We start from the raw sequence: 95713 nt of genomic DNA on the forward strand, positions 1-95713 counted from the left end.
TCCTGCTCCATGGCAGCGGGGGTCTTCGAAGGACTGCTGGCAGGGCGCCGGGATTGATCTGACAGCGCGTTCTCGCCGCGCCTGAGCCATTTGTAGCCGGTCTGCCGGCTGATGTTAAAGCGCTGGCACAACTCGGTCATCGTCAGCGTGTCCTGACTGGCCAGATGAACAAATTCCTGTCTGAGGCTCATGGTGTCTCTTGCGTTCCAGGGCATGGTCGGGACCGGGCGTTTTAATACCCGGAAGTGTCAACCATGTCCCCGCACACCTGTCAGCTATGTCTCCGGTCTATACACGGCGGCAAAGAGAAGTAAGTGCCTGCCCCGCACAGGGGCGACACTAATAGACCAATAACAATTCAAGGAAAGGCCAACGCCCCAGGCAGGCAGACAAGCGCAAGCAGGCAAACGAATCAAGGCAAGCCCAACGCCCCAGGCAAACAGACAAACAAGCGCAAGCAGGCAAAAAACCCCTACACCGCCATAACAGCCCTCTTCCTCTCAGCCCGCTGCATAAAATAATTAGCAGCAACAACACCAACCGTCACAACAGCAATAAACAACGTAGCCAGCGCATTCATCTCCGGATTCAACCCAAGCCGAACACGGGAGAAGACAACCAGCGGCAACGTAGTCGACCCAGGCCCCGACAAAAACGCCGACAAAACCAGATCATCGATAGACAAAGTAAACGACAACAACCACCCAGAAACCAGAGCCTGCGAAATCAACGGCAACGTAATGAAGAAAAACACCTTAAGCGGCGTCGCCCCAAGATCAAGCGCAGCTTCCTCAAGAGAAGGATTCAACTCCTTCACACGCGACTGCACGATGATGGCCACATAAGAAATACACAACATCACGTGCCCGATCCAGATCGTGAAAATGCCACGCCCGGCGGGCCACCCCAGCCACTTCGCCATTTCGATGAACAACAGCAGCAGCGAGATCCCCTGAATCACCTCGGGAATCACCAGCGGCGCATTGATCATCCCGGTATAGAGCGTAAAACCACGAAACCGCCCCATCCGGGCCAGAACAAACCCGGCCCACGTGCCGATAATCACCGAAGCAAACGCCGTCAGCAACGCCACGCGCAACGACAACCACGCAGCCGCGATCAACTCGTCATCCTGCAACAACGCCGCATACCAGCGCGTAGAAAACCGCGTCCACACCGTGACCAGTTGCGATTCGTTGAACGAATACACAATCAGACTCACGATCGGAATGTAGAGAAACAGAAACCCAATCCCCAAGGCAATGAACTGCAAAATCCGGTTCGGCTTCATCAGCGCCTTTCCTCCATCGCCTTCGCCTGCGCGTACTGGAAAAACGCCATCGGCACCAATAACAACAACACCATCGCGCACGTCACGGCAGACGCCATCGGCCAATCGGCATTGTCGAAAAACTCATTCCACATCACGCGGCCAATCATCAGCGTGTTCGCGCCGCCCAGCAATTCCGGAATCACGTACTCGCCTACCGCCGGAATGAACACCAGCAAACAACCGGCAATGATGCCGTTCTTCGACAGCGGCAAGGTGATCTGCCAGAACGCCCGCCACGGCTTCGCACCGAGATCGTAGGCGGCTTCCAGCAACGTCATGTCCATCTTCACCAGATGTGCATACAGCGGCATGACGAGGAACGGCAGGTACGAATACACCATGCCGATATAAACCGCGGTGTTGGTGTGGTACAGCTCGATCGGCGTATGGATAAGCCCGACCGACATCAAAAAGTTGTTCAGCAAGCCATTGTTCTTCAGGATGCCGATCCATGCATACACGCGAATCAGAAACGACGTCCAGAATGGCAGCATCACCGCCATCATCAGCAGATTGCGGCTCGCCGGACTCGATCGCGCAATGTAGTACGCCATCGGATAACCGATCAGCAAACACAGCAACGTGGATATCGCCGCGACCACCACCGAATTCACATAAGTCGCGAAATACAGGCTGTCGGTCAGCAGAAACGCATAGTGCGACAGATCCAGCGCGACGTGAATCACACCATCCGTGTACGTGGTGAGTTCCGTATAGGGCGGAATGCCAAGCTGCAAATCGGCGAAGCTGATCTTCACGACCAGCAGGAACGGCACGAGGAAGAACAGCAGCAGCCAGATGAACGGCCCCGCCACCACCGCGGTGCGGCCGGTCAGGTTGAAACGGCGCACCGGCCACGACGCGAAAGAACTGATCGAGCGCTTCATGACGTCAGCACCACGCCGGCCGATGCGCTCCAGCGCACATACACTTCGTCGCCCCACGTGGGCGGATCGATCTCCGTCAATGCAAGGCTCGTCACGTTGGCGATCACCGTTTTGCCGGCATCGAGCTTCACGTGATACAGCGAATAGCCGCCCATGTAAGCGACATTCGTGACGACGCCCTTGCCCCAGTTGTACGCGCCTTCAGGCGGCTTGCGCGTGAGCGCGATGCGCTCGGGCCGCACCGAGATCGTCACCGGCATGCCGAGCGGCCCGGTGATGCCATGGCTCACGTAGAGTCGGACCGGCAGATCGGCGGTTTCGATGAACACGTGATCGGGTTCGTCTTCGACGACGTTGCCGTCGAACAGATTGGTCGAGCCAATGAACTCGGCCGAAAAACGACAATTCGGATATTCGTACACTTCGTGCGGTGTGCCGAGCTGGATGATCTCGCCTTCACTCATCACGGCAAGACGGTCCGCCATCGTCATCGCCTCTTCCTGGTCGTGCGTCACCATCATGCAGGTCACGCCGACCTTGTCGAGAATGTTGACCAGTTCGATCTGCGTACGCTGACGGATCTGTTTATCGAGCGCGGACATCGGTTCATCGAGCAGCAACAGCTTTGGCCGCTTGACGAGCGAGCGCGCGAGCGCCACACGCTGCTGCTGACCGCCGGATAGCTGATGCGGCTTGCGCTTCGCAAAGCGGCCCATCTGCACGAGATCGAGCGCGGTCTGCACGCGGTCTTTCAGTTCAGACTTCGGCACGCCTTCCTGCTTCAGCCCGAAGGCGACGTTGGCCTCGACCGTCATGTGCGGGAACAGTGCGTACGACTGGAACATCATGTTGACCGGCCGGCGATAAGGCGGCAATTGCGCGAGGTCCTCGCCGTCGATCAGGATCTTGCCCGACGTGATCGATTCCAGGCCGGCCAGCATGCGCAACAAGGTCGACTTGCCGCAGCCGGAACTGCCGAGCAGCGCGAACAGTTCGCCCTTTTTCACCGACAGGTTGACCCCCTTGACCGCCGCGGTCTCGCCGAACTTCTTCACGATGTCGACGATCTGGACGAAATTCTCTGCTGCGTCGCCCGCTTCGGCGTTCAGGCCCGGGGACGGCGCGGCGGCCGCTGCCAGCGCGCCCGACTGGTCACTACTCATCACAATGCTTTACTCCGGCGTTTGACGAACAAAGCCCCCGGTGGACACCGAGGGCTTCATGATGATACTTACCCGTTCACTCTGACCGCGGATCAGCGGCCGGACTTGAATTCAGTCCACAGCCGCGTTTGCAGCCGCTGGATTTCCGGCGGCAGCGGCTTCAACAGGAATAGCGTCTTGATGACTTCAGGCGACGGGTACACCGCCGGGTCATTCGCCACGTCCTTGTCCACGTACTTGCGCGCTTCGAGGTTGGCGCTCGGATAGTAGACGGCGTTGGTGATCGCGGCGTGGACCTGCGGCGTTTCGATGTAGTTGATCCACTCGAGCGCGGCTTCCTTGTTCTTCGCGTCCTTCGGAATCGCCATCACGTCGAACCACACCGGGGCACCGCCCTTCGGAATGTAATACTCGATCTTGTAGGCCTTCTTCGCCTCAACCGCGCGATGCTTGGCGATCACGACGTCGCCCGACCAGCCGTACGCGAAGCACACGTCGCCGCCGACCAGATCGTTGATGTAGCCCGACGAGTTGAACTGCGTGATGTACGGGCGGATCTTCTTCATCATCTCGAGCGCGGCGCGATAGTCGGCCGGGTTCGTGCTCATCGGATCCTTACCGATGTAGTGAAGCGCGGCGGCGAACACCTGGTCCGGCGCGTCGAGCACGGACACGCCGCAGGCTTTCAGCTTCGAAATATTTTCCGGCTTGAAAAGGATGTCCCAGTTGTCGAGCGGCACATTCTTGCCGAGGATCTGCTGCGCCTTGGTGACGTTATAACCGAGGCCGGTCGTGCCGTATGCCCAGGGTACCGTGAACTTGTTGCCCGGATCGGCGCCGGCCACGAGGGCCATCAGCGACGGGTCGAGGTATTTGAGGTTCGGCAGCTTCGATTTGTCGAGCGGCGCGAAGATGCCCGCGGCAATCTGCTTACCGGCGTAATTGCTGGTCGGCACGACGATGTCATAGCCCGAATTGCCGGTGAGAAGCTTGGCTTGCAGCGTGTCGTCGCTGTCGTAGTTGTCGTATTTGACCTGGACGCCAGTCTGCTTGGTGAAGTTCGGAATGGTGTCCTTGGCGATGTAATCGGACCAGTTATACACGTTCAGCTGCGTATCTTTCGCAGCGGCCGTCAACCACGGCGTCGCGCACAAGACCAGCGCCGCCACCTGCCCCACTACCCGTCGTTTCATTCCGTTCTCCGATCCTGACCGGCCCGAGCCGGCCGTCTTCGCCCACGCCGCAGCACACCGCACGCGGCTCCCCTGAAAAACTCGAAAACTACCATTAATTATTGCGCGCACCAAAAAAAATACGGAGCTGTCGCGCAAACGGTACAGCGTAAGCCGCGCCGCCACAAAATGGCCGCAATTTTAGCGGGTTATCGGCGCGTGTCTACCCGAAAAAAACACCAGTGGCGGCCTCCGTGTTATCTCGTTGTCAAGTTGCGGCGGCCTCGCCGCGCCCGGTTCGCATCGGGGTGGTAGTCAGAGGCCGCTTTCCGCGAATTTTATGCCTTACGGCTAACCTTGATGCAAGCGTAAGCCACCCGTCGCGCCACGGTGCACAATGGCTCAGGGAGACTTGAAGACGGCGTCGCGCAACTCACGCAGACGTGCCGTGGCCTCACTGCGAAGTGATTTTGTAATCTTTCTCCCAGGCATTGCGCCATGACCTGCGACGCTGCCCGCAGTGGCATCACGCAGGTCATTGCGCGCTGAGGGGCGGGATTCGAATCGGGGCGAACGCGGCAGTGGATACTGCCAGCCGTGCATGCATCTGTGCCACGGCGAGCGCGGCGCCGAGGCGCAATCGCCGTATCGGTTAACATAGCGGCACTCCGCTTCTCCGCCCCAAGGTTTCCGATGGCTTCGAATCTCCACGATCTTCCCGACAGCCCGTGCATCGGTGTCTGTTCCACGCTTTTCGACGAAATCTGCAAAGGCTGCGGCCGCACCGCCACCGAAGTATCCAACTGGGTGTTCCTGAGCGACGAGGAAAAGCGCGCCGTATGGGTACGCATCGAGCAGGACGGCACTGCCATGCGTTTCAAGAACGACAAGCTGTAACCTCCTCGCGCGGCAGCCGTCCATATCGGCCCGCCTGTCGGCGAATTCGTCCCGCGATTGGGATTGAGATTGCAATAAAAAACGCCGGAAATTCCGGCGTTTTTGCATAACGAGCGCAGCTTCTCAAGCGCGGCAATCAGAACCGCATACCGACACCCAAACCGACCACCACGGGATCGATATTCAGCCGGCCGAGCGACTGACCGCCGAGCGTTGCGTCGGTGTGCATCCAGATCTTTTTGATGTCCGCGTTGACGAACAGCGACTTGGTCACCTGCACGTCCACGCCGGCCTGCAATGCGGGGCCAGCGCGCCCGCGCCTAGCAGACACGACGCGACGGCGGCGGCCTTGATTCTGTTCCTGAGCGAGTGCTTCATGTGCTTCCCCGAGTGTTTGTTTGCGTGCGGGGATTGTCGAAGGTCTCGTCAGGCTTCGCGTTGACCCGCGTCAACCCAGCGAGAACGTCCATCGCCCTGCGACAGCGGGTCGCGCCGCGCCGGTCAGCAGCAGTTCGATCAAATCGCGATGATGATGGCGCAGGTCAATGCTGGCGATGGTGCCGAGCACCCCCTCGCGGGCAACGCTGCCTGCCAGCCGGTGGGCTGAGACGCCGACGCCCCTACCACCTTGCACGATCGGAAGGAGTGAGCGGCCGCGGATAACGAGCGGTGAGATTTATGGCTCTTCCGTCGTGACGCTCGCGGGGCTGCGGATCAGTGGGCCTGCCGCGCGTAGACACACTGGAACCCATGCACAAGTCGCGCACCATGAAAAAAGCCCGCTTCGAAGAAGCGGGCTTTGCTCTACGCTATACCGTGAAGCAGGGAGCGCTTACTGCACGCCCTGGCTCGTCAGGAACTCTTCATAGTTGCCGCCGAAGTCGTTCAGCGTGCCATCGGTCTTCACTTCGATGATCCGGTTCGCGAGGCCGCTCACGAACTCACGGTCGTGGGAAACGAAAATCAGCGTGCCTTCGAACTTGTCGAGCGCGATCTGCAGCGACTCGATCGACTCCATGTCCATGTGGTTGGTCGGCTCGTCCATCAGCATCACGTTGTGGCGGCCCAGCATCAGCTTGCCCCAGATCATGCGACCCTTCTCGCCACCCGAGAGCACCTTGACCGACTTGCGGATGTCGTCAGCATTGAACAGCAGGCGGCCAAGCGTGCCGCGCACCATCTGCTCGTCGTCGCCTTCCTGGCGGTAGCCGTCGATCCAGTCCATCAGCGTGATGTCGTCCGGAAACTCTTCATACGTGTCCTGCGGCATGTAACCGATGTTCGCGTTTTCAGCCCACTTCACCGTGCCGTGATCGAGCGCAAGCTTGCCGAGCAGCGAACGCAGCAGCGTGGTCTTACCCGCGCCGTTCTCGCCGATGATCGCGATGCGCTCGCCCGGCTGCACGCTAATGCTGAAATCGTTGAAGATCTGGCGCTCGTACTTCTTCGAGATCTTCTCCGCCACCACGGCGATGTTATGCAGCTTCTTCTCGTACTCGAAGCGGATGAACGGGTTCTGCCGCGACGACGGCTTGAATTCCTCGATCTTGATCTTGTCGATCATCTTCAGACGGCTGGTAGCCTGACGCGCCTTCGACTTGTTCGCCGAGAAGCGGCGCACGAAGTCCTGCAGGTCGGCAACACGTTCCTTCGCCTTGGCGTTGGCGTTCTGCTGACGCTCGCGCGCCTGCGTGCTGGCCAGCATGTAGTCGTCGTAGTTGCCCGGATAGACCTTCAGCGTACCGAAGTCCATGTCGGCCATGTGCGTGCAGACCTGGTTCAGAAAGTGACGATCGTGCGAGATGATGATCATCGTCGAGTTGTACTGGTTGAGCACGTCTTCCAGCCAACGGATCGAGTTGATGTCCAGGTTGTTGGTCGGCTCGTCCAGCAGCAGCACGTCCGGCTTCGAGAACAGCGCCTGCGCGAGCAGCACGCGCAGTTTCCAGCCCGGTGCGACGTTGCTCATCGGGCCGTTGTGGTCTTCGATCGCGATGCCGATGCCAAGCAGCAGCTCGCCCGCGCGCGCTTCGGCGGTGTAACCGTCGTACTCGGCGAACTTCGCTTCGAGTTCGGCGGCGTGCATGTAGTCGTCGTCGGTGGCGTCCGGGTTCGCGTAGATCGCGTCACGCTCGGTCATCGCGGCCCACATTTCGGCGTGCCCCATCATCACGACGTCGAGCACGCGCACGTCTTCGTACGCGAACTGATCCTGGCGCAGCTTGCCGAGGCGCACATTCGGTTCGAGCATCACGTTGCCGGAGCTCGGTTCCAGATCGCTACCCAGGATCTTCATGAAAGTGGACTTGCCGCAGCCGTTCGCACCAATCAGGCCATAGCGGTTCCCTCCCCCGAATTTGACCGAGATGTTCTCGAAGAGGGGCTTTGGCCCGAATTGCATGGTGATATTGGCGGTAGACAGCACGGCGCGTCCTTAAATGTGATATCGGCGAACAACCCAATATTTTAGCAGGTTATCGCGAATTCGACCCACGCGGGCGCCGTGCTCCCGCGTTTTGGCGCCGCTTTCACGCTGCGCTCATGGTCGGCTCACGCACGGCTCATGCACGGCTCACGCCTCCCACCTGCCTTCTAGCCGCCGCGCGGCGTCTGCAAAACGTCGATGAAAGCCGACAGATCGGCCTCAGCAAGCCCCATCGCCGCGCCGAGTCGCAGCAGTTGCTGGACCGTCGACGAAACCGGCATCGGCGTGCCGGTCTCGTACGCCGTCGCGGCGACCGTGTCGATGTCCTTCTGGAACGTGCGCAATGCGCCGATCGGCGCGAGGCCGCTTTGCGTCATGCGCGGCACGAAAATCTGCAGCAGCACCGAATCGGCCCAGCCGCCGGCGAGGCCCTGAGTGAGCCTGACGGCGTCGATGCCGCTGCGTTGCGCAAGGCTCACCGCCTCGGCGATCGCCGCCACGGTCGCGGTGACGATGGTCTGGTTGCAGAGCTTGGTGGTCTGCCCCGCACCGACATCGCCCATGTGCGTGACGCGGGCTGAATACGCACCGAGGAGCGGCGTGACGGCCTCGACGTCCGCTACGGCGCCGCCTGCCATGATCGCCAGCGTGCCCGCCATCGCGCCGGCCACGCCGCCGGATACGGGCGCGTCGATCCAGCCGACGCTTGTGGCGCGCTCGCCCTTACCCTCGCGCTCCTGTCCAGCGTAGTCCCTGGCCGCGGCCGCGCCTGGCGCCGTTACGCCGGCAAACGTCGCCGCACGTCGCGCGAACGCCCTAGTCGCGGCCGGCGGAATGCTCGAGTGATCGACGATCCAGCGCACGCGTCTCGGCCCAACGGCATCCACGCTCAGCAGCCCCTCTGCGCCGAACACCGTTTCCTCAACCGCCGCCGCATCCGCGACGCACAGCAGCACCGCCTCGCATCGCGAAGCCAGTTCGCGTGGCGTATCGACCACCTTGGCCCCGTCCGCCAGCAACGCTTCCGCCTTGGTCCGCGTGCGATTCCAGACATGCACCGTATGCCCCACGCGCAGCAGATGCCGGATCATCGGCGCGCCCATCAGACCGGGACCGCAAAAACCAATTTCCACTTTCAAGCCTCGTCAGGTTTCAGATTGAGTTGCGCGGACATCATAACGGCCTCGCCTCGCCGCGGCATATCGGGCACACGATGTGCGGGATGACTCACTCATACGAGGGACGTCTGCGGCGATTCATTGCCTATACTTTTTGCACACCAACGAAGATCAAAGGAGGAAGTTCATGTCAGAACACGTCTACAAACAAATCGAACTGACCGGCTCATCGACCAAATCGATCGACGACGCAATCAGCACAGCGATTACAAAAGCGTCCAAGACGTTGCGCAATTTGCACTGGTTCGAAGTGACGGAAACGCGGGGCCAGATCGAAAACGACAAAGTCGCCTACTGGCAGGTGACCATCAAGGTCGGTCTGCGCATCGACTAACGCTTCGCCTGAAGCATCTTCGGCACATAAATTGAAGCAAAAAAAAGCTGCGTCCGTACTGGACGCAGCGCCTTAAAGCAGCGGTTGCTGAAACCGCCGCCTGGTCGATGGTTAATCGGTCATTCGCGCCCGGTCGATCGCGACCCCGTCGATGGCGACCCCGTCGATCGTTACTGGCTCGGTCGCAATGCGGTTGATCGCAACCCCGTCGACAGTTACGCGATTCGCTCGCGATGACCGCTAAAGCCGAATTACTTCGGCAGCGAGCCGTCCACGCCTTCCACGTACCAGTTCAGGCGTTGCAACTCCGGATCGGTCAGCGTCTTGCCTGCCGGCACCTTCACCGCGCCGGACTGATCCTTGATCGGGCCCGTGAATACGTCCCATTTGCCGCCTGCCAGTTCATCGCGCTTGGCCGCGACCTGCTTCTGCGCATCAGCCGAAATCGCCGACGTATTCAGGTCTTCAAGATTGACGGCCTTCTGCGGGATGCCCCACCACACCGGATCGTTCTTCCACTTGCCGTCCAGCACCTGCTGAATCGCCGCGTTGTAATACACGCCCCAGTGCGCAACCACCGAACCGAGATGCGCGTCAGGACCGAACTTCTTCATGTCCGAATCCCAGCCGAACGCATGCACGTGCTTTTCCGATGCAGTCGCGAGCGTCGCGCTCGAATCGGTGTTTTGCAACAGCACGTCGGCGCCCTGGCCGATCAGCGTTTCAGCGGCCTGCTTTTCCTTGCCCGGATCGAACCAGCTGTTGATCCAGATGACCTTGGTGTGAATCTTCGGATTCACCGAACGCGCGCCGAGCGTGTAGGCGTTGATGTTGCGGATCACTTCAGGAATCGGCACCGATGCGACGAAGCCGAGCGTGTTGGTCTTCGTCACGTAACCCGCGGCGACGCCGGCCAGGTAGGCGCCCTGGTACATGCGCACGTCATAGGTGCCGAAGTTCGGCGCCTTCTTGTAGCCGGTCGCGTGCAGGAACACCGTATCAGGGAAGTCCTTCGCGACCTTCAGTTCGAAATCCTGATAGCCGAAGCTCGAACCGATGATGATCTTGTTGCCCTTGTTCGCCAGATCGCGGAACACACGTTCCGAGTCGGCCGATTCCGGCACGTTCTCGATGCGGGTGATCTTGATCTTGTTGCCGAACTTCGCTTCGGCTTCCTTCGAGCCCTGATCGTGCGCGAAGGTCCAGCCGGCATCGCCAGGATTGCCGAGGTAGACGAACGCAACGCCCGGTGCGTCGGCCGCTTGCGCGGTTTGCGCGAGCGGCGCGGCGAGCGCCAGCGAGGCCGCGCCCCAAGCGAATGCGGTCAGCAGATTTCTTCTCTTCATGTTTTCTCCTGTCGTGTTTATCGATAGATTTGAAACGTGTGGTCGGTCACGTGCGAATACTCAGGTGAATACAACCGTGTCAGCCCGCCGAGAAAAACGGCTTGCCAAGAGACGCCGGTGCATTCAGACGAATCGTGTTCGGGTTGCGCGAAATCAGCACGAGCACGACGACAGTCGCGACGTACGGCAGCATCGCGAGAAACTGCGTCGGCACCGGCACGCCGATGGCCTGCGCGTAGAACTGCAGGCCGGTCACGGCGCCGAACAGCAGCGCGCCGATCAACAGACGCCCCGGACGCCATGTCGCGAACACGACCAGCGCGAGCGCGATCCAGCCGCGGCCCGACGTGAGTTGCTCCTGCCACAAGTGCAGGTTGACGATCGAGTAATAACCGCCGGCGAGCCCCGCCATGCCGCCGCCGAAGGCCACCGCGCCGTAACGCACGCCGACCACCGGAAAGCCGACTGAGTGCGCCACTTGCGGCGATTCGCCGACCGAGCGCAGCACGAGACCCGCTCGCGTGCGGTACAGGAACCACCAGATCACCGCGAACATCAGGAACGCGAGGTAGTCGAGCGGCGTAAGACTGAAAAGTGCGGGGCCGAGCACCGGAATCTTCGAGAGACCGGGAATGGTCCACGTGTCGATCGTGGCGCGCACGGCCGCCGACGTATACGGCTTGCCGACATACGCAGAGAGGCCAATGCCGAAGATCGTCAGCGACAGGCCGGTGGCGACCTGGTTGGCAAGCATGGTCAGCGTGAGAAAAGCGAACAGCATCGACATCGCGAGACCCGCGCCGATCGCTGCGACCACGCCGAGCCACGGGTTGCCGGTAATGGCGGTGACCGCGTAGCCGGTCACGGCGCCCATCAGCATCATGCCTTCGACGCCGAGGTTGAGAACGCCCGACTTCTCGGCGACGAGTTCGCCCGCGCCCGCGAACATCAGCGGGATCGCGGCGGTGACGGCGCTCGAGGTGAGCGCGCTGGCTTGTTGAATATCCATGGGGATCCGCCGGGAAAATCAGTGGGCTTGCGCGGCGGCGGAGCGCCGGCGCACGCGATAGTTCACGAACAGGTCAGCACCCAGCAGGCAGAACAGCAGCAGCCCCTGGAACACGCCGGAGAGCGCTTGCGGCAATTGCATCGAGGTCTGCACCGCTTCGCCGCCGAGGTACAGCAGCGCCATCAGGAGGCTCGCGAGCACGATGCCGACCGGATGCAGCCGTCCGACGAACACGACGATGATCGCGGTGAAGCCGTAACCCGGCGACCACGTCGCCTGCAACTGGCCGATCGGACCGGCGATCTCGCCCATACCGGCGAGGCCCGCCAGACCGCCGCTGATCAGGAGCGACGTCCAGATGGTTTTCTTGTCGGAGAAACCGGCGTAGCGCGCGGCGAGCGGCGCGAGACCGCCGACGTTCATCCGGTAGCCCGCGAAGCTTTTGCGCATGAAGAGCCACACGCACGGAATCGCGATCAGCGTGATGAACACGGACGCGTTCAGCCGCGTGCCGCGCAGCCATTTCCAGTGCCAGTCGCCGGAGAACGTCGGGTACAGTGCATCGCCGCTGAACATCTCCGAGAGCGGGAAGTTCATGCCCTGCGGATCGCGCCACGGGCCGCTCACCAGATAGATCAGCAACTGCGTGGCCACATACGTGAGCATCAGGCTGACGAGAATCTCGTTGGTGTTGAAGCGGCTCTTCAGCAGTGCCGGGATCGCGGCCCACGCCATGCCGCCGAGCACGCCGGCGACCATCATGGTCGGCAGAATCCACCAGCCGGTGGCCTGATCGAAATAGATCGCGACGCCGCTGGCGGCGATGCCGCCGAGCAGCATCTGCCCTTCAGCGCCGATGTTCCAGACGTTGGCGCGATAACCGATCGCGAGGCCAAGGCCGATCAGGCACAAGGGTGAAGCCTTCAGCAACAGTTCGGACCAGCCGTTCACGCTGGAGAGCGGTTCGATAAAAAAGGCGTGCATAGCTTCGAGTGGATCCCGGCCGACCAGGCTGAAGATCAGGAAGCCGATCGCGAGCGTGAGCAACGCGGCGATCAGCGGCACGGCAAGCTGCATCGTGCGTGAGGGCGTCGTGCGTGCTTCGAGTCGATACGGAAGAATCATGGGAGCGTGTGCTTATGTGTGTGCTTATGTCTGGTTCTTGTGCCTAACGTCGATCAGCTATCCGATCGCGCCTCGATCTGATCAGGCATGCGCCGGCTGTTCCGCCGACGGCGCCGTGCCCTCGCGGTCGCCGAACAGGCCCGCCATCCAGCGGCCGATTTCCTCGGCGTTGGTCGCGCCTGTGGCGCGTACCGGCGACAGTCTGCCGCCCGCCAGCACCGCGATGCGATCGCAGATGTCGAACAACTCTTCCAGCTCTTCGGAGATCACCAGAATCGCCACGCCTCGGGCAGACAGGTCGAGCAACTGCTGACGAATAAACGCTGCCGCGCCGACGTCAACGCCCCAGGTCGGCTGCGCGACCACCAGCACCTTGGGCGCCTGCAGAATCTCGCGGCCCATGATGTATTTCTGCAGATTGCCGCCGGAGAGACTTTGCGCCAACGCTTCCGAGCCGCCGCAACGGACGTCGAAGGCTTCGATGCAACGCCTCGCGAAGGCACGCATCGCGCCCGCCTTGATCCAGCCGGAGTTCACCATCTGCTGACGATGCGCCGTGAGCAGCGCGTTTTCCGACAGCGTCATCGCCGGCACTGCGCCGCGGCCGAGCCGCTCTTCCGGCACGAAACCGAAACCGAGCGAACGCCGGCCGCCTGCGCCGAGGCGCCCTGCCGCCTTGCCGCAGATCGTGACCGCGTCGGCGCGCGTGCCGCGCTTTTCACCTGAAAGTGCCGACAGCAATTCGGCCTGCCCGTTGCCCGACACGCCCGCGATGCCAAAGATCTCGCCGGCATGCACGCCGAACGACACATTATTGAGCGAGGTGCCGAACGGATCGTCGCTCTCTACCGACAACTGCTTCACATCGAGCAGCACCTCGGCCGGCTTGTGTTCACGGCGCGTGTAGTCGGGCAGCGAATGGCCGACCATCAACTGCGCGAGCGACGCATGCGTTTCTTCCTTCGGCGTCACGTGACCGGTCACGCGGCCGCCGCGCATCACCGTGGCGGTGTCGCACAATTCCTGGATTTCGTCGAGCTTGTGGCTGATGTAGAGGATGCTGCAACCTTCTGCCGCGAGGCGCCGCAGCGTCTCGAAGAGCTTGCGGACCGCTTGCGGCGTGAGCACCGAAGTCGGTTCGTCCATGATCAGGAGACGCGGGTTCTGCAGCAGGCAACGCACGATTTCAACGCGTTGCCGCTCGCCCACCGTCAAGCTGTGCACATGACGTTGCGGGTCGATGTCGAGGCCGTAGTCGGCGGAAACTTCGCGGATACGCCGCGCAAGCGTCTTCAGATCGAATGGTTCGTCGAGCGCGAGCGCGATGTTTTCGCCGACCGTGAGCGTCTCGAACAACGAAAAATGCTGGAACACCATGCCGATGCCAAGCTTGCGCGCCGCCGCCGGGCTGGCGATCTCGACCGGCTGGCCTTCCCAGCGAATCTCGCCGGCGTCGGGCCGCACCGCGCCGTAGATGATTTTCATCAGCGTGCTTTTGCCGGCGCCGTTTTCGCCGAGCACGGCATGGATTTCACCCGGCGCGACGATCAACGTGACGTCGTCGTTGGCGCGTACGGCCGGATACTGTTTGGTGATGCCCTGAAGCATCAACCGGGGCGCCGCCTGTTCCGGCCTGCTTGCCGGCTGCGCGGCGGCGCCGTCGCTATAAGAAGAGTCGCTCATGTGATTCCGTAGTACGTCAGAGACTGCCGGTTAGAGCGCGTCCGCCCGCCCTGTCAGCAGGCGATCCGTCACCACAACCGGATGACAATACCTAAATCGACCCAGTCAGTCGAGCCGTCAAAATTCCCCGCAAACCCGCGCCGCAGCGTGCTCTGCGGGTATCCCACTCTTGACGTGGCTTTGTGTTCATATTAAAACGCATATATACCCACGCCCGTTCGATCAGCCAGAACATATATTTCGGAGAAGTCATGAGTCAGCAACGCGAGGCGATCGATACGTACCTGTTACGCGTCTTGCACACCCTGTTGATGGAGCGCAGCGTTACGCGCGCGGCCGTCAAACTGAATCAATCGCAACCCGCCATCAGCGCGGCGCTGCGCCGCTTGCGCGACATCACCGGCGACCCGCTGCTGGTGCGTGGCAAATCCGGCATGGTGCCGACCGAATATGGCCTGCGCCTGCTTGAACCGGTGCAGAACGCGCTGCGCGAGATCGAACGCATCAAGTTCCAGCAGCACAACTTCGACCCCGCCACGTCGATTCGTTGCTACCGGATCGGCTGCCCGGACTACCTGAACGTGCTGTTCGTGCCGACGGTGGTCGAACGCTTTCGTCAGGCCGCGCCGAACGCGACGCTCGAGTTTCACTCGCTCGGGCCGGCGTTCGACTACGAACTCGCGCTCGAGGACGGCAAGCTCGACATCGTGGTCGGCAACTGGCCGGAGCCGCCGGAGCAATTGCACCTGTCGAATCTGTTCGTCGATCAGATCGTCTGCCTGATGAGCAACGCGCATCCGTTCGCCAAACGCGGCGGGTTGACGCTCGACCAGTACCTGAATGCGCCGCATCTTGCGCCTACTCCTTACTCGGTGGGCCAACGCGGCGCGATCGACGTGCATCTCGCGCGCGAACGGCTAAAGCGTCACGTGGTCGTCACGTTGCCGTACTTCAATCTGGCGCCTTACGTGCTGATCAAGTCCGATCTGATCTTCACGACGACGCGCCTGTTTGCCGATTACTACGCCAAATTCCTGCCGCTGACTGTGGTGCCCGCACCGCTCGACTTCCCGCCGATGCAGTACTACCAGCTGTGGCACGAGCGCGTGCATTACTCCGACGAAGTGCGCTGGCTGCGCAGTCTGGTCGCCGAAGCGACCAAGACGTTGATCGACAAGCCTTAAGCCTTGCTTTACGGTCTATCGGCAACCGTACACGTTCATCGTGGCTGCCGATAGACCTGCTTCTTCTACTCCGCCCTCAGTTCTTCGTCAGGCTGCCGCTTCGTAAAGCGTTTTAGCCAACCGGTTATGCTGCTCGATGACCGGTCCGAGTTCCAGCGTCGTCAACTGACCATTCTTCACCACCACCTTGCCGCCGATCACGCTATGGCTCACCTGCGACGGCGCGCAGAACACCAGTGCCGCCACCGGATCGTGCAACGCGCCCGCAAACAGCGGCTGACGCAGATCGAAGGACACGAAATCCGCTGCCATGCCGGGCGCCAGCGCGCCGATGTCGTCACGATTCAGCACCTTCGCGCCGCCTAGCGTCGCAATCTCCAAGGCTTCGCGCGCGGTCATTGCGTCCGGCCCGAAACCGACCCGCTGCAGCAGCAGCGCCTGGCGCACTTCGGCAACCATTTGCGCACCGTCATTCGACGCCGAACCGTCGACGCCCAAGCCCACCGGCACCCCTGCCAGGCGCATCCGCTTGACCGGCGCAATGCCCGACGCCAGTCGCATGTTCGAACACGGGCAATGTGCGACGCCTGTACCCGTGCGGGCGAACAGTTCGATGCCCGCGTCGTCGAGTTGCACACAGTGCGCATGCCATACATCGTGACCGACCCAGCCGAGGTCTTCCGCGTACTCGGCCGGCGTCATGCCGAACTTCTCGCGGCTGTACGCGATGTCGTTGACGTTCTCCGCCAGGTGCGTGTGCAGCGACACCCCGTAATGCCGCGCCATCACCGCCGATTCGCGCATCAGATCGCGGCTCACCGAAAACGGCGAGCACGGCGCCACCACCACGCGCAACATCGCGTAACGCCCTTCGTCGTTGTACGTCTCGATCAGACGCTGCGTGTCCTTCAGGATGTCCGCTTCACGCTCGACCACCGAATCCGGCGGCAAACCGCCGTCCTTCTGCCCCACGCTCATGCTGCCGCGCGCTGCGTGAAAACGCATGCCGATCCGCTGCGCCGCGACGATGCTGTCGTCGAGGCGGCTGCCGTTCGGGTAGATATACAAATGGTCGCTCGAGGTCGTGCAACCGGACAGCAACAGCTCGGCCATCGCCGTCAAGGTCGAGACTTCGATCATCTCCGGCGTGAGGTTCGCCCACACCTTGTAGAGGTTGGTCAGCCAGCCGAACAACTCGGCGTTCTGCGCCGCCGGAATCGCGCGCGTCAGGCTCTGATACATATGGTGGTGCGTGTTCACCAGCCCTGGAATCACCAGGTGGCCGCGCATATCCAGCACTTCGTCGGCCGTTTGCGGCAACTCCGCCGTCGGTCCCACCGCGACGATGCGGTTGTCCTCGATATACATGCCGCCGTCGCGCAGTTCGCGCCGGGCGCCGTCCATCGTGACCAGCACGTCCGCGTGCTTGACCAGCATCGTTTTCTTCGGCTTGCTAGCCGCCTGCTCCATCGTCATTCGTTTCTCCGCTTTATTGCTTCCGTGCAAAGCCGTTCGAACGCGATGGGGCGGCACGCCAACCGTGCCGCCGCGTCCCGTCGAACGCCGTTGGCCCGGTTACCCAGCGTATTTCCGCCGTCTTCGGGGTGCGCCGCGCTTCACTCACGTTTGCTGCGGCGCACAGGCGTAACCTTCGACGGTCAAAATAATGCTGACAACTCGTGCCACTGCGATACCCAACCTCACGCTGACGATATAGTGGGCCATTTTTGGCGCCGGTACGATCGAATTGCAGTGCAATAGTCGAACGAATCGACTCCCTACGGCTTTCAACAAGCTGTCTGTCATGCGCCAGGTATTATCTTTCCTATCTCGCGTGCGCTGACACGAACAACCTTTTTACAATGGCTGCACGGCGCTCGCTTCAATTCGCCGACGGGTATGTAGCCACTGACGTGGAGCCTCGATCCGCCGCAACGTATTCTGGATCGGGCCGCCGCCGAAACCTCGCATTCACATAAGGAAAATTGCGAATGGGAAAGCTCACTACCCATGTGCTCGACACCGCGAACGGCCGTCCCGGCGCGGGCATCAAGGTCGAACTCTTTGCGCTCTCCGGCGACACCCGCCGCGCGCTCAAAACCACCACCACCAATGACGACGGCCGCTGCGACCAGCCGCTGCTCGAAGGCGACGCATTGGTCCCGGGCGAATACGAACTCGTATTCGGCGCCGGCGATTACTTTGCGTCGATCGGCACGAAGGTGCCGGAGCCGCGTTTCGTCGATCGCGTTGTGTTGCGTTTCGGCGTGGCTGATGCCGGCGCGCACTATCACGTGCCGCTGCTGGTGTCGCCGTGGTCGTACAGCACCTATCGGGGCAGCTAAGTGGGCAACTGAGCGCACGGCGCGTTTTTTGATAGGTGTTGGAGGAGGACGAGGTTGAAGTCGCGTTGCATTTCCGAGCGCGCCCGATTGCACTGCGCGGATCTTTGGAGACACCCGCGAAGCGCAATCGAACGCGAGCGACTCGACCTGACGTTCCAATAAAAAACGGCGCGTGCGAACTGAGCGCACCGCGTCTATCACCCCGCAGTCTGTGCAGCGACGCCATGCATGCCGACGACCCGTCAGCCGGGTCACCGAAGGCGCAGTCAGGGCACAAGCGTCGTTGCGCGCACAACGAATCAGAAGTGGAGGAGTTTCATGGAAGGCTTTATCACAGACTGGCTGAACCTGGCATTGCGCTGGTTTCACGTCATCGCCGCCATCGCCTGGATCGGCGAATCGTTCTATTTCGTCGCGCTGGACAACAGCCTGAAACCGCCAGAGGACCCGAACCAACGCAGGCGCGGCGTGTTCGGCGAACTATGGCACGTGCATGGCGGCGGCTTCTACAACATGCAGAAGTACACCGTCGCGCCGCCGGAAATGCCGGACGACCTGCACTGGTCCAAGTGGCCGTCGTACACCACGTGGCTGTCGGGCGCGAGCCTCTTCACGGTGCTGTATCTGTTGTCGCCGTCCACGTACCTGATCGATAAGAACGTGCTCGACATGGGCCCGGTGGTCGCGGTTGCTTCGGCACTCGGCTTCCTCGCCGCGGGCTGGATCGTCTATGACTCGCTGTGCCGCCTCCTCGGCAACAAGGACAAGGTGCTCGGTATCTGCGTCGGCGTTTATGTGGTGGTCGCGGCGTACCTGGCGTGCCATATCTTTGCGGGCCGCGCGGCTTACCTGATCATGGGCGCAATGCTGGCGACGATCATGTCGGCCAACGTGTTCTTTGTGATCATCCCGGGCCAGCGCAAGATGGTTGCCGCCATGCTCAAGGGCGAAACCCCGAACCCGATCTACGGCAAGCGCGGCAAGCAACGTTCGGTGCACAACACGTATTTCACGCTGCCGGTCGTGTTCGCGATGCTGTCGAACCACTACGCGATGACGTACACGAACCAGTACAACTGGGTCGTGCTCCTGATGATCATGCTGGCCGGCGCACTGATTCGCCAGTTCTTCGTGATGCGTCACCGTGGGCAGGTGCTGTGGTACCTGCCGCTGGTTGGTATCGTGCTGATGTTCGCCGCCCTCTTCTGGACGATGCCCAAGCCGATCGTGCCGCAAGCGCAGGCAGCGAATGCGCCGTCGGTCAAGGTGGCCGATATCGCGCCGGTGCTGCAACAGCGCTGCGTGGCATGCCACTCCGCCCATCCGACGATGATGGGCAGCGCCCCGGCCGGCGTGTTGCTGGATACGCCGGATGAGATCTCGCAGAACGCACAGCGGATCTATCAGCAGGCGGTGACGTTGAAGGCGATGCCGCTGGGCAACGTCACACACATGACCGACGACGAGCGCATGAAGATCGCCGCGTGGTTCGAAGGTGGTGCAGTGAAGTAATGCGCTGGCCGGGTGTTATGCCCGGCTTTGCAGAGTATAAAGCGGGCTTTTCGCGTAAGCGGAGAGCTCGCTTTTTTGTTGGCCATTCGATCCAGATGGCTTGTCAGAATGACAATTTGAATTGTCGCCCGAGAGACACAAATTACGAAAAATACGCTGAAATGTAGCCCATGAGGCACAAAGCCATAAGAACAAAATGTGTCTTATGGGCTACAGTATAGCTACTATCAGCAAATTTGACGCCCAGAGGCTACAAATGACCAATCTCGCTGACGTATCGAACATGCTGAAGGCCGTTCGGCGCGAAAGCCACCTGTCGCAAGAGGAATTGGCGCGCCGCGCGGGCGTCGCGCGTACCACCGTCGCGCGTATGGAAACGCTAGCCAAAAACGATATGAGCGTGTCGGTGCTCGTGCGCCTGCTCGAAGCGGCCGGCTACGACCTCAAGTTCGTCGCGCACGGTCACGGGCGGACGCTCGAAGATATCCTGGCTGAACAGCGCATGCCGGACGCTGACTCATGAGGCTCGACGTCCAGGTACTGGGCAAGCACGTCGCTACGCTGTTTCGCGAGCGCGACGACTACGTCCTCAAATACAACCGTGACGCGACCGCGGCCGACTTCGTCAGTCTAACCATGCCGGTACGCGAAGAAGCCTGGCGCTGGCCACGCGACCTGCATCCGTTTTTCCGGCAGAATCTGCCGGAAGGCTACCTGCTGAACCTGATCCGCGAGCAATTCGGCCCCCTACTCGACGGCACCGATCTGTCGCTGCTTGCCGTAGTCGGCGCCATGGGGATTGGCCGCGTTACCGTGACGCCCGAAGGCGTCGTGCCGGGCACCGAACTGCAAGCGCTAGATGTGCAGGACATCCTGCATGGTGACAACACGGCCGAACATTTCGCTTCGCTGGTGCGCGAATATGCGCGCGCGGCCATCTCGGGCGCGGTGCCGAAGTTCATCGCGCCGCAGGCGGCAGCTTCCGGCGAGTCCACGCCGATGCCACTCGGCAAACCAACCATCCGAACGAGCCGCCACATTGTCAAAGGCTCCGACGACAACACACCGTTTCTCGGTTTCAACGAGTTCTACTCGATGCGCGTGCTCGAACGGCTCGGCGTGGCGCCGGTCGCACGCACGCAGATGTCGGACGATGGACGTGCGTTGATCGTCGAGCGTTTCGACGTGGATGCGCGCGGACTGCCCGCGTACGGAGTGGAAGACATGTGCGGTTTATTGGGCTTGCCGCCGCACGAAAAATACAATTCGACCAGCGAAAAGATGCTCAATGCCGCGCGCGCCTACCTGCTCGATCGCGACAGCATGCGGCAGCAACTCGAGCATCTCGGCTGGCATTTGCTGACAAACTACGTCGTACGCAACGCGGACTGCCATACAAAGAATGTCGCGCTGTTCTACACGTCCGTGGACGACGTCGCGTTTACACCCGTCTACGACATTGTCACGACGCAGGCTTATCCCCGTTTCGCAGCCAATCCGCCGGGGCTGCCGATCGACGGACGCAAGACATGGGCGGCCGGCAAAACGCTCGAACGATTTTTCAACACGCGCATGGGGATCGCACCGCGGCAATACGCACAGATGGTCGAAGCGTTATGCGACTCGGCGGTCGCCGTCGGGCACGAGTTGATTGAAGCGGCACGCAACGAACCGCAGTGGCGCAACGTCGCCAAGCAGATGCTGCACGCGTGGGACGACGGTATGGCGTCGTTGCGATCGCCGAAGAAGAGCTTGCAGTTCAAAGGACTCAAACCGGCGATCGAAGCGGCGGGATTTTCCGCACCGGAGCCGGCTGAACATGCGCGTGAAGTCATCGGGCGTTCACCGCTGCTCGGCAAGCGCAACTGACCAACGAGATTGCAGCCCACAGGTGTACTGCTCCGCAAATAAAAAAAGCCCACAGCATTGCACTGTGGGCTTTTTTACAACCGACCTGCTCGACCTACAACGCTAAAGCAACGACCTCAAACAGTCACTGCGCTCAACGCATCTTCAGTGAGCCAGAGCGACTCGGCCAGATCCTGCTCGTTCAGGTTGAGTCCATCACCGCCACGATCGACAACGATAAAGTCGCTCACGTCGCCCAATGCGATCAGCGGATGGTGCCAGACACCCTTCGCATAGTTCACTCCTTGCCAGCCGCTCGTCACGAACGCGCGAATCTGCGTCGGATCAAGCTCACCCGCCGGCGCCACGACCACCAGATACGGCTTGTCGTTCAGCGGCACGAAGGCCTGACTGCCGAGCGGATGACGTTCGAGCATCTTCACTTCGAACGGCAACGTGCGCGGCTGACCGCGAAACAGGTTCACCAGCGTGCGGCCGTTCTCGTCGGTCACGTCCACTTTCGCGAGATCGTGATAGCGGATCGTGGTGCCGAGGTTGATCGGAATCTGCTTCGCGCCTTCGAGTTCGACCACGTCGCCGAATGCGGCGAACGCTTCCTTCGTCAACGGTTCGATAGCCAGCGTTTTCATGATGCGAGCGTGCCCCACAGACGCAGACGCGACACGCCGCCGTCCGGAATGATGTTGAAGCGCACGTGCGTGACCGGACCCAGCGCAGCGATTTCGCTTTCGAAATAGTGCTGGTTGTCCATCTTCAGCTTCTGTTCGCCCAGCAGCACCGGCCAGAACATGGCTTGCGTGATCAGCGAGCTGTCCGTGCCGCCCGTTACATAGGCGGCCTGGATCGAGCAACGGTCCGGATAGTTGCCCTTGAAGTGAGCGGTATCGACCTCGATCTTCCTGATCACGCCCGGTTGCGCCAGCGCGACGATCGCCCAGTCATTGCCCGGTTCACGACGACGGCGCGTTTCCCAGCCGTCGCCCATGTTCACGCCGCGGCCCGGCATCAGAATCGTCGATGCAGCGCCGAAGTGCTGGTTGTTGGCCGCGACCAGATACGCGCCGTTTTCCATTGCGGCCAGATCGAACTGCTCGGTCCGGCTTGCGCCTGCCCAATCGACTTGCGGCTGGCCGTACACACGAAGGCGCGCAATACCGCCGTCCGGGTAGATGTTCACGCGCAGGTGCGTGTAAGCGTTCGCGTCGCTGACTTCGTGATAGTGGTGGCTGTTGCCTTGCAGCGTGGTCGACGGAACGATTTCAGTCCATTGCGTCGACTGGTTCGGCACGCCGTCCACGACTCGCGCAGCCTCAACCGAAGCCGCTGGCGGGAAGTTGCCCGTGAAGTGGCTGGTGTCGAGGTCGAGACCCTTGATTACGCCCGGACGCGCGAGCTTCACAACGCACCAGTCGTAACCGTTGGCGCGCTTGCGGCGCGTTTCCCAGCCGTCCATCCACTTGCCGTTGTCGTCGTACTTGCCCGGAATGAAGACGGCCGGCTCCGGATTCAGCATACGTTCCTTCGGTGCGAAGAAATCGTCGCTGGCCTCGAGCGCCTGCGCGCCCAGACGCGGGTCCGCCAGATTCACATAGCGGCGCGTGAATTCCGGTGCGTTGGGGTCGAGAATCGGGAGTGCCATCTTTGTCTTCCTTAATGTTTGTTGGTGCTGAAAAAACGTTTCGGTTCGAGGTCCGCGACGCGTAGTTGAAACCTTACGCGTCGATCAGGTCGTCGAGCCGGAAACGTGCGATGCGGTAGATCTGATCGAGGCTGGCGCGCAATTCGTCCGCGCGACTGTTGTTCACGCGCGCCTCGAAGTTCGCGATGATGCCGTGACGGTCGTAACCGCGCACCGCGAGAATGAACGGAAAGCCGAACTTCTCGCGATAGGCGCTATTCAACGCCACCAGTCTGTCAAATTCTTCCTGCGTGCACTGAGCGAGGCCCGCGCCGCTCTGCTCACGCGTGGATTCGGCCGTCAACTCGCCACGCACCGCAGCCTTGCCGGCGAGCTCCGGGTGGGCGTTGATCAGCGCCAGTTGCTTCTCTTCGCCGGCCGTCTCGACGATGTTCGACATCTTGCTATGCAGTTCGTCGATGCTGGCAAACGGCCGTTGTTGCGCGGCAATTTCCGCGACCCACGGCGAGTGCTCGAAAATGCCCGACAGCGCTGCGACGAACGCGTCGGTCGAGATGCTGTTGAGTTGGTCCAGAGTGTATTGCATCGCCTTCATGCCGCTGCCCCGCGGTTGTTTTGTTGGTAAGGGTGATGTTCGCGCCAGTGACGCGCGATATCGACGCGCCGCGTCACCCACACGCGATCGTGCTGTTCGATATGATCGAGAAAACGTTGCAGCGCGCGGAAACGCCCCGGACGGCCGAGCAGACGGCAGTGCATGCCGATCGACAGCATCTTCGGTGCTTCGTCGCCTTCTTCGTAGAGCACGTCGAATGCGTCGCGCAGGTACGTGAAGAAATGGTCTGCGGTGTTGAAGCCTTGCGGGCTTGCAAAGCGCATATCGTTGGTGTCGAGCGTGTACGGCACGATCAGTTGCGGGCTCGTTGCGCCGCCCGTCACTTCGACATCCATCCAGAACGGCAGATCGTCGCCGTAATAGTCCGAGTCGTACAGGAAGCCGCCGTATTCGGCGACCAGACGATGCGTGTTCGGACTGTCGCGGCCGGTGTACCAGCCAAGCGGCCGCTCGCCGGTGATGCGCTCGATCGCTTCCATGCCGAGGCGCATGTGTTCCGCCTCTTTTTCCGGCGTCACGTCCTGGTAGTGAATCCAGCGATAGCCGTGGCAAGCGATCTCATGACCGAGTTCGACGAAGGCGCGCCCCAGCTCAGGATGCCGCTCGATCGCCATGCCGACGCCGAACACCGTGAGCGGCAGGCCGCGCTTTTCGAATTCGCGCAGGATGCGCCATACACCTGCCCGCGAGCCGTATTCGTAGATCGACTCCATGCTCATGTGACGCGCCGGATAAGACGCCGCGCCAACGATTTCCGACAGGAACTGCTCTGAGCCCGGATCACCGTGCAGCACGCAGTTTTCACCGCCTTCTTCGTAGTTCAGGACGAATTGCACCGCGACGCGCGCTCGACCCGGCCAGTTCGCCTGCACCGGGTGGCGGCCGTAGCCGATCAGATCGCGTGGATAGTTCGAGTCGAGTGGCATGGTTTGACGAATGCGTGGTGACGGTACGTAAAATTCGCGTGGAACTCACGTGACATGCACGTGGGGTTTGCGTGCGTTCTGCATGCGTTTGCATGTTACGCATGCCGGCGCGGGCAAAAACAGCCCGAAAGCAGCCCTGAATAGCGGCACCAGAAGCAGCAGCAAAATAGCGTTCGGGTACCAGCGCCGAGTGGGACCAGTGTAGCGAAAACGCCCGGGTGCGCCCATACACCCGGGCAGATAGTGCGTGTCAGACTGGATGTATGTGCGAAGCCGGTCCCACCGGGCGTTCCGTGGTGTTTACCCGCAGTAAACCCGTCGAATTTGCGCTTTCCGCGGCGCTTGCGGCCGCATCGCGAGACGACTGAGGATTTGGGTCCGCATCGGTCGGACTGAACGCTTGCAGCGCGCCGTCGTAGCGCTTGGCCAACGGACGCGCGTAGTCACCCCGTTTGGCCGTCGACAGTCGCAGCGCGACCAGCGCCTCGGTCCATTTGACCGCCGCCGTCACGCCCTCGATCACCGGCGCGCCCAGGGCATCTTCAATCTCCGCGCACAATTCGGCCATCCCGGCGCAACCGAGCACGATCGCGTCCGAACCGTCTTCCTCCAGCGCGCGCCGGCATTCGTCGAGGATGATGCGGCGCGCCGCCGAGCCAGGCTTATCCAGGTCGAGCACGGCGACATCGGTGGCGCGCACGTTGCGGCAAAAGCGCTTCATGCCGTAACGCTCGGCGAGATGCCACGCCATGCCGCACGTACGTGCCAACGTAGTCACCACCGAAAATCCCGGCGCCAGCACGCTTGCCGCGTGCATCGCAGCTTCAGCGATGCCGATCACCGGACCGCGCGCCAACTCGCGGGCCGCGTATAAACCGGGGTCGCCGAAGCAGGCAATCACGTACCCGTCGCAACCCTCACGCTCACCGGCGATGACCTCAGCCAGCAAGCCGGGCGTCGCAAGCGCTTCGTCGTAATAGCCTTCAATCGACGGCGGCCCCATCGTGGGATTCACCGCGATTACTTCAGTGCCGGGTGCTGCGACTTCGCGCGCGCAGCGGCCCATCGCGTCCGTCATACGCTGTGTCGTATTCGGATTGATCAGTTTGATACGCATATCGACTCCTGTTGCAGCACTGGCTCAGCGAGCGAGCACACGGTAGAACACTGCACCCAATCCAGCCCCGATGAACCATGAGAAATTGGCCATCCCGTCGAGCGCCGGCACCATCACGCAGATCACGGCGATGAGCGCAGCCGGCAACAATGCAGCCACGGCTCGGTAGTTGACACCATTGGTGTACCAGTATGAGCCGGCTGGAGAGACCGAGTAGAGATCATCGAGCACGACCCTTTGACGCTTCACGAGAAAGTAGTCAACGATCAGGACGCCATACAAAGGTCCAATGAAACTGCCGAGTACATCGAGCGTGTAGTGAATGACCGCCGGGTTGTTGAACAGATTCCACGGCGTGATGAAGATCGACGCCACCGCCGCGAGCATGCCGCCCGCGCGCCAGCTGATCAGACGCGGCGCGACGTTCGAGAAATCGAAGGCCGGCGACACGAAGTTAGCGACGATGTTGATGCCGATAGTCGCAATCGTGAAGGTTAATGCACCGAGAATCACCGCGGTCGGATAGTCGATACGGCCCACCGTTTCGACCGGGTCCGTGATCAGTTGGCCAAACACTGGCAGCGTGGCTGCGGTCGTGATCACTGTCACCAGCGAGAAGGCGAGGAAGTTGACCGGCAGACCCCAGAAGTTGCCGCGCTGCACGCTGCGAAAACTCTTGCCGTAGCGCGAAAAGTCGCCGAAATTCAGCATCGGTCCGGAGAAGTACGAGACCACCAGCGAGGTCGCCGTGATCATCACCGGCACCACTTCCATGCCGTGATATTTGACGCCGCCCAGATTGATGCCGATGTTTCGCCATCCTGCGCGATACACCATGTAGCCGGCGAGAATAAACATCACCACATAGACCGCCGGACCGGCGTAGTCGATGAACTTCTTGATGGTCTCCATGCCGTGCCAGAACACCAGCGCCTGCAACACCCACAGCAACATGAAACCGGCCCAGCCCAAGGTGGAGAGCCCCATGAAACCATGGTGATGCACGTCCGCGTACGGCAGCAATTGTGGGACGAACTTCAGCACCACGATCACCAGCGCGCTCGAAGCCAGATAGGTTTGGATTCCGTACCATGCGACTGCGATCAAGCCGCGAATCACGGCAGGGATATTCGCGCCGAGCACGCCGAACGTTGCGCGGCAGGCTACCGGATAAGGCACGCCGTTCGCCTGACTCGGCTTGGCAATCAGGTTGCAGAGCACGTTGACAATCGCAATGCCGACCAGCAGCGCGATCAGCACCTGCCAACTCGTCAGCCCAAGCGCGAACAGACTGCCCGCGAACACATAGCCGCCGACACTGTGCACGTCTGACATCCAGAACGCGAAGATGTTGTAAGCGCCCCAGGTTTGATGGCGCAGCGGCGCCAGATCTTCGTTGTACAGCCTCTCGCTGTAACCTGCCGGGATCGGCGAATCGCTGGGCGCGCCGCCGTCTGCGTATGTGGGAATTGCGGGACTGCCGGGTGCTGCACTGAACTGTGCCATGATTCCTCCTTGGACTAGGGACCATCGATAGCGAATCGAAGGACGTTGCATCGGCCATGCCAGTCGTGCCCTCTTCCCTCGATCGGGAAACAGAAGGTTCAAACCGACTGATTGACCGCGCCGCAGGTGTCTCCGTACTTGATGTACTTGTGGTTATCGCACCGCCAGCAGCGCGGACTCCGGGCGGTGCGTTACTACTTCAAGGCTGTCATCCTGTGACGGCCACGCGTGCACAAGCCGGCAGCGCTCACGCCGAGCCGCCTTGCAACGCCTGATTCAGTTCAGTTCAATTCAGTGCGGCGCGCACCAGCAACGAGCGCGCACCGGCCGCCTGCCTCAGCCTGGCGCGGACTTGGTCTTCGGTGCTTCCTTCGGTGCGCCGTTACGTGCGCCGAACACTTCGTGCAGGTCGGCCGCGCCACGTGCTGGGCGGTCCAGCATCTTCAACTCGACGCTTTGCAAATGGCGCGACATCAGGGCCGCCGCCTCTTTTGCATCGCCGGCGTCGAGCGCGGCGAGAATCGCTTCATGGTCTTCGAACGAGCAAGGGCTGCGTCCGAGTGACTCATACAGTGCCGAAATCAGCGTGGAGCGCGCCACCAATCCATTCAGGCAGTCGCACAGCACGGTATTGCCAGTGAGCCCGGCCAGTTCAGTATGGAACTCACCTGACAGGCGAATCCACGCCGGAAAATCACGCGTTTCAAATGCTTTGCGTTCACGGCCGATCATGCTGCCGATGCTCTTCAACCGGCGCATGCCATGACCGCCGCAAATCTTTTCAACCACGGCCAACTCGATGATCCGGCGCATTTCGAACACCTCATGCACTTCCTGCAGCGACGGACTGGCAACAAACGCACCACGATTCGGTTCGAGGTCAACGAGGTGGTCGGTCGCCAGTTGCGCGAGCGCCTGCCGGATCGGGCCGCGCTTCACGCCGAATACTTCGCATAACTGCGCTTCTGTCAGCTTGGCGCCAGGAGCTAACCGATGCTCGAGGATCGCGGCGCGGATGCGCTCGGCGATCGCTTCGGGTTTCGAACTATTCGCGGCGGCGGAGTCTGTGTCGGACATGATGTGTGTCTCGGTATGTTTGTCATCATAGGACGGACATAAAGATTGTCAACAATTTTTGCCTTTAATTTCGACAATCTGGATGGCCGGGCCATGCTGCGGGCTAGCGAACACCCGCACAGGCCTTACGCTGCTTCACTACCAGTTTAATTAATGCATAGGATGGTCGTCTATTGGAGACGGTTTTTGTCAACAAAGTGCGGGACACTCATGGGGCTGTTCTGTGGGGAGTGGTTGCAAAAACACCGACCGTTAGTTGCGTTACTTATCGGAAAAGAAAGCGGGTACACACCCGCTTCCCTGCCCCGTGCCGTTTCAGGCGAGGGTTGGATAGCCCGATAACGTCAGTTTGAACCCGTGCGCGTTGGCGACGAGGTGTGCGTCCGCGCCGACCGGCAGCGTCAGCATGTTGGGAATATGGCCGAATTGCAGGCCGGTGATGACCGGAATCCCGACCACCGACCTCACCTGCTCGATCATCGTGTGCAGGTCGTAGCCGTTGTCGTAATCGTACGGTTTGCCGCCCGAGAAATCGCCGAGCACAAGCGCCTGCTGCTGCGCGAGGATGCCCGACAGGTGCAACTGATAAAGCATCCGCTCGATCCGGAACGGCTGCTCGTTGACATCTTCGAGGAACAGAATGCCGCCCTGCACCGCCGGCAGGTACGGCGTTCCAATCAGCGACGTCACCACCGCCAGATTGCCGCCCCACAACGTGCCCGTCACGTCGGCAGTGTGCGGTTGCGGCGCGTTGCTCGTCACCGTCATGGTCGGCTGGGTCAACGCAGACCAGAAGTGCTGCATCGTGAATTCGCTCAAATCTTCCGCGCCGAAGTCGCTCATCAACATCGGGCCGCCGAAGGTTTTCACACCCGCGCGTGCCAGCAAAGCAAGCTGTACCGCGGTGAAATCGCTATGGCCTACCAGCGCGACCGGCTGATCGGCCAACCGCCGTTGCAACCCGTCGTAGTCGAGCCCATGCAGGATGCGCACCGCGCCATAGCCACCACGCACGGCTAGCACGATGTCGGGCAACTGGCGCGAGGGGTCGGCCAGCCGGTTCAGATCGGCGGCACGCTCGCCGTCGGTGCCGGCGAAGCGCTGGTAGCGGCGCCTTGTCACCTCCACGCCTTCGACGCGGTGCCCCTGCGAATGCAAGCGGCGCAACGCGCGATGCAGCACATCGGCATCATGCGGATACCCGGACGGCGCGATCAACTCAATGTTGCGATGGACGGTCATGGGCAAGACCTGTTGGACGTTATTGTTTTAGAGCGGCTCAGCCGACCCCGGTTCGCTGCGTGTTTGGGAATGTCCTTCGTGGTGTTCGTCGGGACGCCCTTCGACGTGTGCGCCGCGGTGCGCTTCGCCGTGTATTTCGCTGCGTGTTTCAACCTGCACGCCGGGGTGGGCTTCGCCGCCTGCTACGGCGAGCGCTTCGCCCCGTGCCGCCGCGCGTGCTTCACGGCTTGCGCGCCGCCGCTCGGCAAAGAACGATTTGAGCGCGGCGCCGCATTCGGTTTCGAGTACGCCGCCGGTCACCGTGGTGTGGTGATTCAACTGCGGGTTCGCGAATGCATCGACGACGCTACCGCACGCGCCGGTTTTCGGATCGCGCGCCCCGAACACGACGCGTGCGATGCGCGCGTGCATGATCGCACCGGCGCACATCAGGCAAGGTTCCAGCGTCACATAGAGTTCACAGCCCGGCAGACGGTAGTTTTCGACAGCTTGCGCGGCTGCGCGCAATGCGATCATTTCCGCATGTGCCGACGGGTCGTGAGCACCGATCGGATGGTTAAACCCTCTGGCGATAACTTCGTCGCCCCGCACGAGCACTGCGCCAACCGGCACTTCTCCGGCTGCGCGAGCCTCCTCGGCGGCGGCCTGGGCGAGCGCCATGAAGCGGCGATCGCGCTCCGAGACAGGCGGTGCGGGCGCTTCGTCTGGCGTGGGGGTATCGATCGGCGTAGGGGCGGCAGCTGTTTGAGTTGAATCACTCAACGCGGGTGCTGAAGCGTCGGGACCCACTGAGCCGGCCTGAGCAGCCGGCAATGCGGCCGCCTCAGTCGATTCGCGGTACTCGAAAGACTCCGGACCAGGCGCGGCGGAGCGGGCAGGCGGCTCGCTCACTGCGAACCCGCGTCGGCCAAATTGAGGTTGCCGACGCGCTCCGACAGCCGCTCGGCAATGCGGCGGCAGTATTCGCGCGGCAGGACCAGCGGGCCGCCGCGCAGCGATTCAAGCGCCATATCCAGCGCCAGCATGTGCGCCTGGAGACGGCAGCGGGTAGCCCGGTCGCTCACGGCATTCAGCTCCACTTGCAGGTCGCGCAAGGCGCGCAGCTGCTCGACAGCCGGCGGCACGAAACCCGCGTTTCTCAAAATCCGGTTGGCGACACGCACTTCCTCCGGGACCAGTGCATCGTCCTCCAGGGGCAGCGGCGCGCCTGCGCCCGGCAAATCATCGAACTCACCGCGCGCGGCTGCGGCGGCAATACGCTGTTCGACTAACGCATCAAGCAATTTCATCTGCAGTCCACTACGTTGCGGCCCAAGCATTCTATCAGGGAGCGCTAGACGATTCTGGCTGTCTGACCGACGAATCCCCATGGTTTTCAGATTTTGCGTATTTGAGGGGTACATGGCGTGGATTAGGGTGGAGGGTTGCCGGCGCCGCCGCTTCGTGTCAGCAAAAAACTTACGAATATCTTTCGTCATGCGCCGCGACAACGGCCGCCCTCATCTGCCTCACTCGTGGAGTCCACTTACGCTATGCAATCCAGAATCACCGACCACCGCTTCGACACAGCACTTCCAGCTTGCGCCGCACACGTCGATCCGCACCTGACTGCATTGCCAGCGCTGCTTCGAAAGCGTGCCTTCAGGCGATGCCTACGCACGACATTGTTGGCCACTACGATGGCGGCCGCATTATCAGGCTGCGGCGTGTTCTGCGGAGGTGCAGGCGGAAGCGGCGGCGGCTTTGCCGGCGGCTGTGCAACCGGCGTGCGGTTCTAGTCCGGCACACCTCAACGCATTTGCTTCACCACGGCCGACGCGAGGCAGTACGACGTTCACCCGGCCGCCAACGGCCAGCGCGCCAGAACGACATGCCGGGTACGCCCGAGCAGGCTGTGCACCAGAGCAAACTCACGCACATTCCAACTGACAGCTTCGACAGGACGTGTCGCGATCCAGGGCATGCCATACGCGAGGGTCACGTGTGGGGTGTATGGCGTACTTGACGAGACCGCGCGGTCCCCAAAACCGGCGTTTTGCAATGCCAATGTAAGTGCGTCGTGAAGCGTGTGGAGTCCAAGGACACCCTCGCCTCCGCTCAACACCAGCGGCCCCGGCCGCGGCTTCAGCGCAAAACTGAGCGCACTGTCGAACTCGACGCTAAAAGGCGCCATCGTGATCGACGCGGCCGCGCTCATGGCCGCATCCACCCGTGCGGGCGGCAAACCGCCCGCGAAATTCCCGAGGTGATGCAACGTAACATGCATACGGTTGGCCGCAAGAGGCTTGCTCTTCGAGCGCGTCTCCCCACAGAGCTGTTGCGCCAGCTTTGAGATGGCCGCCGCCGTACGTGTATCTGGAAAGACGGCGAAGAACAGGCCGTCTGTCGGCACAGGTGGCGCCTCAAGTCCGGGCAGCCAGAGTTGCTCAGGCATGGCGCGCCTGAATGGGTGACGCAGACATTTAGAAGAATCTCCTCTCATCGATGCGGGCTTGCCCGCGCATCTGAAAATTTTCACAACCCGACGGCGCGAGGTTCACCATGCCCCGCCTCTCCGTGCCCATTGACGCCCATTGACGCCCGATAAACTTGCACTCGCTGGCTCTCCACGCACAATACTGTACATTCATACAGTATCGATGGCAACGTGGAATTGCTCAAGAAGCGGGAAGTATTGGCCGACGCCGCGAAATGCTCCCGAGCTGCTAAGCATGCCCGGCACACATAAAAAACGGCGCCGTGGCGCTCTCTTCCATGCCATCAAATCGAGCGCCTGCGAAGGGCAGTCAAAGACGCAAGCCATCCCGCCACTGCCGATACGGTCAGCAATGCCATCTCAGCCGGAACGACGCTATCAGCCGACAAACCTCGGGCTGGGTATTCTTCCGGCTGCCCCCTCTTTGCATGGAGACCGCGGCCGCACGATTGCGTAAAGGCGTGCGTGTTCCGTGCAATCGCCCAACGGTCACGTCGCGACCGGGTCTAGAATCGGTATCCAATTCCGAGAAAGACGATCACCGGGTCCGCCGTGATGCGCGTCTTGTTGGACAACACCGTCTGACCGTTGGCGGCCACAGAACTGACCGTCGCGTTTGTCTTCAGAAACAGATATGTCACCGACGCAGTTGCGTACCAGTTCTTGCTGATGTTGTAAGAGGCGCCCACGTCGAACGCAGGGTTCCATGACGGACTGAGCGAAGCCTTGACCTGTCCGCCCGGCCCCGCAATCTCTTGCAACGCGCCACTGAATGTCGAATTGAGATTGGTATGCGAGTACCACGTATAGTTCGCGCCTATACCGACAAACGGGCGCAGCTTCGTCTGCGCGTCGAAGAAGTAATACTTCAGGAACAGAATGGGTGACCACGACCGGGTGGTGGCGAGCGGCGCCAGATTCCCCAGATTGAGCGATGGGCCGCCGGCACCGAATGGTGCGGCGTTGCCCTGCGCATAGAGCTTGAGCTTGGGCGGTATGCCCGCCGCCAGGTCAAATGCAATATTGTCCGTGACGAAATACGTGTTCGAGAGTTCCAGGGTGAGCGTGTTATGTATCTGACCACCCGTTCCCGAAGACGTGAACGTGCCCAAAGCCGAACTGCTCTGTAACGAAGTTGCGGAAGACGGGCCAAAGTCGAGCCACGCCCCACCCATGCTGGTGATGAGACTGCCTGCGCTCTGCCCCATCGCACTGGAACATATCGCGCCCGATATTAACGCCAGGCATGCAAGTTTTTTCATCATGTCTCCTCCAATTTATTTCGGATTACATATCGATACTTTCGTATCGACGTTCTGTTTCTTGAATCACCGCTCAGAACTGTTCGATTGGCAGGCTCGACCCGCTCGATGCGCCGCTGCGGATCGCCTCCAGAAGCGCATTCGCTTTGGGCAAGACCTTGTCGGCGTAGAAGCGCGCAGTGGCGAGCTTGGTGCGATGAAAGTCCGGGTCCTCATTCGCTGCGCTTTTTCCCGACGCAACGAGCGCTGCGCGCCCCATCTGCCACCCACCGCACACGTAGCCGGTGAGCATGAGATAGTCGACGGAACTGGCAAGCGCCGCTTCGGGCTGAGTCACCAGTGCATGGAGCATCCAGGCGGTGGCATCGTCGAGCGCCTGTACACCGGCCGCGAGCGCCGTACCGACGGACGCCACTTGCGCATCCGTGCTTCGCTCCAATTCCAGCGCGACCTGACGCATCTCCGCAACAAGTTCAGCCATCCCCGCGCCCTGATCTGACGCGAGCTTGCGGCCTGCGAGATCGGCAGCCTGAATGCCCGTCGTGCCCTCGTAGATCGGCGCGATGCGCGCATCGCGCAGGAACTGGCATGCGCCCGTCTCTTCGATGTAGCCCATCCCGCCGTGCACCTGCACACCCATCGACGCAATCTCGACGCCCAACTCCGTGCACCATGCCTTCAACACGGGGATCAGAAGATCGACACGCGCCTGGCGATGTGCGCGCCCAGCGGCGTCGGGGTCACGATGCGCGCGGTCCATGTCCGCGGCCATCACGTAGGCGAAAGCTCGCATCGCTTCGATCTGGGACTTCATCGTCATCAACATACGCCGCACATCAGGGTGATGGATGATCGCCACAGCGCCACCCGATTTGCCAACCGCGAGCCGCCCCTGGACGCGTTCCTTCGCGTACTCGCGGGCCTGCTGATAAGCGCGTTCCGCCATCGCGAGCCCTTGAATACCCACCTTCTGGCGCGCCTCGTTCATCATCGTGAACATATGCGCGAGACCTTTGTTCTCCTGCCCCACCAGATAACCGATCGCCCCGCCTTGATCACCGAAGCTCATCACGCAGGTCGGGCTCGCGTGAATGCCGAGCTTGTGCTCGAGGGACACACAGTGCACGTCGTTGCGTTGCCCTGGAGAGCCGTCGTCATTCAGCAGGAACTTGGGCACGACAAAGAGCGATATGCCGCGCACGCCCTCGGGCGCGTCCGGCGTGCGTGCGAGGACAAGATGAATGACGTTGCCCGTCATATCGTGATCGCCCCACGTGATAAAAATCTTCTGACCGTAGAGGCGATAGTGGTCGCCTTGGGGTACCGCCTTCGTGCGCACGGCGGCGAGATCCGAGCCCGCTTGCGGCTCGGTCAGGTTCATGGTTCCCGTCCACTCACCGCTGACGAGATTGGGCAAATAGCGTCCCTTGAGTTCTTCCGAGCCGTGCTGCCTTAGCGCCTCCGTCGCGCCCGCCGTCAACAGAGGACACAGTGCGAACGCCATGTTGGACGAATTCCACATCTCGACGGTCGCCGCATGCAGCAACTCGGGCAGCCCCTGGCCGCCGAACTCCGGGTCGCCGGAGAGGCCGCTCCAGCCGCCTGCGACGAACTGCCGGTAGGCTGTCGCGAAACCGTCCGCGGCAACGACGCCGTCCTTCGTCAGGCGCGCGCCCTGCTCGTCGCCTGACTTGTTGAGCGGTGCCAGCACTTCGGTCGCGAGCTTCGCCGCCTCCTCGAGCACAGCCTCGGCGAGTTCGGGGTTCACCTCCTCGAAGCCCGGCAGCGCAGACAACTCGTTAAGACCGGCCAGTTCCGTCATGACGAAACGCATGTCGCGCAGCGGTGCAATATAGATGCTCATCATGGTCTCCGGGATTAGCTCTGTTGCAGTTTGTCCAGTTCACCGGACAACTCCGGTAATACCTTGAAAAGATCGCCGACGATCCAATAGTCGGCGACCTGAAAGATCGGCGCCTCTTCGTCCTTGTTGATCGCGACGATCACCTTCGAGTCCTTCATGCCGGCCAGATGCTGGATCGCGCCGGAGATGCCAACCGCGATGTAGAGCTGCGGCGCGATGACCTTGCCGGTCTGGCCCACCTGATAGTCGTTCGGCGCGAAACCGGCATCCACGGCAGCGCGCGACGCGCCGACCGCTGCGCCCAGTTTGCTGGCGATGTCCTCCAGCAGTGCGAAGTTTTCGCCGGAGCCCATGCCCCGGCCGCCCGAGATCACCCGTTGCGCCGCTGTCAGCTCAGGGCGCTCGGAACGGGTCAGTTGGTGGCTCACGAATCGTGAGCCCGGGACTTCGATGGCCGGTGAAAGCGATTCGATCGCCGCCGCGCCGCCAACGGTCTGCGCCGCCGCAAAGGCTGTCGTGCGTACTGTGATGACCTTGATGCCGTCCGCGCTTCGCACCGTCGCTAGCACGTTGCCCGCGTAGATGGGGCGCACGAACGTATCGGCGGATTCAACGGCAACGATGTCGGAGATCTGCGCGACGTCGAGCAGCGCGGCCACGCGCGGCATCGCGTTCTTCGCGGTTGTGGTGGCGGGCGCCAGCACGTGGCTGTAGTCGGCGGCGATCGTCGTGATTAGCGCGGCCAGGTTCTCGGCCAGCGGATGCGCGTAGTGCGGCGCATCGGCGACCCGCACGCGCTTCACGCCGGCGATGCTTGCGGCCTGTTCGGCCACTGTCGCGCATTGCGAGCCGGCGACGAGAACATGAATGTCCTCGCCAAGACACGCAGCGGCGGTGACGGTGTTCAACGTTGCAGCCTTCAGCGTCTGATTGTCGTGTTCTGCAATAACGAGTATGGACATGTTTCCCTCTTCCGTTTCAGATGACGTGTGCCACGTGCTTCAGCTTGGCCACGAGCTCCGCGGCATCGGCCACGCGAATGCCCGCCTCGCGTTTGGCCGGCTCCGCGAGCTTCAGCGTCGACAGCCGCGGTGCGATGTCGACGCCGAGGGCATTGGGTGTCACCACGTCGAGCGGCTTCTTCTTCGCCTTCATGATGTTGGGCAGCGTCGCATAGCGCGGCGTGTTCAGCCGGAGATCGGCGGTAATGACCGCCGGCAGATCGACTTCGATCGTTTCGAGGCCGCCGTCGATCTCGCGTGTGACCGTGGCCTTGCCCGCTTCGACGGCGATCTTCGAGGCGAACGTCGCCTGCGGCCAGCCGAGCAGTGCCGCAAGCATCTGACCGACCTGGTTCGAGTCATCGTCGATGGCCTGCTTGCCGAGCAACACGAGTTGCGGCTGCTCCTTGTCGACCAGCGCTTTGAGCAGCTTCGCAACGGCGAGCGGCTGCAACTCGGCGTGAGTCTCAACGAGAATGCCGCGGTCAGCGCCGGTTGCCAGCGCCGTGCGCAGCGTTTCCTGGCAGGCCTGCACCCCGCAGGACACGACGACCACCTCTGACACCAAGCCGGCTTCCTTCAAACGCACGGCCTCTTCCACGCTGATTTCGTCGAAGGGGTTCATCGACAGCTTCACATTCGCGATGTCGACGGCACTGCCGTCGGCTTTCACGCGGACTCTCACATTCGCGTCGACGACGCGTTTGACAGGAACCAGAACTTTCATTGCCTACTCCATTTGAATATTGCGTGGGGTTCGCCGCGCACCGTCACAGCGTCTCGGTAAATACGCTGTCGCGCTGCGTGTCCAACATGTCTATCAGATAGCGTTCAAGCGGTTTTTCCGACGCTGTCTTCGGTATTTCGGGCACCACCTGCAGCCAGGAGATGACCGAACTCGCTTCCAGCTTCGCGCGGCACGCGCGGAATATCTGCTGCGGGTCGAAGCGGGCCGCGTCCTTGGGCACCACCGCCGCGACCACATCCTTTTCCCCCGGCGCGCCTGACGCGGCCTTCACGCCGTACACGTAGACGTCTTCGACAAGACTGGATTCGGCGATCACCTTCTCGATCGGCGCCGGATTGATGAACTCGCCGTTGTGGCGAATGCCGCCACCTTTGCGGTATTCGAAGAAGAGCCAGCCGTTCTCGTCTTCGCGCACGACGTCGCCCATGCACAGCCATCCGTCCCTGCACTTCTTCGCCGACGCTTCCGGATTGCCGAAGTATTCGACCTTGAACGGCGAGCCGTCCGCCGGACGGAACAGCAGTTCGCCGGGAACGCCAGGCGCGCAGTCGTTGCCGTCGTCGTCGACAATGCGGTGCCTGAGAATCGGCGCCGGCTTGCCAATACTGCCCACTGGGCCGATGCCGAGTGGCTTGACCGTAATCCCGCCTTCCGCCGCACCGTAGAACTCAACGATCTGGATACCGAAGCGCTGCTCAAACGCCTTCCAGATCGCCGCCGGCATCCCCGCGGATATCACGAAGCGCACGGGGTTGTCCGCGTCATCGGGCTTGTTCGGCTCGCTGTAGACCGCCGTGGTCATTCCACCGAGTAGCGTGAAGGTCGTACAGCGGTACTTGCGAGTGATGTCCCACAGACGCGACTTCGTAAAGCGGCGCGACAGCACGGCGCGCATGCCGGCGGTGAGCGAGGCGCCCAGCGTCACGATCTGTGCATTGGCATGCGTCAGCGACAGTCCCGAGTACGGCCGGTCGCCGGGCACGTAGCCAAACAGCGCCGACACCGCCGCCGATGTGCCGCAATAGCGGCGATGCGTCATCACAATGCCCTTCGGATCGCCGGTGGTGCCGGACGTGAAGATCAACTGCATCGCGCTGTCGGGATCGCGGACCACGATAGGCAACTCGGGCACCCGTTCCGGCAGCAACGCGCGGTACGACGACACGCCGGGGAAATCGCCGAGCGGCTTCGCGCCCTCGTCCGTTTCGAGCCCGATCACCCAGGACAGATGGGACAGCGAAGCTCGTACGGCAAGGAGGTTGTCGAGCGCATAGTCCGCGGCGATGACGCCGCGGCAGCGCGGGCTATCGAGCATGAAGGCGAGCTTCTCGCCTCGCGCGCGCGGATCGATCGGCACGAACACGGTGCCCGAAATCGACGCCGCGACCATCGCGTCAATAAACTCCGCGTGATTGGCCATCAGCAGCGCGAAGTGCTCGCCGGGTTGCAGGCCCTGATCGATCAGCACCTGCGCGAGCCGTTGGCCGTTCTCCCACAGCTGCCGGTAGGTGCGCACGTCATCGGGCCGCACGCCGGCGCCTTCGACGGTCAGTACGTCGAGATCCGGCATGGTCTCGACGCGGTTGGCGAGCAACGCTGCCAACGTAGTTTCGGGTGTGGTGCTCATGGCGCCCTCTCTCCTTGCAGATGCGGTTCGGTCTTGCGCGTTCGCAGAATCTGTCGCGGCGTCGCAGTTCGGCCTCAGCGTCCGAGAATCGTGATGCTGGCAACGGCCTCTTCCACGCCGCACAGTCCGCCGCCGTTCTCCGCGATCGCGATGCGGGCGCCCTCCACCTGGCGGGCGCCCGCCTCACCGCGTAACTGAGTCACGAGTTCGTAAAGCTGACCCAGTCCTGTCGCACCGATCGGATGCCCCTTCGATTCGAGGCCGCCCGACGGATTGATTGGAATCCGTCCGCCTATCGTCGTCTCGCCTCGTTCCGCGGCCACCCCGCCCATGCCCGGCTCGCACAAGCCGAGTACTTCGGACTGGATGATTTCTCCGATCGCCGTCGCGTCGTGCACCTCGGCGACCGAGACATCCTGCGGCGGGACGCCCGCCTGCTCATAAGCGCGCAACGAGCCCAGCCTGACCAGATGCCGGTCGAGCGCCGTGGCCGGCCGGTCGCTTCCCGTTTGCAGCACGGACGCCAGCACACGAATGGCGCGCGAGCGCCGCCCACCCAACAGCGCGAGGCCGGCCTCGCTGCACACGATCGCCGCGGCCGCGCCATCGCTGACGGGCGAACACATCGGCAGCGTGAGCGGAAAGGTGATCGGCGGTGCGCCGAGAATCTCTTCGATCGAGTAAGCCTGCCGGTACTGCGCGAGCGGGTTGTGAACAGAATGTCCGTGGTTCTTGGCGGACACGGCGGCAAACTGCCGCTGGGTGGTGCCGAATTCGCGCATGTGCATACGGCCCATCGACGCGTAGATATCCATGAATACGCTGTACGGTTTCGTCGAGACGCTGCCTGCGGGCGGCTCGATGCCCTCGCCCATATCGAGCAGCCGGCGCTTGCCGTTCTCGGTGTCGTGCACATCCCACGCGCCGTCGAAGGCGCTGAAGGTGCGCACCTTGTCCGTGGAGAACATCTTCTCGGCGCCCGCCGCGAGCACGATGTCGGCAGCACCGGCTTTCACGTAGTTCACCGCAAGGTGAAATGCGGTGCTGGCGCTCGCGCAGGCGTTCTCGACGTTGATCACCGCGACCTTGTCGATGCCCATTGCCCGTAGCGCAAGCTGGCCGCGAATCATGTGCTGGCCTTCCATGTGCCCCTGGGTGGAGTTGCCGAAAAACGCACCCTGCAACTGCGCCTTGTCACAGCCTGCGTCGGCGAGCGCGTCTTCCACTGCCGCGCGCGTGAGCTGCTTCACGCTGGTATCCAGATGCTTGCCGAAGGGCGTCATGCCGACGCCCGCGATATACACTTCGTTGCCCATATCGATTCTCCACCGCCAGGAAGGACGCGCCGCGAACCGCCGACGCAAACCATCCGATTCGTCGTCAAACGCTCTTTATCTCGTAGGCGAGATATCCTTCCTCGGCCTGCGCGGCGACCAGATTGCGTGCGCCAAACGCCTGCGCCGGTGAAACGAAACCTGCCGCGTGCAGTTGCCCGCGCAACACGCGGCGCGCCGCCTCCGCACCGAGCACACCGGTTTGCGCATAGGGCGAGTTGCCGCGCAGAATCACACTGACGGAATTCGTATTGCCGCGCCCCTGACACGACAGCGTGCAGCGATTCACATCCGGGTTTTCACGCGCGGGCTCGACCTGGGTCACGGCTTTGCCCCATTCGTTGGTGACGTCTTCCTGTTTGGCGGGGTCGAGGTGGCGGCAATCTTCCTCGAACTTCTTCAGCAGGCCGACCACCGCGAGAAAGCGCTCCTGATTCCTGAACGACACGAGCGTCTGGCAATTTCGCACGCGTGGGTCGTCCTGGTACCACACCGGCTCGCCGCCCCCACCCCATGGCAACGCATTCAGCAGCAGGTGTTCACCCGGCACGTGAACCTGATACGGCGTTGCCCATGGCCACTGCACCAGTTGCTTGTTGCGCAGGTAGAACTGCGGCTGCGTACACATCCGCAGGAACGACATCGTCGAGGCGACGCTCACTTCCGAGTCGCCGAGATAGAGCACGTCGAGCGTGTCGATGCCCGGGGTTTCCAGCGCAATCTCCGCAGCGAGATTGCCTTCAGCCCACATGTACGAATTGCCGGGACACAGCGCCAGATTCCGGGCAGCGAAGGCCTCGCCATACGTGCGTTTCAGCAGCGACATCCAGTCGGTCTCGCCGGTGGTGTCGAAGTAATGGCAACCGGCCGCGAGACTCGCCTCGACAACAGGGCGCCCGAGCTGCATGAACGGCCCGACGATATTGATCACCACCTTCTTGCCATTGAAGAATTCGGTGAGCGCGCCCGTCTCGTGCTGAACCGCAACGCACTGATAGTCATGTCCGGCGAGTTCGGGCACCTTCGCCAGCTCTTCTTCCAGCCGCTCCTTGCTGCGCCCGGCGGCAATGAACGGAATGCCGCGTTCGGCGAGCTTCCATGCCGTGAGCTTGCCGGTGTAGCCACTCGCTCCATAGAGGACCACTTCGTATGTCGTTGCCATGTCGTCGTCTCCTTCAGGTTGTCATCGGATTGCGTGAACGCGCCGTGCCGTTCAAAGCAGCTCGGGATCGATCAGGTAGTAGCCGCCCTTGATCGCCAGCACTTCGTTGCAGCCGTCCTCGATCATCGACGCGCGTGCGTCGCGCCAGATCTTTTCGATCGGATACTCGCGTGTGAGCCCGTTGCCGCAGAAGATCTGCAGCGCGTCGTTGGCGACTTCGAAGGCGGTCTGGGTCGCGGTGACCTTCGCCGTCATGGCCGCGTGCAGCGAAGGCTGCGCAGCGGTGAAGTTGTAATGCACGACACGCTGCGCGAGCGCGCGGGCGGCCTCCACCTTGCGGAACATATGAAAGAGCCGTGATGCGACCGACTGATGGCGAATGATCGGCAAACCACCCTGCTTGCGTTCATGCGCGTAAGCGAGCGCGAGCTCGAACGCGGCGCGTGCGGTACCCGCAAAAACGTTGGCCATGATCGCGTTGGCAAACGTGTGGATCGCATAGACCGCGTCGACGTACTGGTCGGGGCCCGCGAGAATGTGCTCCTTCGACAACGTGACGTTCTCGAAGAACAGTTCGCCCTGGTTGAGCGCGCGCTGGCCGATCTTGTCGAGCGGCTTGCCGCGCGAGACGCCTTTGGCGTCGAGCGGCACGATCACCACCGCGCCGCGTTTCGTGTCGGCTCCGTTGCCGCTGTCCGCCGCGCAATAGAGAATGCACACGTCGGCGGCGATACCGTTCGACACCCACGCCGACTTCTGCCCGTTGATGATCACCTCGTCGCCGCGCAGCGTCGCCACGCAGTTAGGCCTGCCGTACGTGCCCTGCGGATGAAAGATCATGCCGTTCACGTCGAGCATGTCGGAGCCGTGATCGGGTTCCGTGATGGCCCAGCAGCCGAGCTTCGCATCCGGTGCGAGCGCACGGCAAAACGGGTTGACGGACACCGCGCTCATCAGCGCGGGCAGCAAACCTGCGCCGTAGGTGATCGCGAGTCCCGCATCGCCCCAGCCAAGCTCTTCGAACAGGATGCTCATCGTCGTCGCCCGTTCGGCGGGTTCGAGTTCGAGCAGCCCGTCGACGCCGAAACCCAGCCCGACAAACTTGTCGCGCGCCTCCCAATAGGGCGAGCCCTGCGCGATCACCTCCTCGGGCGTCATGCGATCGAGCTTGACGCCGATCGGACGCATCACTTCTTCTGCGTAACGATGCACGCTCTGCTGCACCATCTGGTTCATCTCGGAGAGTTCCGGCTGCGCGCCGAGCGGACCGAGTTTGTGCGCTGCAATGTGATTCGTTGCGGTTGACATGTCTCCTCCTTCGAGGTGGTTGGGCGTATCATTTCGTGAGCAACACGCGGGTACTGGTCGCGCGCAGCGAGGTGTCCAGACATCACCCGCCGGCGCGTTGCACCGTTGTCCGGCTGACTGAACTTCGATCTCCGCGATGGAATCCATGGTGTCTTTGCGCGACGCCGCGCAATATCCCCCGTACAGGGGAGCGCGACTACATGGACGGGGGGTGGCAGCCAGGGTCAACCCGAACGCCTGGAGCCGCCGATGCATGTGACTGAAGCGATGCCCCCGAAGCGGTTCCCTCTGCTTCTCGCTACGAAGGTGTATCCGCCGCGGCTGCCCGCGGGCCTGATCGATCGTCCGCGGCTGATTCGCCTCGCCGAGCAGGCCGAAAGCAAACGGCTCACGGTGATCAAGGCCCCCGCCGGCTTCGGCAAGACTTCGCTCGCGCTCATGTGGCTCGACCGGCTGCGTGCGGGCGGTGCGCAGATAGCGTGGCTGTCGCTCGATACCGACGACGACGAACCTGCGCGCTTTCTCCATCATCTGGCGCAGGCGTTGCAGCATGCGAGCAACAAGGTCGGCGCGGCGGCGATCGGCCTGACGGCCGAGGCCTCGCTGATTCCAGCGCACGCCATTGTCTCGACGCTGATCAATGAACTGGTCGATGTCGACGACGAGGTCTATCTTTTCCTCGACGACTATCATCTGATCAGCCTTGCGACGATTCATGACGCCGTGTCGTTCTTCGTCGAGAACGCCCCATCGCACGTGCATGTGGTGATCTGCACCCGAACGGATCCCGCGCTGCCGCTCGCCCGACTGCGAGCCCGCAACAATCTGCTGGAAATCGACGCGTCGACGCTGCGCTTCAACTTCGACGAAACGCGCATTTTTGTCGAACACGAATGCCCAGGCAAACTGCACGCGTCCAGCGTCAAATCGCTCTTCGCAAACACCGAGGGCTGGGCCGCGGCGCTGCGCATTTCCACCTCGGCGTTATCGCGCGAGACGTACAAACCCGGTTTGGAACTGGCCGCGCCATCCGGTGCTTCCCGGCCGTTCGCGGCTTATCTGGAAGACATGCTTAAGCGCCTGCCCGTCGAGACCGTCGAGTTCATGCTGCGCACGTCGATACTCGATCGGCTGACGGCATCGCTGTGCGAGGCGGTCACAGGCGTCGAGGCGAGCCAGAGCATGCTGGAGGCGATCGCCGCGCGCCAGTTGCTGCTCGAACCGATGGATCTCGAAGGAGACTGGTTCCGCTATCACCATTTGATGGGCGAATACTTGCGGCTGCGGCTGGAGAAGCAGTACCGCGACAAAGTGCCGGAGCTGCATCGCCGTGCGTGCCAGTGGTACGCCGGGCAAGAACGGTGGACAGACGCGGTCAGACACGCCATCGCCGCAGGCGCCACGGAAGATGCCGTCTCCTTGATGGGCCATTGCGCGATGGCGCTCGTCACGAAAGGCGACCTGCTTACGCTGCTCGGCTGGCAACGCCAGTTCCCTGCGCACCTGATGCGGGCGCAAGTGAAGGTCACCCTCGCGATCGCCTGGGGAATGGCGCTTGCGATGCGTTTTCACGATGCGCTTGCGATGTTGGATGCGATCGGGAACGACACCCCCGGCACGAGCGCCGACGCCGAAAGTATCCATTGGGAATCCCAGGCGATCCGCTCGGTCGTGGCGGCGCTGCAAGACGATCCGCAGCGGGCGCTCGTGCTTGCACAGGCCTGCCTCGACAAGCCGTCGACCGATATCTGGACCACCAACGTGGTATCCAACGTCGTGCGCTTCGGGCACTGGAAAGCGGGCAACCTCGAAGCGCTGTACGCGACGCCATGGATCCCCTATTCGATCGAGGAAGACAAGCGCAACGTGTTCTCTTCTGTCTACCGGCTCTGTCTGCTTGGCCACGCGGAAATGCAGCAGATGCATTTCGCGTTGGCCGAACGGTATTTCACGGAGTCGATGCGGCTCGCCGAACATCATGCCGGCCCGCAGTCCATCTGCGTCGCGCTATGCGCGCCGATGATCGGACACATCCGCTACGAACAAGGCCGGCTGGACGAGGCTGAAGCGCTGGTCATCGACCTGATGCCGGTCGTCGACGCCGCAGTCATGCTGGATAGCGTGTTGATCGCCTATCGTCTGCTCGTCCGGATCGCGATCGCGCGCGCGAACACACCCCAAGCCCATACCTTGCTCGACCAGGCTCAGACCTTGGCTTATGCGCGCCGGTGGGACCGGCTGAGCGCCGCCGCGCTCGTTGAGCGCACCCGGCTCTATCTGACGGAAGGGAGGGTCGCGGAAGCCGCCGCGTGTGTTGCACAACTCGATCGGCTCGCAACCTCCGTTTGCGCCCCTGCGCAGTCCGTCTCACCGGAGGTCGAGACCTACCGCGCGCTTGCGGCCGCCTTTGTGGCGATGGCGCAGAGCCGAACCCAGAATGCGGTCGAGTCGTTAAATGCCGCGTTGAGCAGCGTCGAACGCCGGCATGGCGATTACCTCGCGTTGCGTTTGCGGACTGTGCTCGCGGTTGTCTGGCTGAGTGCTGGCGAACGCAGCCGCGCCGTCGGGATCTTTCGGGAAGTCCTGAGCGTCGCCGCGAGCGCGGGCGTCTACCGGTCCATTCTCGACCAGGGACCGGAAATCGGCGCGTTGCTGCAGGCCGTGCGCGACGATACGGGGTGCACGGCGCAGACGAAGGAGACCGTCTCTTACATCGATCACCTGCTCGATGGCTGGCGGGCGCTGTACCAGCCTGGCAGCAAGCCGGGGCGCGATGCCGAACGGGAAGCGCTGAGCGCGCGGGAGCGCGGCATCGTCGAGTTGATTGCGCACGGGCAATCGAACAAGGAAATCGCGCGCACCCTCGGGATCGGGCCTGAAACCGTCAAGTCCCATGTGAAGAGCATCTTCGTGAAGCTGGCGGTCGACAAGCGCGCCCAGGCGGTTGCGCGCGCGCAGCTGTTGGGACTGGTTGGGCAGCGCTAGTTCGCGCTTCACCGGGCGACAGCAAGCGTGAGCGCATGGAGCACAACGCCAATCAGGCCGCCGACGAAGGTGCCGTTGACCCGGATGTATTGCAGGTCGCGGCCGATCTCCGCCTCGATCTTTCGGCTGACTTCTTGCGCGTCCCAGCTCTTCACCACCTCGGTAATCAGCGCCGACAACTGGCGCCGGTAGCGCACCACGAGCGACCGGGCGAGTTCGAGCCACCATGCGTTCAGCTTGCCCTGAATGGCTGGCTCGCTTCGTACGCTCTTGCCGAGAGAAGCCAACGCACTCGCGGCTACTTCGCGCAGGACCGAATGCTCGCGATCGAGGTCGGCTGTCACGCGCGCGCGGGTGTGAGCCAGAATCAGACGATAGTATTCGCCGCCCCGGACATGCCGGATGCAATCGCGCAAGAACGTTCTGCCCAGGCGGCGGTGAACGGCCGACGTCTGTAATTGAACAATCAGGTGCCGCACAGCCTGGTCGAACTGACGGCGCAGCTCATGATCCGGACTCGCGGCGACTTCATGAAGCAGTGCAACGATGCCTTCGACGAATCGATTGACGATATAGGCGTCCAGCGGCGCGGGCGTGTATCTCGACGCCGCGCTGAATTTTGCCTTGATCAGATCCACGTTGGCCTTGAGCCATGTCTCCAGCGCCTCTAGTCCGCGATCCAGCAGCGGCTGATGCCGGTCCCCCTCGGTCAGGACTTTCAGGATGCCGCCGGCCGCGCGAGACACGTCGAGCGTACGCAATTGCGGAATCACCAGTTGGTCGAAGAATCGCCCCACGTCCGCGTCGTCGATACCGTCCAGCAAGCCCGGCAGCGAGTCGGCCACCACGTCGGCGATGGCCCGGCTGTTTGCCGGTTCGGCCAGCCACCCGGCCAGCGCGTGCACGGCGTTATGACCGCTTAGCCGGCTGATGATCAGCTCCGGCGTCAGGAAATTTTCTTCGACGAAGTTGCCGAGACTCTCGGCGATGCGTTGCTGCCGTTGCGGAATGATCGCCGTATGCGGGATCGGCAGGCCAAACGGATGCCGGAATAACGCGACCACCGCATACCAGTCAGCTATCGCGCCGACTGTGCCTGCCTCAGCAAACGCGCGCAGCCAGGCAAGCCACGGATACTGGCCCTGCCAGGGAATGCACACGAGCAGCAGCGCGATCATCAGCGCGAGCAGACACGTCGCCGTTCGTCTCATGCGTGTCAGGCGAATTGCCTTGCGCTCCGCAGGTAAAGCGGCCGCCGTGCGTTGCAGCCTCTCTTCGCCGTCAGTCAGAAACCTCAAACCGCCTCCTGCCCAAGGAACCTTTGCACGACAGGAGCGACGTCTTTCGCACGCGTGATCAGAAACAGGTGCCCGTCGTCGATCACATAGAGCGTCGCGTCGCGGATCCGGGCAGCGAGAATCTTCGCGTTGGTCAAGGGCACGATAGGATCGTCGTTGCCGTGCATGACGAGCGTTCTCTGGCGCAAGCCGCCGAGCCAGGGCAGGCTGCTCCAGCCCGCGGCGGCCAGCAGTTGATAAAGGTAGCCACGGCCGCGCGGCGCCTGAATGTGGCGGCTATGTTCCTTCAGCAGCGCAGGATCGCGCCGGTAGGCGCCGCCGTATATTTCCGCCCCGACCTGTTGCAGGTAAGCCGGATCGGTATAGCGGCGCGGTCCGATCAGCTTCGACAGCACCGAGAGCCGCGCCGGCACCATGACCACGCCTGGCGACGTTGCCGCAAGAATCAGCCGGCGGCAGCGCCCCGGATACAGGTGGGCGAATTGCTGCGCGAGCGCGCCGCCCCACGACACGCCGAGCACATCGACGGGTCCGTCATAACCCAGCCGCGACAAGAGCTTGTCGGTCAGCACGGACAGCGTCGAGAAGCGATACGGCACGACCGGCGCAGGCGAGCCGCCGACACCGGGAATGTCGAAGATGATGACGCCCACACCCTCCAGCGCGGCCACGAACGGTTCCACCAGTTCGAGATTCGCGCCAATACCGTTGAAGATGAGCAATGGCGGCGCAGCGTCACTGCCATGCCGGATCGCAACGCGCAACACCTGGCCGTCCAGATCGACGGTCTGGATCTGCAGGGTGGTGACAGACTCGGGGTGAATAGTCATTTTTTTCTCATCTGGAAGACCTCATGACACGACACGTCAGACCGCCGCTGCCTCGGCGGCATCGGCGTTTTGCATTGCTTTGCCGCACTACTTCCTGGGTTGCAGCAGCGCCTTCAACTCTTCGACGTGCTCAGCAACACGCTTGGTCACCACCGCGAAACTGTCGGACTGGGCCCGGTATGCCGTATCCGCGAGTTCCTGCATGTCCACCAGCGCCTTATGCAACGCCTGTTGCACCACTTCGCCCGTATTCGCGGTGGGCTTGCTGCCTGACGCGATCAGCCGCGTGACGAGAGACTGCAACTCAGTCATCGTCGTGCGCAGAATCTCCGACTGCCGGTTCGCGAGCGATTGCATGCCTGCGAGCGCGGTGGTGTTGGCCTGCGCCAGGGCGTCGATGTCCTTGCGGCGCGACTCCAGAAGCGCGGCAACGTCGATGCCCGGCAGCTTGAACTGCCCGATCATCTTGGTGTATTCAGCGAAAAGGCTGTTGGGATTGGTTGATTCCATGGTCAAGACTCCAAAAAACTGCGTTGAAAAATACGGGCCGTGATGCGATGACGCGACGACACGGCCAATGGGGTACGTCATGCTTCCATCACGTAGGTGCCGGGCGCTTGTGCGACCGACGCATACCGCTCATTGCCGGGCGACGCCGGCGCGGCTCGCCGCTCGCCTGAACGGGTGGCCAACCAGTCTCGCCAGTTGTTCCACCACGAGTCCTTTTCAGGCTGCGCGGCAGCGAGCCACGCGTCGGCACTGGCCGGCAGAGCCGGATCCGGATTCACGAAGAACTTCGCCTTGGGATTGCCCGGCGGGTTGATCAGGCTTTGAATATGGCCACTCGAACTCAGCACGAAGCGCGTATTGCCGCCGAAGGTCCGCGCCGAGTTGTAGACGCCCTTCCATGGCGTGATGTGATCCGTGATGCCGGCCACCACGTACTTGTCGCAGGTCACCTCGGACAGGTCGATCGGCGTATCCAGCACCGTCAGCGCATGCGGCTTGCAGAACAGGTTGCCCGTGAAAATATCGAGCAGCTGTCCGTGCAGCTTCGCGGGCAGCCGGGTCGTGTCGTTGTTCCAGTAGAGGATGTCGAAAGCAGGCGGCGTCTTGCCCAACAGGTAGTTGTTGACCCAGTAACTCCACACCAGATCGTTGGGGCGCAACCACGCAAACACGCGGCCCATCTCCTCGCCGGCGAGCACGCCGCGCGCGGTGCTGTTCTGCTTGGCCGCCGCGATCGCTTCCGGCGTTGCGAAGAGGCCGAGTTGCGACTGTTCGGTGTTGTCCAGCACGGCGACCATCAGCGTGGCGGCGTTCACGGTCTTGTCACCGCGGCTCGCGAGGTGCCCGAGCAGCGCGGATATCGTCATCGCGCCGGAGCAGGCGCCGTGCAGGTTCACGTCGTCGCTGCCGGTGATGTCCCGTACCGCCGCGATGGCTTCGATGAGCGCGGTGACATAGGTATCCATGTCCCAGTCACGCTGCACGGCGGTGGGGTTGCGCCAGCTCACGACAAACACCTGGAACTCGTTCTTCACCAGATAGTTGACGATGCTCTTGCCTTCCGACAGATCGAACACATAGAACTTGTTGATCTGGGGCGGCACGATCAGTTGCGGGCGGCCGTACACCTGCTCCGTTGCCGGCGCGTACTGGATCAGTTCAAGCACTTCGTTACGAAACACCACTGCACCCGGCGACATGGCGAGATTCTTGCCGACCTCGAACGCCGTGCGGTCGACCTGCTCCGGCATGCCCTGGTTCTTCAGCAGGTCCATCATGAAGTTTTTGAAGCCGCCAAGCAGGCTCGCGCCGCCTGACTCGACGATCTTCTTGAGCGCGGCCGGATTGCCGAGCAGCGTATTCGTCGGCGCCAACGCATCCGTGAAAAGCGACATCACGAACTGCGCGCGTTCCTTGCTTTTCGGGTCCAGCGCCGAGCGGGCGACGAACCCGTTCAACGCGTCGCGCCATGCCATATAGCCTTGCAGCGTCATGCGGTACCACGTGTTGTCCTGCCACGCCGGATCGCCGAAGCGCTTGTCGCCCGGCGGCGGCTGGCACTCCGCGCTGCCGGACAGCACGGCGATCAGCTCACGGGCCAGCGCCGCTTCCTGTTCAGCGACCAGCGCGGGTTGTCGCAACGCCTGGGCGCCGATCTGCTGTGCGGTGGCCAGGATGTCGCGCGGACGCAGCCCGACAAACGGGTTGGGGCCGAGCATGCCCTCCGCCGCAGACGCCGCGAGATCGTCGGACGGCGTGCCGCGCGATGTGTTTTCAGGGGTTACCGCCATTTTGCTGCTCCTCAAACAACTGCATCATGTTCGTCGAGCGATCCGGCTCACGCCACCAGCATCGCCAGCGTCTCCGCAATCAGGGCCGGCTTGGCCTCGCCCTCGATCTGCAACTCGTTCATCGTCTTGACGATGACGCGGCCGCCGCCCTTTTTCTCCACCGACACCAGGGTCACGCGGTTGCGTACCCGTGCGCCGGCCTTAACCGGTGTCATGAAGCGCACCTTGTCGAGCCCGTAGTTGAGGCCAGCCGATGCGTCTTCGGGAATCAGGCCGATCTCGATCGCAAGTGCCGCCAGTAGAGATAGCGTCAGATAGCCATGCGCGATCGTGCCGCCGAAGGGGCTCTCGCGCTTCGCACGCTCCACGTCTACGTGAATCCATTGCCTGTCGCCGGTGCATTGCGCGAAGGCGTCGATGCGCGCCTGATCGACGACGACCCAATCCGACACGCCCAGCTCGCGACCCACGAAGTCGTCGATGGTGACGACGCTGTAATTCTCGATACTCATCATTTGCACTCCTCGAAATTTGCTTGCCAATCAGGCGAACTGATCACGCAGCCACTTCTTGTTAGTCTTGCCGACACTCGTTTTTGCGAGCGCATCGACAAACTTCACGATCTGCGGCACCGCGTATTTCGATATCTTTCCGGATGTGCTGAACGACAGTACGTGCTGCTTGATATCGTCCTCCGTGACGCCCGCTCCCTCCTTGAGCACGACAAGCGCCACCGGCCGCTCCCCCCACTTCTCATCCTTGATGCCGATGACGGCCACTTCGGAAACCCCCTCATAGCGCGAGATCAGGTTTTCTATCTCGAGCGATGAAACCCACTCGCCGCCGGACTTGATCACGTCCTTGAGACGGTCAGTGATCTGGATGTTGCCCGTTGGATCGACATTGGCAATATCCTGCGTATGGAGATAGCCACCGGTCCAAAGCTGCTGGGAAGCCTCAGGATTGTTCAGATAGCCCTGCGTGAGCCACGGAGCGCGAGCGACGATCTCGCCGGTGGCTTTGCCGTCGCGGGCGAGTTCGTCCATGTTGTCGTCGACGACCCGCAGGTCGACGAGCGGAACCGGCCGGCCGGTCTTGCAGCGCAGGCGAAGCTGCTCGTCGGCGTCGAGCTTTTCGGCCCCCGGCGGCAGTTGGGCGAGACTGAGCACGGGGCACGTCTCCGACATCCCGTAACCGACGAACACGTCGATGCCCCGGTCTAGCGCAGCCTTGGCGAGGCCTTCCGGCAACGCGCCGCCGCCGATGATGACTTTCCACTTGCTCATGTCCGTCGCCTTGCCCTCCTCGCACGCGAGCAGCATGTGCAGGATCGTGCCGACACAATGCGAGAACGTGACGCCCTCTTCGCGCACGAGTCGTGCGAGCCGGTCCGGCAGATAGCGCCCGGGATAGACCTGCTTCACACCCAGAGCCGTGGCGATATACGGCATGCCCCATGCGTGGACGTGAAACATCGGCGTGAGCGGCATGTACACGTCACCACGATGGAAACGCTGTCCCGAGACAGGGCTCGCCAGCGCCGCCATCAGGGTGATGGTGTGCAGAACCAATTGCCGATGCGTAAAGTAGACGCCCTTCGGAAGACCGGTCGTACCGGTGGTGTAGAACGTCGTTGCACGCGTGTTCTCGTCAAAGTCCGGAAAGGCGTAGCTCGTGCTATTCGCCGACAGCATCGACTCGTATTCGGCCGAGAACGGAATACTGTGTGCACAAGTTTCACTGCCGGGTTCATCGATCAAGATGAAGGTACGCACTGTTTCCAGTTTGTCCTTGATGGCTTCGACGACAGGCAGAAAATCAGCGTGAACCAGCAGAATTTCAGCGCCGGCATGATTGATCGTGTAGGCGATTTCAGCCGGCGACAAACGTACGTTCACGGTCTGCAACACCGCGCCCATCATCGGAACGGCGAAATAGCACTCGAGATAGCGGTGGCTGTCCCAGTCCATCACCCCGACGGTGCTGCCGTGCTGCACGCCAAGCTGGCTCAACCCGTTGGCGAGTCGCGCGATCCGCTCGCGCAACGTCGCATAGGTCATGCGGAACTGATCCCGGTAGACAATCTCTTCGTCTTGCGCCTGAACGAACGGCGTGAGCAACAGCTGCTTGATCAGCAACGGATAGGCGTAAGCGGCGGTCGCTGGCGTATTGACTTCGTTCTGCATCTATATCTCCTTCAGTTCCAAAATGGATTGCAAGCGAATGTTGATCGTTGTATTTTTCCCGGCCTGCTGTGACATCCCGTTGGGACAATCATGCAAGTGTCAGGACTCGGGAAGTACCCCCTGAATGGGGGAGCGCCGTGGTTACAACCGGGGGAGACCGGCGCCGGCAAGGCCCGGGCGGCAACCTTGCATGGCAATTTTCCGCACGTATAAAATGAATTCTTCTCGATCAGCGGCCTGAACCCGATAATGGTCGGAGACCAACAGCCTGGCGGTCTGATACGCACGCGTCGGAAGCTGCGCAAGCCTGTGATTTTCCGTCGCGTTTTCAGCACTTGTGTACATCGACTGCTCCAAAATGGCGTTCATGACCGATACGTCCGAAGAAATGCGGACAAACCAGTGGTTCTGCTCCTTGCCTGCGCTCGAGCAGGAGGCGCTTGTCCAGCGAAGCGAATTGATGACGCTGCAGCCGGGCGAATATCTGTTCCGCCGTGGCGATACGCCGACCGGCTTCTGTGGCCTCAAGAACGGCAGACTCAAGGCCTTCACGCTGCGCGAAGACGGCAAGGAGGCGATACTGGCCGTCATCGAAGCCGGTAACTGGTTTGGACAGACATCCATGACCGTTCGCCAGCCACGCACGCGAGATGTCGTGGCGATCGAGCGATCGACCGTCTTCGTGGTCAGGACACCCGCCTTTGAGGAGCTGATGCAGAGTCAAGCGTTCCTTCGGGCCATCGCCGAGTTGCAGTCCATTCACATGAATTGGCTCTATCGCATAGTCGAAGATGCCACCCTCCACTCGACGCGCGCACGCGTTGCCCGGCGCCTGCTGCTGCTCGCGTCGGGCGACGTGACAGCGTGGCCGCAGAGTCGCCAGGACGTCAGCATCTCCCAGGACACACTGGCCATGATGCTCGGCATCACACGCCAGACGTTGTCGCTGGAGCTCAAGGCAATGGCCGAAAAAGGAGCGATCGCTCTCCGGTATGGTCGAATCGAAATATGTTCGAAGGACATCCTCTCGTCCTTTCAGGACTATCCGTAATCGCTCCCGCTGGCGCTCTCTCGAGCCACGAGTCGTCCCGCAGGCAGGCTAGAACGTATGCCGGATGCCGGCCATGATGCCTAGCTGGGTCGTGCCGTACGCAGAACTCAGGGCGTTGATGCCCTGGAACTGGGCGCCCACCATTCCGCCGCGGTACAGCGAGTAGTCGGCTTCCAGATAGGTGTCCGTGCGTTTCGACCAGTTATAGTCCGCGAGCAGCTGGAATTGCGTCGCGTTCCCGTCGGCCGCTTGCGTCTTCCCGGTCTGAATCGTGCGCCATACATTCGCCGAAAGGTGTGTCGCGTCCCCTACCAGCTGCGTCACCCCACCAAAAAACATTTGCCGGGCACTGAATGTATTGAATTTAAGCGCGGACAATTCCGGCGCGGTGAATGGACCGTTAGGGAAATTGCCGACAAACCCGGCATCCTGTCTGTTCACGGCCCAGCCTGCATTGACTGTCGTATCTCCGAACGAATAGGACCCGCCAGCCGTCCAGGATTTGAAGTGCGCGGAACCGTTCACGGCATCGCGCGAGTCCAGGTACGCGGCAGCCAGACGCAATGGCGCGCCAGGCAAATAGAGAATCGACGCCCCAATCTGACTTCCCGAACCAAATGCGCCTGCATTGCCACCAAATGCATACGACACCTCAGCCGTGAGGTATTGCCATCGCGCCGCGTACTTCACCATGTTGCTGGTCCACACGCCCTGGGCCATCATGACTTCTGGCCGAAACTGGTAGAAGGTCGGCAGCCATGCATTGGTCACGAAGGCGCCCACAACAGCGTCGGTAAGCGGGTTGATCTGACGGCCCATGGTCAACTTTCCGTAACTGCTCGACTGCAGCCCAACAAAGGCCGTATTGAAGAACGGATAAGCGGGGTCGGTCGCCCCGGTGTTCGGGAAAAAGCGATTCTCCAGCTGGAATACGACCTTCGTTCCGCCACCAATGTCTTCCGTTCCCTTGAATCCCCAAAGGCTCTCGTTTGCACCGTTGGCGAGCTGCACACGATAATCGCCTTGCGGATCCGCATGAGTCGTGTAGCGAATTCCTTCATCGACGACGCCGAAAAGCGTGACCGACGACTGCGCGGCTGCTGAGACGGAGTACAGCGTCGCAGTAGACATGATGGCCGCCAACAGGCCGGCCTTGCGTCGATGCCGCTCCTTTCCGAACAATCTCCTGACCTTCGTCATACACAAGCTCCAATTTTATGATTATGTCGTACTACGAATCATATGAATCACATCTCCAACTCGTTCGTTGCCAGCTACGCACTCGCGCCTGATTGCTTCTTTGCGTGACTCAATGGGCCGGGACGACTTTAGCAACCGGCCGACTCGGCGAATACGTCATCCACTAATGGCACCGGCTCCGATCGAGGCGTTGTGCCCACAACCACACGTTGCCCGGAAACTTTGTGCGCAACTGCCAGAAAATTTACTTTCTGCACCGCCAACACATCGACCACTGCGGCGCGCCTTGTTCCGCGGGGTTTAAGAGGCGTGAGGGATAACCCTATAGGCATGGCAACGCATCTCGAGCGGGCAACAGATCAATCCACGGGGCGGTCTTCCGATTGGGCATTTTGACGCCGCGTTTCGTCTTCCTGCGGCAGTCTCCACTGGCCTACCGCATCCGCGAGGGCTCTGTTCCCCGCGATACGCCGTGTCCAGGTTGATGGACAGCTTGATGGACAGCTTTGAAAGCGTACTTGCGGCAGAGCCGTCGGAAAAAACACGGTCTTTGTTGGGGGGGGATTTGACGGCGAGCGCTAGTCGTCTCGCCAAGGGGCGGGAAATGCGTTGGCACATCCTGCGGCTGGCGGCGGAGGGTCAACGCACTGCGAGAGATCGACCTCCGTGGAGTGCCTCAGTGTTGAGCGTATTCACGCCGCTCGCCGCCAAGGTCCCCCACAAGGTCGGTCCTTGAAACTGGCGCGATGCGTCACACCGACGCCGTCAGGTAGGGATTGTCCTTCCCCGGCTCATAGGGCTGCGCCTTGATTTCCATGCGTGCAATGCTCTGCAAGTGAACCTCGTCCGGGCCATCTGCGAACCGTAATGCACGGCCCCATGTCCAGCTATCGGCCAATGGCGTGTCGGGGCTCAGCCCCATCGCGCCAAATACCTGCATCGCCCGCTCGCAAACGGCGGTATGAACACTCGGTACGAGCGCCTTGATCATCGAGATCTCCTTCTTCGCCTCCTTCGCACCCACGTTGTCGATCATCCACGCGGCTTTGAGAACGAACAGCCTTGCTTGATCGATTTCAATTCTGGATTTCGCGATCCATTCGGCGACGACCCCCTGCTCATACAGCGTCTTTCCGAATGCCGTGCGTGCCTGGGCCCGTTCCACCATCAACTCGAGCGCCAGTTCCGCGGCGCCGATCGAACGCATGCAGTGGTGAATCCGTCCCGGCCCAAGGCGCGCCTGCGCGAGCGCAAAGCCGCTACCTTCTTCACCGAGTAGATTCGACCGGGGTACGCGCACACCTTTGAACTCGATCTCGCAGTGTCCTTCCGGTGCCACGTGATTGACCACCGTGATATTGCGGATCACCTTGACGCCGGGTGTATCGCGGGGCACGAGAATCATGCTCTGTTGACGGTGGCTCGGCGCGTCCGGGTCCGTTTTGCCCATCACGATGAAGAGCGTGCAATTCGGGTGTGCTGCATTCGTGATGAACCACTTCCTGCCGTCGATGACATAGTCATCCCCGTCACGACGAATCGACGTCGTGATATTGGTCGCGTCCGAGGAGGCCACAGCCGGCTCCGTCATCGCAAACGCCGAGCGGATCTTGCCGTCGAGAAGGGGCTTGAGCCACTGCTCGCGCTGATCGGGCGTGGCAAACATATGGAGCAGCTCCATATTGCCCGTGTCCGGCGCATTGCAGTTGAACACTTCCGATGCCCACGACACCCGCCCCATGATTTCAGCGAGGGGCGCGTACTCGAGATTGGTCAGGCGGGTACCGGGCTCGTCATCGCGCAGATGCGGAAGGAACAGGTTCCAGAGACCCTCTTCACGCGCCTGATCTTTCAAGGTCTCCATGAAGGAAACCGGATATTGACCCGCATGCACTTCCTCGTGCCATTGGCGGATGCGCGGAACGATGTGGGCGTCCATGAACGCACGCACCTGGGTGCGTAGCGCTTCGACTTTCGGGCTGTATGCAAAGTCCATTTTTACTCTTCCTTAATCCTGATTGAAGTCGTCGACGTATCGGTTAATGCTGCATTTCGACTACCTGATTAGATCGTCAGTCCACCGTCGACGACGACACACTCTCCATTGGTATAGCTCGCAGCGTCGGACACCAGGTAAAGCACGGTGCCCGCCATCTCACGAGGTTCCGCGTGGCGCCGCAGCGGGATCTGCGACACCCAGTTTTCGTACGTAGCCTGATCTTCGAACAGTGCCCCCGCAAAGCGGGTTTTGGTCAATCCGGGGAGCAGCGCATTCACACGAATCCCCAACGGCCCGCACTCCTTTGCGAATGCCCGCGTCATGTTGACAACGGCGGCTTTGGTGATCGAGTAGATGCCCTGCCTGTCGCCAGGCTGCAATGCATTGACCGAAGCCGTGTTGACGATCGCACCGCCGCCGTTCTCCCGCATCAGCTTGCCCGCCTCCACGGACATGAAGAAGTAGCCGCGCAGATTGACCTCCACCGTCTTTTCGAATGACGTCAGATCGGTGTCGAGAATGTGGCCAAAATACGGATTCGTCGCCGCGTTGTTGACGAGGATGTCCAGACGGCCATGCCGTGCACGAATATGCTGGAAGATCGCGAGAATGTCCTCGACACGCCCGACATGGCACGGTTGCGCTTCAGCGCTCCCGCCCGCTTCCCTGATCTCGCGCGCCACCGATTCGCAATCTTCCAGCTTGCGGCTCGACACAATCACGTGGGCACCCTGCTCGGCGAGCAGTTTGGCGATCTCCTCACCGATACCGCGGCTGGCGCCCGTCACCAGCGCAATCTTTCCTTTCAGATCAAACAAATTAGTAGTCACAATCAGTCTCCGTATGTCCACGTTCCGGTTTCCTGCCTGTCTTCAGATCAGGTCAGTGCCCATCCTGGCAAGCGCCCCAGCCATCTGCCCCACCTGGCGCGCCTTTTCATTCGATGCGTTACCGCTCAAGGCCCGCTTCTTCACCCCCTGTGCGATAGCTGCAAGCCGGAAAAAACTGAACGCCAGGTAAAAGTTCCAGTTCTCAATCGACGACATTCCCCTGAGCTCGCAATACCGCTCGACAATCGACGCCTCGTCCGGCACCCCCAACGCTCCTCGATTCAGACCCTCGAGTCCGGCGATATGACCGCCGGGCGGGAGCCGCAAACACATGCAGAAGTACGCAATGTCAGCCAGTGGATTGCCCAGCGTGGATAGCTCCCAGTCGAGAACGGCGCGAACTTGCGGCGCGTCGCGCATGAAAATGAGGTTGTCGATACGGAAATCTCCGTGCACGAGTGAAGGCTTTCCGGCTTCCTCTGGACAGTGGGCAGGCAGCCACTCGATCAGCGACTCCATCGGCGCCAGGATCTCGGTCTGCGCGGCGCGATATTGCCTCGTCCAGACGTCGATTTGACGCGCGAAATAGTTGCCTGGGCGACCGTAGTCCGACAATCCGACTTCGTCGATATCCACGTCGTGGAGCGCCGTCATCGTGCCGAGCAGTGCGTCGTAGACGGCGCCGCGCTCCTCGACGGGTACTTCGGGCAGCGCCGGATTCCAGAAGATTCGCCCGTCTTCGTAGCTCATGATGTAAAACAGGCTGCCGATGACGTCACGGTCCTCGCAAAGGTGATAAGCACGTGCGACAGGGACCGGTGTCCGGCCGAGCGCCGACAGCACGCGAAACTCACGATCAACGGCATGGGCGGACTTGAGCAGTGCGCCGGGAGGTTGACGCCTCAGCACATAGCGACCGCTTTGCGCCTGCAAAAGAAACGTCGGATTGGACTGTCCGCCGGGAAATTTCTCGACGGACAACGGCCCCTGAAACCCGGGCACGTGCGCCGTCAGATAACGTGTGAGATCTTCGATGTTGAATTGAAGGCTGGTATTCATGTTGCCTCCCGCCGGGCCGCCCCAAGGGAGGCAACGGCCCCCTCGGGGGGCAGCGAACGAATGTAAGCGTGGGGGTCGTTCATTTTCTCCCGCCGGGCCGCCCCAAGGGAGGCAGCGGCCCCCTCGGGGGGCAGCGAACAAATGTGAGCGTAGGGGTAGTTCATTTTGCGTGAATCCCGACTGAGGTCAGCCATAGGTGACAAATTCATGCCTCTCGGCACGTTCGAGATGAGGCACTGAATTAAAGCTGACTAGCGACATCGCGCCGTCGTTAAAGACATATTGGCAAACGCTGCTGTTTCGAACCTGCATGTTCAGTGCAATCGCGCTCGCAGCAGGCGCCTCTAGAACCTGTTGGGCAGTTACTGCGATCGGCCCACCCGAACTCACCACCAGAACGCGCTTTCCGCCAGCCCGCTGGATTTCGCTGCGCGCACGCTGGACACGCGTCTGGAATTGCTGCCATGTCTCTGGAACAGGACCTGGCAAGCGGTCATCGGCCCAAAGCTGCAGCACGTGCCTAAGCCCTTTGTAAAAGTCCTTCTTTGAACTTGTGGCCGACAGACCTGCAGACAAACCCAGCGGCAAGCCCTCTTCGCCGAGGGCTGCGAACAATGCCTGAAAATCGTATTCGTTCAAACCCGCGTCTTGCGCGATCTCGACTTGCGAGCCGCCCATTGCGGCGAGAATCGCATCGGCGGTTTGCCGATGCCGCTGCATCGTTCCGATGACAACGCGATCGAACCGCAATTTCGCCTGCGCGAAGTACTCGCCCAGCCAGCTTGATTGGGTACGACCGGAAGGTGATAGCTCGTCATAGTTTTCGGCGCCGAAAGACGCCTGCCCATGCCGTACAAGATAGAGTTCTGCCATGCCATCCTCGTCTCAACATGGTTAGCAGATTACCCAGCGCCTCGTCATTCAGGAAATTTATTGTTGTGATAGCCGGCTATAAGTTTTCGTGACACCGGGCGGGTACGCCCCCGTATGCCCCAGCTACTGGTTCATTTCCCGCATGAGACGGCCAATCTGCTCGCGCAGCCAGCGATGAGCCGGATCCCCCGTCACGCTTCGATGCCAGTAGCAATGAGACTGGAGATCCGGGAGATCGAACGGCAGCGCCAGGATTCGCGCGTCATACCGCTGAAGAAGCACAAGGGGGGCCGTGAGGACCAGGTCGGTTCGCATCGCGATCAACGGGGCGACCAGATAGTGTTGAACCCGCGTCTGAATTGATCGCCTGACGCCCAGCCGGTTCAGTTCCGCGTCGACGAGACCCGGTCCCTGGGGGCGACTCGATACGTGGATATGACCGAACCCGAGGTAGTCGTCGATCGTCAGCTTCTTCCTGGCAAACGGATGCTCGTGACGCAGCATGCACGCATACCGGTCGCGTCCCAGCGGCTCCTGCTCGAGGTAAGGGTCGTCAATCAGCGGCGCGTCGATCGCAAGATTGACCGCACCATTGGCTAGCGCTTCCGGGACCTCTTTACGCGTCGTGAAGTAGCTCTCGATGCGGATGCCGGGCGCCAGTCGTTGCAGCACTTCCTCCAGTGCGGGCAGAAGAAGCGCCTCCGTGAGGTCGGTCATGCTGAGGCGAAACGTACGCTCAGACGAAACGGGGTCGAAAAGTCCTCCGACGTGAGTGCTCGAGTCGAGCAACTGCAGCGCCTCACGAACCCGGCCGATGATGTTTTCCGAAACGGGCGTCGGTATCATGCCGGCCGACGTACTGACAAAAAGCTGATCGTCGAATGCTTTGCGCATCCGCGCCAACGCATTGCTGACAGCAGGCTGAGTGATGAACAGCATCTCCGCTGCACGCGTCAGGTTTCGCGTTCTGTAGACGGCTTCGAAGACAACGAAGAGATTCAGATCAACCTTTGACAGACCCATTTTCAAATTCCCCGACGCCACTCGAACTGTATTTTCGACTCCTCTTGTTCACGCGCATGCGTCGGCGCAAGGCGACGATCGGCGTGGCATCACGGAGCGACCCCGGCGAGTCTACTCCTGCCAGTGCGAGACAGCCAAACAGGGACATGAGGACGCCTCGCGCACGCCTATCCTTCGGTTCTGCGCGATCGTAAAGGCGGTGATCGACTCGTCTACCGCCCCCTTACTCCAGCAAGTCCTATAAATTTTCGCGGATCATGGCGAACACATCGGCGGACTGCCCCTGCAGCATGGCTTTCGCTGAATACAGGACCATCCCGTACGCAGACCCCCATTCGATCTTCGGCGGCATCACGAGCGTCATCGTGTCGACCTTGACGTTCAGAAGCGCGGGGCCGGGCTCATTCAACCATGCAATGACGGCTTCTTCGAGTTCATCGGATTTCGACACCGTGCGCCCCCATAGCCCGATCGCCTCGGCGACCTTGCCGAAGTCCGGGTTTTGCAGGCCCGTATAAAGTGGGAGCATGCCTTCGGACTTCTGCTCGATGTCGATAAATCCAAGCTTGCCGTTGTCGAACACGACCACCTTGACCGGCAGCTTCTCCTGCACGACCGTCATGAGCTCACCGAACAGCATGGCGAGACCTCCGTCGCCGGACATGGAAATCACCTGGCGTCCAGGCTGGCACTTCTGCAGCCCCATTGACATCGGCAGGGCCGCCGCCATCGTGCCGTGGAGCAGACTCGAAAATACCCGGCGTTTCCCGTTCGTCTCGATATGCCGATAAAGCCAGACAGTGGGCGTCCCATCGTCGGCGCAGAAGAGTGCATCGCTCGCTGCGTGCCGGTTGATCAGCTCGGTCAGATAGATCGGAGGAATCGTCCCGCGGTCCGACGGGACCGCTTTGGACCGGTGGGTTTCCAACGCACTGGCATGCCGTTCGACGAGCTTGTCGCGGAACTCGGTCGAGGTGCGCGGTTTGAGGCGTGGCAGCAACGCCTCCATCGTGGACTTGATATCGCCCACCAACCCTAGCGTAACCGGATGCCGGCGGCCGAGATGATCGGGTGCCATGTCGATCTGAACGATTTTGGCCTTCTCCGGGTAAAACTGCCGCCATGCGAAGTCGGCGCCCAGCAGCAGCAAGGTCTCGCATTCGGATACCGCCAGATAACCCGCTTCGCCGCCGATAATGCCGGTCATGCCGACGTTGTACGGGTTGTCGTGTTCCAGCGCGTCTTTGGCGCGGGACGTGTGTGCAATCGGCGCCTTGAGCCGCTCGGCAACCGCCAGGATTTCGGCGTGGGCGCCACGGCATCCCGAACCGCCATAGATCGCGATCTTGTCGCCCGAATTGAGGATTTCAGCGACACGGTCGAGGTCGGCGTCACTCGGCCGGACAACCGGCACATTCGTGTGGACCGAATACGGGATGTTATCGCTCGCATCAGCATGGGCGATGTCAACCGGAACGATCAGCACAGCGACGCCACCCTTGGCAATGGCGGTCTGACAGGCAATTACGGTTTTGCGGCGCGCCTGCTCCGGCGTGATGATCATGTCGCAGAACACGCTGCACGAACCGTAGATCGCCTTGAAGTCGACTTCCTGCGGAAAGTTAAAGCCGAGTTCCTCGCTCGCGACCTGGGTTGCGATCAGGATAACCGGAGCGCGATTGCGGTTGGCGTCCACCAGGCCGTTAATGAAGTGAAGGCTGCCAGGGCCGCAGCTTCCCGCAACGGCCGTGAGGTTGCCGGTCAACATGGCTTCGGCTTCGGCGGCGAACGCCCCCGCCTCCTCATGGCGCACATGGACCCACTCGATGTCGCTCTCGTTGATGTGGTGAGCGATGAGATTCAGCGTGTCGCCCACGATCCCGTAGCAATGCTTGACGCCCGCCGAGGCGAGCGTATCCACAATGATTTCGGCAACTTTTTTGCTCATCTCGGCTCTCCTGAAGATGCTCCGTGTATGAAATGATCAGCCGCCGTTGTGAACCGCAGGCTCGGAGTTCGTCACTGCCGGTCGCGCCGATTCCGTCGGTGGGACAATTCACTTATCTTGCATGGACTCCTTACTAGACGATATCACCCCATGGGGGGATCGGCGCCATGATGGCTCCCCCATCTCTCACGCCTGAAGCATGTGTCAGCTAGTTGAAAGAGCGAGCAGACGTCGGCCAATCTGAGTGCCACGCGGCAGGGAATTCGACAACCGATCGAGCGTCGAAGTGAAACGGCGCTGTTGCACATCCGCCTGTTCGGCGTTGCCACGGGCCTCGTGAATCGCTGCCGCCGTGCGGTAAAGCCGCCAGTCTGCCAGCGGGGTTTCGAATCCCTCAGTGACCGCGAACGCGGAGTTGATACGGTCGAGTGCAATGACCGGGTCGCCGCTCTCCAGCGCCTCGCGCGCAACGAGTTCCCAGGCGAGGGCCTGCCACGTCCGGTCTTCGGTGGCGAGGGCGAGCTTCAGGAACGCCTGGGCGTGCAATCGGGAGGTGCGATGGTCGCCCGCCATCATCGCTGCCTCGGCTTCGCCCCATTCGATTGACAGTCGCCAGTACCAGTCGAACATGATGGGCGTGGCGTCCATCTGTCGTCGCGCTTCAGCAAACAGCGACGCGGCGCGTACGCCGTCCTCCAATCCGATGTACGCGAGGCCCGCGAGCACGAGACACGCACGGTGTTGCACGGGCAGCAGTGGGCCGGGGTCGGCTTCGACCGCCCGAGCGGCCGGGTTTGCAGCCGGGACGAACCGTTCGTACATTTCAATGACCGACTCGTAGTCCATCGTATGCACGAGCAACCAGCCCCGATAGACCTCAAGTGTGCGGGCCGCAAAATAGTCACCGTTCTCGCGGAACGAAGCCATACCCTGCTCGAACGATTCCATCGACTGGCCTAGCTCGCCAAGGAAAAGCTGAGCCCATGGCGTACCCAGCCGGAGCATCCACGTCGCCCTCGCGAGGTCGAAGCCCGGATGTTCCACCGCATGCTCAAACAGGATCTGGAAATTCGCCCGCACTGCCCCGAGCGCTTCGCGATACCGGGTGGAAATGATGCACAGCATGCTGTATTCCAGATTCGCCCGCGCGATCAGCAATGGATCCCCCGTCTCGCGCAACGCGCGCATCGCGGTTTCGCACTCAGTCAGATCGGCATGCGACCAGCCGTTGGTCCAGATACGGCGCACGTAGGCACTCACGCGGACCAGCGCGCTGACGCGCAGGTCGGGATGCGATGCACTGAGCGTCAGCGCTTCGTTCAGCACCTCGATGCAACGTTGCCTGTCGCTCCAGCTAAAGACGTAGGCGAGGCCGAGCATGGCGCGCAGTTGCGCATCGAGCCGGCCAATCGTGCGTGCCTGCTCCTCAAGTTCGACCCAGGCAGCCTCGGCGCGCGGATCATGCGCCGCAGCGTAAAGCGACGCGCGTGCCTCGGCAAACTCAAAGCTTCTAAGCGGACGCAACTCAGCCGGCAACTTTGCGGTGAGCGAGGCGGCAAAGTCGAGAATCGACTGCGCCTCCCGATATGCAAAGCGAACCTTTGCGGTTTGCAGCGCAATGCGTAAATAGTCGATCGCTTTGAGCCAGTCTCTCGCGTCAGCGAAATGTTGTCCAAGCTCGTATGCCACTTCCGCTCTCTGATCACGAGCATAGATCGCCTCGAGCCGTTGCGCGATTTGCCGATGCAAACGGGAGCGGCGAGTCAGCCCTTGACGCCCATAGAACGCGTTGCGGATGAGGGCATGGTCGAAACAGAACATGGCCGCCGCTCCGCCGTCGGGTAATCGTTTCACTGCGCAACGTTGAATAAAGCGTTGATTGCGTGCCAGCGCCTCGCACAGATCGTCGAACTGCTCCGTCGACAGACCCGCGGCCTCGGCCACGGTCGCCGACGAAAAGCAGAGTCCTGCCACGCTAGCGGCTTCAAGCAGATTCCGTTCGTCGGCGGGGAGGCGCCGGATTCTACCCTCGAGCGTCCGGGTTATCGTGTGTGGCGCCGCCGCGCCGATCATCGCCAAGGGCGTCAGCGGCCGCCAGCCCGTCGCCGTCTTGCGGAGCATGTTGCGCTCCACGAGATCTGCGAGGGTCGCCCGCATAAACAGCGGATTGCCGCCGCAACGTTGCGCGATGAGATCAGACAGTTCTTCCTCGGCAGGGTCGGTATGATCGCGGTCTGTCAGCCACGCAACCACCGCGTCGCGAGGCAATGGGCCAAGCGCCAGATCCCGGCATAGGCCCCTCAGCGAAAGCTCGTGATGCAGTTGCTCGATGGGGTGTTCGGCGAGCGCCGCTTCGTCCGGCCGGTAAGTGGCGACGATCATCAGGCGCAGCGCACCTGGCTGGCGCGCCATCGCCGCCAGAAAATCGATGGTTGAGTAGTCGGCCCAATGGAGGTCTTCGAATATCAGGAGCAGCGGTCGCGTCTGCGTCAGAAAGCTCAGCAAGCCTCGGATCTCCCGCAGCATGCGTTCGCGCGACGCGGCAAGAATCTGTCGGTGCAGGGACTCGCGCACATGCCCCGCCACCTGCCCCGGGAGCTGCCATGCCCAGGTGGGCGCCAACGTCACCAGCGCTTTCACGACTTCGCTGCCGCCGGTTCCCTGGCAAAGTTGCCCGAGCGCCTGCAGAACCGGATAAAACGGCTCGGTGCCGCCATAGCCCTCGACACAATGCCCTTCAGCGACCCACGCATCGTCAGGTTCGAACCGTTGAGCGGCAACGAACTGCTTGAGCAACGCCGTCTTGCCGATGCCCGGCTCACCGGCAACCACCACGACCTGGCCGTTTCCGGATCGGGCCCGGTCCATTGCGGCACTCAGTTGCTGAAGCTCGCTCGTGCGCCCAGTAAAGCGGCCGAAGCTCTCCTCGCTTGACGTCGGCAAGGACTCTGTTGAAGGGGCCTCTACGGGCGCGACGAAACGATAGCCGCGGCCGCGCAGCGTTTCGATGTAGCGAGGGCGCTGCGCGCTATCGCCAAGCCGTGCCCGGATCGTCCGTATGTGGGCCTTCACAACTTCGGGCTGCACGTGCACATCCGGCCACACCGCTTCGAGCAGCGCGTCATGGGTAATCAGCGCACCGCGATTCTCGATCAAAAAGCGCAAAACGCCGAAGGTCTTGCGCGTCAGGTCGATCCGCTCGGGTGTCGCGTCGGAATCCAGCCGCCAAAGGCATTCGTTCGCCGTATCCAGACGAAAGCCTTCGAAACTGACCGAAGCGAGCGTGCTCGACTGAGCCTTCATACTGACCATGCTCCTCTTGCCTGGATCAGGCCTGAATGGGTTGCACGAGTGACCGCTTCGGTACGATTTTTCGCAGCGAGCTTCACGAGCCTATGCTTTGCGGGACCTTCCGAAACATGCCGAGTCACATTCGCATCGCTCATCTCAAACCTCTGACGAATAAATGTGCCCGCCTGCCAGGACGAGATGCACACTTTTGTCCGTCAACGTAAGGCGTTCGAAATCTGGAAGGGTGAATTTTTGCTCTTGATTTGATAATGGAATGCTCCAGCCCGCGGTACGGACACGCGCAGTATAAAATCGCGACAACCAAGTCGGGTTGCTGCTCGGTCGGAGAATCTGCGTGATCGAATTCCCTCCCTTTCGATTGGATCGCGTGAATCGATGCGTCTGGCAATGTGCGCCCGACGGCACGAGCCGCAAGCTCGCGTTGGCGCCGCGCGCCTACGACATGCTGCAATACCTGATCGACCACGCTGGCCGGCTCATCACGCACGACGAATTCCTCGATGCACTGTGGCAGAACGTGCATGTCCAGCCCGAAGTGCTGAAGGCCCACATGCTGACCATCCGCACGGCGCTTGGCGACGATGCGGGACATCCAAGCTTTATCGAAACCCATCGCGGCCGCGGCTATCGCTTCATCGCGCCGCTCTCCGCCAGTTCAAGCACCGGCGCGCGCGAGGCGGATAAGCGCGGCCATGGCGCGTTCGTCGGCCGCACGCTGCAACTGAACCGGTTGAAGACGCTGTTTGACGAGGCACGCAATGGCGCATCGCGCATCGTGTTCGTGGCGGGCGAACCGGGCATCGGCAAGACGACGCTCGTCAACCGGTTCCTGGACTCGCTCGATGGCGATGCCACCGTGGTGGCGTCGCTCGGTCGCTGCGTCGAAGGCTACGGCGGCATCGAGCCCTACTACCCGGTGCTCGACGCGCTGACACAACTGACCCGCAGCGAAGCGGGCCCGATGATCACCCGCACGCTCGTGTCAATCGCGCCGACCTGGGCTCTCCAGATGTTGGGATCGGTGCCGCAGCAATACCGCGCCGAGCTACAGCATCAGGTGATCGGCGCGGCGAGCGGGCGCATGTTGCGCGAGATTTGCGAATTCCTCGAAGCGCTGTCGCTGGAGCGTCCGCTCGCGCTGGTATTCGAAGACCTGCACTGGTCCGACTATTCGACGGTCGACATGCTGTCCGCGCTGGCCCGCCATCGCAGCGGCGCACGTCTGATGGTGATCGCGACGTACCGCCCGGAAGACGCCGAACTCGCGCAACACCCGTTGTGCCGACTGAACCGCGACCTGGGGCTGCAGAAGCTCTGTCACGACATCGTGCTGGAACCGTTGACCGAAGGCGCAATCGCCGAATATCTGACGGGCAGCCCGCACGACGAACGGCTCGACCGCGCGAACGGCTTCGCTCAGCTGGTGCGCGAGCGCTCCGGCGGCAACCCTCTGTTTATGGTCGCGACGCTCGATCACCTGGTCGGGCAAGGCATCGCGCAATCGACGCCCGAAGGCTGGAAGCTGCATCTGTCACCATCGAAAGTGCGGCTGGAAGTGCCGCTCACGTTGAACCAGGTCATCGAGCATCGCATCCAGCGGCTGACCGACGAGCAGCAACGCGCGCTCGAAGGCGCGAGCGTCGCCGGCCTCGCGTTTAGCGCGACCACCGCGGCGCCAGCAGCCGGATTGGGCCAGGAGCATTTCGAGGACATCTGCGAGGCGCTCTGCCGTCAGGAAAGCTTCATCCGTCGCGAGCCGTCGTCTACGCTTGATGACGGTCTCGCCGCGTGCACCTACGCGTTCCGCCACACGATGTACCGGCAGACTTTCTACGAGCGGCAGGGTCTGCTGCGCACCACCCACTCGCATCTGCGTGTCGCCCAGGCGCTCGAGGCGCTGTTCGCACCGGACGAGCGCGGCGGGGTCGCCGCCGAACTCGCGCAGCACTTCGCCGCCGCGAAACATTGGGAACGTGCGCTAGGCTATCTACGCATTGCGATCCAGACGGCGAAGAAGCGTCTCGCGTACAACGACGCGCTCGCGGTCCTCGACCGCGCGCTGATGCTCGCCGCCAATCTGCCCACTGAAGCGCGCGCTGCGGCGCAAACGGAATTCCTCGAAGGCCGTGCTTCGATCTTCGCGGCGGCCCACGATTCCCGCGCGCGGGAAACCTGCGAACAGCTCGCGGAGCGCGCCGCGCAGCACGGCCTGATCGACATCCAGAGCCGTGCGCTGATGAGCCTCGCGTATGCGTATAGCTGGCGCGACCAGGCGCGCTGCAGCCAGATCATCGACGAAGCGCTCGCGCTGAGTGAACGGCAGACCAACCCGCAGCAGCAGGCCCGCACCCGCATCAGCTGCTACGTATGGCGGATGTGGGTGCGCGGCTGGAGCGCGGAAGACATCGTGCGGTGCGAGGCTGCGCTCGTGCCCTTGCGCGCCGGTGAGGATCCCTACACGACAGCCTGGTCGCTGTGCGAATACGCCATGGTCTGCCTCGTGTCGTCGCGCTACCAGGAAGCCCAGGACACCATCCTCTCGAATTACCGTTTCCTCGTCGAGAACGACGAAAACCGCCCCGAGTTCAATATGGCGCGCGCGACCTGGATGGTGCATCTGGGTCTGCCGTGGACGTTGCTCTACCTCGGCGAATTCGGCCGCGCGCAGCGCGAGTTCGACAAGGCAATCACGATGTTCGCGCACAACGGCAACCAGTACGGCGCGGACACGCTCACGCTCTATCGCTGCTGGGTGCAGTTCCACGCGATGGATTTCGATGCGATGCGGCAAGCCTGCGCGCAGGTGCTGGCCGGCAAGTCGCCCGAACCGGGCAGCGGCAAATCGATCCTGCCGGCCGAATACCGGCTCTGCCTGCTGCTGACCGGGCTCGCACAGCTCGGCCTCGGCGACACGCGCGCCGCGCGCGACGCGCTCACGCAGGTGATGCAACGGATGGACACGCAGCCGGTGATCTTCGACTGGTACTGGCGTCTTCCACTCGAATGGGGGCTCGCGGGCGTCGCACTCGCGGAGCGCGATTTCGATGCTGCGGTCACCCACGCCGACCGTCTCGTCGAACTGGCGACCCGTATCGAAGAGCGCACGTGGCAGGGCTTCGCGTGGGACATGCGTGCGCGGGTCGCGTGCGAACAGCATGACGCAAACCAGGCGCTGCGCTGCGTGCAGCGTGCACTCGACGCAACGCGCGATTACCAGACGCCGCTCGCGGACTGGCACATCCATCGCACGGCTGCCCGTGCCTGCGAGCTGGCCGGCGACACGCAATCGGCCGATCACCACGCAACACTCAGCAAGACGATGAAGGACACACTCGCCGCGACGCTGCCGTCGGGCCATCGTCTGCGCGAGACGTTGGAAACGGGCTAGTCGCCGGCGTGCCGGCATCCGGCACGGCGTCCGGTTCCTTCATCCGTCGCCCCCACTGATTGAGCAGATCGAGACGAAAGCCTGCGAACCGGACCGCTGTCCGCGCTCGAAAAGTCGGAACTCAATCGATGCCACTCCCAGAAAGCCGGACCAGACCCAGACGGCTCGCCAGCGTCACCGCTTCGATCCGGTTCTTCACCGACAGCTTCGTATACAGATGCTTGGCGTGCGACTTCACAGTCTCAGGCGCGATGCACAGTCGGATCGCGATCTGCTTGTTGGTCAGCCCACGCCCCATCAGTCCGATGATCGCGCGTTCACGCTCGCTGAGGCACATGGCGGCCACGGGTTGCACTCTGTCCGGCGCTGTGTCCCGCGACGTATCACTATCACGCCCCGCCTGCGCGTCGGCGGCGCCACGTCGGCGGCGCGACATCAATGCGCCTGCGTAGGGAAGCAGTTCGCGGACGTCGCCGGCGGGCACGATCGCCCCCCGTACGATCCCGTCGATCAGCTTCGCAACGCGCTCACTGCAGTCGACGAGCGTCTGATGCAGTCCCACCGAAGCTGCCTGCTTCAGCAGCGTGACGAGCGCCTCGATCGCCTCATCGCGCAGACCGGCAACCAGCAACGCTTCGACCAGCAACAGCGCGATCGTCACCGCGCCGTATCGATCGCGCCTCAAAACGGTATTGCAATGGAGCTGCCGCAGCGCCGCGAGATCGACCGTGGCGGATACCTGAATGGGTGCCTGAGGGAACGCCTGAGCGGATGCCTTTGAGAGCGCCTGCGCGGATGCCTGGAAATGCTCATGCGCGAGCGCCAGCCGCGCCTGCGCGAGCACGTGGTAGCGCGCGATCTCGAAGCGCGCGCTGCTGCTCGTCGCGCCGCACTGCCCGGCCAGCACGGCGAGCCGTTGTGCGCAGAGCGCCGCCTGGTCGATGCGATCCGCGGCGACGTGCATCTCGACCTGCTGCGCGAGGCTGGCGGCGCGCAGCCGCGGCCAGTTGCGCTTTATCCCAAGCGCGTCCGCCTCGGCCAGCAACAAGAGCCCTTGTCCCGGTTGGCGCCGGTTCGCGGCGATGCGAGCGAGCAGTCCGTAACCGAGCACCGCGCCTTCGATCGCACCGCCCTGCCGGATTCCCGGCAGCCGTGCCGCGACCAGCGCCTCGCTCTCGTCGACGCGGCCCTCCTCGTACAGCACCTGCGCCATCACGCAGGCAGGCAGCGCGTCGATTGCCGCCGGACCGACGCCGAAACGGCGCGCGACATCGAGCGCGTCGCCGGCCAGCAAGCGCGCGGCATTGAAATGCATCTGACCGAATTCGATCGCGGCATCGAGCGCAAGGTCGAACATCGTGGTGATCGCGCGCAGCCGGCCCGGCTGCTTGCCCGGCTCGCCCGGCTCGCGGCGTTCCACCGCGTAGAAACTCTCGGGATCACCGAGGCGCCAGTACACGCAGCGGCACACCGTCAGCGCGACGTGTGCGGTGGGCGTTGCGGCGTCGAGCCGCAGTGCGGAAAGCGCAGCGGCCAATGCCGCCCCCGCATCGTCCTGCAGCATGAGCGCCGCGGCCCGCACGGCGGCGATCTCGCAACGCACCGCAACCGCAATAGGGCCCGGCAACGGGCCGACCCGCCCTTCAATCCGCTGCGCGGTCAGCAGCGCTTCGGCGGCCTGGAGCCGGATCAGCATCTGCCACGCGCGCGCAAGATCCAGATGGATCCGCGCCCCACTCACTGCCGGCCGTTCCCGGCCGACGCGCCCCAATGACAGAACTTCGTCGACGTACACCGACGCGGGGGGTATGACGTGAAGCCCCCGTATCGCAAGGGCTTCGGACTGCGCCCGCGGCGGCGCCGCGCAAGGACGACGATGTCCCGCTTCCTGATCAATTTCGTAAGCAAACGCCTCGTTCATTCCACGCTCCGTCGGACACCAGATCGTCGCAACCGCTTGACGAACGCTGTACCGTCCAGACTAAAGATGACCGTCCGGAAATGCGTGATGATTCGGTTCTTTTTTGGTAAAGGATGGGTTGTCGCCCGGTATTGCCCGGTGTTGCCCCGGTGTTGCTCGCACCGCAACCGAAACGAAAGCGATCGATGCAGAGTTCGTAATGCAGCCAGTAGTCAGCCGGGCGACACGCGCTCGACCTCGGACGCCAGCATCATCGCGGCCGCGTTAACGGGCCTCGGCCGACCCTGTCGCGGCCGCGGCCGGCTCCACGATCAGCCGCTCGCCGCGCATGCGGGTCCGCCAGCTGTTGGGCGGTTCGCCGACCATCCGCCCGAAGACGGTCGTGAAGTGCGCATGCGACCCGAAGCCACAACTGAGCGCGACGTCGAGCACGCTGAGCGCCGACGAGCGCAGCAACATCTGGGCATGCTCGATCCTGCGCCGCAGCAGATACGCGTGCGGCGAGTAGCCGGTCGTCGAGCGGAACTGCGCGGCGAAATGCATGCGGGTGAGTCCGGTGCTGGCGGCGACATCGGCAAGTCCGATCGGCTGCGCGAGATTCGCTTCGATGAAATCGAGCGCGCGCCGCAGACGCCACCTCGGCAGCGACGCCGCGCGCCGCGCAGACGGCGCCGTGGGCTCGGCAGCCCGCGCGACGAGGCGTGCGACGAGCGCGTCGCAGACGCTGTCCGAACAGAGCCGGCGGGACGCGTCGGCGACCGGATCGGCTTCTTCGAACGTGGTCCCGCCGTCGACGGCGAAATCTGCTGCCTCGTTGCAGCACGCTGCATTCGGTGTCTGCGTGAACATGTGCGCCTCCCTGGTCGATGCCGGCGATGTGCCCGTGACGACAGCCGGACGGCATCTCACGGCGTAAGTCGACGGTCCCCATCTTGCGCAGTCTGGCGGCGGCGCGACATCCCCTCGACGGGTGAACGCGACGGCAGCCGCGTCCCTCGTTCGTGCGTTCTCAGGCGCCGCGACGCGGCTTGATTGCGCCCGCGGGATGGCGCTTCGCGATCGACGAGCGCAGCGCGGAATAGGCCGGCGCGACCATCGGGTAGTCAGCGGGCAGGCCCCACTTCGCGCGGTATTCGTCGGGGGTCATCGCGAAGTGGCGCTGCAGGTAGCGCTTGAGCGATTTCAGCTTGCGTCCGTCTTCCAGACAGACGAGGTAATCGTCGTGCACCGATTCCTCGATCGGCACCGCAGCCCGCCGTTGCGTGGCCGGTGCCGACGTCGTGCGCAATGCGGCCAGCGCGGCGTAGGTGCTCCAGATGAACGCCGGCAGGTCGGCCGCCGGCAATGGATTGCACGACACGAAGCTCGCCACGATTTCGGCGGTGAGCTCGATCAGATCAATGTCCCCCGTCACGAGCCGCCTCGATGGATCAACGGTCCCGGGTGGAACAGCGGCGTTGCCCGAAGTGGCGTGCGGCTTCCCGAAGCATCATGATTCTTCAAGGCTCAGCTCCCTGACAGGCGGGTCATCGGTCAAGTAAGGATTGGCGGGCACGGCGATCAATCCCCCGAACGGGGGCCGTCACGCTCGCACGGACGAACGGCAGCAGCAACCCACCCGGCGCGGTCGCTGTTTAGGGCCTGTTCATGCTAACAACGGACCCTAATGCACCTTCGTCCCGGCCGGATCCCCCGGCAGGTCGTCGCTGCGATAGCCGCCACCGAGCGCGCGGGTCAGCACGATGCCCGCCTCGATCTCGTCGCCGGTAAGCTGCACGAGCTCGAGGCGTCCAACGATGACCGGCGCCTTTGCCTGCATCGCGCTCATCCTGTCACCGAGACCGGTCTGGTAGCCCGCCTCGGCACTGTCGCTCGCGAAGCGCAACGCGTCGATCCGGTCACGCTGCAGATGCACGCGATGATCGAGGTCATCGATCTCGCTGCCGCTCTGCGCGATGTCGCGCACCGCGTCGAGCACTGCCTGGTCGTACTGCTCGATCAGCGTGTTGCTGGCCGTGCGCGCGCCGTGCAGGTTCGCGTTCAGGCGGCCGCCGTCGAAGATCGGCAGCGTGAGGCCGGGAATGAGGTTGATCTGCTGGCTCGAATGCATGAACAGGTCGCGCATTCGCAGCGCGTTGAAACCGAAGAACGCGGTGATATCGAAGCTCGGGTAGAACGCCGCTTTCGCTGCATCGATCTTGTCGAATGACGCCTGTACCAGCCAGCGCATCGCCTGCAGATCCGGACGCCGCGCGAGCAGCTCATACGAGAGCGTCGATGGCAGTGAAGCCGACGCTGCCGGCAACGGCACCGGCGCGATCGCCGGCAGATCGTCGGGACCCACACCCGCCAGCGCCCGCAACGCCTCGCGCGCGTGGACCACCTGCTCCTCGCTCGACGCGATCTGCTGGTCGATCGCGAGCAACTGCGAGCGCGCGTCGGCGGTTTGGGTCAGCGCTTCGAGGCCGCGTTCGTGCCGCGCCGATCGCGTGTCGAGCTCGAACGCGCGCACTTCGCAAAGCTGCCGCAGCAGCTCGAGGCTCGCGTAGGTGATCTGGATGCTGTAGTAGAGCTGCGTGACGCCTGCCGACAGCTCGAGCTCGGCCTGCGCCTCCTCCGCGCGCCGCGCGTTCTGCTCGCCGATCGCCGCGCGCACGAGCTCGCGCTGCTTGCCCCAAACGTCGATGTCGTAGTGAGCGTCGACCCCCACCAGCCCGGTCCAATACCACGGCCCAAACGCGCCGATCGCCGGGTCGTGCGACGCATAGGCGCTGAGGAAACCGTGCCCCGAGACCCGCTCGCGATCGGCCTCCGCCAGCGCGGACATCTGCAGACCGGACCCCGCGCGGATCAGCTCGACCTGCGCGTGGGCCTGCGAGACGTGCTCACGCGCAATGACGAGCGTTGGCGCATGGGCAAGCGCCAGCTCGACGAGCGTATCGAGCTGCGAATCGTGATACTGCGCCCACCAGCGCGCCGACGGCCAGCCTTCGTTCGCGAGATGGATGTCGTCAGCGAGGCGGATTTGCTGCGGCGCGATCATCGCGGCGGGCGGACTGTCGTGGTGAATGATCGCGCACGAGGCGAGCAACGGCAGCGAGAGAGACGCGAGCCAGTGGCCGGCCAGTCGGGCGGCTGGTCGTGTGGCTGGTCGGGCCGCTGGTCGGGCGGCCGGTCGTGTGGCCAATAAGCGCAGCAGACGGCGCAGAATGCAGGCGAAGCATGTCATCGCAGATCACCCCGCACTCGCGAATTCGCCGTCGGCCCGCTCGCCGGCCGACCAGCGCGGCAACCCGGCGAGCGCCTCATTGATTCGGCGCGCGTGCCGTTCCAGCGCTTCCTCATCTGCCACACCCGCTGCCACACCCACTGCCCCTGTCGGCGCGGCGTGCAGTCCACCCGGGTCGAGCGGCGCCGGCGTAGTCGCGGCCGGTGGCTCGGCCGCGAGCTGCGACGCGTATCGCTCCAGCGCATCCGCGACATCCGACTGAAACTTCGCCGCGCGCCCCATCGACGCGCCTGCTGACGCGCCGGCCATCGCCTCGTGGTGAAACGCTTCGATCGCGACGAGCAGCGTACGGCTCTGCGCGAGCACCGTCTGCGATAGCAGCGTAATCCGCGCCGTCTCGCCCTCGCGCCAGTCGGGTTCGAGCGCGACGCGCGCCAGCACCGTCTCGCAGTCCGCGAGCGTGGCCCACGTTGCGACCACCTCCGGCGCATCCGTCGCTCGCGGGCCAGTGAGCACCGCCTCCGCCTCGATGCGCGCCAGCGCCGCGATCTTGCGCAGTACCGACGCCAGTTGCGCGCGCAGCGCATCCGCTTCGCCTTCCGGCCACATCGACATCTGGATGTAAGTTGCCACGCCGACGCCTAGCAGAATGCCCACGATCCGGTCGCGGATCTCGGTGAGATCGGACGGCGGCGAGAACGATTCGAGCAACGCCAGTGCAAACGTAAACATGATCTGGATTCCTGCATAACTGATCCGCTCGGAACCTGCCGACACCCAGGCGCCGAGCGCAATCACGGGCAGGCTCATCAGCAGCAACCCCGTCACGCTCTCCAGTTGCGGAATCACGAACGCGACCATGAACAGCGCCAGCGCGCTGCCGATCAGTGCGCCGCTGATCCGCAGCACACCATGGCGGCTCGACGCGCCAAGGCTCGGCAGCGCGACCACGAGACACGTCAGCATGATCGTGTGGATGCCCGGCCAGTTCACCGCGTTGTAGAACACATAGCAGATCAGTACCGACAGCAGCGTACGCAGCGAGAAGCGCGCGTAGCGCGGATTCGCGAAGACGTCCGGTTCGAGCACCGCAGAGCGCGCCGCCGCTTTCGTCGCTATCGTCGCTATCGTCGCTATCGCCGGTTTAGCCGGTTTAGCCGGTTTAGCCGGTTTAGCCGCTGCAGCGCCGGCGGCTGCATCGTTCGGCGGTGTCGGCGCGACGGCGCTCCGCATTGCATCGGCGAGCGCGTTAAGCGCGCGCTGCATTGCGTCGACCGCAGGTATCGATGTCGATATCGGCGCGTGCACGGGTGTGCTCCAGCGCAGCCATTGCGCGTCGTCGCCGAGCGCGTGGTCGAGCGACACGAGTTCGTCCTGCACCGCGCGAATCGTATCGATCTGCCCGGCGCCGTGCGCGACGGCATGGTCAGGCAGCACCGCCGCAGCCTCGAAGATGCGCGATACCGCGGTCACGCAGGCCAGCCTCGTCGACGCGTCCTCGTTGCTGTAGCGGTGCCGCATGGTCGAGAAGCGCAACAGCTTCTGCAACGACAGCGCGCCGCGCTCGAGATCGAGCGAGCCGATCCGCACGGCCGGCGCATGCACGTCGATCAGAGCGGCGAGCCGCGCATGCGCCGTCGCGAGCTGCCGTTGCATCGCGGCGCGCAATTGCCGCTCCGGCTCGGCCGGCAGAAACAGCGTGTTGATGATCAGCGACAATGCAACGGCGTAGTTGACCGCCGACCACACCCACAGACAGTTACGCACCAGCTGTTCCGCGTTATCGGTCAGATCGCCAAAGCTCTGCGCGTAAATCACGATCAGCGAGACGAGAAAGAAAACCAGCCCGAACTTCGTCACAGCGCGCATCAGATAGGTGCTGCAAAAAAAGATTGCGCTCGCGGCGATGATGCGCAGTAGCGGATAGTCGAACGTCAGTGCGTAGAGGCCGATCGTGCAGGCAATCGCGCACGTCGTGCCGATCACGAGATTCAATGCGATCATGCGGGTCAGCACGATGTTGGCCTGCGTGACGAAGAACACCGCGATCAGTGACACCGCCAGCTCGGGGACCTGCAAGGTCATCGACGCGACGATCACGATCGCGCTGCCGAGCACGCAGCGCATCGTCACGTTGCCGCGCCCCGGAAACGCGGCGAGTTCGTAGCGCAGAAAGGCGGCGAGCGCCGCGAGCGGCCGCGGCCATGCGAGACGCCGCGCGACACCATCGATGCCGTCGAGGCCGCTCATGACGGCGCTCCGTCGGGCGTCGCGCGATTGTCGCGACGGTCACGGTTGTCGCGCCTTTCGGGCTGCAGCACGGCGACCGCGGACGTGCCGATCCGGAACAGTTGTGGATCGGGATGATCGACCAGGATCTTCACCGGAAAACGTTGTGCGACGTGCACCCAGTTGATGCTGCGTTGGATGTTCGGCAGACCGTTCGCAGTACCGCCGCCGTCCTGCGGATCGACGCCAAAGCCGATCGAGTCGACCGCGCCGCTGAAACGGATGTTGGTCTTGCTCATCAGGTACACGGTTGCGCGGGTGCCGGGCCGGATGTTGGCGAGTTCGTTCTCGCGGAAATTGGCGATCACGTACCAGTGCCGCGTATCGATCAGTGTGAAGACGGGCTTTTGCGCGGACACGAATTGCCCGACCGAGGTGCGCAGCTCGACGACGCGACCATCGAACGGCGCGCGCACGGTCGCATACTCGAGGTTCAGCTGCGCCGTCGAGATTTCGGCGGTCAGCACCGCACGCTGCGCGACGAGCGCGGCGACGCTGCTGACCGCCGCCTGCGCCTCGCGCGCCTGCGCTTGCGCGGCCGCGAGCTCGGCCAGCGCGGCGCGTTGTGAGGTGCGCGCGCGGTCCAGATCTTCGGCGGAGATGTAGCCCTTCGCGATCAAAGGCTCCATTCTCGCCAGCGTGTCCCCCGCCTGCCTGGCGGCGGCCTGCGCGCGCACCACCGCCGACTTTGCCGCATCGGCGCTGAATCCTTGCGCATTGACGGTGCGCTGCGTCAGCGGAATCTGCGCATCGAGCTGCGCGAGCGCCGCCTGCGCGCGCAGCAACGCGAACTGATACGGCCGCGGGTCGATCTCGAACAGCAGATCACCCTGCTTCACCGCCTGGTTGTTACGCACCGCGAGCGTCACGATCTTGCCGCTGACTTCGGGCGAGACGCCGATCGTGTCGGCGTACGCATAGGCGTCGTCGGTGCGCGGCGCGGTATCCACGCGCCAGATCACGACGATTACCGCAATGACGGCCAGCACGATCAGCAGCATGGCGGGCCAGATTCGCGGGCGCTCTTTTCCTGCGTCCGTGCTGTGGGCAGCGGTCATGGTCAGACAGTCGGTTGAAGGTTAAAGGGGTTTAAGGGACTAAAGGTTGAAGCCTGCTACCCAGAGGGCGATCGAAAACAGCACCGTCAGCGCCGGATAGACGATCGCGGGCGGCGCGAGCCAGGCGCCGCGGCCGCTCTTCGACAGCAGCACATGCACGCACGCGACCAGCAGCACGCCGCCCGCGATGCAAATCAGCCAGTCCGGAAAATACGCGCCCAGTACGCCGACCGACGGCGCGTCGCTGCACGCAGTCAGCGTCGCGCACGAGATCAGCATCGTCCACGCGTGGCGCAGAGAGCGCACACCACTCGACATCCTCGTCCCCCCGATGGCAGGCAATGAAACAATACGGTTCAGCGGCTCGCGCGGACCGGGCGCATCGGAAATACCGGATGCTGCGGTTCAGCACGTCAGGTTCACTTTCGCGAGATCGATCAGCTCGCTGCCGCAGCCGTCTATCACCGCCTTCATCATGAATACGCTCGCGAGGCGCTTCGGGAAACCCTGAATCCAGCCGCGCGAGCGCCGCATCGTTGTCGACGAAGATGTACGGGCACCATGCGACGCGCCGGTCGCCGTATCTGGCGCCCACCAGCAGCGGGAACTCGCGGTACGGGTAGCGCTCGGGATCGAGATACTCGTCTTGCACCCTGGTGAACTGCCAGTCGATGAAGAGCACGACCGCATGACCATGGTGTCGCGGCTCGTCCGGGCGTGCTTTAGGATTCGCACGGTGACGTATGAAAACCGCATGAAGCGGCGCACGGCGTACTACGCGAAGGACATAGCGTGGCGACGTGCGGGACTGTTTGACTACATGAGTGAATGCATCGACATGAGGTCACTCAATCAATAATTCGCATGAAATCGCCCACGCCGTCTCATCGCGGCGGTCCATCCGCCAACCAGAGTGCAAGGGAGCGTTCATGGCCCTTCGCCTCGCCACGTTATCCGGCGAGTAACGATGACTCATTTTCCCGCTCCTGCAGCAGCCGCCATTGAACCTTTCCACTGCCCGTTCGGGGCAGCGCCGGGACGAATTCGACGATCTGGGGTACTTTGTACGATGCCATATGCTCGCGTCCCCATTCAATGATCTGCTTCGCCGATGCATCGGCGCCGGCACGTAGGACCACGAATGCCTTCACGGTCTCACCCCTGCGCGCATCGCGCGCCGCGACGACACAGGCTTCCTGAATCGCAGGGTGTTCAAACAGCAAAGTCTCGACTTCTGCAGGCCATACCTTATAACCCGACACATTGATCATTCTCTTTAGCCGGTCGACGAAAAAGAAATATCCGTCCTCGTCGATATAGCCGAGGTCACCCGTGCGCAGATAACGTATCCCGCCAACCTCGACGAAGGCGTCACGCGTGGCATCAGGGCGTCCCCAGTACCCCATGAACACCTGAGGGCCGCTGATCAGAATCTCGCCCGTTACTCGCGAACCGAGAACCTCGAGCGTGGTGGGATCGACCACAATTGACTCGGTATCCTGTATCGGTATGCCCAGACATTGCAGCTTGCAGCGCTGAGGCGGATTGATGTGAGTCGCTGCGATGGTCTCGGACAACCCGTAGCCCTCCATGTAGGGGACGCCCAAACGGGCTTCAATGCGCTGCGCCAACGCCTTCGGCATCGCGGCGCCACCGCCGGCCAGGCGCTCGATGGAGCTCAAGTCGAAACGCTCAAGATCGGGCAGGCTCATGAAGTCAACCATCATCGTCGATATGGCAATCCAGAACCCTATGCGATAGCGCTCGATCAATAGCGCAGCACACCGGCTGTCCCATCGCGTCATCACAACCATGGTCGAGCCGAGAGAGATCGCCACATTCATGCATTGCTGCATGCCGGTGACGTGGAACATCGGCATCGCGCATAAAAACACCGACTCAGGCGACAATTGACACCATTGCACCGACGCTGCGACGACGTGCGTCGCGCTACGATTGGTGTGCATGCATCCCTTCGGGGCCGCGGTGGTGCCTGACGTGTAGGGGATCACCGCGAGGTCCTCGAGCGAGGCGACGTACGGCGACGGCTGCTGAGCGGCCGCAAGCGCGGCACGCCAATGCACGGCTTTCGGCGCAATATCCGCGGAGAACTCGGGGTGGACATCGAGCTCGGGGCCGGGTTCAGTCAACACGGCCGGTAGCGGCAGGTCGGTGCTGTCCGCAAGATAATCGGCGTAGCGCGCCACGATCGCATGCTTGATTGCGTCGCCGAGAAGGGGCCGCACATTCTCGTAGAGCTCCTCACCCAGCAGCGCGACTTTGGCGCCGCAGTCCTCAATAATGTGGCGAAGTTCGGCGGTAATATTCATCGGATTCACCGGCACCACCACTGCATTGCTTCGCAAGATCGCGTAGTAACTGATGACATATTGCGGGCTATTCTGCATATACAGCACGACGCGATCCCCACGCGCGACGCCACATTGACGCTCCAGAAAACCAGCCAGCGCCTCTACTTCCTGCCGCAACCGCGCGTAACTCACCGCCCCGCCGTAGTACTGAAGCGCCGTCTTCCCTGGAAATCGGCTGGCGGCGCTTTCGAGGTTTTCATAGAGCGAAGGCTGCGGCGATGACAGTTGATGCGCGAGGCCGTCGGGCCAGTATGGAGAAGATTTCACGATTACCTCCTTAGGGGCGCTCCCGTTGCCTTCAACGGTTGATGCAGTGGAGGCGGCGCCTGCGCTGTGGGATCCGTTGTGTGCGACGGGCAAAACCGACGGCGTCATAGAGATTCTTTTGTGCGTTCAATTCCGTCTTAAGCTTAGTACGCCAGTGACCATGTCACACAGTGTCGGTGGTGTTCTTTCGGGTGCTTTTGTGCAGGAGACGGTATTGCAAGGAGCAGCGCTACTGCGACGCCCGAGGCTTCAGTAGCAAAACGAAGTTGATGATCGAATTTTTACCGGAGAGCGCGCGTGAACGGTCGCACAGCGCTGGTTTCTGCCCTAAGGCTCACTCTCGACTGGCATACATCAGTATGCTTGCCGGCACATGCAGCGGCTGAAGCAGCGACAAGTCCATTTCCGCCAACTTCGCTTCGATTCGCGCCAGGATGTCTTCAGAGTGTCGCATCGCGGGAGCAGACGTTAGCTCCTGGCGGCCCAACCTGGCGGACGCAGCCTATGTTCATCCTTTTCTCGGGTCCTTCCGTTGAAGCGATAGTATGTAGTACTGCTTCGCCTGATTGGAAGGCCAGCACTCTCCCGGTTCTGCGGGCTCAGCATGGTCTATGTGGATGACTGACAGTCAACGTCTGGCTCTGTCCGTCTCCATCAAAGACCCATGAAGCAAGAGACATCCCATGGAAACAGTGTCCCACTCCCGCATTCGGTACAGGCAGACTGGCCTTCTGGACTACATAGCAGTCTCGTCAGTGCCAAAGACAGGCTAACAGCGAAGCCAAACTCGGAGTCCTATAAAAAGGCTGCGTCGTTGATAGAAATTTCAGTCCGTTACACCGTCGTTGTCGAGGACAGTTGGACTGGCGCGCAGGCGCATACGACCGATATCGTGTGCGGCAACTTTGAAAGTCCAACGGTCATCCACGCGGCCACATTGGTGGGCGGGTGAACGTCCGAGGCCGACCGTTCGCGCCGGACGTCAGTGGAACATGCTTGCGTGGACGAGTCGACCCTGAACTGGCCTATCCGTTGAAGCGAACTCTTGAGACTGGGCGGGGATAAGGGAAATACCACCTGTCGCGGCAGCGTCATGAGCAACGCTCTGACCCAAGACGCGACAAACCGGCGTGACAGTCACGGATTGGGATCGCCGAGACTGGCTGCGCGCAATCGGTCGAAATCCAGAATGGCGATCTCCCCGGATTTCAGACTCACTATCTGTTGATCTTCCAGGTTCCTGAGCAACTGATTCGTGGTCTGTCGCGACAGCGACACCATTGAAGCCAGGCTGTCTTGCGAGACCCTTATCCTGCTCTGCGCGGCATTGAGACCGCCATAACCTCCAGCGATCATCAGCAAACGGTTCGCCACGCGCTGCGCCGCGGGCAACAGCGTTATCGCCTCGGTGTTCTCGAACAAAACCCGCAGTCTTTGCGCCATCAACAACGCAAAATCACGCCAATAACGGGGCGTGGAATCGAGCAGGTCTTGCAGCGCGGCCTCGGGCACGTGCAGCAACAGCGTCCTGCTGACGGCGGTGGCGTCGTTCGGACGTGGCAGTCCATCGAACATCGAGATCTCCCCCACCCATGCAGTCGGTCCGAGCACCGCGAGCAACGCCGCTTTCCCATCCACCCCGACTGTGCCGATAGCGAGTGCGCCGCCCAGCACAGCGTACAGGCCATAAGACTGTTCGCCACGCCGATACAGTAATTGGCCCCTTTCCAGCGTGAGCAGGTTGGCGTGGCCGATCAGGTAGTCCTGCAACTCGATGGCCAGGCCCCGGAACCACGGAGTCGTTTCGAGTTGCGTCCGGTAGCGGTGCAGGCTGGATTCCATTGGCGCGTTGAGCTGTCGGGTACCCGACAGATTTTAGGCGGGTTCGGGAACATCATGGGGACTCGCATCTGACGACGCGATGACTTTGGCCCTTGCCGCACCCACTGCGCCGCAAGGACCGAAGGCGCGACGTCGCAGGGCGTTGCCCCAGGTTATTCCATCGCTTGAATCATCGAATAAGGAGTGTCGACGTGGCCTCATCTGATGTCAGTCTGAAGAACGACGTTTCACCTGCCGAATGGGAAGCGCGAGTCAATGTCGCAGCGGCGTACCGTCTCACGGCGCTGTTTGGCTGGGACGACCTGGTGTTTACCCACATCTCGGCGCGCGTGCCCGGCCCCGAACACCATTTCCTGATCAACCCGTACGGCATGATGTTCGACGAAATCACCGCGTCTTCGCTGGTCAAGATCGACCTCGACGGCCGCAAGGTTTCCGAATCCCCGTATGACGTCAATCCAGCCGGCTTCACGATCCATAGCGCCGTGCATACGGCACGCGAAGACGCCCTGTGCGTGATGCACACTCACTCGGTCAACGGCGTTGCCGTGTCGGCGCAGGAGGCGGGGCTGCTGCCGCTCTCCCAGCAGTCATTGGGCGTGCTGGCGTCACTCGGCTACCACGACTACGAGGGCATCGCGCTCAATGAAGCCGAGAAGCCGCGTCTCGTTCAAGACCTCGGAAGGAACACCTACCTGATGCTGCGCAACCACGGCCTGCTGACGGTCGGCGCGACGCCGGCGGAGGCCTTCGTCGCCATGTACTTCTTTGAAGTGTCCTGCATGATTCAGGTGCGTGCCCAGGCAGGTGGCTCAAAGCTGACTCCGATCGCACAGCCGATTCTCGACGGCATCAAGGACCAGATCCGGATGGCGACGCGGGGCGTCACGCCAGGGGCGCTGGTATGGCCCGGGTTGCTGCGTCGGCTCGACCGCCGTAACCCCGGATATGCTGACTAGCGCGGTCTGTTCGCACGATGCACTGCGCACCACGGCATGTGCTGAGCGAACGGCATAAGCGTGTATTGAGCGTCATGGACCGCGTTTGCCCATTCAACGCAACGCGGATGTAATTTGGTAGGTCACGTGAGAACCTGTATGGCAAAGATCTTTATCTACGGTGCCGGCTCTATTGGTTGCTATGTCGGCGGACGGCTTCTTGCCGGAGGTAGCGACGTCAGTTTCATCGGACGTGCACGCGTGGCCGACCAGTTGCGCAATCAAGGCATCACGCTGTCGCGGCACGACGATAGCCGCTGGCATGCTCCGTCGGAGCGCATCGACGTATCGACGGACGCTGCCAGCGCCGCCGCAGCCGATCTCGTGCTCGTCACCGTCAAGTCTGCCGCGACGCCCACAGCCGCGGCCGAACTGGCGAACGTGCTACGCCCCGGCACGATCGTCGTGAGCTTCCAGAACGGCATTGGCAATGCGGACGTGCTGCGCGCCGCGCTGCCACAGCACACGGTGCTCGAAGGGATGGTGCCGTTCAATGTCGTCGAACGCGGCCCTGGCGTATTTCATCAGGGCTCAGGGGGCGAGCTGGAGATAAAGCATGCACCGGCCATGCAGCCGTTCGTCGACGAGTTCAGGAAAGCGGGTCTGCCGCTGATCCAGCACGCCGATATGTTGCCGGTGCAGTGGGCGAAGCTGTTGCTCAATCTCAACAATGCCATCAACGCGCTAGCGAACCGCCCTTTGAAGGAGGAGCTCTCGCAACGCGCCTACCGGCTCTGTCTCGCCATGGCGCAGAAAGAAGCGCTCGCGCTTCTGAAGCTAGCCGGCATACGGCCAGTCAAAGTGACGCCGCTACCCACTTCCTGGATACCGGGTGTGCTCAGCGTACCTGATGCGTTGTTCGAACGGCTGGGCCGCGCGATGCTGACGATCGATCCGCTCGCGCGCTCGTCGATGTCCGACGATCTGGCCGCAGGGCGCGCCACGGAAATCGACTGGATCAACGGCGAGGTCGTGCGCCTCGCCCAACGCCTTGGGAGAACGGCGCCTGTGAACGAACGGCTATGCGCACTCGTGCGGGAAGCCGAGCGAGCCGACGTGCGCCCTTCATGGTCAGGCGAAGCACTGCTGGCCGAGTTGCGGGCTGCAGCGCATGCCACTTTGGCACTCGCGAACTGAATGGCCGCTTGCTGGGTGGATCCGACGTCTGAACGTCCGAGCGACGGTGCGGGCGAATGACGCTTCATGGCCGGGACGCGGTCCATCGACCTCATCGCGCCGATGCTCATTGAAGCGATTAGCCCCCGGCCCGCTTCGCGTTGTGGCCGTACTTCTTGAGCGCTTCGATGACACGCTCGCAATGGTCACCCTGCACCTCAATCACACCATCTTTGACTGTTCCGCCAGAACCGCAGGCCGTGCGCAACTGCTTGCCTAGCAACGCCAAGGCGAGCGGATCGAGCGCCAGCCCTTTAACGAGCGTCACGCTCTTCCCGCCCCGGCCTTTGGTCTCGCGAGTCACCCGCACGACGCCGTCACCTGCCGGTAGTGCCCTGGCAACCGTCTTGCAGACACATTCAGCGAGCACCTGCCGGCATTCGGGACACATCCGCCCGCCATCGGTGGAATAGACAAGGCCGCCTTTGGAACTACTCTTCATGATTGGCTTACTCAAACACGCTTAAGTCGGGAATCGGCACGAGTTTAGCTGCATCGATCGCGCAGATCGACAGCCGCAGCTAGCGTCTCAACTCGGCAAGAATTTTCTCCGCCAGAAAATCGCAAGGCGGCCGCTTCGAGGTCGTGCTTCGCGCCAGCACCATTTCGAGCGCGGGAATCTCGGGCAATCCGTGCGCACGTCCCAGCAGCGCGAAGTGCGCCGGGACCGCGCATCGTGCGAGCGGGACAATGGCCAGCCCGGCTTCAGCCATCGACAGCAGGCCGAGCAGACTTGGACTTTCATACGAGGTCCGGTAGGGAATCTTCGCGCGCTCGAGGCTGCGAATCGCATTCTCACGCGCGACGCTGCCCGGCAGAAACACGGCGATCGGCAACGGCCGTTCGCGCCATATGTCATCGGCGCCCGGCGCCGCCGCCCATTCCATCGGCTCGAGCCGGATGAACTCGCCTGACAAGCCCTTGACTCGCGTCGCGCACACAAGGTCGACGGAGCCATCTTTCACCATCGGCGCAAGTGCGACGCTCGGCAAACCTACGACCTGAATTTCCACCTTCGGATAGGTCGCCGAAAACTTCTTGAGGATCGGCGGCAACAGCGACGACGCATAATCGTCCGGCACGCCGATGCTCACACGCCCAGTCACGTCCGGCCTAACCACGGCAGCCCAGGCCTCGTCGCGCAATGCGAGCATGCGGCGAGCGTACGTCAGCAGGACTTCGCCGTCCTGCGTCGGGATCACACTTCTCGGCTTGCGGACGAACAGCGGCTTGCCCAGCGCAGTCTCGAGCGTCTTGATCTGCATGCTCACCGCCGATTGCGAACGATGCACGACTTCCGCCGCCCGGCTGATGTTACCGGTGTCGGCGACGGCGACGATCATGGTCATGACGTCCAGGTCGAGTGCTTTCAATTGGGTTGGTATCAGAAAATTAGATAGATTCGATCAATATTACGCGATTTTCCAAGCTGGCGACATCGGGCATAGTGACCGTCAAGGAGCCACTCAATGAACGCCCGTACCGACCTCTCAGTGCTTGCCACGCCGGAATTGTCCTTTGCGACCGTCGGATCGGGCATCTGTGTGCCGTATGTCGAGTGCGGAGACGGCGAACCGCTGATCTTCGTGCATGGGTCGCTTTGCGACTATCGCTACTGGGATGCGCAGACTGCGGCGCTGTCGCAGCATTTCCGCTGCATCTCGGTGAGCCTGAGCCACTACTGGCCGGCAAGCGAGGCTTGCATCCAGGGGGAATTCGGCTGGCAGACGCATGTCGCCGAGCTGGCCGAGTTCATCGAGGCGATCGACCTTGGGCCCGTGCATCTGGTCGGGCATTCGCGTGGCGGCTGCGTGGCGTTTCATGTCGCACGCGACTATCCGCGACTCGTGAAGACATTGACGCTCGCCGACCCGGGCGGTCCGCTGCAGATCGAGGGGATGCCGGACGCGTCGCTGCCGGGCGCGACCAATGTGCTGCGCGCGCGCGTCGCTGAACTCATCGAGAGCCAGCAGATCGACGCGGGACTGGAGCTGTTCGTGGATTCGGTCAGCGCGCCCGGATCATGGCGCAAGAGTCCGGTTGCGTTCCGCACCATGGCGATCGACAACGCGGGCACGCTGCCCAAGCAGCTCCGCGATCCGTTGCCCGCCTATTCCCGTGAAACGGCACGCGATGTGAAATGCAGGACCTTGCTGATCGACGGCCAGCGCAGCCCTCGGATCTTCCGCAACAACGTTGAAAAGCTCGCAGAATGGATCGACTATGCGGAGAGGCAAACCATTTCCGGTGCGTCACACGGGATGAATGTGTCGAATGCCGGTGCTTTTAACCGGCTTGTGCATGCCTTCGCAAGTTTCTAATCAATCCAGTTCTCTCACTACTCTGATCCATATAGCCTCCCTTTCGGGCTAAGACGCTTCGCTTCGGGATTCCGAAAGCACATAACATTCAGACATACCGGCGGCCGGTAGTGATTCAATCTGGATTTGATCATGCGCGAGACCGCGTCAATCAGATACTTATTTTTTATTAATCGTCCTCAAAAACTCTCCGCACCTTGCACAGACAGTGGGGCGCAGCGGCTCAAGCCACCGGCTTGCCGAGCAAGCCGGTGGCACTGCTATTAATGGTGACCGAAGTCCTTGCGTTCAATCGGAACGGTGCGCACCTTCGCATACTGGAAGGCAGGAATCGACTTCACTGCATCGCGCGTGGCGCCAGCCCACACGAGCTTGCCGTCTACGTAATCCAGTTGCGACATCGGAATCGCCACGTCATGCTGGGACACGCCGAGAAACTGATGAGCTGCCACGATACCAAACGAAACAGCGTTATCCGGTGCGATGATGATATCGTGCAGCACCCCTACTTTCTCACCGCTATCGTTGTAGATGCTTTTGCCGAGCAGGCTCTTCTTCACGCTCCAGCCCTCCACGATGAGTTGCGACTGCTCGACAGTGACGCCGATGGTCTGCGCCCCTGCGATCTGTGCGCTTGCTTGCTGGCAAACCGCGCTAAAAGCCGACGCGGCGATAAAAATGAGTGCCCACTTTGCCTTCATGATTGTTTCTCCAGGAATGAATGATTCAAAACGATAGGTCGCACAAGGTGACCGCGCGGATGGCGCTGTTCGCCTGTGTCGCGCCGGCCAACACTGTGGACCCATTTCGCACATGCCGTTTTCCAATTCGCACGACGACAGCATCCGCGCGTTAGAAACGCCACGCCATGTCACGCAAACGCGGCAAGGCCGTGCTGGCCGCAGGCAGGTTCATAGGGCCTTCGTCCGTTGCTGAACGCCTCTCTGTTTGCGGTTTTGCACGGCCTGCGGCTCAGCGCAAGTTGGTCCGGACCAATTCGACGATCTCATCGCCTCTTCCGCTGAGGATCGCCCGCAGCATGTAGAGACTGAAACCCTTCGCCTGGGCGGCCTCGACCTTCGGTGGCATGGCCAGTTCGTGTTTGGACGTTACGACGTCCACGAGCGCCGGGCCGGGATGATCGAACGCCTGCTTCAACGCACCCGCCACGCCCTCGGACTCTTCGACCCGGATGCTGAAAATGCCCGCGCCTTTGGCGATCGCAGCGAAGTCGGTTTTGCTGAGGTCGACGTTGGTATCGAGGTAACCGCCCGCCTTCAATTCCATCGACACGAAGCCCAGCAGACTGTTGTTGAACACCACCACCTTGATCGGCAAGTCGAGTTGCCGTGCGGTAAGCAAGTCGCCGAGCAGCATCGACAGGCCGCCATCGCCTGACAGCGACACCACTTGCCGATCAGGATGCGCGCCTTGCGCGCCGAGCGCCTGCGGCATCGCATTCGCCATCGATCCATGATTGAACGATCCGTGCAATTGGCGCTTGCCGTTCATCGTCAGATAGCGGGCGGCCCAGATGGTCGGCGTGCCGACGTCGGCGGTGAAGATCGCGTCGTCGGACGCGGTCTCGTCGATTAGCTTCGCCAGATATTGCGGGTGGATCGGCCGCCCCGGGCCAGAAGGTGTCGCGAGGTCGTCCAGCCCCTTGCGGGCCGACAAGTAGTGCTTGCGCGCGTTGTCGATGAAACCGCGATCCAGCTTGCGCTGCAGCTTCGGCAGCGTCGCCGCGATGGTTTCCTTGACCGTGCCCACGAGCCCCAGCGCAAGCGGCGCGCGGTGGCCGAGTTGCGACCCCTTCCAGTCAATCTGGATGACCTTCGCGTCGGCGGGATAGAACGGGCGATAGGGAAAGTCGCAGCCGAGCAACAACAGCGTGTCGCAGGACATCATCGCGTGATAGCCCGAGCTGAAGCCGATCAGCCCGGTCATGCCGACGTCGTACGGGTTGTCGTATTCAATGAACTGCTTGCCGCGCAGCGCATGGACCACTGGCGCGCCAAGGGTCTCGGCAAGCGCGACGACTTCGTCGTGCGCGCCTTGCACCCCGCTGCCGCACATGATCGTGACCGCATCCGACGCATTCAGCATCGCGGCCAGCCGATCGATATCCGTCTCCGCGGGCAAGATCCTTGGCGGTGCGCTTTCTGTCCACGACGGCATTTCGTCGGGTCCTTCGCTTAACGCCACATCGCCCGGCAGCACGATCACCGCGACGCCGCGCTCCTCGATCGCGGTGCGCATTGCACGCGCCAGCACACGCGGAAACTGCGCTGCAGACGACACGACCTCGACGTAGTGACTGCATTCCTTGAACAATTCCTGCGGGTGCGTTTCCTGAAAGTAGCCGAGCCCGATTTCCGTCGACGGGATATGCGCGGCGATCGCGAGCACCGGCTGATGATTGCGATGGCAATCGAAGAGGCCGTTGATCAAATGCAGGTTGCCCGGCCCACAACTACCGGCGCACACCGCAAGACGCCCAGTAGAAGCGGCGTCCGCCCCGGCCGCGAACGCGGCCGCCTCCTCGTGGCGGGTGTGCATCCAGCGAATCGATCCGGTCTGATCGAGGCTGTAGGCGAGTCCGTTCAGGCTGTCGCCCGTCACGCCCCAGATTCGTTCGACGCCAGCAGCGGCGAGCGTGTCGGCGAGATATCCGGCAATGGTATTCCTGGCCATGCTTGACTCCTTTTCACGGAAGATAAAGACCGACCGGGCGCTGACGAATCGGGGCGGCGTCCGACCTGATCGGGACAAACCTTTGCCGCGAATCGGCTCGGCGTGTTCCGTTTCAATCAGGCAACACTATCGGAAGATCTGGAGAATGTCTTGAATCGCGTCTAAAAACTACTGGAGGAATCTGGTCTGAAGAGATGCCGCTCCGGTCCGGTCGGCAAAAACGTCCTCACAAACATCTGGCGCGAACCGCCCTTCATCCCAGGGAGGGCATTCGCGCGATCGCGGAAGCCAGAATCATCGCGTTGGCGTTCGCTGGAACCGCGCTGCGCACCCTCGGCTTATAGATGAAATCATCGCGGCGGATCACCGCCCCGCTCAGCGCACAGCGTCCTTTTTTTCGGGCGCGGCAGCTGATCCACACCTGGTCGGCGTAGCGGCAGCGCGTTGCATCCTGCCAGAGAACCGCGATCGACGTGACAGACAAACGCTCGATCACTTCGACCTGTATGTGCGGCGACAGCGCATACGCAGCGATGCCAGGCGCGGGTCGCGCAAGGTACGCTTCACCCGCACCTTCACCGTGATAGCCAGCCAGAAGCGCATCGATCACATGATCCCACACAGGCGCACGGCTGCCATTCATCACCGCGGCCACTTTCTCGTTCGGAGCGCAACACGTTTCACGCCGGACTCGCGCGTCTGCCGGATGCCCAGCGAAGAAAACGGAATCTCGAGTTCCGACGGCGTCACGGCGTCGGCAGAAAAATCCGGGGTGCTCATACTTTCGACCTCATCTAACACGTCAAGCTGGTGACGGCATACGGATACGGTGTCTACCAGCTGAATTTCATTTCGACGCCGACGTAGTCGGCATTGCGCGCGCCCAGGTCGCGCAGCGACTGCCCGACCTGGAAATGCACGGCTTCGAGTGCCGCAGCGAGGTTCGCGCTGACCGCCCAGTCGGCGCGAAGCTGAGTATAAAAACCTGTCCAGCTGCTACCGTGTCCCGCCGTGCCCGGCACGACAGCCGCGCCTTGCTGGTACACCGCATCCGCGGTGGTCTCGCGCCATTGGAAACCCACGCCGGCCAGCAACGTCAGTTTGCTGTTCGGTTTGAGGATCAGTGATGGCTTGATATGAATCAGGTTCGTGTAGCCGGTATAGCCGGCCAGTGCGAAGTAGTAGCCATTCGGAAATAACGCATTGAAAGTGCCGATGCGGCCATCGTTTGGATGGGTGTCGCCCGAAGCCGCATCCACCTGAATGCCGACCCGCGGCGTCCACGGCACCGAAGCCAGGGTGTACCCGGCCAGCGACCCCACCGCCCATGCACCGATCGTATCGCTGCCGACATGGCCCGACTGATACATCGCCTCGACGTCCCAGTCGAGATGATCGACGTTGCCGGCGTAGCGCGCATCGAACACGTCACGGTGCTCGTTGCCGCTCGCGTCGAGAAAATGCGCATTGTTGCGGTTGTAGCGGGAGTAGTACGCGGACAGATCGCCGGGCCCAACATCCTTGCGCTCCACGCGCACGCCACTGAAGGTCAGGTCGCGATTGGAGACGTCGTCGAAATCCGTGTTATCCCGATACTGAACCGGCTGTGTCGCGTAGGCGATCCAACGCCACGGGCCCGTTTCATAATCGGCCCAGATTGCGTCGAATGCCTGACGCACGTTCGGACCGTCGCGAACCGAGATGAATCGTTGCAAGTCGAACGCCATCTCCTGCCGCCCAACCCGGAACTTGAAGGTACCGGGCCCCAGCGGCTCGGTGATGGCGACGAACGCCTGCCGCAAATCGAGGGGGTTCTTATCGACGGGCGTGACGTTGTCTTTGCCGTAGGGGCGCGCGTCCTCGAATTGCGTGAAGAACTGCACGTGGGGGCCGAGGCGCACATCCGCGTGGACTTCCAGGCGTTGCAGCACGTACGTGTCGTCGCGCCCTGACCCGAGGCCGAACAGCGGCGCGTCGTTCATTTCCAGCCGCTCACGCAACACCATGCCGAGCGAGATATACGCGTCCGGGTTGCCGAACAGCGGAATGTACTTCAGTGAATCGAAAGGCTGTTTCGGCACACAGGGATTGGCCAACGCGGACCAGTTTTCCTGCCAGCGGTTGAACATGACCGCGGGGCGCGCGCACGAGGCACTCACGGCGGCAGCGGCCGTCGCGGTCGTGCCGCCCGCGGTGTTGGTATCGTCGGCGCCGCCGAGCGCAGTGTCCGCCGCTGAAACCGGCAGTGCGGCCGCGAGCCCCGTGCTGATCAGCAAAGCACGGGCAGCCCGCAGCGCGAAAAAGCGCGGCTCGCGCCTGCGGGTCTTAAGTGACCTGAACGGCTTCATGGCGTTCGCGTCACTTGCCATCGTGCACTTCAGCAATGTAGCGGCCCGGGAATTCAAGCATGGCGGTCGTACCTGTTCCGCTGTGGTACGGCGGATAGAGCACCTTCGCGCCGGCCGCTTGCGCGCGCTCGATCGTCTGGGCGACATCTTCCACGCCATAACCGGTCGTTTCACTCCCGAACGGGACCGGCAGCTTGCCGTCCGTGACGAACACGACCATATGGCCGAAGCCCGAGCTGATACGGATCACACGGATCGTCTCGCCCGGCCGGCCGATCACGCCGGCGTCCGCACGCGGGTTGTCCGACACCACCTTGCCGTGCGAGAAGCGCAGCCACCGGCGAACGAAGTTGTCCGCTTCGTAGCGCGACACATACACGCGGTTGTCCGGCACGCTCTGCAACGGCGCATAGTTCGGCGCCTTGGTGTGCCAATAGAGCTGCATCGTGACGCCGCCCGGCCATTGAATGATCGCGTCCTTGCCGATCGGATCGTCGAACGGATCGACGACGATGTCGGCACCGGCCGCACGCGCGGCTTTCACCGCCTTATCGATATCGGTGACCAGATACCCGGTTCGCTCATTGCCGAACGGATACGGAATCGCAGTTTCAAAGCCGAACACCGAAAGCATGCCGACTGGTGTCTGCACATACTGCGACGCGGTCTTGCTCGGCGTAGGCGTCACCGTGAAGACCGCGCGCGGGGACGCTTTGCCACCGAACGTGGCAAGGAAGCTGGTGACGAACGCATCGAGATCGGCCGAGGCGACATACACGTGCGTGGTGTCGTACTGCGCACCGACCGATACGTCGGCATGTTTCGCCGCGAGCGCGGCTTTGTCGGTCGGCACTTCCGGCGGCCCCGCATCGGCGAAGGCGGACGAAACAGACGTCAATCCAATCAGTAGCGCGGCGCAGAGAATGGCGACTGGACGGAACTGATGACGCGACTTGAACATTTGATTACCCATGAGTGTTAGCAATGTTTGAACGACCAGCCTCTGTTCAAGGCCATATCTGGTGTCTGGCGAGCGCCCGCGAAGCGATGTATTCGCGGCAAGCTATCGGCTTGCCTCCGCCATCACCCTTCTCCGCCAGGCGGAAAACAGCCAGACGGCTAGCGGCAATGCAAATCAGCCGCCCTCTTTCGTCGCGCCCGGCGTCACTGTCCTTTGCGCCGCGGTGCTCTTCATAGGCTCGGCGACCTGGACCGTCGGCGTCTGCGCGAAGAGTTGCGCCTTGACGACCGGTATGGCGTGCTCACCCAACACCATGCCGAGCAGCCCGGCCAGCGCGATCAGCGGCGGCGCCGGTGACTGCACCTTGAGTAGCCAATAGAGGAGTCCGACTGCAAAGCCGACTCCCAGTGAAATGATGTAGCCCATGTTGATTGTCCTTTCGATAACTGCCACTTCGTCGCGCATGGCGTTCGCATTCGCTATTCGTACCCACCGCAATGGCCGGCGCCAGTACTTCGCGTCACCCCAGGTCAATTCGGCCAGTCCGATCCAAGCACCAGACCGCAGAAATTCAACCTGCGATAGTTCGGGTCCCACCGATCCAGCACGTCAGCGTTCACCGTGCCGAACGTCGTCTCGGGACGATGCACCATGCCGCGCGCATAGGCTTCGATGATCTTCTTCTTGAAACCGGATTCGCGGGGATAGGCTTGCACGATTTCGTCGCGCTGTTGCGCCGTGAATTCGTCGAAGCGGGCGCCGCGTACATCCATCTGCACCCCGGCGCTGACGAGCGCGACGAGCGGCGACATATGTTCAGGAATACCCGGCGTCGTATGCAGCACGACCGCCTCCCATACCTGACCGATCGCGGACTCAGTGGCACCGTGCTGCCGCAGGAATTCACGTGCTGCATTCGCGCCGTCCACCTCAAACCGGTACGGAGAACGCCGGTATTGCACATTCAACCCGACGTTGTGAAACATCGCGCCGACGTAAAGCAGCTCCGCGTCGAAAGTCAGCTTCTCGCGACACCCGGTCAGCGCGCCGAACAGAAAAGCCCTTAGCGCATGATGGAACATCAACTCACACTCCGTACCACGAATCTGATCGGTTGCTGCCCGGGCGATCACACTATCGGGAATCTCGACTCCCGCAATGATTTTCTTCATGTCACTCCTCCGCGTCAGACATCCCCGTCCATGGCTCAAAACAATCGGCTGGCCGCTGCCCCAGTCCTTCTAGTCAAGCTGGGTGCCGTCGGAGGTGGTGAAAGTACTCACGTGAAACTCCATGGTCAATGGTGGCGGATCGATTCGGCGGAACGCTTACCGACTGTTCGATACAGCGTAGCGAATAAATGAATTAAAGACTTTGTCGGATTCTTAAAAACCCTGAAGAAACGCGGCAATTCTGTGGGTCGGCTTAAATCGTGAGTTCATGGAACCGCCGTACGCCGTCGCGAATCCATTGCAGCAAGCCGCCTGACGTCTCGTCCATATTCGTTGGCGATTCAAGCAGCATTTTTTCGGTCGCGTGATGTTCCGAAAGCAACCGGCACATCTCCTTGGCCACCTCGGGGCGTCGCGCGAGGATGGGCGTCAACGCGGTCTTGTCCAGCCGGAAAACGGTGGCGCGAGTCAGCGCACTTACGACCACATCCGTCTTGACGCCGGCCAGAATGCCTGACTGTCCGATCGAATCGCCAGGCGCCAGCCTCCGCAGTTCAATCTCACCGTCGTCCTTCGGCGCGCTCACTTTTGCGACGCCTTGCGCGAGAATGTGAAGCTCGTGGCCGCTCTCATCGGCCGCGGCGTAAATGATCTCGGCCACATCGAATTCGTGCTTCGTCAGCTTGGCGTTAAGCTCCAGTATTTCGTCGTCCTCGAGTGTCTGGAAGATCATCACGTTGCGCAGCAGCCGGTGCTTCTGGTCCGCTGCGTCGGCAGCAGGTTCGGGTACGGACAAGGGATGCAACACGACGCCGCGCGAGACCAGATGCCGGTACGCGAGATCGAAGAGTTCGTTGCGCACGTTGGTCTTTTTGCTCAATGTGTCGACGTAGCAGACGATCTCGTACTCGATCGAGTCGCTCGTGGCGCGGCGCACACTCACGAGTGGCTTAGGCTCGCTCAAGACATCTTCTGAGCTGGCGGCGGCGTTGGCGAGCGCCTCCAGCACGATTGCTGGCCGGATCGATGGTTTGACCGGCAGTACCACACTGATGCCATGCGTATGCGCCGGTTCATTCGCGTTGACGATATTGGTCCGCGCCGCCACGCTATTGGGAATCACGACGATATTGCCTTGACCGTTCAGCAGACTGGTCGCTCGCCAGTTGCTCTCCACGACCTTCCCTTCGACCTCGCCGATCGTGACCCAATCGCCAATATGAAAGGGCTGAGTCGCGTTCAGGACGACACCGGAAAACACGTCGTTGAGCGTGCTCTGAATCGCAAGGCCCAGCACGACTGCGAGCACTCCGGAGGTTGCGAGCAGGCCGCGCACAGGCAGTTGCAACACAAAAGCAATGGCTCCGACCGCTGCAGCCAGAAACACCAGCGCGCCGAACACATCCTGAAACAGACGCTCTTTGTGCCACGATTCGGGCAACACGACACGATCGAGCACGATGGTGGCAAGTCGGGCCCCCTGGAGCCACCACACCAACTCCAACACCTGCGCGAGCAGATGACGCAAGGGCTCGTCCGCCCAAGGCGCGGCTTGGAGCGGATTCATCCCCGAACTGAACAGCACGTAACTCGAAAGCCCGAACATGAGCCCACGAAAAGCGAGCCGCATCTGATCGCTTTTCCGGTCCATGAAACGCCAGGCGAGGAAATCGAGAACCAGTATGCCTATGCCGAACAGCACTCCGTCAGTCAGGGTCGGCATGGTGGTCCTCGCTCGCTTCGTGGCACGAACCCGTGGCTGTCAGAACGCGAAACAGCTACATCCCAATGCGCCCCAGAAGCCGTTCGCATCGCTGACAGGCACGTTTTTACGCCACGCCCAACCATGCGCATGCGCGTGCACGCCGCACAGATTCACACAGCCATCCACGCACGCCACCGCAGTCGGCTTGTAACGGCTATAGCCGCCAAATTCCGCGACCGGCGACCACGACGGGCTGACCGGCAGGTCAGGCGGCGCGAGCGGCGCGAATTCATCATCGGCATACACGACCTTGCCACCCACCACCGTCATCGCCGAGGTCAGGAACTTGATGCGGCTCTCGTCGACGGTAAAGTAGTCTTCGCTGAGCACCGCGAAATCCGCGAACTGGCCAGGAACCAGCGCGCCTTTACGCTCTTCCTCGTTCGAGAACCATGCGCTGCCTACCGTGTAGCGGCGCAGCGCTTCCATCCGGTCCAGACGGTTCTCGCTGGAATACATCGCCGTGCCACCGACCGTCTTGCCCGACACCATCCAGTACAGCGAAACGAACGGGTTGAAGCTCGCGACGCGCGTCGCGTCCGTCCCCGCGCCAACGGGCAACCCGGCATCGAGCATGTGGCGAATAGGCGGCGTGCGCTTCACGGCCTCTTCACCGTATCGCTGGATGAAATACTCGCCCTGATAGGCCAT

80 protein-coding genes and 3 pseudogenes are annotated in these 95713 nt (G+C 62.2%); 13 read left to right on the forward strand and 70 right to left on the reverse strand.

Going from position 1 to position 95713, the window contains the following annotated elements; genetic code table 11:
• The 5 genes from HHL24_RS32770 to HHL24_RS32790 form a co-directional block, all read right to left on the reverse strand.
• Window positions 1-191: helix-turn-helix domain-containing protein (locus HHL24_RS32770; protein WP_169489456.1), on the reverse strand; the 191-nt coding region annotated here is incomplete at its 3' end.
• A gap of 281 nt (window positions 192-472) precedes the next feature.
• The gene (locus tag HHL24_RS32775; protein ID WP_169489457.1) at window positions 473-1291 is read right to left on the reverse strand and encodes an ABC transporter permease subunit; all 819 of its coding nucleotides are present in this window, start codon (window positions 1289-1291) and stop codon (window positions 473-475) included.
• Window positions 1291-2220, reverse strand: coding sequence for an ABC transporter permease subunit (locus HHL24_RS32780; protein ID WP_169489458.1), 930 nt, complete (start codon window positions 2218-2220; stop codon window positions 1291-1293). Before HHL24_RS32780 ends, HHL24_RS32775 begins: the two co-directional genes overlap by 1 nt.
• On the reverse strand, window positions 2217-3383 hold the full coding sequence (locus tag HHL24_RS32785) for an ABC transporter ATP-binding protein (protein WP_169489459.1): 1167 nt from the start codon (window positions 3381-3383) through the stop codon (window positions 2217-2219). The genes HHL24_RS32780 and HHL24_RS32785 overlap by 4 nt, the downstream gene beginning before the upstream one ends.
• Before the next feature lie 92 nt (window positions 3384-3475).
• Window positions 3476-4576 (reverse strand): polyamine ABC transporter substrate-binding protein, encoded by a 1101-nt coding sequence (locus HHL24_RS32790; RefSeq protein ID WP_169489460.1) that lies wholly within the window; start codon window positions 4574-4576, stop codon window positions 3476-3478.
• Between the two features lie 672 nt (window positions 4577-5248).
• On the opposite strand from HHL24_RS32790, the gene HHL24_RS32795 reads away from it, so the two are divergent.
• A complete protein-coding gene (locus HHL24_RS32795) occupies window positions 5249-5452 on the forward strand; it encodes a DUF1289 domain-containing protein (protein WP_169489461.1) in 204 nt (67 codons plus the stop codon).
• Window positions 5453-5588: 136 nt separating this feature from the next.
• On the opposite strand, the pseudogene HHL24_RS32800 reads toward HHL24_RS32795, so the two are convergent.
• The 4 genes and pseudogenes from HHL24_RS32800 to HHL24_RS32815 form a co-directional block, all read right to left on the reverse strand.
• Window positions 5589-5759: pseudogene (locus HHL24_RS32800) on the reverse strand (OmpW family outer membrane protein); the annotation flags it as partial.
• 204 nt (window positions 5760-5963) lie between these two features.
• A pseudogene (locus tag HHL24_RS32805) lies at window positions 5964-6128 on the reverse strand (nitronate monooxygenase); the annotation flags it as partial.
• 156 nt (window positions 6129-6284) lie between these two features.
• Window positions 6285-7877 carry an ABC-F family ATPase gene (locus tag HHL24_RS32810; protein ID WP_169489462.1) on the reverse strand — a complete coding sequence of 531 codons (1593 nt, stop codon included), beginning with the start codon at window positions 7875-7877 and terminating at the stop codon, window positions 6285-6287.
• A 167-nt stretch (window positions 7878-8044) separates the two neighbouring features.
• On the reverse strand, window positions 8045-9010 hold the full coding sequence (locus HHL24_RS32815; RefSeq protein ID WP_169489463.1) for an NAD(P)-dependent oxidoreductase: 966 nt from the start codon (window positions 9008-9010) through the stop codon (window positions 8045-8047).
• A 172-nt stretch (window positions 9011-9182) separates the two neighbouring features.
• On the opposite strand from HHL24_RS32815, the gene HHL24_RS32820 reads away from it, so the two are divergent.
• Window positions 9183-9389, forward strand: a complete 207-nt coding sequence (locus tag HHL24_RS32820) for a dodecin (RefSeq protein WP_074283352.1) — start codon at window positions 9183-9185, stop codon at window positions 9387-9389.
• Window positions 9390-9640: 251 nt separating this feature from the next.
• Here HHL24_RS32820 and HHL24_RS32825 read toward each other — a convergent pair whose 3' ends face one another.
• The 4 genes from HHL24_RS32825 to HHL24_RS32840 form a co-directional block, all read right to left on the reverse strand.
• The gene (locus HHL24_RS32825) at window positions 9641-10735 is read right to left on the reverse strand and encodes a BMP family ABC transporter substrate-binding protein (RefSeq protein ID WP_169489464.1); all 1095 of its coding nucleotides are present in this window, start codon (window positions 10733-10735) and stop codon (window positions 9641-9643) included.
• Window positions 10736-10814: 79 nt separating this feature from the next.
• Window positions 10815-11744 (reverse strand): ABC transporter permease, encoded by a 930-nt coding sequence (locus HHL24_RS32830; RefSeq protein WP_169489465.1) that lies wholly within the window; start codon window positions 11742-11744, stop codon window positions 10815-10817.
• Window positions 11745-11762: 18 nt separating this feature from the next.
• Window positions 11763-12869, reverse strand: coding sequence for an ABC transporter permease (locus HHL24_RS32835; RefSeq protein WP_169489466.1), 1107 nt, complete (start codon window positions 12867-12869; stop codon window positions 11763-11765).
• An 81-nt stretch (window positions 12870-12950) separates the two neighbouring features.
• The gene (locus HHL24_RS32840) at window positions 12951-14552 is read right to left on the reverse strand and encodes an ABC transporter ATP-binding protein (RefSeq protein ID WP_169489467.1); all 1602 of its coding nucleotides are present in this window, start codon (window positions 14550-14552) and stop codon (window positions 12951-12953) included.
• 251 nt (window positions 14553-14803) lie between these two features.
• On the opposite strand from HHL24_RS32840, the gene HHL24_RS32845 reads away from it, so the two are divergent.
• A complete protein-coding gene (locus HHL24_RS32845) occupies window positions 14804-15736 on the forward strand; it encodes a LysR substrate-binding domain-containing protein (protein WP_012433318.1) in 933 nt (310 codons plus the stop codon).
• An 87-nt stretch (window positions 15737-15823) separates the two neighbouring features.
• On the opposite strand, the gene HHL24_RS32850 is transcribed toward HHL24_RS32845, so the two are convergent.
• Window positions 15824-17212, reverse strand: a complete 1389-nt coding sequence (locus HHL24_RS32850) for an 8-oxoguanine deaminase (RefSeq protein ID WP_169489468.1) — start codon at window positions 17210-17212, stop codon at window positions 15824-15826.
• A gap of 515 nt (window positions 17213-17727) precedes the next feature.
• On the opposite strand from HHL24_RS32850, the gene uraH reads away from it, so the two are divergent.
• The 4 genes from uraH to HHL24_RS32870 all read left to right on the forward strand — a co-directional run bounded on the left by uraH (window position 17728) and on the right by HHL24_RS32870 (window position 21462).
• Entirely contained in the window at window positions 17728-18081 is a 354-nt protein-coding gene (gene uraH / locus HHL24_RS32855) for a hydroxyisourate hydrolase (RefSeq protein WP_074283346.1), read from the forward strand.
• A 318-nt stretch (window positions 18082-18399) separates the two neighbouring features.
• Window positions 18400-19593, forward strand: a complete 1194-nt coding sequence (locus HHL24_RS32860; protein WP_169489469.1) for a urate hydroxylase PuuD — start codon at window positions 18400-18402, stop codon at window positions 19591-19593.
• Between the two features lie 256 nt (window positions 19594-19849).
• Window positions 19850-20116 carry a helix-turn-helix transcriptional regulator gene (locus HHL24_RS32865; RefSeq protein ID WP_169489470.1) on the forward strand — a complete coding sequence of 89 codons (267 nt, stop codon included), beginning with the start codon at window positions 19850-19852 and terminating at the stop codon, window positions 20114-20116.
• Window positions 20113-21462, forward strand: coding sequence for a type II toxin-antitoxin system HipA family toxin (locus HHL24_RS32870; RefSeq protein WP_169489471.1), 1350 nt, complete (start codon window positions 20113-20115; stop codon window positions 21460-21462). The genes HHL24_RS32865 and HHL24_RS32870 overlap by 4 nt, the downstream gene beginning before the upstream one ends.
• Window positions 21463-21578: 116 nt before the next feature.
• Here HHL24_RS32870 and HHL24_RS32875 read toward each other — a convergent pair whose 3' ends face one another.
• The 19 genes from HHL24_RS32875 to HHL24_RS32965 all read right to left on the reverse strand — a co-directional run bounded on the left by HHL24_RS32875 (window position 21579) and on the right by HHL24_RS32965 (window position 42367).
• The gene (locus HHL24_RS32875) at window positions 21579-22091 is read right to left on the reverse strand and encodes an ureidoglycolate lyase (protein ID WP_169489472.1); all 513 of its coding nucleotides are present in this window, start codon (window positions 22089-22091) and stop codon (window positions 21579-21581) included.
• The gene (gene alc / locus HHL24_RS32880) at window positions 22088-23101 is read right to left on the reverse strand and encodes an allantoicase (RefSeq protein ID WP_063495873.1); all 1014 of its coding nucleotides are present in this window, start codon (window positions 23099-23101) and stop codon (window positions 22088-22090) included. The genes HHL24_RS32875 and alc overlap by 4 nt, the downstream gene beginning before the upstream one ends.
• A gap of 73 nt (window positions 23102-23174) precedes the next feature.
• On the reverse strand, window positions 23175-23696 hold the full coding sequence (gene uraD / locus HHL24_RS32885; RefSeq protein WP_169489473.1) for a 2-oxo-4-hydroxy-4-carboxy-5-ureidoimidazoline decarboxylase: 522 nt from the start codon (window positions 23694-23696) through the stop codon (window positions 23175-23177).
• Window positions 23693-24643, reverse strand: a complete 951-nt coding sequence (puuE, locus tag HHL24_RS32890) for an allantoinase PuuE (protein WP_169489474.1) — start codon at window positions 24641-24643, stop codon at window positions 23693-23695. The genes uraD and puuE overlap by 4 nt, the downstream gene beginning before the upstream one ends.
• Window positions 24644-24893: 250 nt before the next feature.
• Window positions 24894-25760 (reverse strand): aspartate/glutamate racemase family protein, encoded by an 867-nt coding sequence (locus tag HHL24_RS32895; protein WP_169489475.1) that lies wholly within the window; start codon window positions 25758-25760, stop codon window positions 24894-24896.
• Between the two features lie 24 nt (window positions 25761-25784).
• Window positions 25785-27266, reverse strand: coding sequence for an NCS1 family nucleobase:cation symporter-1 (locus HHL24_RS32900; protein ID WP_169489476.1), 1482 nt, complete (start codon window positions 27264-27266; stop codon window positions 25785-25787).
• 336 nt (window positions 27267-27602) lie between these two features.
• Window positions 27603-28343 (reverse strand): GntR family transcriptional regulator, encoded by a 741-nt coding sequence (locus tag HHL24_RS32905; RefSeq protein WP_169489477.1) that lies wholly within the window; start codon window positions 28341-28343, stop codon window positions 27603-27605.
• 315 nt (window positions 28344-28658) lie between these two features.
• Entirely contained in the window at window positions 28659-29585 is a 927-nt protein-coding gene (gene ldcA, locus HHL24_RS32910; protein ID WP_169489478.1) for a muramoyltetrapeptide carboxypeptidase, read from the reverse strand.
• A 27-nt stretch (window positions 29586-29612) separates the two neighbouring features.
• Entirely contained in the window at window positions 29613-30476 is an 864-nt protein-coding gene (gene tadA, locus HHL24_RS32915) for a tRNA adenosine(34) deaminase TadA (RefSeq protein WP_329606778.1), read from the reverse strand.
• Window positions 30473-30874: a DnaJ family domain-containing protein gene (locus HHL24_RS32920; RefSeq protein ID WP_169489479.1), complete on the reverse strand. Its 402-nt coding sequence runs from the start codon at window positions 30872-30874 to the stop codon at window positions 30473-30475. The genes tadA and HHL24_RS32920 overlap by 4 nt, the downstream gene beginning before the upstream one ends.
• Window positions 30875-31419: 545 nt before the next feature.
• Window positions 31420-32019, reverse strand: a complete 600-nt coding sequence (locus HHL24_RS32925) for a 2'-5' RNA ligase family protein (protein ID WP_169489480.1) — start codon at window positions 32017-32019, stop codon at window positions 31420-31422.
• Between the two features lie 548 nt (window positions 32020-32567).
• On the reverse strand, window positions 32568-33326 hold the full coding sequence (locus HHL24_RS32930; protein WP_230417661.1) for an OmpW/AlkL family protein: 759 nt from the start codon (window positions 33324-33326) through the stop codon (window positions 32568-32570).
• 70 nt (window positions 33327-33396) lie between these two features.
• Window positions 33397-35187: an acyl-CoA dehydrogenase C-terminal domain-containing protein gene (locus HHL24_RS32935; RefSeq protein WP_169489522.1), complete on the reverse strand. Its 1791-nt coding sequence runs from the start codon at window positions 35185-35187 to the stop codon at window positions 33397-33399.
• A 14-nt stretch (window positions 35188-35201) separates the two neighbouring features.
• Window positions 35202-36149 (reverse strand): electron transfer flavoprotein subunit alpha/FixB family protein, encoded by a 948-nt coding sequence (locus HHL24_RS32940; RefSeq protein ID WP_169489481.1) that lies wholly within the window; start codon window positions 36147-36149, stop codon window positions 35202-35204.
• A 16-nt stretch (window positions 36150-36165) separates the two neighbouring features.
• On the reverse strand, window positions 36166-36915 hold the full coding sequence (locus HHL24_RS32945; protein WP_169489482.1) for an electron transfer flavoprotein subunit beta/FixA family protein: 750 nt from the start codon (window positions 36913-36915) through the stop codon (window positions 36166-36168).
• Window positions 36916-36958: 43 nt separating this feature from the next.
• On the reverse strand, window positions 36959-38563 hold the full coding sequence (locus HHL24_RS32950; RefSeq protein ID WP_169489483.1) for an AMP-binding protein: 1605 nt from the start codon (window positions 38561-38563) through the stop codon (window positions 36959-36961).
• Window positions 38564-38637: 74 nt separating this feature from the next.
• Window positions 38638-39879, reverse strand: a complete 1242-nt coding sequence (locus HHL24_RS32955) for a thiolase family protein (protein WP_169489484.1) — start codon at window positions 39877-39879, stop codon at window positions 38638-38640.
• Between the two features lie 64 nt (window positions 39880-39943).
• A complete protein-coding gene (locus tag HHL24_RS32960; protein ID WP_169489485.1) occupies window positions 39944-41059 on the reverse strand; it encodes a saccharopine dehydrogenase family protein in 1116 nt (371 codons plus the stop codon).
• 51 nt (window positions 41060-41110) lie between these two features.
• Window positions 41111-42367: an acyl-CoA dehydrogenase family protein gene (locus HHL24_RS32965; protein WP_169489486.1), complete on the reverse strand. Its 1257-nt coding sequence runs from the start codon at window positions 42365-42367 to the stop codon at window positions 41111-41113.
• Window positions 42368-42616: 249 nt separating this feature from the next.
• Here HHL24_RS32965 and HHL24_RS32970 point away from each other — a divergent pair, with 249 nt between their 5' ends.
• The gene (locus HHL24_RS32970; RefSeq protein ID WP_169489487.1) at window positions 42617-45352 is read left to right on the forward strand and encodes a LuxR C-terminal-related transcriptional regulator; all 2736 of its coding nucleotides are present in this window, start codon (window positions 42617-42619) and stop codon (window positions 45350-45352) included.
• A gap of 8 nt (window positions 45353-45360) precedes the next feature.
• Here the strand turns inward: HHL24_RS32970 and HHL24_RS32975 are convergent, their stop codons facing one another.
• The 7 genes from HHL24_RS32975 to HHL24_RS33005 all read right to left on the reverse strand — a co-directional run bounded on the left by HHL24_RS32975 (window position 45361) and on the right by HHL24_RS33005 (window position 52335).
• Entirely contained in the window at window positions 45361-46650 is a 1290-nt protein-coding gene (locus HHL24_RS32975) for a DUF445 domain-containing protein (RefSeq protein ID WP_230417662.1), read from the reverse strand.
• A complete protein-coding gene (gene phaZ, locus HHL24_RS32980) occupies window positions 46647-47480 on the reverse strand; it encodes a poly(3-hydroxyalkanoate) depolymerase (protein WP_169489488.1) in 834 nt (277 codons plus the stop codon). The genes HHL24_RS32975 and phaZ overlap by 4 nt, the downstream gene beginning before the upstream one ends.
• Window positions 47481-47567: 87 nt before the next feature.
• Entirely contained in the window at window positions 47568-47990 is a 423-nt protein-coding gene (locus HHL24_RS32985) for a phasin family protein (RefSeq protein ID WP_169489489.1), read from the reverse strand.
• A 77-nt stretch (window positions 47991-48067) separates the two neighbouring features.
• A complete protein-coding gene (locus HHL24_RS32990) occupies window positions 48068-49780 on the reverse strand; it encodes an alpha/beta fold hydrolase (RefSeq protein ID WP_206003122.1) in 1713 nt (570 codons plus the stop codon).
• 47 nt (window positions 49781-49827) lie between these two features.
• Window positions 49828-50292, reverse strand: a complete 465-nt coding sequence (locus HHL24_RS32995) for a MaoC family dehydratase (protein WP_169489524.1) — start codon at window positions 50290-50292, stop codon at window positions 49828-49830.
• Window positions 50293-50322: 30 nt separating this feature from the next.
• Entirely contained in the window at window positions 50323-51966 is a 1644-nt protein-coding gene (locus HHL24_RS33000; RefSeq protein ID WP_169489491.1) for a fatty acid--CoA ligase, read from the reverse strand.
• A gap of 141 nt (window positions 51967-52107) precedes the next feature.
• The gene (locus HHL24_RS33005) at window positions 52108-52335 is read right to left on the reverse strand and encodes a hypothetical protein (protein ID WP_169489492.1); all 228 of its coding nucleotides are present in this window, start codon (window positions 52333-52335) and stop codon (window positions 52108-52110) included.
• Between HHL24_RS33005 and HHL24_RS33010 the strand changes: the two genes are divergently transcribed.
• Complete coding sequence (locus tag HHL24_RS33010) at window positions 52334-53017, forward strand: Crp/Fnr family transcriptional regulator (protein ID WP_206003123.1); 684 nt, start codon at window positions 52334-52336, stop codon at window positions 53015-53017. The genes HHL24_RS33005 and HHL24_RS33010 overlap by 2 nt on opposite strands.
• A gap of 48 nt (window positions 53018-53065) precedes the next feature.
• On the opposite strand, the gene HHL24_RS33015 is transcribed toward HHL24_RS33010, so the two are convergent.
• From HHL24_RS33015 to HHL24_RS33050, 8 genes are all read right to left on the reverse strand, one after another.
• Window positions 53066-54217 carry a porin gene (locus HHL24_RS33015; RefSeq protein WP_169489493.1) on the reverse strand — a complete coding sequence of 384 codons (1152 nt, stop codon included), beginning with the start codon at window positions 54215-54217 and terminating at the stop codon, window positions 53066-53068.
• 751 nt (window positions 54218-54968) lie between these two features.
• The gene (locus HHL24_RS33020; protein ID WP_169489494.1) at window positions 54969-56213 is read right to left on the reverse strand and encodes an acyl-CoA dehydrogenase family protein; all 1245 of its coding nucleotides are present in this window, start codon (window positions 56211-56213) and stop codon (window positions 54969-54971) included.
• Window positions 56214-56281: 68 nt separating this feature from the next.
• A complete protein-coding gene (locus tag HHL24_RS33025) occupies window positions 56282-57046 on the reverse strand; it encodes an SDR family oxidoreductase (RefSeq protein WP_169489495.1) in 765 nt (254 codons plus the stop codon).
• Between the two features lie 42 nt (window positions 57047-57088).
• A complete protein-coding gene (locus tag HHL24_RS33030) occupies window positions 57089-58105 on the reverse strand; it encodes a phosphotransferase (protein WP_169489496.1) in 1017 nt (338 codons plus the stop codon).
• A gap of 186 nt (window positions 58106-58291) precedes the next feature.
• Window positions 58292-58978 carry a histidine phosphatase family protein gene (locus HHL24_RS33035; RefSeq protein ID WP_169489497.1) on the reverse strand — a complete coding sequence of 229 codons (687 nt, stop codon included), beginning with the start codon at window positions 58976-58978 and terminating at the stop codon, window positions 58292-58294.
• A 123-nt stretch (window positions 58979-59101) separates the two neighbouring features.
• A complete protein-coding gene (locus HHL24_RS33040) occupies window positions 59102-60001 on the reverse strand; it encodes a LysR family transcriptional regulator (RefSeq protein WP_169489498.1) in 900 nt (299 codons plus the stop codon).
• Window positions 60002-60239: 238 nt separating this feature from the next.
• A complete protein-coding gene (locus HHL24_RS33045; RefSeq protein WP_169489499.1) occupies window positions 60240-61949 on the reverse strand; it encodes a thiamine pyrophosphate-dependent enzyme in 1710 nt (569 codons plus the stop codon).
• Between the two features lie 204 nt (window positions 61950-62153).
• Window positions 62154-65252 (reverse strand): ATP-binding protein, encoded by a 3099-nt coding sequence (locus HHL24_RS33050; RefSeq protein ID WP_169489500.1) that lies wholly within the window; start codon window positions 65250-65252, stop codon window positions 62154-62156.
• Between the two features lie 376 nt (window positions 65253-65628).
• Between HHL24_RS33050 and HHL24_RS33055 the strand changes: the two genes are divergently transcribed.
• Window positions 65629-68649, forward strand: a complete 3021-nt coding sequence (locus HHL24_RS33055) for an ATP-binding protein (protein WP_169489501.1) — start codon at window positions 65629-65631, stop codon at window positions 68647-68649.
• A 121-nt stretch (window positions 68650-68770) separates the two neighbouring features.
• Here HHL24_RS33055 and HHL24_RS33060 read toward each other — a convergent pair whose 3' ends face one another.
• From HHL24_RS33060 to HHL24_RS33105, 11 genes and pseudogenes are all read right to left on the reverse strand, one after another.
• The gene (locus HHL24_RS33060) at window positions 68771-70570 is read right to left on the reverse strand and encodes a helix-turn-helix transcriptional regulator (protein WP_169489502.1); all 1800 of its coding nucleotides are present in this window, start codon (window positions 70568-70570) and stop codon (window positions 68771-68773) included.
• 264 nt (window positions 70571-70834) lie between these two features.
• A complete protein-coding gene (locus tag HHL24_RS33065; RefSeq protein ID WP_169489503.1) occupies window positions 70835-71419 on the reverse strand; it encodes a helix-turn-helix domain-containing protein in 585 nt (194 codons plus the stop codon).
• 160 nt (window positions 71420-71579) lie between these two features.
• Window positions 71580-71984, reverse strand: a complete 405-nt coding sequence (locus HHL24_RS33070; protein ID WP_169489504.1) for a MucR family transcriptional regulator — start codon at window positions 71982-71984, stop codon at window positions 71580-71582.
• A gap of 249 nt (window positions 71985-72233) precedes the next feature.
• On the reverse strand, window positions 72234-73799 hold the full coding sequence (locus tag HHL24_RS33075; RefSeq protein WP_169489505.1) for an MdtP family multidrug efflux transporter outer membrane subunit: 1566 nt from the start codon (window positions 73797-73799) through the stop codon (window positions 72234-72236).
• A gap of 6 nt (window positions 73800-73805) precedes the next feature.
• A complete protein-coding gene (locus tag HHL24_RS33080; protein WP_169489506.1) occupies window positions 73806-76049 on the reverse strand; it encodes an FUSC family protein in 2244 nt (747 codons plus the stop codon).
• A complete protein-coding gene (gene mdtN / locus HHL24_RS33085; protein WP_169489507.1) occupies window positions 76046-77146 on the reverse strand; it encodes a multidrug transporter subunit MdtN in 1101 nt (366 codons plus the stop codon). Before mdtN ends, HHL24_RS33080 begins: the two co-directional genes overlap by 4 nt.
• Window positions 77147-77185: 39 nt before the next feature.
• Window positions 77186-77425, reverse strand: coding sequence for a YtcA family lipoprotein (locus HHL24_RS33090; protein WP_169489526.1), 240 nt, complete (start codon window positions 77423-77425; stop codon window positions 77186-77188).
• Window positions 77426-77551: 126 nt separating this feature from the next.
• Complete coding sequence (locus HHL24_RS44660; protein ID WP_268966756.1) at window positions 77552-77680, reverse strand: hypothetical protein; 129 nt, start codon at window positions 77678-77680, stop codon at window positions 77552-77554.
• 43 nt (window positions 77681-77723) lie between these two features.
• Window positions 77724-77828: pseudogene (locus tag HHL24_RS44210) on the reverse strand (acetoacetate decarboxylase family protein); the annotation flags it as partial.
• Between the two features lie 268 nt (window positions 77829-78096).
• Window positions 78097-79893, reverse strand: a complete 1797-nt coding sequence (locus HHL24_RS33100; protein WP_169489508.1) for a long-chain-fatty-acid--CoA ligase — start codon at window positions 79891-79893, stop codon at window positions 78097-78099.
• A gap of 1029 nt (window positions 79894-80922) precedes the next feature.
• Complete coding sequence (locus HHL24_RS33105) at window positions 80923-81627, reverse strand: Crp/Fnr family transcriptional regulator (RefSeq protein ID WP_169489509.1); 705 nt, start codon at window positions 81625-81627, stop codon at window positions 80923-80925.
• A gap of 191 nt (window positions 81628-81818) precedes the next feature.
• Between HHL24_RS33105 and HHL24_RS33110 the strand changes: the two genes are divergently transcribed.
• Both HHL24_RS33110 and HHL24_RS33115 read left to right on the forward strand, forming a co-directional pair.
• A complete protein-coding gene (locus tag HHL24_RS33110; protein WP_169489510.1) occupies window positions 81819-82586 on the forward strand; it encodes a class II aldolase/adducin family protein in 768 nt (255 codons plus the stop codon).
• A 138-nt stretch (window positions 82587-82724) separates the two neighbouring features.
• Complete coding sequence (locus tag HHL24_RS33115) at window positions 82725-83762, forward strand: 2-dehydropantoate 2-reductase (protein WP_169489511.1); 1038 nt, start codon at window positions 82725-82727, stop codon at window positions 83760-83762.
• A 118-nt stretch (window positions 83763-83880) separates the two neighbouring features.
• On the opposite strand, the gene HHL24_RS33120 is transcribed toward HHL24_RS33115, so the two are convergent.
• The gene (locus HHL24_RS33120; protein WP_169489512.1) at window positions 83881-84243 is read right to left on the reverse strand and encodes a translation initiation factor Sui1; all 363 of its coding nucleotides are present in this window, start codon (window positions 84241-84243) and stop codon (window positions 83881-83883) included.
• Window positions 84244-84322: 79 nt separating this feature from the next.
• On the reverse strand, window positions 84323-85144 hold the full coding sequence (locus HHL24_RS33125) for a LysR substrate-binding domain-containing protein (RefSeq protein WP_206003130.1): 822 nt from the start codon (window positions 85142-85144) through the stop codon (window positions 84323-84325).
• Between the two features lie 126 nt (window positions 85145-85270).
• Here HHL24_RS33125 and HHL24_RS33130 point away from each other — a divergent pair, with 126 nt between their 5' ends.
• On the forward strand, window positions 85271-86122 hold the full coding sequence (locus HHL24_RS33130; protein ID WP_169489513.1) for an alpha/beta fold hydrolase: 852 nt from the start codon (window positions 85271-85273) through the stop codon (window positions 86120-86122).
• Between the two features lie 263 nt (window positions 86123-86385).
• Here HHL24_RS33130 and HHL24_RS33135 read toward each other — a convergent pair whose 3' ends face one another.
• From HHL24_RS33135 to HHL24_RS33175, 9 genes are all read right to left on the reverse strand, one after another.
• Window positions 86386-86823, reverse strand: a complete 438-nt coding sequence (locus HHL24_RS33135) for a PRC-barrel domain-containing protein (protein ID WP_169489514.1) — start codon at window positions 86821-86823, stop codon at window positions 86386-86388.
• A 271-nt stretch (window positions 86824-87094) separates the two neighbouring features.
• Window positions 87095-88816, reverse strand: coding sequence for a ubiquinone-dependent pyruvate dehydrogenase (poxB, locus tag HHL24_RS33140; protein WP_169489515.1), 1722 nt, complete (start codon window positions 88814-88816; stop codon window positions 87095-87097).
• A 253-nt stretch (window positions 88817-89069) separates the two neighbouring features.
• Window positions 89070-89459 carry a DUF3331 domain-containing protein gene (locus HHL24_RS33145; protein WP_169489516.1) on the reverse strand — a complete coding sequence of 130 codons (390 nt, stop codon included), beginning with the start codon at window positions 89457-89459 and terminating at the stop codon, window positions 89070-89072.
• A 190-nt stretch (window positions 89460-89649) separates the two neighbouring features.
• The gene (locus HHL24_RS33150; RefSeq protein WP_169489517.1) at window positions 89650-91164 is read right to left on the reverse strand and encodes an alginate export family protein; all 1515 of its coding nucleotides are present in this window, start codon (window positions 91162-91164) and stop codon (window positions 89650-89652) included.
• A 10-nt stretch (window positions 91165-91174) separates the two neighbouring features.
• Window positions 91175-92137 (reverse strand): VOC family protein, encoded by a 963-nt coding sequence (locus HHL24_RS33155; RefSeq protein ID WP_230417663.1) that lies wholly within the window; start codon window positions 92135-92137, stop codon window positions 91175-91177.
• A gap of 162 nt (window positions 92138-92299) precedes the next feature.
• Entirely contained in the window at window positions 92300-92551 is a 252-nt protein-coding gene (locus tag HHL24_RS33160; protein ID WP_169489529.1) for a DUF1427 family protein, read from the reverse strand.
• Window positions 92552-92655: 104 nt separating this feature from the next.
• Window positions 92656-93297, reverse strand: a complete 642-nt coding sequence (locus HHL24_RS33165; RefSeq protein WP_169489518.1) for an HD domain-containing protein — start codon at window positions 93295-93297, stop codon at window positions 92656-92658.
• Window positions 93298-93550: 253 nt separating this feature from the next.
• Window positions 93551-95020 (reverse strand): mechanosensitive ion channel domain-containing protein, encoded by a 1470-nt coding sequence (locus HHL24_RS33170; RefSeq protein WP_169489519.1) that lies wholly within the window; start codon window positions 95018-95020, stop codon window positions 93551-93553.
• Window positions 95021-95059: 39 nt separating this feature from the next.
• A partial coding sequence (locus tag HHL24_RS33175) for an amidohydrolase family protein (protein ID WP_169489520.1) occupies window positions 95060-95713 on the reverse strand: 654 nt, incomplete at its 5' end.

Origin of the sequence: Paraburkholderia polaris (genome assembly GCF_012927345.1) — a bacterium.
In the GTDB taxonomy this organism is placed as follows: Bacteria; Pseudomonadota; Gammaproteobacteria; order Burkholderiales; family Burkholderiaceae; genus Paraburkholderia; species Paraburkholderia polaris.

Excerpts from the sequence above, each read along its gene's own strand:
- HHL24_RS32775 (WP_169489457.1), bottom strand. The coding sequence starts at position 1,291 with ATGAAGCCGAACCGGATTTTGCAGTTCATTGCCTTGGGGATTGGGTTT.
- HHL24_RS32780 (WP_169489458.1), bottom strand. The coding sequence starts at position 2,220 with ATGAAGCGCTCGATCAGTTCTTTCGCGTCGTGGCCGGTGCGCCGTTTC.
- HHL24_RS32785 (WP_169489459.1), bottom strand. The coding sequence starts at position 3,383 with ATGAGTAGTGACCAGTCGGGCGCGCTGGCAGCGGCCGCCGCGCCGTCC.
- HHL24_RS32790 (WP_169489460.1), bottom strand. The coding sequence starts at position 4,576 with ATGAAACGACGGGTAGTGGGGCAGGTGGCGGCGCTGGTCTTGTGCGCG.
- HHL24_RS32795 (WP_169489461.1), top strand. The coding sequence starts at position 5,249 with ATGGCTTCGAATCTCCACGATCTTCCCGACAGCCCGTGCATCGGTGTC.
- HHL24_RS32820 (WP_074283352.1), top strand. The coding sequence starts at position 9,183 with ATGTCAGAACACGTCTACAAACAAATCGAACTGACCGGCTCATCGACC.
- HHL24_RS32825 (WP_169489464.1), bottom strand. The coding sequence starts at position 10,735 with ATGAAGAGAAGAAATCTGCTGACCGCATTCGCTTGGGGCGCGGCCTCG.
- HHL24_RS32830 (WP_169489465.1), bottom strand. The coding sequence starts at position 11,744 with ATGGATATTCAACAAGCCAGCGCGCTCACCTCGAGCGCCGTCACCGCC.
- HHL24_RS32835 (WP_169489466.1), bottom strand. The coding sequence starts at position 12,869 with ATGATTCTTCCGTATCGACTCGAAGCACGCACGACGCCCTCACGCACG.
- HHL24_RS32840 (WP_169489467.1), bottom strand. The coding sequence starts at position 14,552 with ATGAGCGACTCTTCTTATAGCGACGGCGCCGCCGCGCAGCCGGCAAGC.
- HHL24_RS32845 (WP_012433318.1), top strand. The coding sequence starts at position 14,804 with ATGAGTCAGCAACGCGAGGCGATCGATACGTACCTGTTACGCGTCTTG.
- HHL24_RS32850 (WP_169489468.1), bottom strand. The coding sequence starts at position 17,212 with ATGACGATGGAGCAGGCGGCTAGCAAGCCGAAGAAAACGATGCTGGTC.
- uraH (WP_074283346.1), top strand. The coding sequence starts at position 17,728 with ATGGGAAAGCTCACTACCCATGTGCTCGACACCGCGAACGGCCGTCCC.
- HHL24_RS32860 (WP_169489469.1), top strand. The coding sequence starts at position 18,400 with ATGGAAGGCTTTATCACAGACTGGCTGAACCTGGCATTGCGCTGGTTT.
- HHL24_RS32865 (WP_169489470.1), top strand. The coding sequence starts at position 19,850 with ATGACCAATCTCGCTGACGTATCGAACATGCTGAAGGCCGTTCGGCGC.
- HHL24_RS32870 (WP_169489471.1), top strand. The coding sequence starts at position 20,113 with ATGAGGCTCGACGTCCAGGTACTGGGCAAGCACGTCGCTACGCTGTTT.
- HHL24_RS32875 (WP_169489472.1), bottom strand. The coding sequence starts at position 22,091 with ATGAAAACGCTGGCTATCGAACCGTTGACGAAGGAAGCGTTCGCCGCA.
- alc (WP_063495873.1), bottom strand. The coding sequence starts at position 23,101 with ATGGCACTCCCGATTCTCGACCCCAACGCACCGGAATTCACGCGCCGC.
- uraD (WP_169489473.1), bottom strand. The coding sequence starts at position 23,696 with ATGAAGGCGATGCAATACACTCTGGACCAACTCAACAGCATCTCGACC.
- puuE (WP_169489474.1), bottom strand. The coding sequence starts at position 24,643 with ATGCCACTCGACTCGAACTATCCACGCGATCTGATCGGCTACGGCCGC.
- HHL24_RS32895 (WP_169489475.1), bottom strand. The coding sequence starts at position 25,760 with ATGCGTATCAAACTGATCAATCCGAATACGACACAGCGTATGACGGAC.
- HHL24_RS32900 (WP_169489476.1), bottom strand. The coding sequence starts at position 27,266 with ATGGCACAGTTCAGTGCAGCACCCGGCAGTCCCGCAATTCCCACATAC.
- HHL24_RS32905 (WP_169489477.1), bottom strand. The coding sequence starts at position 28,343 with ATGTCCGACACAGACTCCGCCGCCGCGAATAGTTCGAAACCCGAAGCG.
- ldcA (WP_169489478.1), bottom strand. The coding sequence starts at position 29,585 with ATGACCGTCCATCGCAACATTGAGTTGATCGCGCCGTCCGGGTATCCG.
- HHL24_RS32920 (WP_169489479.1), bottom strand. The coding sequence starts at position 30,874 with ATGAAATTGCTTGATGCGTTAGTCGAACAGCGTATTGCCGCCGCAGCC.
- HHL24_RS32925 (WP_169489480.1), bottom strand. The coding sequence starts at position 32,019 with ATGCCTGAGCAACTCTGGCTGCCCGGACTTGAGGCGCCACCTGTGCCG.
- HHL24_RS32930 (WP_230417661.1), bottom strand. The coding sequence starts at position 33,326 with ATGATGAAAAAACTTGCATGCCTGGCGTTAATATCGGGCGCGATATGT.
- HHL24_RS32935 (WP_169489522.1), bottom strand. The coding sequence starts at position 35,187 with ATGAGCATCTATATTGCACCGCTGCGCGACATGCGTTTCGTCATGACG.
- HHL24_RS32940 (WP_169489481.1), bottom strand. The coding sequence starts at position 36,149 with ATGTCCATACTCGTTATTGCAGAACACGACAATCAGACGCTGAAGGCT.
- HHL24_RS32945 (WP_169489482.1), bottom strand. The coding sequence starts at position 36,915 with ATGAAAGTTCTGGTTCCTGTCAAACGCGTCGTCGACGCGAATGTGAGA.
- HHL24_RS32950 (WP_169489483.1), bottom strand. The coding sequence starts at position 38,563 with ATGAGCACCACACCCGAAACTACGTTGGCAGCGTTGCTCGCCAACCGC.
- HHL24_RS32955 (WP_169489484.1), bottom strand. The coding sequence starts at position 39,879 with ATGGGCAACGAAGTGTATATCGCGGGCGTCGGCATGACGCCCTTCGGC.
- HHL24_RS32960 (WP_169489485.1), bottom strand. The coding sequence starts at position 41,059 with ATGGCAACGACATACGAAGTGGTCCTCTATGGAGCGAGTGGCTACACC.
- HHL24_RS32965 (WP_169489486.1), bottom strand. The coding sequence starts at position 42,367 with ATGTCAACCGCAACGAATCACATTGCAGCGCACAAACTCGGTCCGCTC.
- HHL24_RS32970 (WP_169489487.1), top strand. The coding sequence starts at position 42,617 with ATGCATGTGACTGAAGCGATGCCCCCGAAGCGGTTCCCTCTGCTTCTC.
- phaZ (WP_169489488.1), bottom strand. The coding sequence starts at position 47,480 with ATGACTATTCACCCCGAGTCTGTCACCACCCTGCAGATCCAGACCGTC.
- HHL24_RS32985 (WP_169489489.1), bottom strand. The coding sequence starts at position 47,990 with ATGGAATCAACCAATCCCAACAGCCTTTTCGCTGAATACACCAAGATG.
- HHL24_RS32990 (WP_206003122.1), bottom strand. The coding sequence starts at position 49,780 with ATGGCGGTAACCCCTGAAAACACATCGCGCGGCACGCCGTCCGACGAT.
- HHL24_RS32995 (WP_169489524.1), bottom strand. The coding sequence starts at position 50,292 with ATGAGTATCGAGAATTACAGCGTCGTCACCATCGACGACTTCGTGGGT.
- HHL24_RS33000 (WP_169489491.1), bottom strand. The coding sequence starts at position 51,966 with ATGCAGAACGAAGTCAATACGCCAGCGACCGCCGCTTACGCCTATCCG.
- HHL24_RS33010 (WP_206003123.1), top strand. The coding sequence starts at position 52,334 with ATGACCGATACGTCCGAAGAAATGCGGACAAACCAGTGGTTCTGCTCC.
- HHL24_RS33005 (WP_169489492.1), bottom strand. The coding sequence starts at position 52,335 with ATGAACGCCATTTTGGAGCAGTCGATGTACACAAGTGCTGAAAACGCG.
- HHL24_RS33015 (WP_169489493.1), bottom strand. The coding sequence starts at position 54,217 with ATGACGAAGGTCAGGAGATTGTTCGGAAAGGAGCGGCATCGACGCAAG.
- HHL24_RS33020 (WP_169489494.1), bottom strand. The coding sequence starts at position 56,213 with ATGGACTTTGCATACAGCCCGAAAGTCGAAGCGCTACGCACCCAGGTG.
- HHL24_RS33030 (WP_169489496.1), bottom strand. The coding sequence starts at position 58,105 with ATGAATACCAGCCTTCAATTCAACATCGAAGATCTCACACGTTATCTG.
- HHL24_RS33035 (WP_169489497.1), bottom strand. The coding sequence starts at position 58,978 with ATGGCAGAACTCTATCTTGTACGGCATGGGCAGGCGTCTTTCGGCGCC.
- HHL24_RS33040 (WP_169489498.1), bottom strand. The coding sequence starts at position 60,001 with ATGGGTCTGTCAAAGGTTGATCTGAATCTCTTCGTTGTCTTCGAAGCC.
- HHL24_RS33045 (WP_169489499.1), bottom strand. The coding sequence starts at position 61,949 with ATGAGCAAAAAAGTTGCCGAAATCATTGTGGATACGCTCGCCTCGGCG.
- HHL24_RS33050 (WP_169489500.1), bottom strand. The coding sequence starts at position 65,252 with ATGAAGGCTCAGTCGAGCACGCTCGCTTCGGTCAGTTTCGAAGGCTTT.
- HHL24_RS33060 (WP_169489502.1), bottom strand. The coding sequence starts at position 70,570 with ATGAACGAGGCGTTTGCTTACGAAATTGATCAGGAAGCGGGACATCGT.
- HHL24_RS33065 (WP_169489503.1), bottom strand. The coding sequence starts at position 71,419 with ATGTTCACGCAGACACCGAATGCAGCGTGCTGCAACGAGGCAGCAGAT.
- HHL24_RS33075 (WP_169489505.1), bottom strand. The coding sequence starts at position 73,799 with ATGACATGCTTCGCCTGCATTCTGCGCCGTCTGCTGCGCTTATTGGCC.
- HHL24_RS33080 (WP_169489506.1), bottom strand. The coding sequence starts at position 76,049 with ATGAGCGGCCTCGACGGCATCGATGGTGTCGCGCGGCGTCTCGCATGG.
- mdtN (WP_169489507.1), bottom strand. The coding sequence starts at position 77,146 with ATGACCGCTGCCCACAGCACGGACGCAGGAAAAGAGCGCCCGCGAATC.
- HHL24_RS33090 (WP_169489526.1), bottom strand. The coding sequence starts at position 77,425 with ATGCTGATCTCGTGCGCGACGCTGACTGCGTGCAGCGACGCGCCGTCG.
- HHL24_RS44660 (WP_268966756.1), bottom strand. The coding sequence starts at position 77,680 with ATGCGGCGCTCGCGCGGCTGGATTCAGGGTTTCCCGAAGCGCCTCGCG.
- HHL24_RS33100 (WP_169489508.1), bottom strand. The coding sequence starts at position 79,893 with ATGACGCCGTCGGTTTTGCCCGTCGCACACAACGGATCCCACAGCGCA.
- HHL24_RS33105 (WP_169489509.1), bottom strand. The coding sequence starts at position 81,627 with ATGGAATCCAGCCTGCACCGCTACCGGACGCAACTCGAAACGACTCCG.
- HHL24_RS33115 (WP_169489511.1), top strand. The coding sequence starts at position 82,725 with ATGGCAAAGATCTTTATCTACGGTGCCGGCTCTATTGGTTGCTATGTC.
- HHL24_RS33120 (WP_169489512.1), bottom strand. The coding sequence starts at position 84,243 with ATGAAGAGTAGTTCCAAAGGCGGCCTTGTCTATTCCACCGATGGCGGG.
- HHL24_RS33125 (WP_206003130.1), bottom strand. The coding sequence starts at position 85,144 with ATGATCGTCGCCGTCGCCGACACCGGTAACATCAGCCGGGCGGCGGAA.
- HHL24_RS33130 (WP_169489513.1), top strand. The coding sequence starts at position 85,271 with ATGAACGCCCGTACCGACCTCTCAGTGCTTGCCACGCCGGAATTGTCC.
- HHL24_RS33135 (WP_169489514.1), bottom strand. The coding sequence starts at position 86,823 with ATGAAGGCAAAGTGGGCACTCATTTTTATCGCCGCGTCGGCTTTTAGC.
- poxB (WP_169489515.1), bottom strand. The coding sequence starts at position 88,816 with ATGGCCAGGAATACCATTGCCGGATATCTCGCCGACACGCTCGCCGCT.
- HHL24_RS33145 (WP_169489516.1), bottom strand. The coding sequence starts at position 89,459 with ATGAATGGCAGCCGTGCGCCTGTGTGGGATCATGTGATCGATGCGCTT.
- HHL24_RS33150 (WP_169489517.1), bottom strand. The coding sequence starts at position 91,164 with ATGAAGCCGTTCAGGTCACTTAAGACCCGCAGGCGCGAGCCGCGCTTT.
- HHL24_RS33155 (WP_230417663.1), bottom strand. The coding sequence starts at position 92,137 with ATGGGTAATCAAATGTTCAAGTCGCGTCATCAGTTCCGTCCAGTCGCC.
- HHL24_RS33160 (WP_169489529.1), bottom strand. The coding sequence starts at position 92,551 with ATGGGCTACATCATTTCACTGGGAGTCGGCTTTGCAGTCGGACTCCTC.
- HHL24_RS33165 (WP_169489518.1), bottom strand. The coding sequence starts at position 93,297 with ATGAAGAAAATCATTGCGGGAGTCGAGATTCCCGATAGTGTGATCGCC.
- HHL24_RS33170 (WP_169489519.1), bottom strand. The coding sequence starts at position 95,020 with ATGCCGACCCTGACTGACGGAGTGCTGTTCGGCATAGGCATACTGGTT.